The organism is Pontibacter deserti (genome assembly GCF_023630255.1).
GTDB lineage: Bacteria > Bacteroidota > Bacteroidia > Cytophagales > Hymenobacteraceae > Pontibacter > Pontibacter deserti.
On record NZ_JALPRS010000001.1, the window covers coordinates 230,687 to 346,029 of the forward strand.

Sequence of the window (115,343 nt, forward strand, 5' to 3'; positions counted from 1 at the left end):
AAGAGCTATCTGTATTATAAATCCAGCCCATCTTGAATAATATGATATTACTCTAAAAACTTATAATAAGCACAATAACATATTTGATATTCAAACTATAAAGCCACAATGTGGGGTTTAATGCTTCTTAAGATTTGTTTCATAAATCAAATATTTAATTTTACTAATATAGATTTAGTATTATATATCCTGTATTGCAACAAAAAAATGTATGAAACAGTTAAACTTGATTTGTCTTTTATTTTCTACCCTCCTAATACTGTCTTGCGATAAGGACGAACCGCAGCCGGCATTAACAGAAGAAGAAATGGTTATTGGAAACTGGCAGCGAACCGGTTTTCGGCGTGAGATATATGATGTCAACGGAGGGTTAGTCGGTGATGAATATTATGCTGATACAGAGTTCACAATAACTTATACAAAGGATAAATATACTTTGAGTAGCCGTGGTCATGTTGAAACGGGCACTTATGATTTTAAAGTTGATCAAGACACCCGCTACTTACAACTAGAAGAAATAAATAATACCATAAGTAGGACATTATTCATTGATAGTGTTTCCAGATCAAAACTGGATTTCCATTATACTATAGATCAATACTCTAATTATGGAGAACCAGTATATATAGGAAGAACTGTATACTATGAGTTTTATAAAAAGAAAAATAGATAAGCGGCGTAGTAAGCAGTGTAATAAGAATTTATGAGAAAGTTTTGCAGCATAAATAGAGCCGAGCAATCAATGTTAATTCAAGGTCTTGAAGCTCTTTTAGAAGACTATACTTATCAAATTGAGATCAGTAAAGACAGAGATGCTATTGAGAGGTATGAGTTTTTGCAGGACAAAGCTTTAGAACTGTATAATAAACTTGAAGACAGAGAGATTACTGACATAAGGATTGAAGAAATTTGAATAAAAATGACACCGACATTAATGAAAAACTATTTATTATCACAACATCAGAAAAGAAAGGTAGCTAATGCTTTAGACTCAAAGATTCAACATTTCAAATCTGAACTTGCTACCTTACATCCTCTGCACTCAGACAGAAGAAAAACACTTGAGGAATGTATCGAGGAATATCAGTTAATACTTTCTGTGTTCAATGAGCAAGATTTGAATTCTGTAGTTATTCAAAATGCTTAAGATTATCTAAAACCTCTATCATTAGAGGTTTTTTATCTCATGGTAAACTCAATCAGACTTACCTATCAATACAGGCTTTATGCATTCCCTGATTATTGGTCTATGCGTAAAGTCAGAGATGAATTACAGGCAGAATTTAAGACAGTTGTCGTAGCTAAGGAATTTTCAGAAGTCAAAGCTATTGAAGCTAAGAACTTTGTTGAGACCTTTCATAGCAGAGATAATAACTCATACAGGAATTACTTGAGAGAAGGTAGACAGGATTTACAACATTCAGGCCTTTCAAGCCTTAAGACAGCATTGCAAGCGTTGTATAAGCTGAATTGTTACTCAGCTAAGTTTATACTAATAGAGAGAATTTAAATACTTCATCATTGTCCTCTTTCAGTTCCCATATAGCACCTTTTTCATTTACTTGTGCAACTCCTTGATAAAAGTCTTTGAATCGTGGTAAGGGCTGTATAAAAGTACGACTAAAAGGCATTGCTGAATCTGTGCTAGCTTTAAATGGACTATGGCTATGCAGGTGCGCGGTAAAATCGAGTAATAGAAATAAGTAAAACATCTTTTCCTTCTAGTAAGTCAAGTAGTCTTTTAGTAATAAATTAATATATTTTAATATAATATTTTAACTTGCATACTGTGTTATGAATACAAAACTAACTAGTATGAAAAGTTTCATTAAAGTCAATTGTTCCCTTGCCATCTCACTTTTGATATTTATCTCTTTAGTAAGTTGTTCAAAGGATGGTGATGCACCATCAACTGACATGTCGAAGGTATATGGTCAATGGTTAGCCACTGAAATTTATAGCAATGGTGTAAATATTATTTCTGAATATCAAACAAGTAATGTCGGTATCATAGAAGTAAGTGATATGCATAAGGAACTATACAATGCTCAAGGTGCATTTGCGGCGGTATTAGGTTATACGACTGATTCAAATCCCAATGGTACTATATATCTACAAGGATACTGTAAACTAGTTAGTAGTAATGTTATGCGTGTTACGCAAGAACTTGATATGCATTCTTATGATCTCAAAATAAAAAAAAGCACTTCATCTGAATTGATTTTTGAGTTTGAAGATGATGAATTAGGCTGGCTTGAGATTCGTTGTAAGCCACTTAGATAAGTAAAATATTTTGTATAGAAAAGGGAGGCACATGTTTCCTAATATGCTTATTCACTAAAACAACTCTCCAATAAAATCAATTATATAATTAGCCGGGTTGTTGTGGTTTACCTTTGTAAATTATCTGTGCTATAATGAAGTAGGGTGCTATAGCTGCCGTTGCTGTTATAAACTAAATATATGCGACTTGCCGTTTTTCATCTTCACACGAGCCTACTACTTTGCTCTCGCCTTCGGGTAAGGAGAACTGTATAAGCTCATTGCTCTTTACTGTCTCAATGACCCCGATTACCATTTAATGCATTACCTATGCGGCAGTTAAGCAGGTAGTGGCTTGCTTCTAGTTACATCATGCCTGGCTCTGTGTCTGAATCGAGCCGTTCAAATGTTATGTGCTGTTCAGACATAGTTAAATGTTCTGGATTAAAGATCGATTAAAATAAAAGTCCTTAGGTGTTGGTGTAATTCAGGAAGTAAAAACAGTACTTATGTGTAGCAAAGGCTTTGCTTTTATTCGCGCCTCATATCAAACTAATAAGTACTGTATCACCTGCTGAATAAGCGTAGCGGTTAGTTTAGGTGTTGTGTCAGGTAAGGATAGAAGAAGTAAACAAAGGAAGCAGGCCGCAAAAAATAAACCTGATCCTAAATTGGGTACCCACCGGCTTTTATAGAGTTTGTTTCCTTTAGCGATGATGATCCCCACGTTTTATAGAGATAGCCCCACCCTTTTACATGACTCTAGGTTTATGGAATCAGGCTGCAACCTGGGCTATCTCATATCTAAATTCCTTAGACAGACTGATAGCGGCTCTTACAACTTCTACCCCTTTGGCAGTTAAGGAATAAGTGTTGGGCTTGCCTTTGTGCATAACTAGGTAAGGGCTTTCACCTTCACAAAGTTTGTGTGTGGCATAGTATACTGCTACACGGTTAGACTTGCTGTAAGCTAACAAAACCGTTATCTCCGGAACAGATAAGCTTAGTATCTCTTCTGATGGCCTGTTGCTGTAGCTGCCAAGTAAAGTAATGATTGCTGCTTCTAGTGGTGGAAGGCTATACTCTTTGTAGATAACTCTCTGCATCCTATACCCTATAGACAAGATCTCTAAGGTATCCGCATCGTTTAGTTTCCTGACTCTCATGCTATTATGTTTTGTGTAATTAGATTGTACTGTAATACTGAATTACGCATTTAAAACATCAGAAAAATTATGACATTGTTGTAGTCAAAAATCATGGAATAGCAGTTTGCACACTTTTGTACATAAAAAACGCTAATATTGTAATATCAAAATATAATGTCATAAGATTAAATTAAAGCAATTAATCCCCAAATCACCTCCACATTGTGCGAATACACCAAGGGTTACTCTTATATTAGTTTATGACAAGCCTATAATGATGACATGGCAACAAATCATTTTACACATACAGACTATTTCTCAGCATCTTTGACAAGATATGCTGACTTAGCACACCTCAGGACAAATACATCTTCAGCAATATTTTCTGTTTATACCGCAGGTGTTTCTATAGAGTGTATGTTTAGAGCATACATTACCAAATACACAAAAGAATTTGATGCAAAACATGATTTAGAGAAACTCTTTATTAAATCGTTGCTTGGTTCAAAATTTGACATAAAGCAAAAGGAGCAGCTTACAATTGCAGTAAAAAAAGCAAATCAGATTTGGGCTAATGATATGAGGTATGCTTCTGAAAAAAGAATGAAACGTTTAATAGCGCATAAGAATATAAGAGCTGGGCTTCATGATGTGAATAAATATATCGAAAGATATTTTAAAGAAATTTTTGAAGCAACGGATTTAATAATCGCAAAAGGACACGAAAAATGGACTTAATAGATAAAATAGATAAAATATTAAGAAATACTAATTTGAAATTCCCAATTATTGAATTGCGCAATGATGATCAAGGCAATATTACTGGACACATTTCAGATGAAACATTTAATAGTCTTTCTGACAAAGACAGTCAAGAATTAATTTGGACTGCTTTGCGTAGAAACCTAGAATCAGATGAAATCTTAAGAGTAATTGCAATTTTCCACGAGACTCCCTCGGAGAGAGTTGAAAGACTAACTGGTTATAGAACCAATGATGTTCGTTTCTCAAATTTTTGGTTTCATCAAACACCTGAACTTGCTAAGTATTGGCTTTTCATTGACGTTGCTAAGTTCGGAGAAGATTTCAAATCGTTTTATATTATTGTTAGTGAAAAGAATAATATTAAGCGAGCCTTAACATTCGTTTACAATAAAGAAGTTTTATCATTTATGGACCTTGAACATAATGAAATTCATGAAGAGCTTTACTCGAATACATTCGGAAACGCTGAGGCAGAAATAAAGATGGACTTGATGAACAAATATGAACGTTTATCTTCACAGCAGTTATATGGCAAGGCAAATATGTATTGGTATGTTTACGAAAGTTTTAAACTAAAACCAGTATCTAAGAATCAACTCATCTTTACTGACGGAGAAATTTCAATGATTAGTAAACAATTAGAGAAAATAGATAACTTCAGTATAAAGAAAGACATTCAAATAGCAATACATAAATCCACATTGATAAATAAAATGAAAAAAGATATCACTCAATAAAGCCTATTTACTAAAAGCGATTTGCATGAGATCAGTATCTACTTTACAAGTTAAAAGTGAGTGTGCTTTTGATGTATGCTTTTATATTATGTGATCGTATAGAGGAGATATATTTTGCCAAGTTTGAACTAATACAATTCCAAACTATAGCACGTGTGTTTACAATTAATTTTTAGCAGAAGCACGGTTATTTAGAGAATGTATCGAAGCTTATAATCACATCTTGTAGCTATTTAGCTAATCTGTAAAAGCAGGATGTGACTGTTTCATTTACGTTTGTAGCTCACAATTGTAACTTTCTTGTCATTCAATTTTATTTGCAAAAATAGAAGTAATATAAATTGGAAAAGGCAAGAGTAACTTCTTAAATAGAAGACACCTTGCCTTTTCTTTATGTCAAAATTTTAAACTTCTTATTAAAAATAAAAGCCTGTTATAACCCCGCTATTATGTTCAAAAAGTAATGCATTATCAAGCAATATTTTTTTAGTCACAGGTTTTATTTTGCCAAATTCCTCAACATAAGTAGTTTCGGTCCTATAAATTTGGAAAAATAATCTCTTCTCTTCTTTTGCATTATATGAACCTGAATGAAGTGTACTTAATCGACTAAGTGAGTCCCCAACTTTAAAATAATATTTAAAAGGATTAGTACTATCAACAATATTGTTAATTATTACATAATAGTTAGAATTGCTGATGTGGAAATCGACTAGAGTATTTCCTTCAAAAGTAAATTCTGCACCATTAAATTTGTATACAGTCTGATTTACTTCATTCATTTCTGAATATTCTGTCGTTACACTTAGTGCTGAACCTAAAGCTGAGACTAAACCTGAAGGAGTACCATTAAGGTAAAACTTTGTTCCAGTTGTAGTACCTGTATTTTTTGCTACGGCTACCCTTTGAATATCTAACTGACTCAGAGTTACGGTCTGTGCAAGTGATAGATTAAAAAGGGAAACAAGAAACGCAGTTAAGCATAATATTATCAATTTTGAATTTTTCATAACCTAAGCATTTATTTTTATTAACAAGGTGTATTTATTGGAGTACCTGAGCTATCATATTTTGTAGCACTATAGACTTCAGGATCTAAACCATTAGATCTTTTGTAAAGTGGGGTAGGATTTACTGCATTAAAGACCTGCACATGAACATGCGGTACAACCCCCTTTGCCCAAGCGTTCCCTGTTTGCCCCGAAAGCCCTATAACCGTGCCTGGATATACAACATCGCCTACGTTTAGATCAACACGATCTAAATGATTATATTTAATATCTATAACCTCACCACTTGGCAAAGTTGTTCTAATAGTTATATAATTCCCATATGAATCCTTCTTATAACCAGCAGGACCAGTTGGAAAGCTTGATACAATATCTACTACTGTACCTCCATACATTGAGCCAAGTGGGGTACCTGGGACAACTGAAATATCTAAGCCATCATGGTACTTTTTGCCTTCTGATCTAGTATAACCTCTTCTGCCCCCTTTAATATTCCATCCATTTGATGGAGTAATCTTTGGGTCTTTAACGAAGTCCCCAGGACATGGCATTGGAGTCTCCCCATACTCAGGAGGAGTACACGTGCCACACCCTCCACTACCATCACCAGGTAAGGGTGGCTCTTCTACCCAAACACAGTCATCACCTTCATAATAGCGGCCAGTGTAATACCAACTCTGATCCCAGCTACACGTTGTGCTATTTGCAACAGTTCTAGGCTCCTCACAATATCCATCTATACTAGTAGTACTTGCACCATAAGTAGTTGTGCCACAAGTCATAGACCAATAACAGGTATAACGAGGTACACATTGCCAATCATTCACTGAAGCTGAACCTTGTGTTGCCTGTTCTGTTGTTTTTCTTATTCCATTTTCATAATCAATGACCCCCAAATTATTATTGGATAAATCTTTTATAATAAGGTGACCTGTAAAATTTTTAAAGCCCGAAGTCAAGGAACTAGAATTGTTAGTTGTAGTTATAGGCTCTTCAAAATTATAAGATGCCATCATAAATGTTAAATCTGTTGCAGACTTCTTAACAATAAGAAACTTTTTAACACCTATGAACTCGATGTCTCTTTTTTGGGTATCACTTTCATTTTTCTTCAATATTGGCTTTAATTGTATATAGGTATATGTATACTTATCCTTAACCTTAGTTGTGGATGTTTGCCAGATTGGTTGCCAGTAAAAGGTAGTAGAGTCATTGACTTTTTCATGGAGCTTGGAATCATAAGACCTTTTTACATATTCTTCTTTAATCATATCAAGACTGGGATCCTCATCAATAATAGGTCCATTTTCTTCGGAATCTTTGACACAAGAAGTAAAAATTAAGAGTAGGAGAAGGGGGAATATCTTCTTCCAGTTACATAAGATTGTTCTCATAAAATTGAATTTTAGTTTAGACAATTTTATGAAGCTATAGGATTTAAATAAAGGAATAATATATACAAAAAGTAACATATACCTTGTGTTACAAGTAACAGACACCTTGTGTTACAAGTAATTTCTATCTGCTATATTCCTAAAAAAAAAGCCCTAATATGGAACAATTGCATACAGATTTTATACAATAAATCTTAAAAAATAGCATGAAAGTAACATTTCAATATCTTATTAAATAAGTTTATCTACTTCAGTAATTACATAGTACACAGTTTCACGATAACTGCATCAGTTCCACTTTGGGAGCAGAAAGATATATGCGAGAGCAGCATTAACAATTTTAAGATAGTAGGCCAAATAGGAGCTGAAATGGCTATTATGATTGCTCAGATTCACCTTGAAATCGTGATAACCAAAAAAAATTAGGAAGAACGTGGTAGTGAAGTAATAAGAAAGGTGTAGGCTTGGATTAGCTATTATTACAAAGTCTTTTTAGGTATTCATGACGCAGGCATCCAGAATGTAGATGCTTGCAGGAAATTACAAGGTATTAATAAAGTCTAAGGCTACGCTCGCGTATAACACGATTCAATTCCTCTTTTTGATAGCGCCCGTTTCTGCCTAATGTCCGGTTAATATTATACTTGGCATTGAACTGGTAAAGTGTGCCAACTCTAACGCCTAGATATTCGGCTGCTTCCTTCGCCGTGAACGATGTCTTGCCTGCCCACTTGTCTTGTTTCTCCTTTTCTTTGTGAACGTTGCTCAGCTTTAACACTATTCGCTCTGCGTAGAAATCTAGCATCTCCATCAGGTCTGCACCTCTAATCCAGTAGGTGCCGTCTGGTTGAATCAATCCCATTTTCATTCTGTCATAAATTTTAGTAGTTAAAAATTGAATTAAGAATTTAAAAGTAAATAAACTAAAATATAAAAGGATTAATTCAGCTTAGCGAAGACAAATGAGAAGCATGCAAAAGCAAAAAGACCGAAGTTGATATTTAATAGGAATTAGGTGGGGTTATAAGATTTATTATCTATTGTTTCAGAAATTTTACATAACCATTTGAATCACACAGCAATATATGCTTGTGAAAATATCGTTTTTGCGCAAATGATTACTTAATCCCTTAAGATTTACTTAGCCAAGTACTCAAACCTTTTATACAATTCGATATCGTGCGGCCTTAGAGGCTTCTTTTGTATTGTTGGAGTAAGGTTATAGTCTTCATTACACACCTTATGCAGCAGGCCTACAACCTGATCAATTTCATTCTCTGAAACTATAAGTCCATCGTGTATAGAAACAACAAAACTTGTTGACTTCCATAATTGAGCACATACTGTATCTAGTACTATTCTGCTTTCTACTCGCTGCATCTCTCTAGATAAATCTTTGTAACCATGTTTACACTTATACTCATCAATAAACTTATAGACATTGGGAAACTCGTTTTCAAACGCTCTGGCAAAGATATTCCCTTCATTCCTAGATGTGAAAACCTTACAGTAAAAGACCTTTCCGAACATTACCACCTTAAAGCTGATTCGGTGTTCCTCTGCTGTATCATTTAACTCAATGCCATATATGACTCTATGCATGTACTCATAGAATTCGCCGCTCTCACAAAGATTTTTATAACGTAAAACATCTTCAGGCCAAGAGCCCCTATAGCGCTTTTTTAGTAGGCCGCAAAGCATTAATGGTTGGCAGTTGCGTATGTCTGCTTCAAATAAAGATGTACCGCCTTTATGCCTTATAAACCGTCTTAGCTCCCTAGACATTAGATTAGCCGTTGTGAATATCCGCTTACCATTTGGTACTCTTTTAAAGAAAATCTCTCCGGTTTTAAACTGGTTTATATGCTGAATATCCGCATTGTATCTCCCTTGCTTATAAGATGATATACACTTTAGAGAATCTAGCACATAATCTACAGTATGCCCATTCGCTTCGATAGCTCTAATTTTGGCAGGCAGTCGTTTTCTTAACTTTTCGTGATCTGTAGTATTAAACTTTTCTGTTGCTTCTCTTAGAACTGTTAGAGCCCTTTTAAGGTCACAGAATGTTTTGGCATAATAATTCAACTCTATGTCATTAAACGCCTTCCTTAGATGCCGTTCTACTCCAGGTTTAGGCTTGTAAATATCTTTTTGCCTCCATTCGTTGACATAGCCTGTAAAATTTCTGTCTATAACTTGATATTCAACAATATTATCAAATTGCAACTCATCAAAAAGGGAATATGATTTTGTTTGCTCTCCCTTAGTGTATGTTTCTTTGCTTTGTTTGCTCTCCTTACAATAGATAACACCTAGGGCTTTAAGTGTACTCATGACCGGCTCATCCTTTATCACATCCTTTATATCTTTGATTGAATGTAGGTGAACAAAGCCCCCATTTTGCTTGAAAACTCTGTCTGTGTCTTGAGATTGTTTTTCTAAGATCAAATGGATAGGCCATAGATAACGGGAAAGTTTCTTTTTATACTCCTTCTCTGGAAGGTGTTGCTTTAGTAAAGGCACAACACTTTCAGGCACGAGCAATTTGAGCACGTGTTTTGGCGGGCTTGGCATAATGTGGCGTGAATTATTAGGGGAGATAAGAGGGAGCCGTGCAGGAGTTAATGCACGGCTTTTACCCTGTTAAACTCTAAAAGAATTAGCTGTTATTTTGTTGACTGCTTCAGCTAAGGTTTTAGCAACCAGAGAACATTCTTTAGCACAGGCACTGTTACCTTGTAGCCCTTTGACTTTGATATTACCTGAAGTAACAGTCTCTGCAAGCTGGAAAAGAATAAGCTCTTGGGGGCTCATGTGGTCTCTGAAATTGGCAGATTTAGGTAACCCTAATTTTTCCAATACGTCTTTACTGCTGCCACCTGCAATAGGAATAGTTATGGCTTTTGTACACAGCGCATACCCATACTTGTGTACCCCATGCGCCTTTAAGGTATCCGTAAAAACCTGCCTTGCAAACTTCCCGTCAAACCTTGCTTTAATATGTTCATCACTCCAACCCTTCTTTTTATAGCTGTTGTATGCCCTGTCTAATACTAACTCAGGGTTTTGCTCTTCTTCGATTCGCTCAAAGAATACTTGGTTAACAGCGTAGTGCAATTCGGGAGAAAGATACTTGGCATAGGCTAATGCTATCTGCTTATGTGCGTAAGTACCGCCGCCTTTGCCTCTCTTGGTTTTTATAATGCAATTCTGAGTTGCATTTAGGATTCCACAAACCGTTTCGATCAATTGTTGTGTAGAATCTTGATTGATCCAGAAGTTAGGAGCTTGTTCTCTTTTACTACCGGAGGCTTTCCACAAATCTGTTATTGAGATTTTATCATCTTTATCTAATTGAACATCAACAGAATTGATTGTAAGAACTAATAATTCATTCATTATTTGCCTCCCTTCTTGATATCACATGCACGGACAACAACACCCGGACCAAAAGCGAGCAGAGCACGAAGAAGCAGGTACTCAACTTTGTAAGATATTCTCCCTTGCATTACCTTACCCTCCTCCCTGTTTTGATAGCCGAAACTGCTTCTTTGGCAATTTCGATTTGAGTTTGTTTGCGCCCAGAGTTCACCCAGTCTATTAATTCAAGCTTCGAAAAGTAGAGGCGTTTCCCCCTTTTGCTGAAAGGGATTAAGCGTCGCTGCGTAAAACTGTACAATGTTGGAACTGCTAAGCTTAAGAACTCAGCAGCTTCTTTAACATTAAGTAACTTATCTTCTGTTTGTATTGAAGTAAAGCTAGATTGGGATAGTTGTTGTAAGAGTATATCTAGCTTAAGGGAAAGGGGAGATACGGCTTGATTTACAGCCCGTGTTAGTAGTTGATCGAATGTAAATTGCTCCATTATATGTTTTGTTAATTGATAATGTGAGCAAGAAATAAAGTAAGTAGATGGTAAGTATCAATTATAAATTACTTACCAATCTTACCATTCATTGTCTTCAGATCGAAGTCCCAGGTTCGAGGCTTTGTTGAGAATTTAGTGTAAGTAGTATTCCATGCTACTTCGGGTTCATTAAAATGATTTGGGAATACTTTATATAAGAAATCAACATAAAGTTTTTTCTCATTATGTCTGCTACCGTACATGGTGACACTAACTAAATAGAAGGCATATCTAATATGACCTTTTTGCATTCCTACTAAATAAATAGGATCTATATCAATAGGTATTTCTTTTTTACTAATAAGATGTAATGTGTAATCGTATAAGCGTTTGAAATCAAACTCTGGCATAATACGGGCCCCACTTATATTATAACCAGCTAGAAAGTTTATATGCTTCAATGACTGAAGCTTCTTATCTTCAAGATGCTGCTCATTAATTCTAGGGTGCACATCGCCTATTGTACTTAATTGTTTTTTATTCTGTGATGAACTTTGGGTGATGGTTAATGTGTCCTGCTTTACTGTAATAGCTAAATGACTTTGATAAATATCTATTGTGCTCCACAATTCATAAATAATAGCATCCTTTACTAATGTAATCAGACCTAAATACTTTTCTAGATATTTTGAATCAATCAAATCAGCTTCTATAGTTACCTCATAATAGTTTTTGTTGAATATGTTATTGGTCTTTGCCGGAATTAATCCTCCTGTGATTGGGGAGTAATAAGAAGGTGTAACCTTAGTAAATCTTTCTAAATGACCATACTCTCGATCTGGATGACTAAAAAAATCGTCTTCAGCATCCTTAATCTTGAAAGCAAATTCTTCAAGAGCAAAATGATTGTGCTGATTAATCACCTTTAAGGCTGCTTCTTTAGATATATCAATGGTAGATAATAGGTCTCTTTTGATATTGTTGAAATAGAGTTGTTTGTTTAAATCATTATAACTGTGCATAACATTTTCAAACTCATCTTTTAAGTTAGGAAGTATCTCTAATAGCCTTTTAACGGGCTCTTCGATGTTATCATATCCTGGAATTCCGAAGTAAGTCTCTTTGTCTTTAATTGGATTCTTAGTTTTGAAACGAAAGTATTCTATCAAATATTCCTGGCTTCCTATCGTGTGCAGTGTACTTAATAGGAGTAATTTATTATGGCCAACAGATTTCATTTGGTTATGCTTTATATGTAGCTATTCGGATTCTTTATTACTGGTAAAGGCAGTTAGCTTAGCTGTATATTGTTTTTTAACATCATTCTCAAAGCTATCTAGATAAGATTCAGTGGTTCTTAAATTGCTGTGTCCCAGTGATTCGGAAATAAACTCGATGGGAGCGCCTGCACGCTTTAGTACTGTTGAGAATGAATGCCTCGCTGTATAAGAAGTAACATTTTTATCAATGCCTACTGAACTAGCAATTCGCTTTATATATTTATTAAGTGTTTTAGTTGCTTGTCTTACCTTAGCAAGCTCCATATCAGGAGATAAACCTTCCGTGAGTATGGGAAAGACATAGCTATTATCCAAAGCTGGCTTATTACCCCAACGATTAATAATCTGATCGACTTCAGGAGTGCGTATTGCAACAATAGTCTTTAAATCATGTCTTGAAGTGCGCTCAGTTTTAGCTCTTACAAATGTTATGTTATCTGTAGAAAGCTGTCTATACTTGAGTCTTGCAATGTCTTTCATGTTTATGCCATTGCATAAATATGAGAATATCCAAAAGTCTCGTGCTTTCTCCTCACTATTGTGATTGGTTTTGTAATGGAATATCTTTTCAATATCAGCTAGGGGAAGTGCCTTCTTTACATTTTTACTTGCTGGCGTTTGATATTTCCTTTTGCCAAATGGGTACAAGTCTTTATCTAGGTCTCCAGATGAAATTACATCATTAAATAATGTTTTCAACGTTCGTAGATACATGCTTACAGTTGTTAATGTCTTGCCCCGCCCAAGCATCCATTTTTCATATCCTTTCAAAAAATCTACAGTTACAGCAGAGAAGGGTAGGGGTCTTTTGTTTTTCAAAAGTGATTCTCTTCTTTTCTCCCTTTCTTTAGTAGTAACCCCTTTGCGGTTTGTTAAAGGTTGTTTTAGGGTATATGCTATTAGAGAGTAATAGGCGCTCTCATAATTACTAGCATTTCCCGCTTGCCCCTCATCCCGTAATATTTTAATATGTTGTTCATAAGTAGAAAAGACTTCGTCCCTGTAGGCTTTATCCAAGAATTTTTTTTCAAATAAAGCAAATGAGAATGGTGAAAGTTTTTCGATTACTTTTATGGCTTTCTGCTCAATAGCTTGGAATGCGATTTGAAGCTTCTTGTATTCCCCTTTAGGTTTCTCACCTTTTGTTTTAGAAAACTCATCTTCGCTTAATGAATAGATAGTGCCAAAGTATTTCCTTTGTCTTAGGTATGTAATTCTTAGTTTGACCGGGTATGTGCCATCTTTTAGCGCCCGTCTAGTATCGAGCATCACTGAAGTATGGGGAATGGACATTGTGTGCAAATATTAAAGTGAACACACAATTTGCACACAATGTGTGAAAATAACAATCAATAACAAATAATATCTATTCGTACATTTGTACGTTTTAGCACATTTTATGCAGGTTTTATAATGACTTATAAATATGTATTAAACCTGTGGTTATGCCTTCTAAGCAGTAGGTCTTTGGTTCGAATCCAAACGGGATCACTAAAAAAGCCTCTTTACATAAAGTAAAGAGGCTTTTTTGTTTTCAGATGTATAAATCCTTTAGGAAACGCTCTGGTAAACTTGAAAGCTGCCAAATTACATCCTGAGTAGTTGTTCTTTTCCTGCAATGTGTAGCAGATGCTACTTCTTCTCAGCCGGACAAGCTTCCAGCATTTCTTCTACTTCCGGGAAAGTATAGCGCTCGTTTTTATTACCGAAGTTAGTCTGGATGTAATTAAGCAGGTTGGTTATTTCGTCTTCGCGCAGGGTAAGTACACCGGGCATCTCTTTGTTATACTCTATGCCATTTACTACCATCGGGCCAGATGCACCATTTCGGATCAGGCAGGCTAACTCGTCGCGGTGCGTTTGCAGGTAATCAGCTTTGGCTATGGGCGGAATGAGGCCGCGTAAGCCGGAACCGTCTTCCATGTGGCAGCTCTGGCAATGCTGCACGTATAGTTTCTGGCCCTGGTTCTGTTTATCAGTAAAGCATTGTGTAAGCGTAGTAAGTGCTAAAGCACCTAATACACCTGCTGCAAATCTATTTTTTCTCATGCTGTTGCTCTTTCAGCAATACATCTATATCCTGTAGCAAACGGTCCACGTCTTCCTGCTCTGTGCCTTCGTATTTACCACGAATGTGGCGGTTCTGGTCGATCAGCATAAAATGCCCGCTGTGCGAAAAGCCACCTTCTACATCTTTGTCTTCCTGGGCACCAACAAAGTACTTCATAGCAATGTCATAGATGCTGTCGCGGTCGCCGGTTAAAAAGTGCCATTTGTTTGTTGCTACATTCAGGCGCTCAGCATACTCTTTTAAAACAGCTACAGTATCATGTTTCGGGTCGATAGTGTGGGAGAGTAGTACCACGTTCGGATTGTCTTTATACTTCTCGTACACGCGCAGCATCTGGTTTTTCATTTTAGGGCAGATACTAGGGCAGGTCGTGAAAAAGAAATCGGTAACATAAACTTTTCCTGCTACAGTCTCCTGGGTAACAAGCTGGCTATCCTGGTTTACAAAGGCAAATTCAGGGATCTGGTGGTAAACGGTATCTGTAACGGTTTTGCCATCTACTTCGCTGGTTACAGCTTCGCGCTCTCCAAGTATAGGTAAGGTATTCTCAGATGGGTTGCTCTGGCAACTATAGGTTAGGGCAGCTGAAAGTATAAAAGCTGCAGCAAGCATGATTTGCTTCAGGCTATACTTATTTCTTTGGTTCATATTGTTCTGATACTTGGTGGGCAGCCTGTATGGTGCTGTCCATAATGGTTCTTACTCTTTTAATTTTCTGTAATTCCTGCTGCAGGTAATTTATCGCTTGTTTGTGTTGCAAAGTATCAGGAACTTTATAGTTACGCATCCAGTTCATCATACTTTCATCTGCTGCCTCCAGGCCGGCAATGTTCTGCTGTAGTGCCTGTATGGTAGCGCTGTCTGGTTGCTGGGTGGTTAGGGTGTCGCTGAGGGCCTGCAGGTTGCGTCGCAGTTTTATGATAGTACCCATTTCGGCCATGGCAGAATCGTGTACAGCCATAACCTGGTTTTCCAGATCGGCTTTCTGTTCGGCTTCTGATGGGCCGGGAGTACAACCTGCAAGTATAGCTAATGGCAAAGCCAGCAGTATGATCAGCTTTTTCACGATGTGTTTCAGGATGAAGCTTTTGAATTACAGCTACGAAGGTACGGGCTATTGCAGGAATGTAAAAATACAGGCAGGTATAAATTGACTTTTAACGCCAGAAAGCAGGTTATCCTCTATAAAAACAAAAGCCCGGCTACAACCGGGCCTTTATAAATTCAAATATTTCATCAGGCTGCTACCATAATCTCAGAATGTAACGCATGTTCTATCTGTTGGTATTGGCCTTCAGAAAGATGATCTTTCAGGAAGCTCATCACATCCTGGAAAGCATAATGTGCATGCTCCAGGGTAGGGAAGTCAGCTATTTCTGCAAACGTGTCTTTAGACCGGATAAAGTCCAGCCATTCTTTCTCGTGGCGTATGCGCACCGGTTCATGCATGTTGTAGCCATCAAAGTATATACCTTTCCAGATGATAGGTAATTGGGCTGCCAGATGAATTGCTTCGCCAGGCTGAATCCTGTCGCGGATGGCGTGCAGTACAGCCCTGAAAATCCGGTTCGCTTTGTTAACATCGTCAATTCCTAAATAAGTGCAGAGCTCGTTGCTCCAGGTGTTGGCGTCTTTCACATAATTCTCAAAATTCATTGCCATTACTACCTCCTTTTTAAGTTACACATCATCTAATTTATTAACGATGCCCGCGTTGTTATTGGTTGTTTGTTATCAGTAAACAGGTAGCAGTAAGCAGTTATCAGTATAAAGTAAGTGGTAAGCATCAGACAGCAAATAATGAGCAATAAGCAGTAAGCACAATTATTATAATTTCTCTGACTAAAAAGGTGTTACTATAATTGGAATCACCACTTTTTGAATACAAAGAAAACGGCGGCAAGTATAAGTATAAACCCAACTATGTAATTCCATTTTACTTCTTCACGCAGGTAAAGAACTGAAAAGCCGATAAATACTACCAAGGTTATTACTTCCTGTATGGTCTTGAGCTGAAAAGCAGAGAATTGCCCATGGCCGATGCGGTTGGCCGGCACCTGGAAACAGTACTCAAAAAAGGCTATCAACCAGCTGATAAGTATAACTTTCCACAACGATACGTCTTTATACTTGAGGTGGCCATACCAGGCAAAAGTCATAAAGATGTTGGAGATCAAAAGCAAAACTATAGTTTTCATAAAGTATAAGAATAGCCGTAAATATAGTTGGTAGTTACTGGTTGTTGGCAGTTAGTTCTTAGCACCAATAACGGGTAACAAGTAATCAACAACTAAAATTAAACCTGTGGCACGATTATAGATATTAGAAGTTCTATATAAAGCCTTACACAACTATGAAAAGAATTTATATCTGGGCACTAATTCTGTGTGGCAGCGCGGCTATACTTGCCGGGTGTCAAAAGCAGGAAATCGAAGAAGAGAATTACCTTGAAGTAATAGGCGAGTACGACGAAGTAACACCAGATGCAGGTTATCGCTTAACACTTTCCTATAACGGACCTATGAGCATGCGCGATAAATTTCAGGCGTGGGCAGACTCGATGCGCAAGGTGCTGCCGGGCATGGTAAAGACAAACGACAATATATACATAAACTACATGCCCGAACAGATGAGCAAACGACCAAGCAGCGAGCTGTTTCAGGTGGGAGTAACTTATATTGTAAATGTGGCTGATAGCGCTACTTACGAGCAACTTGCCAGGGACATGCTGAAACGCCAGATACCATTCAGCCTGAACATGACCGGCACATTTATAGAACCCCAAAAGAAACTTGCTCTGCAGCAAAAGATACTAGCCAAAGCAATAGACAACGCTAAAGCAAAGCTTGATTTCCTGAAAGGTGGCAGGCCTGGAAGCAGGTACGAAATCGTAAGTATAGAAGAACTGGATAACCTGCAACCCTACGGCCCCGACTACTTTGACTTTAACCGCCGCATGGTTGCCCGCGTGAGGGTAAAAGCCCGCCTTATAGACTAATCTTATTTTCCTGTTTTTAATTGCCGGAGGGCTGCCAGCACAAGTTGGCAGCTCTTTGTGTTTTATGCGGTATAAAGTTGATAAACAGGCACTAATACAGGTATAATTTTGTTGCTATATAGTTGCTGTTGCGTCATGGCAAAGTATAAACCTTACTGCTTGTAGCGCCAGTGGTTTTTAGCCACTGAAAGTATAGCATAATCGAAATAAAAGTGGTAATTTTACCTACTAATCTACCTTATTAATTACACATGAGTGAAGTAGAAGCACAAAGAGCAAATAATTATTCAGCAGATAGTATACAGGTACTGGAAGGACTGGAAGCAGTTCGTAAACGTCCTGCCATGTACATCGGCGACATTGGTATAAAAGGCTTACACCACCTGGTATGGGAAGTAGTAGATAACTCTATAGACGAAGCCCTGGCCGGCCATTGCGATGAGATCAATGTTACCATCAACGAAGATAATTCTGTCACGGTATCGGATAACGGTCGTGGTATTCCTACAGATTTTCACCAGAAAGAAGGCCGTTCTGCCCTGGAGGTAGTTATGACGGTACTGCACGCCGGTGGTAAATTTGATAAAGACACTTATAAAGTATCGGGTGGTTTGCATGGTGTAGGTGTATCCTGCGTTAACGCACTATCCACGGACCTGCATGTAACAGTGCACCGCAACGGTAAAGTGTTTGAGCAGCATTACAACATTGGTGTGCCGGCTTACCCGGTACGCGAAATCGGTACTACAGACAGAACTGGTACACAGGTACACTTTAAACCTGATGCTTCGATCTTTACTGTAACTGAGTATAAATATGATACAGTTGCCAGCCGTTTACGTGAGCTTGCATTCCTGAACAAAGGTATTCGCATTAACCTGAGAGACCTGCGCGAACTGAATGAGCAGGGCGAACCGCTGAACGATACCTTCTTCTCTGAAGGTGGTTTGAAGGAGTTCGTGGCTTACCTGGATGAGACCCGTGAGAACCTGATCCCGGAGCCGATACACGTAGAGAGTGAGAAAAACGGTGTGCCTGTAGAGATTGCTCTGCAGTATAACACATCGTATGCGGAGAACATCTTCTCTTACGTTAACAACATCAACACCATAGAGGGTGGTACGCACGTAGCCGGTTTCCGCCGTGCCCTTACCCGTACTTTGAAATCATATGCTGAGAAATCAGGTATGCTGGATAAGTTGAAAATTGACATTGCTGGTGATGACTTCAGGGAAGGTTTGACGGCTGTTATCTCCGTTAAAGTGGCTGAACCACAGTTTGAAGGTCAGACAAAAACCAAACTGGGTAACTCTGAAGTTTCTGGTGCAGTGGATGTAGCCGTTGGCGAAATGCTGACCCAGTTCCTGGAAGAAAATCCGAAGGAAGCCCGTACCATTGTGCAGAAAGTTATACTTGCCGCACAGGCCCGTAACGCAGCCCGTAAGGCCCGCGAAATGGTGCAGCGTAAGAACGTGCTTTCCGGTACCAGCTTACCTGGTAAACTAGCCGACTGCTCTGATAATAATCCGGAGAACTGCGAGATATACCTGGTAGAGGGTGACTCTGCGGGTGGTTCTGCCAAGCAGGGCCGCGACCGTAAGTTCCAGGCTATACTTCCGCTTCGTGGTAAAATTCTGAACGTGGAGAAAGCGCAGGAGCACCGTATCTACGAGAACGAAGAGATCAAGAACATGATTACGGCGCTGGGTGTGAGCTTTGGTACGGCAGATGGCGAAAAAGCCCTGAACATGGAGAAGCTTCGTTACCACCGTATCATCATCATGACGGATGCCGATATCGACGGATCGCACATTCGTACACTTATACTTACGTTCTTCTTCCGCTACATGCGCGAACTGATCGAGAATGGTTATATCTACATTGCATTGCCTCCGCTATACCTGGTTAAAAAAGGTAAAGAAGAGCGTTATTGCTGGAGTGAGCAGGACCGTATTGATGCGATTGCAGAAATTGGCAAAGGTAAGGAAGACAGTGTAGGTGTGCAGCGTTACAAAGGTCTTGGTGAGATGAACCCGGAACAGCTTTGGAACACAACCATGGACCCTTCTACACGCAGCTTAAAACGTGTAAGTATAGAATCGGCAGCCGAAGCAGATCACCTGTTCTCGATGCTGATGGGCGACGAAGTTGGTCCACGCCGTGACTTTATCGAGCGTAATGCCAAGTATGCACGTGTAGACGTGTAAGTACTTTATCAATAATTTAAAAGCCGGCTATACTTCTAAAGTATAGCCGGCTTTTTTGTTGGTACTGCATAAGATTAAATGCAGAATTAATGTATATTCAAGTTGAGTAATTTTAGGATATGCATTTATACTTACGCCTATAGTGCAGATAAGCGTATGTTTTTGTTTATCTACTAGTTAGCACTCATAGAAATTCATAAATGAAGAAAAGTTGTTTACTGGTTTCACTCCTGGTTTTATGCTTAGGGTGTGCTAATGATACGAATGATATTCAGGCTAATGAAACTACTTCTGAAAGAGTAGCAGCTGAGTCAGAAATTTTAAGTAATGACAGCTCAAGAGGCCGAAATGATGAGCAGAAAGACATGCTCGCAGAATTCAAATTGTTAAAACAACAGATTGAAAGTGGCGACTATAGGCAGATTGAAAATTTCCTTAGTCAAATTCAATCTTATGAGGCAAAGCAACCGAGTCAAATGACGGCAGAAGAGAAATTGAGCTTTCCTCGGCTAACAAAAGATGATTTAGCTGATTTCCTAATGTCCGTCGATATGGACTCCTTGAAGGAAAACAGCAGCTTTGATAAGAGTTATTCTTTTCACTCTGCCCCAAAAGAGTATGAGCCAGACAGCGAAGAATGCCCTGATATGCTTCAACTTTCTATAGATAGAGAAAATGAAGGTTTTAGCCTTCTGCAAAATAACAGCTTCTTAGTTGATGAAACAATTGGCTGTGCAGAGTCATCAACTGTTTATCTCTTTACGGTTGAGAATGGGAATCTTATACTCAAAAAAATAGATTATGCGGGGTAGAACTAAGTGTGCTAACCCAGCACAGGCATTAGTCTCGGCTATGCCTCACCCACAGCCTGTCCGAGTCCGTTAGCACCCATTTCAATCACGTGAATAATAAAATAGAGATACTAAAGTCAAACACGATACTTTTCACAGGAATTGAGTTAGTGAAAGATTCCTTATCGGAGTGGCTGATTGATGAAATCTATGAAATTGATGAGAAGAATAAAAATGAGCAGATACTTAAAGATAAGCTGAACTCCAAAGATGATTTAATAAAGCTGAAGGAATTTCTTGACAGAGAAATAAAGCATCAGGATGACGCATTATATGACTCTTGCGTTGAGGAACTAAGGGAAATGAAGGAAGATTTGAGGTGGAGCAGTTCAAAAGATGGTAAATTTATCATAAAGCTGGAGGATTGGGTGCTTGATGCTAGAAACAAGATTTCGAAACAAGGGTGGTACAAGATATTTATCGGTAGAAGCATTATTGATCCTAAGGAGTTGAACATAGGTGGTTGGGTAAGGAACAATAGGGAGTCTGTTGAGATTAAGGCACAAATAGATTCGTGGGTACCGCCTGTTTCTCCAGGGTATATGTTTGAGATAGAATAAGAAAAAACAATTGCTAACCATGTACATGAGCAAAGCTTCGGCTACGTCTTACTCACCTTATGTACCAAGCCGTTAGAAGCCTTAACCTACCTAAACTATGGAAATAACTTCTATAAAGTCATTTCTGGATTATTATGAGCGTATTCGGGAGCGTACGAACCGGGTGGTGCAGGTGATTCCGCCGGATAAAATAGACTGGAGCTATAAACCTGGCAAGTTTACGATTGCAGATATTGTAAGGCACATTGCAGCCATAGAGCGTTACATGTATGCCGAAAACGTACAGGGTAAGCCAAGTTGTTACCACGGTTGCGGAAAAGAACTGGCTGATGGGTATGAGAATATAGTTACTTATTTTAATGCCATGCATCAGGAGTCTGTAGAGATTTTCAGTAGGCTAAGCGATGAAGACCTGCAGCGAAAATGCGTAACTCCTGGTGGCGGAGAAATTACAACCTGGAAATGGCTACGCGCTATGGTTGAGCACGAAATTCACCACAGGGCACAGCTCTATATTTACCTGAATATGCTGGATGTGAAAACACCACCAATTTTTGGGTTAACAGCCGAAGAAGTACAGGCTAATTCGTTAAAATAACTTGAAGCAAACTATATTTTATGCACAGCAACTTATCAGTAAGAGAACTCCAGGAGCAGGATATTACACTTATTGCGGATTACTGGCTAAAATCTGATTCGGAGCACCTTATAGGTATGGGAGTAGACATGGCTAAACTTCCTACCCGCCAGCAGCTTACCCAAATGCTGCAGGCACAGCTAAACGCACCACTCCACGAAAAGCAATCTTACTGTGTTATTTGGGAAGTGGATAGTCAGGCAGTAGGGCACTCTAATATAAACAAGATCATGTTTGGCGAAGAAGCTTACATGCACCTGCACATGTGGCGCTCAGATATTCGTAAACAGGGGCTAGGTTCAGCGCTTGTAAAAATGTCGTTGCCATACTTCTTCGAGAACCTGCAGTTAAAAACATTATATTGCGAACCTTATGCATTAAATCCCGCCCCGAACAAAACACTGCAAAAGGTAGGCTTTGAGCTGGAAAAAGAATATATAACCATACCCGGTTCCCTTAATTTTGAGCAGCCTGTAAAGCGTTGGCGGTTGAGCTATAGCAAGTATAAATCGCAGCAAGAACAAACAGAGTAATTACTTTAACTTAATAGTTAGGTATAACAGAACTTACCTCAGAGTTTAATAAAGTTTTGGTAGCGCAGGCGGTGACTAATACTGATAAAAATATATTCTCTGGCAGCAGTGGCATTCAACCGGATATTTAGTAGCATTGCACCAAAAAACCAAAACTTGAAATAAGTTTAATTCATGAAAAATTTGAAGGCTGCTCTTATAGTTCTGGCCTGTTCATTTTTTTATCCGGCTATTGTTAGTGCTCAGGTAGATCTGTCTCTTAAAGCCCGTGGTACCGGGTTTTATGGGAAGTTCGGGCAAACCTATGCTGCCATTGGGTATGAGCCGGGTATAACTATAAAACCTTCGGTGAGTAAGCCTTGGGCAGGAGGCGTAAGCTATTCTAAAAATATTCTGGGTTACGATGCAAATTCCAATCTGGAAGCAGATATGAACCTGGTTACCTTTCATTTAGGTGGGAAAGGATCAATAGGTAAGTACGTACATCCGTTTGCTTATGCTTTACTGGGTTTCCGTTTCATGAGTTATGACAATGATGATATTGCAACTGATGATGATCCCTTATTCACGTCGTTTTCGCTAGGGTATGGCACCAGGGCCGGTTTGCAGATCGGTAGTGGTAAATGGCGTTTTGAAGGAAGTATAGAATTTCTGACCGGCACCAGATCCAGGTATTTAACACCGGAATCTTTCGAGAAAGCAGCAGACTCAGGCCAAAGCTATCGCGACTTTACATATCGCTCCCCAATCATGGGCTTATCAGTAGGTGCAGGTGTTGCCTACGTATTCAGCTGGAGTAGCCTTCAATCTGACCTCGACGAGTAAGTATAATTTCTTATAATATGATATCGTGAAAGACCAGCTGTAATGGCTGGTCTTTTTGTTTAAATGCAATTACTTGCTAATTAGGTGTCTGCACTTACGCCCGCCCATCTTTCACAACATCTAATTTTGGGTTTACCATTTTATATAATGGGTTAACCATTTAATGTATAGGAATCATAAAATAAACCATCTTAATTTATAACATGGTACTTAAGTTATGTGTATTATAAATTTATTGTGCTATTGATGAGCTAAACTTTATTTATAAACCTAATTGCTACACCATGACTAAACCTATTAAACACTTAATTTTTACGGGATCAATGATCTTATTTATGGCAGGCTGTAATACTGAGGAAGATGCAGTAAAGCCTTTAGCCACCTCTAACCAGGAAGAATTAGTTGGATGGACTGACGCAGTTTGCAACTTAATACAAAGTTTTGGCGCGACAGCCTCACCTGGTTTAGTTACCACTGTAGAAGAAAATGGTGCTTTAATGCACGTAACTACGCAACGGCGGGCAAGTAACGGGAAGTACTTGCCTGAAACGCATGCTATGTTGGTTGGTGGAAGGGAAACACCGGAGTTGATTGGTTTTATGGATGCAATAGTTTTGGGGGTAAGCAACATGCTTACTGTACCCAATGAATCTGGCGACGGAATTAACCAGACAGGAGGTCGTATAATAATTGATTTTACTCCTTCAGGCTCCGCGACTGTCAGGGATATGATCTTGACAGATATTGATACAGACGAGAAAGGCTCTAAAATAGAGTTGTTCAGCAATACAGGGCAATTATTATTGTCAAAAGAAATACCTGTTACCGGAGATAAAAACCCATTATTTGTAAGTCTGGAAAATGTACCAGGCGTAGCAAAAGCTATTGTAACGTTTGGTGATAAGCGGTCCTTGAATGGTTCCGGTGCGATAGCCAGAATACAAATGTGTGTTGAAGGAGCAGGGCGTTGCGTAAGTCTCTGTTCAGCTCCTGTAAACAAGCTGTGGTTACAGTATGTAGGTACAAGACCAATTAATGTAAAAGCAAGAATGGGTACCGAATCCTTGATGAACGGCAATGGAATGAAACCTGGAACTATGTTTAAAATAGAGCATGGATCGGATCTAAGAAACACTTTAACTCTAGAAACCAATCGTAAAGATGTACCTGCTGTATCACTTACCTGTGGTGATAACGGACAATTAAGTTTGTCAGGTGATAATGATCTTTTCAGAGTGGTAGACGCCAGAAGTTCTAACTATAGTTATCCGCTGTGCCTGCAGGAATAACAGCATGTATGTGGATTGAATGGAACAGCACTTTCTTAAGCAGGAGGTGCTGTTTCTTTTGTTTTTCATACTTAGAGAAAGCAACAGGTTAAGTCAATCCTTAAAAGAATTAGAATCAGGCCTTCAGATTTACACAAATTGTTATACAATTTGATTAACAAAAATTATCTTAGCATTTAAGCAACTAAATATATTTTACAGCATATATAAGCTTAGGCAGGTTTGTTAAATAATAACAGCTGCCGTCCTTTAAATCACCCTGAGAACATGCTTATAAATAAGGTTTCTGACCAGATAAAGAAAAGTAAATACATTAGCCGCGACCTGAGCTGGCTGCGCTTTAATTACCGTGTACTCGACCAGGCCCGCGACACTAATAAATCTATTTTCGACAGGCTGAAGTTTCTCGCCATTACATCCTCTAACCTGGATGAATTCTTTATGATCCGGGTGGGCAGCTTGTACAACTACATCGACTATGGTAAAGAGCGACTGGATTATTCAGGGTTGCGTGAACTGCCTTTCCGTAAAAAGCTTTTAGATTACTCGCACCGCTTTGTGAACGACCAGTACCTGACCTACAACAACGAGCTGAAGCCGCTTTTCGAGAAGCATGGTTTTGATGTGCTGATGGTTGGCGAACTGACCGAGATTGAGCAAAAGAAAGTAGACTCATACTTTAAGAATACTATTTTCCCGTTGCTTACGCCCATGGTATTTGATAACTACCATGGTTTCCCGTTGCTGATGAACCAACTGCTTACCTTTGGCGTGGTTACCCGCACCGACGATGAACAGAAGGCACAGGACCGTTTAACCTTTGTACAGATACCACAGAACCTGGCGCGTTTCTACGAGATCAACCGGAAGGACAAAATCATATTTGTGCCAATTGAGGAGATTATCCGCTGGAAGATAAAGAAGCTGTTCCGCAATGTGGAGATCGTATCGGTTAACCTGTTCCGGATTACGCGTAACGGCGATTTCACATTGGAAGAATCAGATGATATTGATGCTGACTTTGTACAGGAAATTAAATCTAAGCTGAAAACCCGTAAGAAAGGCCGCGTTGTACGTGTGGAAGTGGAGCGGAATCCATCAGCTTTTATGATGAAGATTCTGAAGGAGCGTTGGATCATAGATAATGCGAACGTTTTCACCATCAACAGCCTGATAGACCTGCGGGCACTTTGGCAGATCATCAACCACAGGCAATTTAAAGAAAGATGTTTTAAGCAGCCGTCATCGGTGATGCCTTTGAGCCTGCCAAGTGATGGCATCGACCTGTTCCAGTACCTGAAAGAGCACGATGTGTTGCTGCATCACCCGTACAACAGCATGGAGCCCGTAGTGCAGCTATTGGAGCGTGCCGCCGAAGACCCCTATGTGTTGGGTATAAAGCAAACTATTTACAGGTTAGCAGACCAAAGCCGGGTTACAGCTGCTCTGTTAAAAGCTGCTGAAAATGGTAAGCACGTATCGGTGTTGTTTGAGGTGAAAGCCCGCTTTGATGAAGAGCGCAACCTGCGCGAAGGGGAGAAGCTGGAGAAGGCCGGATGCTTTGTGATCTATGGTATCAGCAAGTATAAAACGCATACCAAAATGATGATGATCATACGGAAGGAAGGGGAGAAGGTAACGCGTTATGTACACATTGGAAGTGGTAATTATAACGAGCAAACAGCCCGCCTGTACTCTGATGTTAGTTTACTAAGTACTGACGAAGTATATGCACACGATGTGTCGGAATTTTTTAATGTAATTACCGGTCATTCGCGTCCGAATGAGTATAAATCGCTGATGACATCTCCGAAAGGGTTGCGTAGCCAGTTGATAGAACTCATCCGGAACGAAGCCCGCAATGCCAAACGAGGGTTTAAGAGCGGTATCGTTATCAAGATAAATTCCCTGGAAGACAAAGAAGTAATGGACGAATTTTATAAGGCATCTAAAGCAGGTGTTCCTATAAAACTGATCGTTCGTGGCATCTGCTGTCTGCGCCCGGGCCGTGAAGACCTAAGCGAGAATATATTTGTAAAATCTATAGTTGGGGAATACCTGGAGCACAGCAGAATCTACTATTTCCATAACAGCGGCGATCCGAAAGTATACAGCGGTAGTGCCGACGTAATGGTGCGTAGTTTCGATAGAAGGATAGAAGCGTTGTTCCTGATCCTAAATGAAGAATTGAAACGTGAGGCCATCACCATTCTGCACTATAACCTCTTGGATAACTATAACTCATACATTATGCGCGAAGACGGTACTTATGTAAAAAGACGCCCGGCGGCCGGAGAAGATGTTATCGATATCCATAAAGTGTTCTACAACCGAAGCATCTACGAACATGCAGATATAGAGCTGGTATAAAAGCCATCCAGACGATCAGTTTATAAAAGGTAGCTTGTCTACCTTTTTTGCTTTTCGGAGGTATGAGGTTTGTTTTATAGTTGTTGTTGATCCAACAACCCCTTTATCCCCTCCTTGTCTAATGCGGGGAGTTTTACAGTCGTTGCTATAGTTTGTATTATAGTTTCATAGTTGGTGTTTCAACACCCCTATAGTCCCCTCAAGGGGACACTTCTGTTATTGCTATAGTTAAACATATAGTTCTATAGTTACAGAAACGGACAGGTCGCGACCTGTCCGTTCGGAAATACACTGTAGGAAATGCTAAAAGCTATACTAGTACATGTAACCATAGTAGCTACTATCGAACTGATCTCAGTCTTTGGGTTGAGCGCCTTTGATTTGTTGCGGTGGCGAAGCCAGCCTGAGCTTTAGCGAAGGCAGCTTCAAATCAGCAGCGCGATGCCCGAAGACGGGGCCCCGCGGCCGTGAGCGCACCAAAGTAAACTATGGTAACTGTAGACAAGTAGAGCTCCCAGGATTACAGGTACTTTGAAAGTATAGCTTGGTTCAAATAAGCATTAAGACTCAACTATAGGACATATAAGACCCCTCGACTACGCTCGAAATGACAGGGGTAACTATAAGAAGTATAAAATCTACTATTGTTCGGGACAACAAAATTGAAACTATGACTCCAGAAGAACAACCTTAATTTATACCACTAATCACAAACCTCTCCGGATGATGCTGTTCGTAAAGCGCGTGAATCATGCCATCCTTCAAACCCACATTGGGCACCATCATGCTTTCCAGTTTTGCCCATTTCATAGCTGATAAGTATATCTCGGCTGCAGGTAAGATTACATCAGCACGGTCGGGGTTCAGGAGTAGTTTGGTAATGCGATCTTCCATACTCATCTGCGATACCATCGTTACTACTTCCTCAATCTGTTTTCTGAAGATAGGCTTACCTGGTATTTTGCCTGCCATATCGAAAATTTTATTGATGTTACCTCCCGTACCTATAGCCCTTGAAAGCTGGTATCTGCGGGCATTATCTTCTATCCAAAGGCGCATCGTGTTCCAAAGCTCCAGGGAGTCGTTGCCGTGCATATGGCGGATAGAACCCTGCTCAAAGGATTGTGAAGCTACTTTCTCGCGATTTACATAGATGTTAAATTCTGTGCTGCCGCCGCCTACATCAATGTGCAGGTAGTTACGCTCGTCCAGGAAGTTAACAATAACTTTATTGATCAGTTCAGCTTCAGCTACACCATCTATCACATCTATGGTCAGGCCGAGCCTCTCCTGTACCAGCTGCAAAATTTCGTGCGCATTCTGAGAATTACGCATGGCAGAGGTAGCACAGATCATAAAATGGTCTACATCGTGCACATCCAGCAACAACTGAAAAGCGTGTAGTAACTTTACAAACTTATCTATTTTAAGCTCGCTGATGTAACCGGTATTAAAAACATCTTCACCGAAACGGATAGCGTAACGGATGTATTCTATTCTTTTAAAAATAACACTAGCATCCTGGTTAAGAGCACTGGATATCTGGCACCTCACGGCGTTAGATCCTATGTCGATAGCGGCTAATTTCAAATAGGTAAAAGTTATAGTTGCAAATTGCTTCTCTACTTCAAATATAATCAGAAATCAGTTTCTCGGGAAACTATAGTGCAGGTATACGGCTTATACTCTATTTGTTTTATTCTTTTACCACCTCTGCTGCTGTACTTTATACTAGTATTAAATCAGTGAAAATGATCAACAGGCAAAGGCTGTAAGTAACATTACAGATAATAGTTATATGTAGGGTTTACTGGCTGTAAATAAACAATGACTGGTGCAGGGCGTACAATAAGACTGTATGAGAAGAATAAAAGAAGAAAAGGAAAAGAAAAAACCGGGATGGCGCACTCGTAAAAAGATGGTAGCAAAACGGCTTTTTCCACTTTTTGCACCACTTATTTTTTCGCCAATGGCTTCGCCTATCAGCAGTAGTGCGGCTAAAAAGAACGTTAAAAGTACAAACAAAACTACTGTTGCCAACTATAAGATCATGCAGTTTGATCAGGTGGCTTATAGTCTTTATAATGAAATGGGGTTGGGCCAGTCAGGGCTAAAGTATGAGGTATTCAGTAAGGCACTGACCGGTTATTATAACATGAAGCACCAGGGGAAATTATCTGATAAACCAGTGCTGACGATGGTAGACTTTACCAAATCATCCACCCAGAAAAGGCTATGGGTAGTAGACATTGAAAAGAAAGAAGTGTTGCACCATACCTATGTAGCGCATGGCCGAAACTCAGGGCTGGAGTTTGCGGAGAATTTCTCGAATGACGATAAATCTTATATGAGCAGCATCGGGTTTTACGTGACCCAAAATACCTATAAAGGTAAGCATGGACTCTCGCTTAAGATAGAAGGCTTGGATGAGGGTTTTAACACAAATGCGTTAGACCGATGTATTGTGATTCATGGTGCTGAATACGCAAGTCCGGAGGTTATTGCAAAAGCTGGAAGACTAGGCAGAAGCCTGGGTTGCCCTGCACTCCCTATGGAAGAACATGAAGGTATCATAAATACCGTAATGGGCAACACCGCTATGTATATACATGCCAATAGCGATACCTATACTTCACAGTACCTGGATCATGCTACTGCGATGGCCGAACTTGTAAATACAAATCCCAATAACGACCTGCCAGTTAATACGGATGCTTCCATTTAATACTGCAACCTACGGCAGGATGCTGTTCTTCTGCAGGTTGCCGGCCTTGTAGCAGCGCATCCAGTGCATTTGTAAGATCTGCGCCCGTAACCGGGATGTCTGAATTTGGTCGGGAGCTATCGAACTGGCCGTGGTACGCCAAACGCATACTGGCATCATATACGAAAAACTCTGGTGTGCAGACTGCCTGGTAGGTTCTGGCTACTTGTTGGGTCTGGTCGTAAAGGTATGGGAACGAAAAGCCATGCTCCTGTGCCAGTGCCTTCATTTTCTCCGGCCCAACCTGTGGCTGAGTGGCAGCATCGTTTGCACTGATGGCTACAAAACCAACTCCCTGTTGCTGATACTTCTTGGCAACTTCCACTACTTTATCAAGTATATGCAGCACATAAGGGCAGTGGTTGCAGGTAAACATGATCACGGTTGCCTTGCTGGTAGCTACATCGCGCAATGAAAAAAGTTTACCTGTAACAGTATCGAGCAGGGCAAAGTCGGGTGCCTGTGTGCCTAAAGCAATTTCGGAAGTTGCGTAAGCCATAGTTTTAGTGCTAAGGTGGGAGATGTGCTTTTGGTGTTAATCCGCCGGCACTTCTAAAATAAGCTTTTCCCCGGATATAACAAACAACCAGCAGGTTTTATAGTTGAGGTTACTTCAACCTACTTCACCTTCTAAAACAGGACATGTACAACTCAAGTTGCAGGAACACTATTTTCGATATTAAATTCTGCCATAGGTCTCTGCCAAACCCCTCAGCCATTTTACATACTTGCCTGTAAATTCATTTTTCTGCAGTCGCCATTCCCAGTTTCCATCAGAAGTAGATGGTCGATTCATGATGGCTTCGTGTCCTAAACCTAATATATCCTGCATCGGAACTATAGCTAATTGCGATACAGAAGAATAGGCCAGGCGGAGCATGATCTCATGCACATTATCTTTAGTCACCTGCTGAAAAGTATAGTTACTTAGCATGCGCCTGTCGCTGGCTTTGGCATCTTTAAACCACGCCTTAACTGTACTGTTATCGTGTGTGCCCGTGTAAACAAGGCTGTTTCGCTTATGATTATGGGGTAAGAAAGAGCTGTCAAAAGCGTTTTCATTGCTTTCGAATGCAAACAACAATACCAGCATGCCTGGCAAATTAAAATCTTTGATGAGGTCGCGTACCGGCTGGTCGATATCTCCCAGGTCCTCAGCTATAATAGGCATTTCAGGGTGGTGCCTTTTGATCAGGGTAAGCAACTCATTGCCCGGAGATTTTACCCATTTCCCGTTTACGGCAGTTTTTTCATTGGCAGGTACTTCCCAGTAAGCAGAAAAAGCACGGAAATGGTCTAACCGCAGTAAACCAAATAGTTTCAGGTTATGGTCGATGCGACGTAGCCACCAATCGAAGTTATGCTTTGAGAGCATCTTCCAGTCATAAACAGGGGTACCCCATAACTGCCCGGTCTCACTGAAAAAATCTGGCGGAACTCCTGACACGGCACTGGGTCTTTCATCTTTATCCAGTTTAAAGTAAGTAGGGTTAGCCCATACATCGGCACTGTCGTAGCTTACATAAAATGGCATATCACCGATAAAGTGGATGTCTTTCTCCTGGCAGTAGGCCGTCAGGTTCTCCCATTGGCGGTAAAACAGGAACTGCAGAAACTGCTCTTTTTCAATTTCGGCAGCTAGCTCTTTTTCCAACTTCTGAACAGCACTTTTTTTGCGGGTTTTAATATCGTTATCCCACTCTGACCAACCTTTACCTTCGAAGTATTTCTGGAAAACCACAAAGTGACTATACTCTTCTACCCAGGCAGCATGCTCCTTCAGAAATGCTTCAAATTCCTTTTTCAGATTCGCAAAACCATTGGCTTTATAGTTTGTATAAGCTTTCTGCCAGATTTCTTTCTTGAAGGCAGTAGCTGCTTCGTAATCTACTCTGCTATCGTTGAATTTGTAGTTGTGCTTTAAATCTTTTTTGGTGAGAAGTCCATCCTGAAGGAGGAGGTCCGGGCTCAGGAGCAGCGGGTTACCGGCAAAGGCAGAATGGCTGCTATACGGAGAATTACCCATCCCCATCTCTGTTGGGTTCAGGGGCAAGATCTGCCAGTAACGCTGCCCGGCTGCTTCCATCAGATCAGCAAATTTATACGCTTCAGGCCCCAGATCACCGATACCGTATGCCGATGGGAGGGAAGTAATATGAAGCAGAATACCACAGCTACGTTTATTTATAATCATACTTTACTACCGGTTAAAAGTGCTACAGGAAATGTTTCTGTTAAAATTGCTATACTTAGTTCTCCGTTTGCAGTTACTTCGCGGTTGCCCAGTTCATCTTTCCATTGCACAGGCGCACCTCCCGGAAGTATTACAGCCGTATCATCCCAAACCTTATTACCTAGCGGTATTTCTTTTTCCGGGACAAGCTGCACAAGCAAACGTGGAATAACCACTACTAACCACTGCTGGTTAAGCACGCGTGCAAAAGCAAGTATGTGGTTTTTATACTTACCCGTTGTCTGCAACGGCATATAATCTCCATTTTCTGCCACACTCCGGAAAGCATTACGAACAGCTAAGATCTTATAGAGCAGGTATAATTTTACACAGCCAGATTCTGGTTCATGCAGCAGTTGACGGTGTAGCTGAGCCGTTTCGTTGTTGTCCAGTTTTTGCAGTTCTTCCAGGTAGTTCTGACGCAAACTATAATCTACTTTACGGCGGTTATCAGGGTCTACCAGGCTCAGGTCCCAAAGCTCACAACCCTGGTAAATGTCTGGCACGCCGGGACAGGTAAGCTTTAAGAGCAACTGGTTTAAACTATAGAGCCAGCCATAGTGCGACAGCTTTCTGAAAAACGGCAGGAACAGTTTTAAAAAGCTGTCGCTTTTAAGAAGTTTCTGTGCCAGTTCTTTGGTAGCTTCTTCATACTCTTCGTTAGGGTTGGTCCAGTTGGTACGGGCTTTTGTTTCGCGCAGGGCTTTGGTAATATATTCCTGTACACGTTCTATCAGCGAGTCGTCTATCTTTTCATCCATAGGCACCACACCCAGTAGCGCCTGGAAAATAAAGTATAAGTCGTTTCGGCGGGGTACCATTCCTGGGGCCAGATCTACGGCAACGTCTATCCATTGCTGCACCTGTTGTTCCCACTCTTCAGGTAATTCGCTGATAACATTTATGCGTAACCGGGCATCTTCTCCACGTTTGGTATCGTGGGTGGCAGTAGCGTTAATGGAATAAGGAAACTGTTGCTGCCTGCCTTGCATGTGCTTATGAAACTGCTCAGGCCTCAGGTTAAAAATTTCCGGACTATTGCCTACTTCGTTGAGTGAGATCAGGCGGTTATAGTTATAGAAAGCTGTATCTTCTACACCTTTAGCTGCAAGTGGGCCTGTAAACTGTTGGCTGCGCATTACAAAGTATAGTTTATCCTTCAGCAGGTCTTCCGGTTCACTCAGGTCGGGCTGGTATACTTTGCGGAGCGCTTCCAGTTGTTCCTGTCGTTCGGGAGCTTTCTCCATCGCGGTGGCATAGGCTTTTTCTATAACCTCATGAGCGACCTGGGGCAACGGGAAACTGTTGCCATAAACGCGGTAGATCGGGAAGGATGCCAGCCATACTGCAAGTGCATGGTACCAGATTTCTTCGTAATCCTGCGGCACAATTTGCAGGTGTTGCAGCAGGCGCAGCAGGTTCTGCAGCTCACCCTGCATGCGTTTTTCCAGTATAAAAAGCTTCTTGTCAAATACCAGTTTTTCATAATCGGTGGTGGCAGTTGGTACTGTACGCTGGTATACTTCTGTCAGCTTTTCTTCGCCGCTAGGGTCGGTTAATACATTGCTTACCCACGCCAGAAAATCGTAGCCGCTATTGCCTTGTATCGGCCAGTAGTCAGGCATAAGTTCTTCGCCTTCCAGTATCTTCTCTACCACCAGGTACATATTGTCGCCAGCCATTTCGCGTAACTGTTGCAGGTACTTGTCCGGGTCAAATAAACCGTCTACGTGGTCAACGCGCAGGCCTTGTACCAGACCCTGCTGGCAGAGCTGTTTTATAAATTGGTGATACTTCTCAAATACTTCCGGCTTTTCAATGCTCAGGCAGATAAGGTCATTTACAGTAAAGAAGCGGCGGTAATTCATTTTTTGCTGCGACTCCTGCCAGAAACAGAGTTTAAAGAACTGAAGATCGAGCAGTTCCTGTAAAGCTTTTTGGTTTGAGTTTATACTTGCCAATAGTTTTTTAAAAGTAGCATCATCGTTTATACTTGAATGCAGGTCCTGCTTTGCCTGTTGCCAGCGGGCTATGTCTAATTTATCAGATGCTATAGTTTGCTCCAGGTGTTGCAGCTTTTCTTTTATAGTTTGATTACCGGAATCATCTGCCAGTTTCTGCAGCAGGTATGGGTAGGAGTTTATACTTGCCGGGTATACGTTATCGAAGTATGCAATATGAAAACCCGTTTCATCAAAAGTAAGCTTCAGTTGCCCCTGTTCCAGTACCTTCTCCAGCGGTTCCCCCAGGAATGGAACCATCACTTTCCCTTCAAATTCAGGGTGTGCAAAGTCGATATCGAAAAAAGTATAGAAGTTTGATTTCTGACCCTTTTCCAGCACATCCATCAACCAGACGTTGGTAGGGTGATAGGCCATGTGATTCGGCACAATATCCTGCAGCCAGCCCATTTTATACTTGCGCAGTTCCTCCGCAATCTCTTCCAGTTCTTCCAGCGTGCCAATTTCCGGATTTATCTGGTGCGGGTTCACCACGTCATACCCATGTTCGCTGCCGGGAGCTGCTGTAAAAAATGGTGCTGCATAAATGGTGCTGATGCCAAGGTTGTGCAAATACGGGATCAACTCTTTTACCTCCTTTAGTTTAAGGTTAGGCGAGAGTTGTAAACGGTAAGTAGCCAGGGGTATATATGTCATATTATGCTTTCATGTTTAAGTTATCGTATAGGGCGCTGAATTGGTTTTGCCACTCGTGGTCGGTGGCATGGCGAGCATATAGTTGTTGCTTCATGCGGAACGCGATGTTCTGTGCGTGCCAGTAATCAGGTTGCAGGGTAGTTGTTTGCAGCACCTTCAGCAGTTTGTTCAGTTTCTCCATCAGGGGCAGATTTTCCGGCTGCTCTTCCAGTTGTTTCATAAACTCTTCCATCCGGTGCGATACAGCAAATGTGATAGGTTCCAGTTCCAGTTTTAGTTGCAGGCGTTCGGCTTCGGCATGGAGGCGGTACATCTCGTCCAAGTCAGGGGAATCTGCTTCTATTTCTTCCAGCAATCTTTTGTTGATCATGTATTCTACAATGACCTGCAGGGGCCGCGGCAGCTTCATGTTCAGTGTGCGCATGGCAAGCATCAGCGGAAAGTTGTTGTTGTAAACCTGCTCAAAGTCTCCTTCAATAGCGTGCATGGTTTGCCCCAGCACTTCACTCATTATCTTGTTCTGATCGTCGCGGAAGAGGTGCCAGAAAGAGTAGCTGTGCGATTCAAAGTGTTTGTCGATCAGCATGATCACTTCGCTGACATTGCCTTTGTTAAAAGCATCTGACAGTTCTTTGTAAAGCGAATGAAACACATCATCTCCCCTGAACTCGCGCACGCCTCCCAGCAACTGGTGGTCGCCAATATGAAGTACGCCATATGTAATTGTTGTCTCATCAAGGGTTATGTTGGAACGGATGCGGGCACGACCTACAGCCAGTTTTTGTCTGCCTGCTTCCTGGTTTTCATGTTGCTCTGAGGTAACCGTGTAACTATAAAGCTGCTGTGTTTTGGCATGCACTGAAAACAGAGAGGAAACCGCATAATGAGCACCAACACGTAGCAGGTCGAGCATAGTGGTTTTGGCAATAGCCTGGTATGCTTCTGCAGCGTTTCTATACTCTTTTTTGTTACTTTCAGCATCTTTGAGGTGCTGCAGGAAAGTAGTTTCGTAGTCTTTTCCGCTGATGCTTTCTGCCAGTTGCAGGGCACGGGCTGCATACAGGATATCCTGCATGGTTTCTATTCCTGTAACTTCGTCAAAAAACCATCCGCAACTGGTATACATCAGCATCGCATGATACTGCATTTCCAGTAGTTTCAGAAAAGTTCGTTGCTCGTCAATACTTAGCTGCCGTTGCGTGTGGGCAAGTATAAACTGGCGTATACTTTCTTCTGATCGGTCTGCTATTACCTGTATATAATCATTGCGGCTCTGCCACGGGTCAGCTTTCAATTGCAGCATCTGGCTTACATACAGCGGCTCCAGTTCGTCCCGGAGCCAATCAAAAGATGCCCTGAGCGGGGTGCGCCATTTCTGGTTCCAGGTCGGATGACCACCCGTGTTGCAGCCACAATCGCTACGCCAGCGCTCCACCCCATGAAAGCAGCTCCACGAGCTGTTCTCTATGATCTGTGTTTCGTATTGAGGCGGATGTTTCTCGAGGTACTCGGCATAAATGGTAAGCTTTGCCTGCGGGTCCTTATGCAGGTGATGCAAAGTATAAGATAATGCCATTTCGCCGAAGCGGTGGTGATGGCCGTAAGTCTCTCCGTCAGTTGCGATGTGCAGCAGTTGCGGTTCCGTGCTGTGGAAATCCAACTCATTTATAAGCCTGCGGGTAAATTTTTCTCCGTTGTGCAGCAAGCCCTCAAAGGCCACCCCCTGCGATATTGGAGCATTATAGTAGAACAATACGATCGTTTTACCTGAGGGCAGGTGGCACAGGTAAGGCCGGTTGGGGTTTATATGTGCATTCCTGGCGTCGTGCCAGTTTGTTTCGCCTATTTTCCGGTAGCTTTTGGCCTGGTATGGTGAAAGTATAGTAAACTTTATGCCATGTGCAGCGAGTACTTCCAGGGTGGGTGTATCGGCGGCCGTTTCGCCCAGCCACATGCCTTCGGGATCGCGGCCAAAGCGTTTCCTGAAATCATAGATTCCCCAAAGTACCTGCGTATGTTTATCGCGCTCATTAGCCAGCGGCATAATCATGTGGTTATATACCTGTGCTAAAGCTGAGCCATGCCCCGAGAAACGCTGCTGACTTTCCTTATCGGCAGCAAGTATAGCCTGGTAGGTTTCAGGAGCTTTTTTCTCCATCCACTCCAGCAGTGTAGGCCCGAAGTTGAAACTCATCCAGGCATAATTATTCAGGATGTCTACTATAGCGCCTTCGTTATCCAGAATTCGGGAAGCTGAGTTGCGGGCATAGCATTCGTCGGTTATGCGCTCATTCCAGTCGTGGTATGGGCTGGCCGATTCCTGCATCTCCACTTCGTTAAGCCAGGGGTTCTCCCGCGGGGGCTGGTAAAAGTGACCGTGTATACAAATGTATCGCTCCATACTCTAAGCTTTTGCCTGAAGTACTAAAACGGATTCTGGCTGCAGGGTGATGACTCCGGAAGTATAATTGTCGCTACCAGGGCCACCCCACTTTGTATCTGCAGAGTTAAGAACAAGCTGCCAGCCTTGTGTGCCTGTTATAGTTTGTGGCTGGTCACTGAAATTGATTACGCAGCGCAGTCCGGCTGATGTATGGGTAAATTGCAGGACGGTCTCCTCTTCGTTCAGCGTTGCTTCTAACTGTTCTTTGCATAACTTCTTTAACACAGATTTCCGAAGCTGAATGAGTTCTTTATAGAACTTCCGGAGTTGGTTTTGCTTTTCGCTTTCAGTATAACTATGCTGTAGTTTGGAATTGTTGAAGGTTTCTTCTGATTGTGGATCGGGTGCTTCGCCCTGCCAAGCAAAGGACGCAAATTCTTCTTTACGGCCTTTACGTACTGCCTCTACCAGATCTTTATCGGAATGGCTCACAAAGAACTGGAACGGATTTTCTTCTCCGTATTCTTCACCCATAAACAGCATGGGCGTGTAAGGCGAAAGTATAACCAGTGCCGCAATAGGTTTCAGCATCTCAAAGGATACAAGTTTTGTAAGGCGCTCGCCCAGCATGCGGTTGCCTACTTGGTCGTGGTTTTGCGAACAGACTACAAACTGCTTAGCGGGGTTAGCCGTGGCATCGGTGCCTATAGTTCGTTTACGATACTCTGAATACATGCCGTTGTAGATAAACGAATGCTTCAGGGTCTTTACCAAATGTTCCGGTTTACCAAAATCTGAGTAATATCCGTCTGTTTCGCCGGTGGTTACAGTATGTATGGCATGGTGGTAATCGTCCATCCACTGTGCTGCCAGACCATAACCTCCATTTTCAATCGGGTTGATTAATCTCACATCATTCAAGTCACTTTCCGCTATCAGGTAAAAAGGTTTATGTAGTTGCTGCTCCAGGTGGTTTACATGCTCCTGCAGTTCCTGCAGAAAATGTTTGGCACCTGTGTCAAGTATAGCATGCACCGCATCCAGGCGTAAGGCATCAATCTTAAAATCTCGTAGCCACATGAGCGCATTTTGAATAAAGAAATTACGGACATGGTCGGAGTGAGCATCATCGAAGTTGAGAGCTGCACCCCAGGGCGTGTTGTATTTTTCGGTAAAGTATGGTCCAAAGCTGGAAGTATAGTTTCCTTCCGGACCCAGGTGGTTGTATACTACATCCAGCACCACGGCTATACCTGCCTTGTGGCACGCATCAACCAGTTTTTTTAAACCTTCAGGTCCGCCATAGCTGTTCTGCGCTGCAAACGGGTAAACGCCATCGTAACCCCAGTTCCGCTCTCCCGGGAACTGGGCAATCGGCATAAGCTCAATGGCAGTTATTCCTAAATCTTTAAGTTCAGGAAGTTTATTAATGATGCCTTCAAAAGTGCCTTCTTCCGAGAAAGTACCCACGTGCAGCTCGTAAATAATATATTCTTCCAGCGGCAGGTTTTTCCAGTTTTGGTCAGTCCAGTTATAGGTATGGCTGATAACTTCCGATGCTTCATGCACCCCATCCGGCTGCGACTGAGATGCCGGATCGGGAAATTCTTTATCGTTATCAAGTTTGAAAGTATAGCGGGTGCCGGGTTTTGCATCTTCTGCCAACCCAACCCAATAGCCGAAAGCTTCGCGCTGCAAGGGTATAGTTTGTTTTGAGTTTACATGTAATACTACTTCTGCCTGTTCTGCATCCGGAGCCCAAAATGTAAACGTGGTGCCTTTCTCCTGCACATAATGTGCGCCTATCTCTCTGGTTATTCCCATACTTTTAAATTTATACTATGCAGGATAAACTGTGCCTAAGGGGTTTAGGTTGTGGGTTTTTAGTAAAAGCAAAGTATAATTTTACCAGTGTCTCAGGTTCGGTCGCATACCGATAGCCGTGCTGCCCGTATGATATGAACTTAACTGCAACCTATTTAGGGCGGGCAAGTAACTACAGACCAAAGCTATTGTATACATGGAAGGACTGGACGGAACCCACAGAGTAATTATTGAAAACGTTAAACCTGAGCTGAACTGCGGACAGTACCCGGTTAAAAGGGTAGTAGGTGAAGAACTAACTGTTACCGCTGATATTTTTGGAGATGGCCACGATGAAGTAAAAGCAGTGTTGCTCTACAGGCATGGCCGTAAAAAGAAATGGAACGAGATGCCGATGCAGTTCCTGGGCAACGACCGCTGGCAGGCCACATTTGTACCCGATGCTATGGGGCTGTTTGAATATACTTTGCAAGGTTGGATCGATCATTTTTATACCTGGCAGAAAGGGCTGCGCAAAAAGTTTGAAGCCAACCAGGACATCACCGTAGAATTACAGATTGGCGCTCAGCTTATCGAAGAAGCGGCTTCAACCGCAAAGCCAGGTCAGCAGAAAAGGCTGCACAAATGGGCACAGCAACTTCGTGGTAATATATCTGCAGCCAGTGGTGTAGAACTGGCTACAGGGCATGATATTTCAGAACTGATGCACGCCTGTTGCGACCGCAAAAATGTAACTACCTATGGTAAAATTTTACAGGTTGATGTTGAGCGACATAAAGCGTTGTTCAGCACCTGGTACGAGTTCTTTCCAAGGTCGTCGGCGCAGGAAGCAAACCGCCACGGCACGTTCCAGGATTGTGTAAGGCTGTTACCGCGCATTGCAGAAATGGGATTTGATACGATTTACCTGCCACCCATACACCCGATTGGCCGTGCTTTCAGAAAAGGCAAGAACAATTCGGTAACATCAGAGCCGGGAGAGCCGGGCTCACCGTGGGCCATTGGTGCTGAAGAAGGTGGGCACAAAGCTATACTTCCGGAACTGGGCACACTGGATGATTTCCGGCATTTTGTACACGAAGCCCGTGGGCATGGCATTGAAGTAGCGCTCGATTTTGCCATACAATGCTCACCTGACCACCCATATGTAAAAGAGCATCCGCAATGGTTTAAATGGCGACCGGATGGCACCGTACAGTACGCTGAAAATCCACCTAAAAAATACCAGGATGTGCTGCCTGTTAATTTCGAAACCGAAGACTGGCAGAATCTGTGGCAGGAGCTTAAAAGTATAGTATTACACTGGGTAGAGCAGGGGGTACATATTTTCAGGGTAGATAACCCGCATACTAAAACCTTTCATTTCTGGGAGTGGATGATACGTGAAGTGCGGGCACAGCATCCGCAGGTCATTTTCCTGGCAGAGGCTTTTACGCGTCCTAGGGTGATGGAGCGATTAGGTAAGATCGGCTTCACACAATCCTATACATACTTTACCTGGCGCAACAACCCGCAGGAGATGCGCGAGTACCTGACGGAACTTACCAAAACCGATATGCGCGAATATTACCGCCCTAACTTCTGGCCTAACACACCTGATATTTTACCGGAAGTGCTGCAGCACGGCGGAGAACCTGCTCACATTATGCGTGTGGTTTTAGCGGCAACCCTTTCATCAAACTATGGCTTGTATGGTCCGGTATATGAGTTCTCAATGGGCACACCTTACCCGGGAAAGGAAGAATACATAGACTCCGAAAAGTATGAAGTAAAGCACTGGGACTGGGGCAAGAAAACGAAGGTTTCAGAAGTTATTACGCTCATAAATAAAATACGTAAAGTAAACCCGGCGCTGCAAACCACCTGGAATATTGCTTTTGGTGAAGCCGATAACCCTCAGTTTTTATGCTTTGCTAAATGGGATAATACCAAGCGAAACAAAATACTGGTAGTAGCCAACATGGACCCCTACCACACACAGTCGGGTTGGGTACAGGTGCCGATGACTGAGTTGGAACTCCCGCAAGGTGAGCAATACATGGTGCACGACCTACTGACCGAACACCGCTATACCTGGCAAAACGAATGGAATTACGTAGAGCTGCGTCCGCATGAAATGCCGGTGCACGTTTTCCGTATAGAAGAAGCTAACACCGGCATGGGCCATAATAATTTAGATGATACATGGCTCCCAGTTGAACATACCACCCACGAATAAAAAATAAAAACTACACTATGGCAGCGGACAAAGATCTGTTAGACGACAACATACACTGGTACAAAGATGCGATCATCTACGAACTGCACATCAAAGCATTTAAAGATGGCAGCGGCGATGGAATAGGTGATTTTAAGGGCCTGATGCAGAAGCTGGATTACCTGGAGAGCCTTGGGGTTACGGCTATATGGCTGCTGCCTTTTTATCCGTCGCCGTTAAAAGACGATGGCTATGATATTGCCGACTACTATAGTATAAACCCGAACTACGGGGATATGCGCGACTTTAAACTTTTTGTGAAAGAGGCGCATCGTCGTGGTTTAAAGGTAATTACTGAGCTTGTTATAAACCATACTTCTGATCAGCACCCGTGGTTTCAGCGTGCACGGCATGCGAAGCCAGGTTCTGCGCACCGCGATTTTTATGTGTGGAGTGACGATCCGAACAAGTATAAAGATGTCCGCATCATATTTACCGACTACGAGCCAAGCAACTGGACCTGGGACCCAGTAGCCAAACAATATTACTGGCACCGCTTTTTCCATCACCAGCCCGACCTGAACTACGACAACCCTGCCGTACAGAAAGAAGTGTTTAAGGTGCTGGATTACTGGCTGGACTTAGGCGTGGATGGATTCAGGTTGGATGCTGTGCCATACCTGTATGAGCGGGAGGGTACCAACGGAGAGAACCTGCCGGAAACTCATGAGTTCCTGAAAAAGCTGCGTGCCCACGTAGACAGCAAGTATACCGGCAAACTATTACTGGCGGAAGCAAATATGTGGCCCGAAGATTCTGCATCATACTTTGGTAACGGCGACGAGTGCCACATGAACTACCACTTCCCGATCATGCCCCGTTTGTTCATGTCGGTAAAGATGGAAGACCGCTATCCGATCATCGATATTTTTGACCAGACACCGCCTATACCTGAAACCTGCCAGTGGGCGATGTTCCTGCGTAACCACGACGAGCTGACGCTAGAGATGGTGACCGATGAAGAGCGCGACTACATGTATAAAGTATATACCCGCGACCCGCTGGCCAAGATAAACTTAGGTATTCGTCACAGATTGGCGCCGCTGCTGGGCAACGATCGCAATAAGATAGAACTGATGAACGTGCTGCTCTTCTCTATGAAGGGAACACCGGTGGTATACTATGGCGACGAGATAGGCATGGGCGATAACTTCTACCTTGGTGACCGTGATGGTGTAAGAACCCCGATGCAGTGGAGCGACGACCGTAATGCCGGTTTCTCAACAGCTAATCCACAGAAATTATACTTGCCCGTTATCATCGATCCGGAGTATAAGTATGAATCTGTGAACGTGGAAACCCAAGAACAGAACAGCAGCTCACTGCTCTGGTGGACGCGCCGCATCATAAATATGCGCAAACGCTACAAGGCGTTTGGCCGCGGAAGTATACGGTTCCTGAACCCGTCAAATTCAAAAGTGCTTGCCTTTATCCGCTCCTACGAAGACGAAAATATACTGGTAATAGCCAACCTTTCTCGTTTCCCGGAAGCGGTTGAGCTGGACCTGAACGAGTTTAAAGGCTATACACCAATGGAGGTGTTCAGCAAAAATAAATTCCCAAGTATAAAAGACGATGCTTACCTGTTTACGGTGGGTGCACACGGCTATTACTGGTTCGAATTGCAGCCACAGGATGTTTCGGTTAGTAAAGTGCTGGACATGCAGCGACCAGCCATGCAACTTCCTTCATTAAGCAACCGCTTGCCACAGGAAGTTGTTCGGCAGCTCGAAAACCGTGTTCTACCACAATACATACTTAACCGGAGATGGTTTGGCGGTAAAGCCCGCACAGTTCAACGTATGCAGGTTGTAGATCATGTTCCATTGCAGGTAGGGGAGCACGGAGCAGCTATACTTATAGTTGAAGTAAGCTATAACGAAGGGCTACCGGAAATGTACCAGCTGCCAATTGCTTTTGCTAACAAAGAGCAGGAACAGGAGCTGATAAACGGGCAACCAGCCAGTGTAATTGCACGGGTAACTCATAATGGGGAAGAAGGTATTTTATATGATGCGCTTTACAAGGAAGAGTTCCGCCAACTGCTGCTGCAACTTATAGCTAAACGCCGCCGTGTACGTGCCGATCATTCTGAACTTGCTGGCCATAGCCATCAGCAGGTAAGCAATGTGCTGCGCAGTAGCAACAACAGTATAGCTTCTAAAATACTGAGTGCTGAACAGAGCAACACTTCTATAGTTTACGACAACCAGTTTTTCCTGAAAATATACCGCAAACTGGACCGGGCACTGAACCCGGATGTGGAAGTAGTGCAGGCTTTAACTGACAGAGTCGGATTTCCTCAGGTGCCACGCTTTATGGGCATGCTGGAACATCATTCGCCGGGAGGAGCGCCTATGGTGTTGGCTATGCTACAGGAACTTGTGCCTAATCAGGGAGATGCCTGGGAAAACATGGAAGACTCTCTTAAACGTTTCTTCGAGCGGATCCAAACTCAGAACGAACGTATTGATCTTAGTCCGACAATAGGCACTTTGTCACGGCCTGTTTCTTTTGCAGCTGCACCTGAACAAGTGCAACTGCAGCTAGGTGGTGCTTCTGTGAGCCGTATTGAGCTACTTGGCCAGCGAACAGCAGAACTACATCTAGCGCTTGCGTCTATAAGAGATCTGAAAGATTTTGCTCCTGAAGATTTCTCCCTGCATTACCAGCGTTCTCTGTATTCTTCACTTACATCACTTGTCCGTAGTAACTTCGACAGCCTGCGCCAGCACTTACCTAAACTACCAGATGCTGTTCGTGCCGAGGCAGAAGAAGTCCTGAACATGCGTTCTGAAATACTGGAAAGACTGAAACGGATTTTCTCCCGCAAAATAGATACGCTTAAAATAAGAACCCACGGCGACTATCATTTAGGGCAGGTAATCTTTACAGGTAAAGATTTTATCATTATCGATTTTGAAGGTGAACCGGCCCGTTCATTCAGCGAACGCCGTTTAAAGCGCTCACCATTACGTGATGTGGCTGGTATGATCCGCTCTTTCCATTATGCAGCTTATAATGCCCTGTTCCAGCAAGACAGAGCGGGTAAAGAAGATGGGGGTTATCTGGAAGATTGGGCAGAGCAGTGGTATCATTATGCAAGCAACTTCTTTATGTACTGTTACCTCGAAAAAACAATGGGTACAGGTATAGTGCCTGATAAGGAAGAAGATTTTGAGATTCTGATGGAGACCTTTCTGCTGGAGAAGGCAATCTATGAACTGGGATATGAACTGAATAACCGTCCGGATTGGGTGCTTATCCCTATCCGGGGCATTAAGTACATCATGAAAAAGTATCAGCATGGCTAAGAAAAAACTAGAGAAAGCACCGGAAACAAACTTAACTGCACCAATTATTGGAACAGGCGATAACAATGCTCCTGCGCCAAAGCGCGGCAGAACCAGGAAAGCTGATCTGGCAGCAGAAATGGGTGCGCCCATAACTACCGAAGCTTCAGCTGAAGTTCCTGCAAAACGAACCCGAACAAAAGCTGTACCTGTGGAGTCTGCTGAACCAACGCCTGCCCGTAAAGTACGGGCAACCAAAAAGGGAGCTGCTCCTGCTATACAACAGGAAAGTATAGGAGCTCCGGAAGCTATACCACAGCAGCCCCTGGAAAAGAGAGCTGTTTACCACGATATCAGCCGTTTTACAGAATTCGATATTTACCTGTTTAAAGAAGGCCGCCACTTTACGCTGTATGATAAGCTCGGATCGCACCCTATGGAGCATGCCGGACAAAAAGGTACTTACTTTGCTGTTTGGGCACCTAATGCAGAACGCGTAACTGTTATCGGGGACTTTAACTCCTGGAACCGCGACAGCCATATTTTGAAGGTACGCGAAGACGGGACGGGTATATGGGAAGGATTTATACCTGACCTGACAGGTGGGCAGCTATACAAGTATCATATAAAATCGAATTACCACTTATACCACGTTGAGAAAAGCGACCCGTTTGCTTTTGCCCGCGAAAAACCGCCGCAAACAGCATCCCGCATCTGCGATCTGAAATATGAATGGCAGGATAATGAGTGGATGGAGCAAAGGAAAACTAAAGCCGGACAAGCACAGCCTTTCAGTGTGTATGAAGTGCACCTGGGCTCGTGGCGTCGCAGAGCCGAAGATAATAACCGACCGCTCACGTACCACGAACTGGCCGAGGAACTACCGCAGTATGTAAAGGAAATGGGCTTTACACACGTAGAGTTCATGCCTGTTATGCACCATCCGTTTCAAGGGTCATGGGGATATCAGATTACAGGTTATTTTGCAGCAGCCAGTATCTATGGTTCACCACAGGAGCTCATGCATCTCATCGATGTACTGCACCAGCATGGCATAGGCGTAATTCTGGATTGGGTACCATCCCATTTCCCGTCAGATGAGCATGGTCTGGCTTACTTTGATGGCACTCACCTGTACGAACACGCTGATCCCCGGAAAGGCTATCACCCGGACTGGAACAGTTACATCTTTAACTATGGTCGTAACGAGGTCCGTTCTTTCCTGATCAGTAATGCGCTTTTCTGGCTCGAGAAATATCACATAGATGGATTGCGGGTAGATGCCGTGGCATCGATGTTATACTTAGACTATAGCCGCAAAGAGGGAGAATGGATACCAAACGAGCATGGTGGACGTGAGAACCTGGAAGCTATATCGCTGATAAAAGATTTTAACAAGGCAGTGCACGAGCGCTATCCTGATGTTCAGACGATTGCAGAAGAATCTACGGCCTGGCCTGCTGTTACAGGAACAGTTGACCATGGCGGGCTCGGCTTTAACATGAAATGGATGATGGGCTGGATGCACGATACGCTGCACTATTTTTCTAAAGACCCGATTTACCGCCGGCACCACCAGGGCGAGATCACTTTCAGTATCATCTATGCATTCTCAGAACGGTTTATGCTGCCGTTGTCTCACGATGAAGTGGTACATGGAAAAGGATCGTTGCTGCGTAAAATGCCGGGTGATGAATGGCAGCAATTTGCCAATCTGCGGGCTTTGTATAGTTACATGTTTGCACACCCTGGAGCAAAGTTATTGTTTATGGGGGGCGAGCTGGCGCAAAGTACAGAATGGAACCATGACCATAGCCTGGACTGGCACCTTCTGCAGTATAACTACCATAGTGGTGTACAACGCCTGCTGCAAAACCTTAATAAACTATACCGCGAAGAACCTGCTTTATATGAACTAAGCTTCGATAGCAGCGGGTTTGAGTGGGTAGATTTCCAGGATGCACATAATAGTGTGATCAGCTTCTTAAGAAAGGGAAAAGAGCCAGGCAGCGATGTACTTGTTGTTTGTAACTTAACCCCGATCGTGCACGAGCACTACCGGTTAGGTGTACCTACCGGAGGCGAGTGGGTACAGCTGTTTAACTCCGATGATGAGCAGTATGGCGGAAGCAATGTACAAAATCAGGCATTGTTACAGGCTACTGAAGAACCATCGCATGGCCGTGACTACTCTCTTGCACTGAAATTGCCGCCACTGGCTGTCATTTATTTTAAGCCAAATAGGTAAAAACAGGTAAAGAGTTTAGGAGGTAAAGAGTTTGTGCCTCCTAAACTCTTTAACTATAGATTATATTCCTTTGCGCAATGGAAAGATGCCGATGAAGTTAATGCCCTATAAAAAGAGTTATGTATGAGTAGTTTTATACTTGATAACAGATGGGCCGGGTAGTTACTATGATGAAATATTACCTGATACAGCGGTCCGTACTTTAGGTAATGCATCCGGGTAGTTTTTCTGGATATAGTAAAGTAATTTTTCACGGATATGGCAACGCAGGTCCCATGCTTCACCGGAGTTTCTGGCACTGAATAGCACCCTTAGTTGTACAGTCTCCTGCAACACTTCAGTAACTTCCAGAGCTGATACTTTTTTGTCCCATAAGGGAGATGCCTCCAATAAACGCTTCAATTCGTTTCTGATGTCATCTACAGGTACATTATAATCGGTATAGAAAGTTACTGTTGCTAAGATGTCCACACTGGTGCGGGACCAGTTCTGAAAAGGCTTCTCAATAAAATAATTTAGCGGAAGTATAAGCCGTCTATTATCCCATATCCGGAGCACAACATAGGTCAGGGTTATTTCCTCCACTCGCCCGAACTCCTGCTCTATCACCAGTACATCGTCTATCCTGATTGGCTGTGTAAAAGCTATCTGCAGACCGGCAAGTAAATTGGCCAGAGAACGTTGTGCTGCAAATCCTAAAACCACACCAGCTATACCTGCCGATGTGAGCAAACCTGTACCTAACGTTCTGACTGCTTCAAACTGGAGCAGGATCAGAGAACCGGCAACAAATGCGATCAGAATAACAGATACTTTTCTAACAAACTGGAGCTGTGTATAGAGTTTCCTTTCACGCAGGTTATCCGCTTTATCAAGCACATATTTATGGTGCACCATATCTTGCACCACCGACACCAGTTTTATCAGTATCCACGCAAAAACAATGATATTGAGTATTTCAATAACCCGCCTGAGCGTATGTATACTTCTCTCAGAGAGAGGCATCGTACTAATAGCCATAGATACAAACAGCAGTGGTATAAAGTAAGTGAGCGGGTGATTCAGGTGTTTGGTAAACGAAACGACAAGTTTGGGATTGGAGTGACGATTATAAAAACCCAGCAGTTTGAACAGGATATACTTTAAAACCAGACCCAGAATTATACTTATGGCAATTATCATTAAAGAAATAGCCAGGTTATCCAGGTGATTTATGTATGATCGGAGTTGATCCATTAGCTATACTTTTGGCGGCACATTAACATATTTTAAACACAGCCTTGTTACTCTTTAAAGTTGTTACAGGTTTTATGATTCTTAATTCCGGTGATTAAAGGGATACAACTACAGAGGTAGTTATACCTATGTATCCAGTGTTAAATACTTATTTATAGCGAAGTTCTAATATTCAGCCCAACGCTGCCGGGATGAATACGTAATAGTAAAATGAGCAAACCTGTATTCAGGTAATACAGTAATGTCAGATTGTATCACTTAAAGGCCTGATAAGCCGTTTTTTTACTTTACTGCCAGCTAAAAATTAAATACTTTCAATGGCAAAACTGATTATTGTGTCGAACCGGCTTCCGGTTAGGTTACAGGAGAAGAATGGTAAACTGGTTTATACACCTAGTGAAGGGGGATTAGCTACCGGTCTTGGTTCTATTTATAAAAAGAAAGATAATCTATGGATAGGCTGGCCAGGAATGGTGATAGAAGATCCCGATAAACAGGAGCAGATCGTGGAAGACATCAGGAAAGACAATATGTTTCCTGTATTTTTATCCGAAAACCAGATTAAGGAGTTCTATGAGGGGTTCAGTAATGAAACGCTGTGGCCTACTTTCCACTATTTTAACCAGTATGCTATTTATGAGCAGGGCCTTTGGGATACTTATGTTGAAGTAAACCAGAAATACTGTGACGAGATAGTGAAGCATGCAAGCCCTAATGATACCATTTGGGTACATGATTACCAGTTGCTGCTGCTGCCTTCTATGCTACGCGAGAAGTTACCTGACAGCACGATCGGCTTTTTTCAGCATATTCCTTTCCCCTCATTCGAGGTATTCCGTTTGCTGCCATGGCGCAAAGAACTACTGGAAGGTATGTTAGGTGCGGATCTTGTAGGTTTCCATACTTATGATGATATGCGCCACTTCCTGAGCTCTGTTAACCGCATTTTGGGGTATGGTGGCATGCATGGCTGGATAAATACAGGTACCCGGTCACTGCTGGTTGATTCTTTCCCGATGGGTATAGATTATGAGAAGTATGCCAGTGTGGCTGCTTCTGAAGAAGTACTGCACCTGGAAAAGGAATACCGCAAGAACCTGGGCACAGAGCACATCATTATCTCCATAGACAGGCTGGATTACTCTAAAGGTATACCGCAACGCCTGCAGGCTTTCGAGATGTTTCTGGAAAAATATCCGGAGTTCTGTAACAAAGTATCGTTGGTAATGCTGGTGGTGCCTAGCCGTGATGCCGTAGAGAAGTATAAAGAACTGAAAGAAGAAGTTGATGAACTGGTTGGTAGAATCAATGGTAAGTATAGCAACATAAACTGGAACCCTATACAGTACTTCTACAGATCTTACCCGTTAGAGACGCTCTCGGCTTTTTATAAAATGGCAAACGTAGCGTTGGTTACACCTATGCGCGACGGTATGAACCTTGTCTGTAAAGAGTATGTGGCCAGCAAACTGGATCAGAAGGGGGTGCTTATACTTAGCGAAATGGCAGGAGCATCTAAAGAGCTTTCCGATGCGCTGCTCATTAACCCGAATGATATAAATAAAGTGGTTGAAGCCCTTTATGAAGCGCTTACCATGCCTGAGGAAGAGCAGCGAATGCACATGATAAATATGCAGGAAACGCTGAAGCGCTATAATATACATCACTGGGTAAACCTGTTCATGGACCGCCTGGCATATGTTAAGATCAAGCAGATGTCGCTGGAAACAAGCTACCTCGACGATGCTACTTTCCAGGAGATGAGCGATGCATACGAAATGGCAAGTTCGCGGTTGATATTCCTGGAATATGATGGTGCACTGACCAACTATAAAACGAAGCCCCTAATGGCGCGTCCTGACGAAGACCTGCTGGAACTTCTGGAAAACCTGAGCAGCAGCCCAAAAAACAGGGTTGTTGTGATCAGTAGCCGCGAAAAAGCAAATATGGAAGACTGGCTGGGGGACCTGAATATTGATATAGTGGCAGAGCATGGGGTGTGGCTGAAGCAGCGCGGATCGGGCTGGAAAACCATGATGAGCCTGATGGATGACTGGAAAAGCGATATACGCCTGATACTGGAGCTATATGTAGACCGTACGGCCGGCTCGTTTATAGAAGAAAAAGAATACTCGCTGGTGTGGCATTACCGTCGTGTTGAAACTGGCCTGGGTGAGCTTCGTGCCCGTGAATTGGTTAACCATCTTAACTTTCTGGCGACTAACAGCAACCTGCAGGTATTAGATGGGCAGATGGCTGTTGAAATTAAAGCACAGGAAGTAAACAAAGGTAAAGCGACCAGCCACTGGTTAAATATGTACCCGCATGAGTTTGTACTTGCCGTTGGCGATGACTGGGGCGATGAGGAAATATTTAAAGCTATGCCACGAAATGCCTATACTGTAAAAACAGGAAACGCATATTCTATAGCCAAATATCATTTGGATGGCCCTTCTGAAGTACGGGAGATGCTGGCAAAACTAGTGAAGCATGAAACCAGGGAAATTCCTCCCAATGCCCGGATGACAGGATAAGTATAAAACAAAAGCCGCTGGATCTGCACCAGCGGCTTTTGTTTTACAGGTAGTAGCAAGTTAAAACAAGGTGCCATTACTGCTCTTGCCTTCTGGTTTCTTTGGCTTAGCTGGTTCCTCGCAATTTTCTTCGTTAAATACCTGGTCAATGGCTTTTTCAGCGGCACGTAGCTTATCCTTGCACAACTTTATAAGCTGCGACGAACGCTGTACTTTCTGTGTTAATTCATCTACGTCTACGTGATCGTTCTCGATTGCCCTCAGGATTTCTTCCAGCTCCTGTGTGGCTTCACGGTAGGTCATGCTGCTGATGTCTTTATTTGGTGTCATGGGTGTCTTTGTTTACAACTATACTATGGATGGTGCCGTCCTTTATTCTGGTTTCTACTACATCTCCGTCCTGCACCTGAGCTATACTTTTAATGATCCGGCCATTTATCAACGTTAAGGTATACCCACGAAGTAAAAGCTTTTCCGGGTTGTTGGCTTCTATACTTGTCTCGATCAGTTTTAGCCGGTGTGCATCGTTCTGCAGTTTGCGGGCTGCGGCAAAAACCAGCTTGTCACTTTGCTTGGTGAAGCTGATCTCTGTTTGTTTTATACTTTCTTTTACCTCGGTTTCCAGGCAGTGGTTAAGTGTGTTCAGTTCGTGCTCCTTCATGTGCAGGTACCGCTGCGCTTTGCCTTCCACACAAACTGCCAGTTCGCTCAGGTGCCGCTCACGTGTATGCAACAGGTCTTTTGTATTAGCTCTGATGTCTCGTTCAAAGTCACTTACAGTATGCTTCTGACCATCCAGGTAAGCTTTTGGTTTTAGTACCAACCCTCTCGATAATGTTTCAAGCAGTTCGCGACCTTCTGATAAAAAGTCCTTGGTTGAGTTAGAAATCCGCAGTCTTACACGTTCCAGGCTATCATCGGTTATTTTCAGTTGCTGCGCCGTAAACATCCGGATACTGTCATATAATCCTTCGGTGTATTCTTCCGCACTTCTGAAGCGATCGATCAGGAAATTGGCCACAGCTGTTGGCGTTTTAAGCCGCGTATGCGCTACCAGGTCGGCTATACTTTCGTCGCGTTCGTGACCTATACCTGTAAGTACCGGCAAAGGAGCATTACCAATGGCAGCTGCTATACTATAATTGTCAAAGCAACTCAGGTCTGTCTGCGAACCACCACCCCGTATAATCACTATAGCATCAAAACGATATTTATACCTGGCAATAAGTGCCATGGCTTTGTTTACAGAGGCCGGTGCTTCGTTGCCCTGCACAGTAGCCGGGAACAGCATAGTATGGAAAGTATAACCAAATGCGTTGTGCTGTAACTGGTGTATAAAATCCTGGTAACCGGCAGCCGTTGCCGAAGAAATTACGGCCAATCGCTGCGGTACTTCTTCCAGTTCCAGCTCTTTGTTGGCTGTTAATAAACCTTCTGCTTCGAGTCGTTTTAGTGTTTCCTGCCGTTGCCGGGCAAGGTCGCCGATGGTATAGTTCGGATCGATGTTATGGATATCCAAGCTCAGGCCATACAACTCGTGAAACTTTACACTGGCCTGGAACAGGATCTTTAACCCAGCTTTTAAAGGTTGTCCGGTCTTGTCTTCAAAAAAGCGGCTGAGCATGGAGAAACGGGCACTCCAGATGGTAGCACGTGCCTGTGCCAGCATCTGCCGGGCATCATCGCCCTTATCAACTAAGGTAAGATAGCAGTGGCCTTTGCGCCTGTCCGGGGTAATCTGGGCAATTTCAGCTACCACCCAATAACTTTCCGGAAACGCCACTTCCAGCTCTTCCCTGATCTGCTGGTGCAGCTCAAAGAGCGAAAGCGGAGTCTGAAACTCCTCGTACACGGTAGTTTGCCGGAAAAATAACTGGGACATCAGCCGGAATATGGGTTAACCTAATATAGTTAGCAAATTACAAATTGATTTTGTAGAAGTAAGGACCCGGGTGCCGGAATTTTTAAATTTTCACCTTATTCAGATCAATATAGTACAATCTCTATACTTAAGGAAGGACTGTTTGTGGAATAATACTCTACCCTGGTCTTTCTGTAGTTGCTCCAATACGTTGTTTACCTGCTGTTTACATTTATAGCTGTTCTGGTAAGGGCAATAGGGTTGTAATAATTTGATTAAGAGGTTATTGCTGATAAAAGGAAACCGCCGGTGCTGCTGTCCCGGCGGTTTCCTTTTTATACTTTTATTTAAAGAATACCTGTAGGAGAAGTATAGGTGCCTTAATGCACAACACGCAGAACAGGTTCAGGCAAAGGTTGGCGTGTTTCATGGTCTATTGTAAAATAGCCTACCATGCTTGGTCCATACCCTAAGTTGATCTCTATAAACTTATTTCTTTCCGGAAGCATGTTGATCAGTTCGGAGCGTAACTGGTTATACTTCGCCAGCAGTTCAGTCATCTTCTGTTCTTTGTCATTGAGTTCGCTCTTGGCAATACCCTCTTTCATTTCCTGCTCCAGGTCATGTTGTTCCGGGTTAAAATCAGACTTCATACTTTGCAGCGAAAGAAGTTCTACATCCAGTATTCTGATGTCACGCTCAATGTTCAGATAGTCTTTTACTTTGTCTTCAAGCGGAATAAGCGATTTGTCTAAGTATTGTGTCAGGTTTTCCATAAAGTTCCGAAGGGTGTAGGTGTTGTAAGTTTTATACGCAACTCCTTTAAATTATTTGCACTTTTTAAGTATAACCTTCAGAAAAAAATCTTTACATGCTGCTGATAACCTGATTGCTTACAGCCACTTAAAAAAACGGCGTAACAAATTCAGCTTGTTGCCATAAGGCGGGTACCGAAACGGAAGGTCGAGCCAGGTGCCACGATGCAGTACGCTCTTCTGATGAGAGAATACATCGAAGCTGGCAATGCCGTGGTAACTGCCCAAGCCGCTGCTACCTACGCCGCCAAAAGGTAAGTTCGGGTTTGCCAGATGAGAAATAGTATCGTTGATACAACCGCCGCCAAAAGTTACTTCATGCAGAATGCGTTGCTGGTAAAGCTTATTAGCTGAGAAGAAGTATAGTGCCAATGGTTTTTCATGTCGGTTTACTATTTTAATGGCTTCATCTATTGTTTCAAACGTTAGTATTGGTAGCACAGGGCCAAATATCTCTTCCTGCATCGATGGGTGATCCCAGGCAATGTTGTCCAGTACAGTAGGGGCAATGTAACGGTCTGCAGCATCAGTCTCACCACCAATACGAACATGCTCCGGCGTAAGCATGGCGCTGAGCCGCTGAAAGTGGTTGTCGTTAATAATACGGGCAAAGTCGGGGCTGTTGAGGGGCTGCTCCCCATAAAACTCTTTGATGCACTGCGCCATCTGCTGTATAAATTCTTCCTTTACATCTTCCTGCACCAGTACATAATCAGGAGCTACACAGGTTTGGCCGGCATTAAGAAATTTTCCCCAGCAGATGCGTCGTGCTGCCAGTTCCAGGTCTGTATCCGAAACAACTATAGCCGGACTTTTGCCGCCCAGCTCTAAGGTTACCGGCGTAAGATATTCGGCGGCAGCTTTCATTACAATACGGCCCACCTGGGTACTTCCCGTGAAAAAGATATAATCAAAGCGTTGGGCCAGCAGCTCTTGCGATGTTTCTACACCTCCTTCAACAACAGCCAGGTAACGCTCATCAAAATTCTGGGTGATAAGGCGGTTTACTACGGCTGCTGTATTGGGTGCGATCTCAGATGGTTTAAGTATAGCACAGTTACCGGCTGCCATTGCCCCAATTAGTGGCGTAAACAATAAATTTAATGGGTAATTCCAGGGCGAGATGATCAGGGTTACGCCATAAGGTTGCGGGTAAACATAACTGCGTGCAGGGAAATTAATGAGAGTTTCCGGTACTCGGCGCGGACATGCCCAGTCTTCGATACTTTTCAAAGCTAGTTTCAGCTCCAGTTCTATAAATCCTATTTCGGTACCAAAAGCTTCCAGGGCAGGCTTCCTGAAATCGGCGTAAAGGGCATCAAACAATTCCTGCTCATGTTGCTTTAGCACGCGTTGCAGTTTGCGCAATTGTTCTTTCCTGAACGCAACAGGTAATGTATGGCCATCAGCAAAAAAAGCTCGCTGTGATGTAAGAAGTGCCTGTATTCGCTTCTTGATTTCTTCCTGAGACACTTGACCGGTAGAGTTTGGGGGGGCAATAGCCATATATTAAAGGTTAGGCTTTTTATCAGTTTCAGATTGCGCTGGTGCAGGTCGACCTGTAAAGTGATCCATAGAAGTATATACGTTAAAAAATCTGCCGACAATAAGGTCAAATAAACGTGTTGGCAAAAGCCCCCGCAGCAAGGGTAGAAGGTACACAACAGATGGTTTGCGAACTATAATTCTGTTAGCAGCAATAGCTTGTACTATAGCTTCTGAAACAGCTTTGGGCTCAAGTATAGGCGTTAGTAGCGGGCCGCGTGCTCCTGCAAACATTCCGGTATTAATATAGCTTGGCGTAACTGTAGTTACATGCAGGTTTTTGCTTTGTTGTTCAAGCTCCAGTCGTAAACTCTCAGACCAGCCCAAAACAGCCCATTTGCTTGCGGCATATACGCTCATGCGTGGGTTTGGTGTTAAACCGGCTGCCGATGCAATATTGACAATATGGCCACTGCCGCGGGAAACAAATCCATCTAAAAATGCTTTTGCCACATACATAGGGCCTGCTATATTTATACCTAAGGTGCGGTCTATGTCGAGGTAACTGTGTTGTTGAAACAGGTCGCCTACCACAATTCCTGCATTATTAACAAGTATAGTTGGTAACCCAACATCCTGTATTACCTGCTCAGCAGCCTGTTGCACTGCCTGTGCATTAGCCACATCTACCAAGTAACCCCAAACATTATAACCTTCAGCAGCAAATTCAGCTATAGTTTGTTCTAAAAGCGATGGGTTTACATCCCATATAACCAGCTGGCTTGCGCCACGTAGCAGGCATTTCCGGCCCATTAGTTTACCGATGCCTGAGGCACCGCCTGTAATCAAAACTATACTTCCTGAAATTTGAGTCATGAATGGACGGGTATAGGTGTATAAAGTATTCTCTGTTGAAAGAGTAGTTTAATATAAACAAGTTTTGAAAAAGATGAAGTATTAATGCTGAAGTATAAAACAGGAAAGCAGATACTATAAATTTGTATCTTTGATTGTAAAGTAATTTCGTACACAGCCTGCTAACGTATAGCTGATACTACTATGAAGATAATAGAATGCCCGCGCGATGCCATGCAGGGGCTCCAGAAGTTTATACCTACTGATGTTAAAATCGAATACATAAACCAGTTGCTGCAGGTTGGGTTTGATACAATAGATTTTGGAAGCTTTGTGTCGCCGAAAGCTATTCCGCAGATGAGCGATACTGCCGAAGTACTGGCCAACCTGGATCTGGAAAATACTATCTCAAAACTGCTGGCTATTATCGCCAATGTACGTGGTGCCGAAGATGCTGCGCAGCACAAGCAGATCGATTACCTGGGCTTCCCGCTGTCGGTTTCGGAAACGTTTCAGCAGCGCAATACCAACAAAAGTATAGCCGAGGCAATGGTGCAGCTGGCTCAGATACAGGATATCTGCCATAAGCACAATAAAACGTTGGTAACTTACATCTCCATGGGTTTCGGTAATCCGTACAACGACCCTTGGGATACGGAGACAGTACTTCACTTCGTTAAGGAGCTGGATAAGCTGCAGGTAAAGATCATTTCGCTTTCTGATACCATCGGCGTTTCTAACCCGGATAACATCAGCTATCTTTTCGGTTCTCTTATTCCTGAATTTAAACACATTGAGTTTGGTGCGCACCTGCATACTACCCCCACCACCTGGCAGGAAAAAGTAGAAGCAGCTTATACTTCCGGTTGCCGCCGTTTCGATGGAGCTATCAGGGGGTTTGGTGGATGCCCGATGGCAAAGGATGAACTGGTAGGAAATATGGCCACCGAAAATTTAGTAGCTTACTTTACCACGATTGGTGTAAATTTGAACCTTAATAAAGCTGCACTTGATGCGGCCATTGCACAGTCTGGGGCTGTGTTTTCTTAACATATGGCAAAAAAGATAATTGTAGATATTTTCATACCCTGCTTTGTGGACCAGATGTTTCCGCAAACCGGGATGAACATGGTAAAAGTACTGGAGAGCGTAGGCTGCGAGGTAAACTATAACCCTAACCAAACCTGCTGCGGGCAGCCTGCTTTTAACGCCGGTTTCTTTAGCGAAGCCCGCGAAGTTGCCAACAAGTTTTTAGATGATTTCTCGAACGAGAGCTCGCATTATATTGTAGCGCCTTCGGCATCTTGTGTAGGCATGGTACGCAATGCTTACCAGGATATTTTTGTAAAGTCGTCGAGCCTGGTAAAGTATAGGGCTATGCAGAAAAAGGTGTACGAATTCACCGAATTCCTGACCGATGTATTGGGCATAACAGCTATATCTGGCGCTTCCTTGCCGGGCAAAGCTACCTATCACGACTCTTGCAGCGCCCTGCGCGAATGCGGTATCAAAGCAGGCCCGAGAGCACTACTGGAAAATGTAGATGGTTTTGAGCTGGTAGAGATGGAAGACAATGAGACCTGCTGCGGTTTTGGCGGTACCTTTGCCGTAAAATTCGAAGCTATTTCGTCGGCTATGGCTGAACAGAAAGTAGACAATGCCCTGGCTACCGGGGCAGAGTTTATAGTATCCACAGACAGCAGCTGCCTGATGCACCTCGAAGCTTATATTCAGAAGCAAAAGAAACCGATCAGAACCATGCACATTGCTGATGTGCTGGCTAGTGGCTGGTAAAATTGACTGCTGATTGAGAATTGTTAATTGTTTATACTTTCATCAAGTATAGCATAAAATAAAAAGGCCTGTGCAGGTTATACCTGCACAGGCCTTTTTGCTTCTGGCTTTATTAAAAATTAGCGGCTGATATAGTAGCTGAAGCCAATGCCCAAAGTACGGTTACTTAAGTCGAGTCCGAAATCTGTGTAAGTTGATTTGCCATTCTCACTATCTGGTTCTTCTTCCAGCTTGTTATAAAATAGTGAACCGAATGTGGCACTTATACCAATCTTTTCTGTCGGGAAGAATGTAATACCCGGCTCAATGGCGACATAATATTCTTTCGATTCGGTTTCTGATTTCCATAAAGTAGCGTCTCCACTTTCCAGTTTTGTTTTACCCGTATTAAAGCCTGCAGTACCCATACCTGTTACTGCAACTTTTTCACTTAGCATAAAATACTTCTGCAGGTAAACTCCTAAACCAATTACATTCTTTTTGCTATTTCTGATGTAGTCAGAGTAGGATTGGTCTACTCTGTAATCTGATTTCTCATGGCCATAATTGAAGGCTGCACCTACTTCTATCCCGTCTTTGATCATAAAACCAACTCGCGGACTGATTGCAAGTGTGGTAACTTCTAAATTAGCTCTTTGTGAATTAAAGGGGTTACCAACATCATCAGAGTTCTTGCTTAAGTTCACCGAACCAGACACAACTATAGAACCTTGTGTGGTTTGAGCGAATGCACCTGTACTTACAAGACCGAAAATAGCCACTGCTAAAAGTTTTTTCATGTTTGTTTTCATATTTAGTTTCTGCAAAAGTATAGAAACATAGTTATAACACAATATAAACACTGAAAATGGAAGAATTGCTACAACTGCTCCGGATTCATACTTAGTAGTAAGGTATTAGCCGGTATTTTAATGGTATAAAATCTTAATTCTTGCCCAGAAAGAGTTTCCAATGTTAAGACAAGCGTACAAATTGTAATGCCTTGGCAATGGCAATAAAATTGTATCCTTACCAAGCTCTTACATTATACATAGTTAGGTAGCGCAAATAAAGAAAAGAGCAGGTGGCTTTAAATTATTTGCTACAAAACATTTCGATGTTTTATGACAACTGTTACAGTAAAAGTTGCTTAGTATATTACAATTTTTGATATGGTTACGGTTGGTAAATATATTTTAGTAGACATCTTGATCAGGTACGTGGACATACTTTATTTAACCTTGTGCGTATACTTCCAGAAAATAAGTATAGTACAAAATTGAATGTAAACCGGATCATTGGTAACCGCCCGTTAAGGAAATCTCTGAAAGAATATGCACGTGGCATAACAGGGGGCTTATTGTTCAGCTTTCCGTTGTTGTTTACTATGGAAGTATGGTGGGCCGGCTTTACTGCCACGCCAGAGCAGCTGCTTATACTGGTATTAGTAACGTATCTGTTGTTGCTTGGCTATAACCGGTATGCCGGTATGCGGCCAGGAGTTTCGTGGCGCAGCATCATGATCGACTCGGTAGAAGAGATGGGCATTGGCGTACTATTGTCGTTTGTGGTGCTGTTTATGCTAAACCGGCTCCGGCCCGGTGAGATGGCGCTGAGCGAGATAATGGGTAAAACCATCATCGAGGCAATGGCAGTGTCGATAGGTGTATCAATTGGTACGGCACAGCTAAGCTCCGATGATTTTGAGGAAGAGGAGCGGGAGACTAACGAAGAACTGGAAGCGGAGAAAGAACCCGGCAGGTTCGGGATGGTAGTGCTGGCATTTTGCGGCGCTATACTGATTGGTGGTAATGTTGCCCCAACCGAGGAAGTAATTATGATTGCTGTGGAAGCATTGCCGTTGCACATTTTATTAATGGCGGCAGCCTCGTTGTTGTTAAGTATAGTTGTGGTATACTTCAGCGACTTTAAAGGAACTGCGCGGCAACCATCCAAAGACTTCTTTTTCTGGCTCACCTTCGATACCTGTGTAAGTTACTTGGTGGCATTGATAGCTTCGGCATTTGTGCTCTGGTTCTTTGGCAGGTTTGATGGTGTCAGCTTTTGGACGGGTATGCAAATGACTGTAGTGCTGGGGGTATTATCGTCGTTGGGAGCATCGGCTGGAAGACTTCTGATTAAGTAGCGAATCATGACCACCGATAAAGCTAAAAGGAAGCATAACCCTGACGAAAAAAACTGGCTGGAATGGCTGGTATTTTGTGTAAGTCTGCTGCTGCTGCTCAGTATATTGGGATATCTGGTATACCAGGTAAGCAGTTACAAGGCCCAGGATCCTGACGTGTACGCCGAAGCACAACCTGACCCGTCGGTTATGGCGCCTAACCGCTACCAGGTAGCAGTTTATAATAAGGGCGGTTCCACTGCCGAGGAAGTGATTACTGAGTTTATACTTTATACCGATGGAAAAGAAAAGGAAAAGGCAGAGTTGATGACAGCATTTTCCCCGAAGGACTCCAAGCAGGAAGGCTGGGTAATCTTTTCGGGCCAACCATCGGATAAAGACTCTGTAGTGGCAAGAATAGTAAGTTTTAAAAAACCATAAGCACCAATAAACAACCTAAAACTTATAGAAAAATGGCAAAGAAAAAAGTAAATATAAGTAGTAACTCTAAAGATAAAAATACTTCTGCGCTGCCGTTTCCGAAAGGTAAATTATTGGCTATAGGTGGCAAAGAAAGTAAAGGCGAAGAAGAGCAGGAACAAACAGAAGTACAGCGCCTGAGCATCGACTTTATAAGCCAGGAAATTCTAAAGCGCTTTGTAGAAGAACTAAAAGGCGACAACCCATTGGTTGCAGTTATACCTACCGCTTCAGGTGAGCCTGAAGAAAGCGCGAAAAGTTATGTGGATGTATTCACAGATCTGGGAGTAAAAGATGTACAGGTAATAGATATACGCAATAGGGTGGATGCCCAGAAGGAAGAAAACTGCGACATTATAAGTCGGGCAGCAGGCGTGATGTTTACAGGTGGAGACCAATTAAAACTAACCGCCATACTTGGCGGAACACGCTTTTTAGAGAAAATTAAGGAGCGATACACCTACGATGATTTTATAATTGCTGGTACCAGTGCCGGTGCTGCAGCATTATCAACTCCTATGATTTATGAAGGAGAAACCAACAAAGGTATGCTGAAGGGGGATGTGCGCATAACAACTGGTCTGGAGTTCCTTAAAAACATCGCTATTGATACACATTTTATACAGCGCGGGCGTATCATCAGGATGGCACAATGTATTGCTACCAATCCGGGTTGCATTGGCATAGGCCTGGAAGAAGATACCGCTATATTTGTTACCAACGGGAAAAATGTGGAAGTAGTAGGTACAGGACTTGTAACAGTAGTAGACGGGATGAATATTACCAAATCCACTATCCACGAAATAAAAACAGGACAACCTTTTTCTGTTTGCGGACTGGAAGTGCACCTGATGGCTGATAAGGAAACATTTATCATCCCAACCTTCGAACAACTACATGCCTGATCCTGCTATATGAAAGTATCAACGGTTGCCATATTACAGGGCCTTTACTGGTTTATTACCGGTGTATGGCCCTTTATACATTTAGGCAGTTTTCTGGCAGTTACAGGTCCTAAGCAGGATATCTGGCTGCTATATACCGTTGCTGTGCTCATTATTGTGATTGGCGGAATTTTATTGGCAGCCGGTGTAAGCAGGAGAGTAACCCCAGAGATAAAGTGGCTGGGTATAGCCGGTGCTGCAGGGCTTACAGGTATAGATGTATACTACGCCCTGAACGATGTGATATGGGATGTATATTTGCTGGATGCAGCAGGAGAGATAATTATTATACTACTATGGCTCTGGGCTGGCCGTAAAGGAATGATACATCAACAAGTATAAATCAGAGCCCATGCCGGAACAACCTTACCCACTTAAACCCAGATACTACCGTGCCATACCCGAGATGCTGCAGGAGGTGGATCAGGATATTAGCGAGGAGGGAATGCGGAAGCGCTGTATGGCCATCAGCATTCTCCAGGATTATATGCTAGTGCCTTCTAACCCTGCGCTGGTACCTACTTCCGATGGTGCCCTAACTGGCATTGTATTTACTGTACCGGCCTATGCGTTTACCGGCGATAAAAACCCTATTTGGGAGGTATACCAGGACCTGCTGCTTAAGCTGCCAAATTATACAATCTTATACATACTGGCACATGAAACCATTACAGATAGCCTGAAAAACTGGATAGATGCCCAGGGGTTGCAGGAGAGAACAAGGTTACATGCCGTTCCGGACAAATACCAGATGACTATTTGGGCTGAAGACAGTTTTGAGCTTGTAGTGGAAGGCAACGGAAAAGAACTCTACCTGGTGCAACCGCATTCGCACAGGCGTACCTCCGACGGAAACATAGGTTACCGGGTAAGCGAAGCATTTGGCTGGAAGCTTTCTAAAGTGCCTTTATACTTTGAGGGTGGAAACATGCTGGTAGGGGATGATTTTATATTGCTGGGAGCAGATCATGCAGTGGATACCTTTCGCGACTGGAGCAGCGATCAGTTACGAAACCACCAGACAATAGGTACCATAGTAGCCGACCTTTTCCAGAAATATATCGACAAAGAACGGAGTTTATACTTTGTCGGGAGTGCCATGCAGTTACCCTATCAGGCGCAATGTGCCTTTAAGTTAAATGGAGAAGAATGGACAGAGAAGGTATTTCTGAAGAACGGGGAAGGTACTGTGCAGCCTGTTTTCCATATCGATATGTTTATTACCCTGGCAGGCCGTAACAGCGAAGGCAAATACCAGTTATTGGTAGGAGATCCACGCATGGCAGCTGGACTTGTTTTTCAGCCGGATGATATACTTACCACCCCCGATGCTTTTGATGAAATTGCCGCAATACTTGACCGCCTTGGATTTGAAGTGGTCCGGAATCCGCTGCCCATGGTGTATGTAGATGATCCTGAAATAAAACTAAGGAAGTGGTATTTTGCCAGCTACAACAATGCTTTGGTGGAGATAAAACCAGAAGGAGATAATACCGTCTGGCTACCAACTTACGGGCACGGAAACTGGCAGGAGCTTGAGCGAACAGACCAGGAGAACAGGCTGATCTGGGAGCGACTAGGTTTTAAGGTTATACTTCTCAAAGACTTTCATCCTTTTGCAGAGAATACAGGTTCAGCACATTGTATCAAGAAATACATCAGGCAATAAGCTGCTGAAGTATAAGTGAACTACCCCAAAGATATGAAACGAAAAAAGGTGCCTTGTAAATTTTACAAGACACCTTTTCTATACTTTAAGCTTCTTAGGCTTCCGGCATCAGGCGAACAACCAGTCCATCCAGCTCAGGTGTTACCCTTAGCTGGCACGACAGGCGGCTTGACCCTGTAGCATGAGGAAGCGTTTCGAGCATATACGCCTCGTCGTCGTTCATTTCAGGTAGATCGCCGCTTTCCAGTACTTCTACATGGCAGGTAGCGCAAATGGCCATGCCACCACAAATAGCAGGTACCTCCAACTCATTGGCTTTCATAACTTCCATCACCGACAGGCCCATATCCGTAGGGGCTTCCAGCTCTACACGTTCGCCAGCCTGGGTCTCTACTATAATTTTTATTGCTTCTTCCATAGTAAGTTATAGTTCCTGTATGCCGTTAACGGTGGTGTACTTCAGTACATACTTTTTACCTGGGTTTATGATGTTATAAGCGCTTTGGGCCATCAGGGCAGCCTCATGAAATCCGCAAAGTATAAGCTTAAGTTTGCCCGGGTAAGTGTTGATGTCACCGATCGCATAAACACCTTCTATATTGGTGGAGTAATCAAAAGTATCAACTTTAATAGCTCCTTTATCCAGCTCCAGTCCCCAGTTTTCGATGGGCCCCAGCTTTGGCACAAGACCAAACAAAGGTATAAAGTAATCTGCTTCTATGGTGTGTTCTGTTTCGTTGTCGATCAGTACGGTTACGGCATTTAGTTTACCGTTGCCATGCACTTCTGTTACATTGGATTTCAGCAGCAGTTTAATGTGGCCTTCTTCAGCCATACTTACTACTTTCTCCGCCGACTCAGGCACGCCTCTGAACGTAGTACCACGATGCACCAGCGTTAGTTCTTCTGCTACACCAGACAGGAAAATAGTCCAGTCGAGGGCAGAGTCGCCACCACCGGCCAAAACCACTCGTTTGCTACGGAATTTCTCCGGATCTTTTACCATGTAGGCAACACCTTTTCCTTCAAAATCTTCCAGTTGCTCAATGGCAGGTTTACGTGGCTCAAAAGAACCTAATCCACCCGCGATCACAACTACTTTGCAGGCTACTTTAGTGCCTTCCGAGGTTTCTACTATAAAGCTACCATCGTCCTGTTTGTGCAGGTGCTCTACGCGCTCGCCCAGTGTAAAAGTAGGATGAAAAGGTTCTATCTGTTTCTCCAGGTTCTTCACAAGGTCGCCGGCCAGAACTTCCGGGAATCCAGGTATATCGTAGATCGGTTTTTTAGGGTAAATCTCTGCTAACTGCCCGCCTACAGTAGGCAACGCATCAATTACATGGCAGCGCATTTTAAGCAAGCCTGCCTCAAATACAGCAAACAGGCCCACGGGGCCTGCGCCAACTATACATATATCTGTTGTTAACATTTAACTAGTATTTTATGGTTATTTCAGCTGCTGCTGATGCCGTAAATGTAAGGGCAACAGGCGAGCATCCATAGCCTTTTCTTGTTTAATTAACCATGCTGCAAACCTATTGTTTCAGGTCAGTTAAATCAGGCGCAGCAATCGAATTATAACGGCTTTTGCGGCCTGTTTTGTTCCTGAACTATAGCCTGTAAACGCTGTGCATTAAAGGCGGCATAGCCTAGCTGGTCGTTATCAAAGTACACATAAACATCAAGCCCCTGCTGTTGCCATTCCATACATTTGGCAGCCCACCACTGCAGTGCTTCTTCGGAGTAACTTCCCTGGTATTTGGCTCCCGGCCCATGCAGTCGCACATATACAAAATCAGCGGTTACTTCCAGCGGCGACATATGGTATTCCAGTTCATAAATGCAGAACGCTGCATTGTAATTTTGCAGCAGGGCATATACTTCCGGTGTGTACCAGCTCGGGTGCCGGAACTCAAAAGTATAGCGGTAATAAGGCGGGAGCAGCTTCAGAAAATCATGCAGACGGTCCAGGTTTACTCCCCACATAGGCGGCAGCTGAAACAGGATCGGCCCCAGCTTTTCTTCCAGTTTGTTTACGTTATTGAAAAAGCGGCTTAACCCTTCCTGCGGATCCTTCAGCTTTTTCATGTGGGTAATGTAACGGCTGGCCTTCACGGCAAAAATAAAATCATCCGGTACGCAGGCACGCCAGCTGGCAAAAGTTTCGGCAGTGGGTAGTTTATAAAAGGAGTTGTTGATCTCAACAGTACTGAAGAACCGGGTGTAGTAGTCTGTAAAGTTTTTACTCTTTACTTCAGGTGGGTAAAAGGTGCCCATCCAGTGTTTGTAATGCCACCCCGATGTGCCAATGTAGATCTTCTGCTCCATGTATAAAGTATAAACAATACTGGAAGTATACTGCCATACTTTAGCTAGAGTTCTGGCGGATGGAAGCATTAAATAACCTTTAAACAACTGTAAAAGTCAGGCAATTAAAAGTATAGAACATAACCGGCAGCCCGGGACTTCGTTTATACTAGGAATGTTTTACGCTTAAACCTATAAACTATGGAGAGAGACAATCAGTATAGACGCGACCGTTCTTATGGTGGGTATTATGGTACAAGCTCTGACGGGGGCTACACCAGCGATTATGATAACCAGAACAGATCGGTTGGGAAAGATGGCGGACGTGAAATGGGGGCAGGCCGAAGCATGCGTGGCAACGACTATTACCGTGATGCAGACAACGACAGCCGTGAGCGCGGCTACAGCAGGTCCCGTAATTTTGGCGCACATGCTTATGGCGACATGAGTGGCGGCACACGCTACGGCGAAGGAGGTAGTACCTATGGTGGCGGCTCTGCGTACGGCCATTCCGATTATGGTAGCCAGCATCGCCAGGACTATGACCGAAACCGTGAAAGCAACAGATACAGAACTGGTGGCAGTGAAGATTACATAGATTATGGCAGCCGCAACTATGGCAGTTTTGCCGGAAGCCGTGAACCAGATTATAGCAGCCGCGGGCACTACAACACCGGCGGCCGTGGCCACGACAGAGATTCAGACTACAGTTCCCGCGATTATGGCAGAGACAGTTCTGACCGCAGCCGTGGCTACGACAGGTCTTTCAGAGGAATGCCACAGGGATATGGCTCTACAGAATATGATGAGCGAGACCTGGACCGCGAACGCAGCACTTATGGCAACAGAAGCAACTATAACCCAAGCTGGGACCGCAACAACGAAGAACGCTACCGATAAACAATTTATGAAAGTATACAGAGCCTGCTCCCCGTGAGTGGGTTCTGTTTTTTAAGGCAAACTATAAACTAAAGTATAAGCTATGGAAAGATACGAAAGAGATAATTATTACCACAGCGGCTTAGGTTCTGAAAACCGCAGAGACTGGGACCGCTCCTCACGTGATGGAGATTTTGGCCGCGACTACGAAAACCGCTACCGCAGTACCCACGACAGAGATGAAGAGTACCGACGCCGCAGCTATGGCACAGACAGAAACTATAGCGATAACCAAAGCAACCGCTATACTTCAGATGACCTTCGTCGTGGGTATGGTGTTTCGAGGTTAGGGGGGTATGGTAGCCGCTACGATGATACAGATTATGTTGCCCGTATGGAGCGTGACAGAGAAATATTGCAGCAGCAGGGGTACGGATCCGGCAGAACAAGTGGCTACAGTGGCTCCGCATTTGGCGGCTCAAACTATAGTTCGCACGGCGGCTTCGGCGGTTCATCCGGGTACAACAACATGAGCGGCGGTGGCGGAAACGCAGATGATTATGTATCGATGTCAGGTTACGGTGGTGGCCGCGGCAATATATCAGTTCACTCAGACAGGGGAGTACCAAACTATAGCCGAAGCCGTTTCGGAGACCAGTATGGGTATGAAGGTATAAGCGCTGGAATGGGAACAGGCAGCACCTATGGCGGTCAGAACTATGGAGGTGGTACCGGCTATGGAAGTGGTAACCAAGGCGGCTCATGGGGCCGCGATACCTATGGCAGTTCATCAGGTAACTACGGCGGTTACGGCAGCATGGGCGGTGGCGGCTTTGAGAGCGGAACGAAGTATAAGACCTACAGTGCTGATAACTATAGTTCCGGTAGTAGTGGAAGTTACTCCGACCGTGGCGGCTACAGTAATTATGATCCGAACAACAGGTGGAACTCCTGATAAATATAAAGTAACAGAAAGGCCGGCTGAAGTGTCGGCCTTTCTGTTATACAGTAGTTTACAGGTATAATTGTTTCTGAAAAACCAGATAGTTTTAAAGCTGATCCCGTAGTTTAGGAAGTATAACTATATCTGCCATGAAAAACAGAACAGTAGCACGCCTGCTTTACGGAGAAGAAGTAGATATGAATGGTACACCTGTACGCCAACCATTTCCTACAGAGCAGGTAGACCAGATCGATCCGTTCCTGTTGCTGCACCACCATACAACTACCGTCTCACCGGATATAGATCCGCGCAAAGCCGGAATAGGGCCACACCCGCACCGGGGTTTTTCTCCGGTAACGTTCATTTACAAAGGCGGTGTGCATCACCGTGACTCCAGGCGTAACAACAGCATTGTTTATGAAGGTGGCACACAATGGATGGATGCAGGCATGGGCATTATGCATAGTGAACGTCCACCGCACGACATACAGGAGCGGGGCGGGGTGCAGGAGATCATTCAGATATGGGTAAATCTGCCTCGCAAGTATAAAATGAGCCAGCCAAATTACCAGCCTTTGCAGGCTAATGAAACACCCGTGGTAACAGGCGATAACTACGAACTACAGGTTGTAACCGGAAAGTTTCAGAAGGTGAAAGGGCCGATCAAGACCCTGACGCCACTGCTCATCCTGCGCCTGACCATGAAAGCCGGTGCTACCTGCGAAGTGCCAATTCCGGAAAGCTATAATGCAGTGCTATACTTGCTCGATGGACAGGTAATGATAAAGGGATATGGATTGGTTGATGGCTATAATGCTGTTGAATTTAATACTGATGGTGAAGGCTGTACCATAACCGCTAAAGAAGATACCCGCATTTTGCTGCTTGCCGGCGAACCGATAGATGAAGAAGTATCTATGTACGGGCCTTTTGTGATGAATACTCAACTGGAAGTAATGCAGGCCATGCGTGACTACCAGTTAGGCAAAATGGGCATCCTGATTGAAGACTAACTATAAGTACAAATCCCTTAGTTTATACTTAAAGACCAAGTATAAGCTAAGGGAAAAGGCTCATACCAGTAACCGGTCCAACATTTCTGTAATGCCTTGTATATCAGTTACAACACCGCAATCAAGCAAAATGCCTTTTTTATAAGTGGCTATAAAAGGTGAGCTACTGAATTTAACTTCCTTCGATGATACAGGATTTACTTTTGCATCCATCCGCAGAAAAAGTACTTCTTTATACTTAGGCAGGAGAGCCAGCGACTCGAAGGAAGGAGCCAGTGCCTTGCAGATTTTACACTCTTCGTCGATAAACTTTACTATAACGTGATCTTTCTTAAATACCAACTGCCTTAAATCTGCATCGGTTGCATTATGTATGGAGGTCATTTTTTCTGTTCTGTATATGTTTTGATAACGGAAATCTGCCGGTATGGTTAACGGGAACCTTATACATTAAACCTGCTACTGCTGAATTGATACCATTTAACTCATGAAATGGCCCTTTCACCAATAAAGCAGGGAAGTATAAGAAAGGATTATAAAATTGTAACTAATTTTATAAAAAAATGAACTATCATATTATTTGCCTTGTATAGAAAGTATCATGTTAATTGAAATGGAAGAGTTAGATAGACTAAAAAAAGGGCTGGAAAGCAGCCAGACTATGTTATTAAAAAACAGCGATAACGGTCTTAACTGTTCGTTTATCAGTTATGGTCTTGTAAAAGATGATTTTGTAGTGAAAGATGAAGATCTGGTTGATGCACTGACACAGACAGGCCCTAACGGTATTGTAGAAGGCAATAATTTTGAGCGCTTGCGTAACAACTATGGTTGGTTTTCGCTGCGTGTAAAATCAAGGAAGCTGCTTAAAGAGCTTAAATAAGAAAGGCAGCTATACCTTAAGCTTAATATTATTTAAGACTTCATTTTGTGTTTAGCTGACCTGAAAGAATTTCAATAAGGTTACTTATTTTAAAGCCACTTTTTTAAGTGGCTTTAATTTTTTTATCAATTGTAGTTTTTTGCTGCGTTCACAACCAACATTGTATAATGCTGCAATCTCTTCTTTACCAGTGTTTCTTTTCCTATACCTTAATTTGGTTTTAGCTCAGGCATTTTAAAGTTGTGGAATGAGTAAGTACAGTTATTATAGAGTTGATAACGGCTTATTTATTAATGGTATTATAACAATAAAACCATAGAAACTATTCTTTGGAACGCACAAACTGTTCTGTTTTAAAGTGAACTTTGGTATGAGCTGTTTAGTTTGCTGATAGGACCACAACTGGTTCCAAGATCGTTTCACTTTACCTCTACAACCTTGAACGACCTATTATTTACTTACTTTTCTGAACTGATAGCTGACTTACCCATTAGCTACACCCCAGAAGCTTTCAAAAACAACCAGGTGCTGCCCCTTTTGGCTGAAGAAGGAAATCTTAAGCTGAATCAACTTATTACCTACTATGTGCATGAACTGGACAAGCTGGAAACTATACCTGCCAGATTATTGGTATTTGCCGGTTATGAACTGATAGATGAAGAGCATTACTTCTTTTTCTATAAAGTCACCTCGGGAGTTTGGTACGATAAATTAAGGGCTGTTGATCGTGTACTGCGGGCAACAGTTGCACTTGTACCTATGCAAGGGTATAACCGCCTGCTGGTGCAGTATATAGAAGCGATTCCGGAAAGCGAGTTTGAGAAAAACCATTTCCCTGAAACCACGGGGCTTAGTGCGATGCTGGGTTAGATACGACTCTTTATACGGCGGATTGCCCGCTCATCGAGCGGCTTTTGCAGAAAGCCGGTTACGAGCCTATATTGCTTGGCAAGCTCTTTTTCCTGTTCGTCTACAGACGAGGTAAGTATAAAAACACTGCATTTGTCTTTATACCGTTCTTCGTTTTCAGTTAAGGCATCCAGAAATTCCCAGCCACTGAGCACCGGCATGTTCAGGTCCAGGAAAATGACCTGTGGCAGCAGTTCATTGTTACTGTTGCGTAGTTGTATTAGGGCATCTTTGGCATTATCAAAGCTTTCAATATGACGGGCAAATAATTCTGTTTCGAGCATAACCGATGTCAGAAAAATGCTTATTTCATCGTCATCTATAATGAAAGCCCTGTCAATCATAGCGGGGTGTTTTGAAGTGTATCCGGAATGTGGTGCCGTGGCCTTTTATACTTTCCACGTCAATGGAGCCACCCATAGCTTCTACCTGCGATTTTACAAGGTATAAACCAAGTCCTTTTCCTTCTTTATGTACATGAAATCGCTTATAAAGTTTAAATATATGCGGCCGCACCAATTCCATATCCATCCCCAAGCCATTGTCCTGCACCTGCACGTTAATCCCTTCAGTATTCTTGCTAATGCTAAGCTGTAAATGCAAAGGTCTGTCTTCAGAGCGGTACTTTATAGCATTCGTCATCAGGTTGTGCAGTATGCTGTAAACATAAGCCCGCTTAGCATGAAATAATGTTCCTTCGGCTGTTTGCAGGTCTATACTTGCATTAATAGAAGTAAGGGTTTCCTGTAAGCTGTGTACCACCTCTGTGGTGATGGAATGCAGATCTACCAACTCTATGGCTTCTGTATTATCAGGGCTTTTAACAGCAAGGATTTTGCTCAGGTCGCAGATCACATTATCCAGGCGCAGGGCAGATTTATCCAGGTTCTCAAGCGCCATTGTATAATTTTGAGATGATATATCCAGCTTTGGAAGTATCCTGGTAAGGCCCATCATGTTGGCTACCGGAGCACGCAGATTATGCGAAACAATATAAGTAAACTGCTGCAGGTCGCGATTCTGCATTACCAGGTTTTCGTTCATCTGCAGTAACTTGGCTTCTGCAAACTTACGCTCCGAGATATCTGTGTAAATCACTACAAATTTCTCTACTTCACCATTTTCGCTCAGGATCGGGGTGATATCAGCCGCGATCCATATTTTTTCGCCGTTCTTTTTGTACGTAAGCAGCTCTTCGGAGAATGGTATAGCCAGGCAAAGCATACGCTTCATGTTCAGGATGTCGTCCTGGTCTGTTTCTGGCCCCTGAAGTATAGCAGTCGGTTCCTGGTGCAGCATTTCTCCTAAGGTATAGCCTGTAAGCTGCAGAAACGAATTATTTACCCACTCTATACGGCCTTTGTTATCTGTTATGATAACGCCGTTGGTTGTTTTGCTGGCAACCAGCGATAGTTTGTTGAGTTCATCCTGCGCCGCTTTCTTGGCTGTAATGTCTGTAAAACAAACCGCAATACCGTCTTCAAAAGGGTAGATCTTGTACTGTGTGGTAGCCTGGATTGTCTCAATATATTCTTCCATTTCAATGGCAACACCGGTAGCCATTACTTCCATACACTTGCGGTAAAACATAGTACGCACCAGTTCCGGGCACTCCATCCAGATATTTCTGTTAAGTATGGCCTGTACTGGTAAGTTAAAGTAGGTGGCAAATGTGTTATTGGCATAAGAAATACACCATTGCCTGTTTAGCGCAAAAAAGGCTTCCGTTATACTTCCAAGTATGTTATTTAACTGAGTTGCCTGTTCCTGAAGTAGCTTTTCCGATAATTTAACCTGCGTAATATCCTTTGCTATGCAGTGTACGGCTGTTATCCGGTTACCCAGCCAGACTGGTACCAGTGTCACGTTTATATCCAGCAGGCCGCCATCTTTGTCGATGATTCTGGTATCGAATGTATGGGCACCGCCGGCGATTACCTTACGAAAAGCCTGTAATGCCTCCTCAAGATTTGAAGGGGGAATAAATTGTGTAAAATGTTTGCCAATAGCTTCTTCTGAAAGGTAACCGGAAATTCGTGAGACACTTGCGTTGCTTTCTTCAATAACACCTTTTTCGTTGAGCGTTAACACAAGATCGGGATGGTTAAAGAAGAGAGCTTTATAGTATGCCTGGCTTTTTTCACGCAAGGCTGCAGACTCAACTTCATCTGTTACATCACGGGCATTGGTTACATAGCCATTTACTGCCGGGTTGTCCAGCATGTTGGTTATAATCAGGCTCAGCCACCGCCATGAACCGTTCTGGTGCAGGTATCGGAACGGTTTGACTTTTATTTGCTTCTGATGCTGGATTGCCTCCAGTACCTGCAGCACGTAGGGCAGATCATCGGCGTGCACAAAATGAAGCGAGGTATTACCTACCAGCTCTGATGGTTTAAATCCAAAATGTAGTTCTACTGAATTACTGACGTATTTATAGATTCCGGCGGAATCTAAAATCGTGATCATGTCATGACTGTTCTGTATAATAGAACTGTAAAATTCCTGGGTTAGGCTATCGGTCATTACTGGCTTGGCTAAAAGTCAGATTATACCATCTGGTAATGGTATAATTTGGTGCAAGTATAAATTGTAATAACCTGATAACCTACTATATTATGGTATATTTTTTTATAGTTAAATTTTGTATAATTTAAGGTGGTTGGAGTGTTGTTTAGATTTGAATACGTAGTAAAATGATAATATTTAAGGGCGTGTGTTGGTAAGCTTTAATGGTATAAAATAAAGAATTGATGAGAGGTGTTATAACTTATTCTCCCAGAACGATTTCTCCGCCTTTCATTACAAAAGTTACCTTACGAATGTCGCTTATACTTGTAGCAGGGTTACCCTGAACAGCAATAATATCGGCTAGTAAACCAGTTTTTATACGCCCCAAACTATTGCTTAAACCGAACACATCCGCGTTTACAGAGGTAGCTGATTTTAGCACATCCAGCGGTTTCATGCCATAGTCGACCATCATCTCCATTTCGCGGGCATTATCGCCGTGGGTAAAAACGCCTGCATCACCACCCATGCTTATAGTTACTCCGGCTTTAAGGGCAGCAGCAAAGCTTTTACGTTTTTTCTGTATTCGTTCCGGCTCCGGCTCACTTCCTTTCTTCCAGCCACGGTATTGGGTTATAGCATCGCCGGCTGCCAACGTAGGGCAAAGCGCAACGTTATGCTTTTTCATGAGGCGGTAAATTTCCGTGGTAGCATTATCGCCATGTTCTATAGTTGATACACCAGCAAGTATAGCCCTGCGCATTCCTTCGGGGGTAGAAGCATGGGCAACTACTTTTCTGCCACCACTTGCAGCCACTTCCACTATGGTTTTAATTTCTTCCAGTGTAAAAGTGGGAGCTGCTTCTTGGTTTAAACCCCAGCGGTAATCGGTGTATACTTTAATCAGGTCGGCTCCTTTCCCCATCTGCTCACGCACTTCCCGGGTAAGGCCTTCGGTGCCATCGGCTACAGCGGCGCCAATAGGAGTCTCTATCTCATAGCTTAATTCTTTAGGGCCATAACTACCCGTTGCAACTATAGCTTTGGTGGCGATCAGCATACGCGGACCAGGTATAACTCCTTTTTCAATGGCCTGTTTTAGCCCGACATCGTCATAGCCTGCACCTTCCGTACCTAAATCGCGAACGGTAGTAAAGCCAGCCAGTAACGTATTGTTAGCATGTACGGTAGCACGGGCAACTCGCTCTGCTCTCGATTCTTTCAGCACCTGGTCGTTCCAGGGGGTTTCGTTGTAGGGATGAAGAAACAAATGGCTATGTCCCTCAATCAAGCCTGGCAGCAGGGTAGTGCCCTTCAGCTCAATTATTTTAGTGTTTGCGGGAGCCCGTGTAATTACCCCAATTGCTGCTATGGTATCGCCTTTAACCAACACCTGCCAGTTATCATGCATCTTCTCGCCATCAAACACCCGGTCTGGTTTTAGCAGGTAATATGTTGAGGTATGCTGTGCCTGGCTTATTTCCGCAAACAGCACACAAAAGAACAGTATAAGGCTACGAAATAGGTAAAAGCGCATAAGTATAAACTGACTTTGCATGTTACATGAAAACATTAAGATACTATCATGTTGCGGTACTGCAAAATCTTTTATACTTGCTGCTGTTTACCTTTTAGTCTTCATTTGTTAACCTGATAATCATGCCTTCGTTTGGCTGTAGGTTTAGCTGTTCATCTGCCTGGTGGTTTTCTTGTTTGACCTCTGTGCTAAGTATAATCTGTCCTTTTGGTGTAAGGTACTTCGGTTTAAACGGGCAGTTATTGTTACCCATATTTAACACAATCAGCAGGTCAGTTTCCTGGTGCACACGGCGGTAAGCCAGCACATCGCCTTCAGCCTGAACGGGTATATAATCGCCTATACTTAAAGCCGGTTCACTTCTGCGAAGTTGTATCAGTTGGCGGTAAAGCGCAAGTATAGATTCCGTATTTTCTTTTGCAGCTTCTACATTTACCTGTTTATAGTTGCCGGCCAGACGAAGCCAGGGCTTGCCGGTTGTAAAACCAGCATTTTCAGAAGCATCCCATTGCATAGGTGTGCGGGCAGGGTCGCGGCTCAGGTTCAGCCCGGGCATGTTTAACCCTTGCGGGTCTTGTATCTCCTCTTCCGGAATCGGTACATCTGCCATCCCGATCTCGTCGCCATAGTATAAAGTGGGAGTGCCACGCAACGTTAGCAACAACATGGCCGCCACCCGTGCCTGCTCCATCCCGATCCTTGTAGCAATGCGAGACTTATCGTGGTTACCCAATACCCAGTTCGGCCAGCCGTTTTCAGGCAAGGCGCCTTCATATTCATCGATATGAGCCGCTATTTTTCGGGCATTCCAAGGCAGTGTTAGCAGCATAAAGTTAAATGGGAGATGTGCGCCATTCCCATTGATGCCATAATAGGTTACCAGCTTCTGGATGGGCAGGTATATTTCTCCTATAATCACACGGTCCTGGTACTCGTTTGTCACTTTCCGCATTTCACGCACCAGGTGGTGTGCTTCGGGCTGATCGGTAGAGAAGGCAGGAGTCAATTTCTCATAGGTAGCCATCTCAGGTTTATAGTCAGGGTTTGGTGGGTTGTCGCGCAGAAGTTTGTCTTTTATCATGTGCCACATAACATCTACCCTGAAGCCATCTACACCTTTGTCCAGCCAGAAACGCATAGCATCAAACATCGCCTTCTGTACTTCAGGATTGCGCCAGTTAAGGTCGGGTTGCTCTTTTAGGAAGGCATGGTAATAATATTGCCCAGTTTTTTCATCCCATTCCCAGCCGCTGCCCCCAAATACACTAAGCCAGTTGTTAGGTTCGCTGCCATCTGGTTTGGCATCTTCCCAAATGTACCAGTCCCGTTTCGGGTTGTCTTTTGATGAGCGGGATTCCAGGAACCAGGGATGCTGATCAGAAGTATGGTTAGGCACCAGGTCTAATATCATTTTCATATCCCGGCGGTGTACTTCTTCAAGCAGGCTATCAAAGTCGGCCATAGTACCGAACAGCGGGTGAATGCCAGTATAATCTGATATGTCGTAGCCAAAATCTGCCATCGGCGATGGATAGATAGGAGAGATCCATATCGCATCGATGCCCAGCCATTGCAGGTAGTCTAGCCGCTGACGGATGCCGTTCAGGTCGCCGATGCCATCGCCGTTGCTATCCTGAAAAGAGCGTGGGTAAATCTGATAAATGATTCCGCTTTGCCACCATAGGTGCTTTTTATCTTCCGCCATACCTGAACTATAGTTGTTGCTGCTATTTATAGTTCTGTTTGTACGGTGGTTAAAAGCTGGGGATATGCCGTGTGAAATGGTTTAAAAGTAAAAGCCACCTGCACATATTACAGGTGGCTTTTGCAGAAGTATAAACTTCCATACCTAAGCTATACTTTTACTGTACTGCTCTGGTGCCAAAGAAATCGTTCTGGTTCCAGGTTGGTCTTTCGTTTTGCTGTGCTACCAGGTACCCGATCAGGAAGTTAAGTTGTGCATACTTTTTCCCAGCATCGTAATCAAAAATGCCATTTGGTCCATCCTGTGGTTTGTGGTAGTATTCTTCACGCCACTTCTTCACGGTCTCATCCAGGTTGTTTTTACCGTCTTTGGTTTTATTGCCATACTTAATATGTAGTGCAGGCACGCCCTGCACAACAAAGCTATACTGGTCGCTGCGGATAAAGCGGTTCTGGTCCGGTTCAGGGTCTTCTTCAACGCCTAGACCCATATAAGCACTGGCCTGCGCCACCTGGTTGGCCAGCGAAGAATGCTGCGCACCCAGTGCCACCACCGATAACAGAGGGGCTATGATGGCAGGCATATCTGTGTTAACGTTTGCAATCATTTTATCAGATGGCACAGTAGGGTAGTTTGCAAAGTAAGCAGAACCTAATAGCCCCATTTCTTCAGCAGTAACCATCACCAGCAGCACAGATCGTTTTGGTTTTTCTTTAACATGGTTATAGATACGCGCAATTTCAAGTAAACTTGCTACACCTGATGCGTTATCGTGAGCACCGTTATAGATAGAATCTCCGTTAACAGGAGTTCCGATGCCTACGTGGTCCAGGTGAGCGCTATGCACCACATATTCGTCTTTCAGTTGTGGATTTGAGCCTGTGATCTTACCTACAACATTATAGCTTTCAAAATCGTGGTAGCCGGAAGTATAGGTTGCTTTTATACTTGCCTGTAATGCTGCCGATGCCGGTTTGCCAGCTTTTATACTTTCCTGTGCTTTTGCCAGGTCAAGGTTGCTTTGTTTAAAGAATTGCTGCAGTGTGTTGTAGCTAAGGTTGGCCAGTAACTTAATGTTATCTGAAACATACGTACGAGATGCGCCAACTTTACCATCCGGCGTCATAACACTGTAAACACCTTTCTGCAGATTTGGCAACTTGGCTTTCTCGTTTGGCGCAACAACTATAACACCTACAGCACCATGTAACACAGCATTTCTCAGCGTATTGCTCTGGTCCATGTTATAGGCTGCTACTGTGCTTTCAAACTTCTCAGGGGCACCACGGAACACCACTACTATCTTGCCTTTTGCATCTATTCCAGCATAATCATCATAGCCCAGGTCAGGTGCTGAAATGCCGTAACCGGCAAATACCAGGGGAGCTTCTATAGTTACGTTCTGCAGCACCGGGTTTGGGTAAATAACTGCGTCGTTTCCAATATGTAAGGCAGTTTGTTCACCTTTGGCGTTAATGGCTGTTATACTTGCACCAGCTCCGGTTGTAGCCTGACGCAGTCGTACTGTTTGTAGGTAAGTGTTGTTTTCGCCAGCCGGAGCTACACCTGTTTTCTTATACTGATCGATCACATAATCTACCGCCATCTGGTAACCGGGAGTACCGGGTTTGCGGCCCAGCAGTTTATCATCTGCCAGGTAATCGATATGGGCTTTAATAGCTTTGGAGTCTGCCTTTTTCATGGCTTTCGCCACTTTCTTTTCCAGTTTTATAGTTTGAGAAAAAGAAGTACTGGTAGCCAGCAGGCAGCATAGCAGGAAAAATAGTGTATAGTTGCGCATGTAAGGTTAAAATTTGTTCAGCTTAATGTAAGGATAAACAAATATAAGGTTTGTAACCAGAAATGGACAGCTTAAATACTAGAAAGGATATCCGATCGCAATGTTCAGGATCATACTATTTTCGCCGCTAAACCCAAACTTGAAATCTGAAAGCACATTACGTTCACCCGCATCCTTACTCGGGTCACGCACAGGTATACCTAAATCAAATCTTATTACAAAAAACTCGACATCTATGCGCAAGCCAAATCCGGTGCCTACAGCTAGTTCCGCTAAAAATTCATTGCCTTCAAATTTCCCGCCGGGTCTGTCGGGCTCCCCCTCATCGTCAAAGGTATCCCTGAGCATCCAGACGTTACCGGCATCAAGAAACACCGCTCCTTTGAAAAAACCAGCCAGCGGAAAACGGTATTCTATATTGCCTTCCAGTAAAATTTCTCCAGTCTGATCGAAGTAAGAAATGTTTGTAGCAGTAGTATCCTCGAAGGTACCGGGACCTACGCTTCGGGCCCGATAAGCCCGGACGCTGTTAGGGCCGCCAACAGAGAATTGTTTTACATAGGGCAATACCGTGGAGTTTCCGTGGGCATACCCTATACCTGCCATTAAACGTGTTGCAATCTGGCTTTCTCTGCCAAAGTTAAAGTAATAGCGGAAGTCATTCTCGGTCAGCACATACTGGGAGTAAGGCTTGCCAATAAGTGTACGCGGCATATCTTCTTCCGGGTCTTCAGCACCGGTCAGGGTTTGCAGACCATTTATCAGGTTGCCTGACCCATCCAGAACAAAGTTATAGAAGAACTGGTGCGTACGGTTGGTTTCCATCTGGTTCGAATACGTGAACTGGTACATCGAGCCTATAATAAACTGGTCCTCGAAGCTCCGGCGCAGGTATGGGTTTTCTTCCAGTATTCCTTCGAATGCCGGAGTAATATTGCCCAACTGTACATATTGCAGGTTTATCGGGGTTAAATCGTGCGTGAACTTAGGTTTAGGGCGCCAGTTGTAAGCATACGAGGCGTTAACAGAGTTCATCTGGTAATACTGCACCCTGTTCAGGAAATTAAAACCTGCAGTAATACGTGTTTTAGGCACAAATTCGGTGCGCAGGTTCCTGAATTTAAAAGGCGATACAATACGCGGAATAGTAAGTGTGGTTTGTACCCCTAACTCATAGGAGGTAAGGTTGTTGTTGGTTACTTCTTCGCCCTCAGGGGTTGTCTCGTTGTTGCCACCGCCACCTACCTGGCTTTCGAAGTTACCTGTAAAATCTACTGTAAGAAGCTCAGAGCCTTTAAATGCATTCCTGTTCCGGAACGAGACTGATAATCCCGGTCCTGAAAAGTTGGAAGATTTATTTACATATCTGCCATGCAGACGCAGCGATTTCTTGAAAGCAGGGGTGAGGTAAATAAAGGAATCAAGTTTACCTTGCTGTGTTGTATCCGGTTTGTAATCTATGTTCACGAATTTGTAAGCAGGCAGACCGGAAAGCCTGTTTATAGTTAGCAAATGCTCCTGGCGGGAGTACAGACTATCGTGTTCCAGAAATACACCGTAAAGCAGATGCCGCGCTCTTACATAGTTCTCATTCGGGATGTAATGGTAACCTTTGTATTCTATGGTATCGCTTACCGATAGGCTATCGGCTATGGTAAAGTTGGCAAAAATGTAGATATCATCTATCGTATAAGGCCGCAACGTATGGCTGGGTACATCTTTCTTTAGCCGCATCAAAACATCAGCCTGCCGGTTGCCGACAGTTGTATCTACACTATAAATTAGCAGGTCCGGGCTGAAGTAGAAATAGCCTTTGTTTTTCAGGTTGGCATCAATGCGCACGCGCTCCCCGGTCATTGCTTCCAGGTCGTATGGGTCTCCGGATTTAAGAAGCGTTTCCGGCTGAGCAGCTTTAATAGCTTGGTGCACCGGCAACGAATCAGCTAAAATATACTCTATTTTACGGAAGCGGTACGGCTCGCTTACAGAGGCAGTCCAGTCTATAGTTGCTTTCTTGTTTTTGATAGTGGTTTTGCTTGTTACAGCGTTGTTGAAATAGCCCCGGTTATGCAGGCGGTCGCTCATTACCTGGCTTACACTATTTGTATCTACTGTAGAAATAAGTACAGGTGGCTCTCCTAATTTGGTTTGTATCCAGTGCTTTATACCTTTCTCTTTCTCAGTATAAAACATGTTGTGTATAGCCAGTTTAGGCCGCATACCAAGTATAGAAAAGTTAGGCTTAGGACGTACCGTGGATGACAGTTCTGTCTGCATTAGCTTCTGGCGGTTACTGCTGTCGTTTTTGCCATCTACTTTCACACTAAAACCAGTAAACAGGGCATCATCTTTGGGTATGCGCTTTGTGCCGGCACACCCTGAAAGTATAAGCAACAGAATGGCTGCCAAAACTATGCTCAGTTTTTTGTAAGTAAAGTATGCAGGTAGAGCTACAAACATATAGGGTTATTTTGTAATGTCTTCTTGGATTTTTTTAGCTTCAGCCAACTGGCGCTCTCTTTCTCGTTTATGCCTTGCTTCCAGTTTGCGGAAAAGGTCCGAGAAGTTGTCGTATTCCCGCTGGTAAATCAGGCCGGCACCGGTAGCACGCACTTCACCTTCCAGAAAATCTTCGTACTGGTTGCGCTGGAAAGCCTGCACACGCAAACGCCCGTCTTCAGTTAAAGAATATTCTACGGCGATATCCCCTGCATACCCACCCATATTGCTTTGCTCACGCTGGCCACCCTCCAGGCCAATATCTGTACCCACCCGAACGGTCATCCTGTCGTTCAGGAACTGCTGGCGCAAGGCTACATTCAGGTCGGTGCGACCCTGTGCAGATCCGGATGAATAATCTTGATAAGAATCTATGCCAAGCTCCAGACCAAGACCACCCGCATAACGTTGTGTAAGGTTGCTTAACTGGTCAGACATGACCTGGCTCAGGCTGTTTCTGGCTGTGGATGCAAACCCGCCACCGGAACTGGTAAACGGATCCGGGGCCATAAAGCGATTCAGTACCAGCAACGAGAATACTTGTTTGTTCATTTCTGCTTCATCAGAGCGCAGGTTGCCCAAACTGGTCATCACCTCCCGTGGCATCTGGGTGCGCTGTTGTTCCGGAGCCTGAATGTCAAATCCGATTTCCGGCTTCAGCATTTCGCCTTCCACATCCACAAATACCTGGAACGTAAACTGGTTACGAAGTATAGGGTCCTGTGTGCCGCCAATCTGTGAAGCTACCAGTTCCATAGGGGCGGTCTCTACGTTATAAATGGCCGTTACCTGCATGTTGGCCTGCAGCGGGTCGCCGGTCCAGGCTATGTAGCTGCCTTTCTCTATTGCCAGCTCCCGCGATACCAGGTCATAGAAGTCCATGCTATACTTGCCTTCTGTTATTTCATAGCGCCCGGTCATGTTAATCTGCCCGCTAGGGGCCATGCCTATATACATAGGGTCTGCGGAGCCTTTTACAACTAAATTATCGCCCGTGGTAGGGTCAAGGATTATGGTAATAGGGGTATCATCAGTTACAGAGATCTGCGTTTGTACATCTAAACCAACAAAGCCCGTAACCTGTGCTGTGTCAGTTTGCTTCTGCCCGCCAATGATGGCTGTGAGAGAGTCATTCAGGTTCACAAATTCAACTATACCTTCCCGTTCGGCAGCGCCCACTTCATCAGCCGGAATTACAATGGTAAATGCAGATCCCTCCAGTATCTGTACATTCGTCTTCACTACAGGTGTGGCCATATCGCCGGTTATAGTTGCACCGGCATCAATAAACACAGTACCATAGTAAAGTGGGTTATCTTTTGCTGTTGAGTTAAGCGCCAGGAACTTATCTGTATTGGCAGTCAGGTCAAAGCGGTAGTCGGTATAGTTCTGGGTATAAATGTTTCCATTCAGGTCAAGGGTATTACCAAGTGAATCGGTTAAAGTAAAGTCTGGTAAACTAATGCCGTTTTCGGTAAATAGCATGCGCTCGTTCTGCAACCTGTATAATGAACCTAATTGGGTAATGGTAAACTGTGTCTGGTTAAAGTTCAGGTCTCCCAGTATGTTTGGATCAGCTAAGGTGCCTGTTATGCGTAAATTCCCGCTGGCGGTGCCATCCATGTTTTTAACGGCTCCTGCAGTAAAGCCCTGCAGCGATTTTAAATTCAGGCTTGCAATGTTTCCTGTCAGGTTAAGCAGTGTGGCATTCGGCTGCATTTCTATAAAACCGTTTACCAGCATCTGGTTGCCTTCATCAGTCAGGCGGGCATCTATGGTATAGCGGTTGCCGGCAGCGGAACCTGCCACTAGTGCCAGGTCACCAACAGGCACACCTTCATAGGTAAAATCGGTAACGGTAATGTCGGAAGTGAAGCCTGGAGTGGATGTCATCAGGTTGCGCAGCGTGGCGTTCCCATTTATAGTTCCGGACATCAGGCTATCCTCTTTCTGGAAAGAGCGGGTAATGTACTCGATCTCAAAGTTCTGGAACGTTGCCACCATAGGTGCCCCGGGCCCGACAGGCCCCTGACTATTTAGCCCCAGCGACATATTGTTGTGCTGCAACTGAATATTTTTGGCATAAATAAAATTGGTGTCGAATTGTAGGTAATTGTCCTGAGGTACAGTCCAGGTATCGCCATTTATTACCAGTTGCTCGGGGTTAAAAGAGAACCGGTAACCACGGCCAAGGCTGTTGAGCACACCACCAACTATAAACTTAGCGGCTGTACTGTCTTCTGCAATGGCCAACCGTAGCACCAGGTCGTTATCCCGTGCGGCGCCGGTTAGCGCCACATCTTTTGCCCGCAGTGATGGTGACAGTAGCTGCGTCAGGTCAGCGCTATAATTCATTTTTTCGCGGTCACCACGCACCTGCAGGGTCAGGCCATTCAACGTATAATCGGTATACTTTATCCTGCTGAAGCCACCATCCATTTTAAAGGTCTGCGTCTGGCCGTCATAAGATGCGGTTAGTGGTGTGGTTGGCTGTAACTGCTGCAAGCCTGGAATGAAGGATGTTATAATTTCTGGCTTTTTGAGATCAATGGTTACAGCAAAATCTTTTAAGTTTAAGTTAGCAGGATAGGGAGGATCGGGCTGCAAATCAAAGTAATTGGAGAAGTGCTTCATAATAGCGGTTGGCAATGTCTCCAGAGAGTTACCAGATTTTATATTGGCTGCCATTACATCCGAACGAACCAGTATAGCTGTATTTCCGGCTTGCTGTTGCAGGTTCAGCATTAGTGAGTCTACGGGATATTCTTTGTTATTATGCTGCACTACCAGCTTTTGCCCATTCAGTTTTCCGTTTAGTGAGCCTAGATCTGCGCCCGTAAAGTTGCCTTGAAACTGCCCTTTTATACTTAGTGGCTCCGGGTACAGGTTTAGCGCCTGCAGGTTAGCTTCGTTCAGGTTCAGGTTAAATTTATAGTTGGTGTTTTTGGTGTCGCGCAGGTTAAATACGCCGTTCAGGGCCATGTTCAGGTTCGAGTCTGCGGCGCGGGCTTTTACATCGTAAATGTTTTTGTTAATGTCTACGTCTGCTACAAGGTTGTCATAAGTATAGTTGTTGTATTCAAATTTGGTCAGGTTTGCCTTTACATCGGCTACCATAGTTTCTGGTGTCATGCCTTGGCCGTTGGCAGTTACCGTTCCGGCTATAGTTCCTAGCCCAAGGCTGTCGGTAAACAACTCATCCAGCGCAAAGCCGCCTGTTTTTATAGTTGCATTAAATGTTTCATTTTCGCCCATATCCACGTCGGCGGTCATGTTGCCAATAGATGAGTTTATAGTTGTCTGCGCATCAAAGTTGGTCAGGCTTCCTTCAATGGCTCCTTCTATACTTACACGTTCCGGAATGCGGATATTAGGTGGAATGGTGCCCGGCGGTGCAAAAGCCAGTATAGTTGCGCGGGTGGTTTGCAGCTGATTTACATCCAGGTCTAAGTATAAATTGTCAGGGTCGGTAGCGTTGCGAATGTTTCCGGTTACGTTAACCAGTGTGCCCTGCAAGCCTGATGCCCGCAGATTTCGCACGATCATATTGTCTACGCTGCCCTCCACGTCGCCGCTCAGTTGCAAAGTAGAGTTGGCTATACTTCTGAACGACGGATTTTGGCGCAGCTCCGGCATAAAGTATAAAACATCCTGCATCGCAATACGTGTGTCTACAATGTTCAGGTCGAGTTGCGTATTGCCCGGGTTTTCTGCAAGAGCATCCAGCGAACTATAGTGCATCGCCAGGTCGCGTTGTATATGACTTTTACCGGTTCTCAGATCCAGGTCAGTCAGCCTTGTCTCAACAGAATCGAATAGGATGTTAGCTTGGAAGTTCTCAACTCTGAAGCCGCTCTTCTCTTTTAGCTGCAGTTGGTTCAGGTCTACTTCTGTGCGGTTCAGGCTATACTTTAGGTCATTTGCCTGCAGTACTATATCTGTAAAGTAGAGGTGGTCATAGTCCATTCCGCGCGGCTGGGCTGGCGTATTAAAATTATCGAATTTAATATTGACACCTGAGATGTCTGTCTCTCCTAATGTTATCACCCAGTTTACCGGCTGCCCTTGGGTCTTTTCAACCGACTCATCGAGCTCACGCACAGTTTCGGCCGGATTTACAGCCAGTGAATCAGATGACTTATACTTTTCCTGGGCGTAGACAATAGTAGAGTTGTGCAGGTCCAGGTTGTCAAGGTCTACACGGGCATTTGGCAGATCAATTTTGTTTGAAGTAAGGTTCGCTTTGCCTAGGTCCAGTTCAATCCGCTGATCGGCAATTCGGTTAATGTAGCTGAGCTTTACCTTCTCCAGGTCCACCTTATTTAAACCGAAATCAAAAGTGATAGGTGTCGGCTCCGATTCAGGGGGAAGTTTGGTTTGTATATAGTTTATCCAGGTGTTCTTGAGCTCAACGTTATTTACCAGATATTTCTGCTCTTCTAGGTTCAACTCATCCATGGTAGTGGTTAGTTGCCCTACGTGCGTTTCAATATGGTTGCCACCAGCTTCATCATTAAAACTTACCCGCACATTATCCAGGTTTATGATATCCAGGTTTATGGCCATGGCAGCTGTGTCGGCCGGCGTGGTAGTAGCAGTGGTATCAGTGGCAAAAGCCTCCATTAAAAAATCAAAGTTGGAGCTGCTGTCGGGGCGGATGTGCAGGTTTAGCCTGGCCTGGTCGAGATCAATTTTGCTGATATCGATCTTTCCGCTCAGTAAACCCATGATATTCATATCAACACCCAGGCGTTCGCTATACCACAGCGTATCTTGTTGCTGGTCTTCTATATACACGTCCTTCAGCACCATGGCATTGCGCCAGTCGGTGGTAAAGCCGCCGATCTTTACTTCAGTGTTTAACATGCCGCTCAGGTAATCAGCGCCTTCTTTAGCGGCATAGGTTTGCACGCGGGGGAACTGCAGCGCAATTACTATCACAATAACAAGGGTGATAATGAACAGCAGCAAGCCAAGTATAATTTTGGCTATAACTTTTCCGATATGTTTAGCAGTTGCGATATGTTTTCCGTTTCAGGTTCTGTTTTGCCTTTACGGAATTATACAAACAAGGATAGGGAGCTATAAGCCTGATCTGATGATTTTTGTAAAATTAAGTACAAATTCCAAGCAGGTTATATTTAAAAAGTATAATTACGGATGCAATTTAGCTCGGCCAGGAGCAAAAGTTGATGAAGTATAGGTAAGTGTCTACAACTTAAATTTTTATTGCCACTCCTGAATACATAAACTAAGAAAGTAACTATACTTTATTTTTCAGCTGTACTAGCTAATAGCTTTAAGTATAAAAAAAGAGCCGCAATTTATAATTGCGGCTCTTTTTTTAGCTGGGTTTAACTAGCTCTTTTTAAGGTATGATAGTAAACATAGTTTACAAAATCATCTATCGTATACACCGGTACTTCATCCGGTATAGTAACCTGGTAGGTTTTCTCCACTTTCAAAATGATATCCACTACATCCAATATATCCAGCCCTAAAGTAGTCAGGTCGCGGACCTCGAGCAGGGTAGAAGGTTTAAGTCTGGTAACGGAGGTAATAATTCTTACTACTTCATTTTGAATTGCCTGTATGTTTGGAGTTACAGTATTCATGGTATGTAAAAGGTAAAAGTAAATGTAGCTCAGTAAAAATTGCGAAGACCATCGGCCCCCGCAATTTCACCACTCAATACATATGTTTAGAATGCAGATAAAGAATATTAATGCACTAGTTCGTGCTTCATTTTTCTCTCTTCCAATTCTTTGGTTTCGTGCTCCAGTTCTTCCAGCGATTTATCCACTAATTCAATCTTAGTCTTCTTATCCAGGCCAAATTTGGCAAGTATACGGTCGAAGCCGTAGTAGATAATCGGTACCACGATCAGGGTCAGGAACATTGAGGAACTCAGACCACCGATCAGTGCCCAGGCAAGACCGTTTTTGGTTGCGGCCACAGAGCCACCTGCCAACGCAATTGGTAACATACCAATCACCATTGCCAGCGTCGTCATCAGAATCGGACGGAAGCGGATTCTGATGGCTTCAATCAAAGCTTCTTTTACCGGTACACCTTCATCTTTCAGCTTGTTTGTAAAGTCTACCACCATAATGGCGTTCTTTGCAACCAGACCAATCATCATAATGATACCAAGTATAGAGAAGATACTCAGTGACTGTGAAGCCAGCGCCAGGGCAAGCAAGGCACCGATGATCGCCAACGGTATAGAGAACAACACCACCAGCGGATATACATAAGAGTCATACAGCGCCACCATGATCAGGTACACGAAGATAATAGAGGCAAGCAAGGCAATACCCAGCGTACCGAAACCTTCGCTCTGGTTTTTCATGTCACCACCAAACTCATAGGTTACCCCTTTTGGAATTTTTACTTCAGCTAACTTGGCCTGGATATCCGCACCGATAGAACCAGACGGACGACCAATTACCTGTGAGTTCACGTTTACAGAAGTTACACGGTTGTAGCGCTCCAACTGCGACGGGCCTGTAGACTGACGGATATCAGCGAACTGAGCCAGGCGTACAATCTCTCCTTTGTTATTCACGAAGCCCAGGTTACCGATATCAGTTACGCTACGACGGTCAAATTCATCCAGACGAATATTAATATCATAATCTTCAGTACCAGAACGGAAGGTTACATCGGAATTACCACTGAAGGCCAGCTGCATACTTGCACCTACACTTTCTAGCGACAGCCCGACATTGGCCATCTTATCACGATCCACTACCACTTCAATTTCCGGGTTACCACCTTCCACTGATGTTTCCACGTCTACGGTACCAGGCACGTCTTCTGTAATCTTCATTACCTGCTGAGAGAAAGCCATCACAGAGTCCAGGTTTGATCCTGAAATAATGATCTGGATCGGCGCCTGTGCATTACCTACCAGGCCTACTGGCACCGGAGTAACTTCCACATTCGGAACCTTGCTCTCGATATCAGCTTTTGCCTGACGGCTAAACTGGTTCGTACTAAAGCTACGCTCTTTTACATCTACCAGAGTTACGCCCACTTCTGCTTTGTATGCTGTGTTCTGGCCCTGCTGCGCTGAAGATGTAGTACCTACGGTGGTAAATACTTTTTTAACTTCAGGTATAGTTTGCAGGTATTCTTCTACCTGGCGTGTAGCAAAGTTGGTCTGCTCTACTGTAGCGTTCTTTGGCAACTCCAGCTGCAAGCTTACCTGGCCACGGTCACCGGCAGGTATAAACTCCGAGCCTATAAAGCCAAACGGTACCAGCGCGAAGGAAGCAAACAACATAAGTATAGTGGCACCCAGTGTTATAAACTTATGGTTGAACGCCCACTTCAGGGCAGCTGTAAAGCCATCGATAATTCTGTCCAGGAAACGCTCGAAAGCAAGTATAAATCTGCCGAAGAAGTTTTTGTCCGAAATATGCTCCAGGCGCGAGAAACGGCTGGCAAGTAACGGAATAAGGGTAAACGCTACGAATAACGAGATCATAGTTGCTACCGCTACCACCACGGCAAACTGACGTAAAATATCAGATACCAGACCAGTAGAAAGTGCGATCGGGATAAATACTACCACAATTACCAGTGTAATGGAAGTAACTGTAGCCATAATTTCCCGGATACCATCGTAGGCAGCCTGAGCTGGCTTTTTACCCATTTCCATGTGGCGGTGAATGTTTTCGATCACCACAATGGCGTCATCCACAAGAATACCTACCACCAGCGAAAGAGCCAGTAACGACATCAGGTTAAGTGAATAACCGAACAGGTACATGGCAATAAAAGTAGCTACCAACGAGGCCGGAATCGAGATCATAACTATAACGGCATTGCGTAGCGAGTGCAGGAACAGCAACATTACCACAGCCACAAGTATAACCGCAATTATCAGGTCATGTATTACCGAGTCGGCTGCTTCCAGGGTAAAGTCGGAAGAGTCGTTGGCGATGTTAAATTTCAGGCCTTCGGAAGCATACGTCTTTTCCAGTTTGGCAAGCGCTTCTTTGGTAAGGCGGCTTACTTCCACGGCATTGGCATCCGATTGCTTCTGTATTGTTATACCTACCGAAGCTTTTCCGTTATTACGGTTCAGTACCTCGATGTCTTTTTGTGTATCCTGTACTTCGGCTACGTCAGCAAGGCGCACAATGCCATTCTGGTCTTCGCGGATAATCAGGTTGTTTAGCTGCTCCAGCGACTGGAATTTACCAGCCAAACGAATCTGTGTCTGGCCGCTTTCCTGCTTTATTTTACCAGTAGGGAAGTCTAGGTTAGAATTACGGATCTTCTGCTGTACCTGAAGTATAGACAGGTTGTAAGCTTCCAGTTTGTTAGCATCAATATTCACCTTGATCTCACGCTCCTGTCCACCCAGTACTTTAATAGCAGCCATACCTTGTATGCGCGAAAGCTCAGGTTTGATCTTTTTATCGATCAAGTCAAAGAACTCCGTTGCAGGAAGGTTAGACGTAGCGCCCATTTTAATTATAGGCAGGTCATCCAGGTCAAACTTGTTCAGGGTTGGTGCATCGGCATCTTCTGGTAGTCTGGCCAGTATGGTGTTGATCTTACGCTGAGCTTCCTGTAAACTTAAGTCCACATCAGTGCCCTGGTTCAGGTTAATTACGATCATTGAAAAGCTCTCCAGGGAGGTACTCTTCATTTCTTTCACGTTCTCAAGCGATGCAAGAGCATCTTCGATCTCTTTGGTTACAGAGTTCTCTACTTCATTTGGAGAAGCACCCGGGTAAATAGTAGTTATGGTAAGTACCGGCGGGTTGAACTTTGGTAAAAGCTCGTAATTAAGCGATTGATAGCTGACGATCCCGAGTAGTGTGAGGACGGTAAACACCACCACCACCAGGGTTGATCGCTGTATCGATAATTTGGTTATGTTCATTTCTAAATTCTCTTAAGAAAGAAGTTTTATACTTTGGAGTTTTAAGCTCCTAATGTTTTTTCATCCCCTGCCCCCTTCAAAGGGACTTTAGGCTACTACTTATTCACTTTGTCATCCTGAAAGGATCTTAGTAGAAGGGAGGTTAAGCCGCTGCTATAACCCACCCTTAACCCCTCCAAGGAGGGGAATTATACTTGCGGACAAGTCCCCCTTTGAAGGGGGTAGGATGATGACAATCGTAAGCGAATATTAAAGCACAGACACCTTAATGCCTTCGCGCAGGTTGATCTGGCCACTTCTTACAACTTGCTCACCAGGTTTTACACCTTCCAGTATCTCTACCTGATCTTGTGTAACTACACCTACTTTAACTGTGCGCTGGGTTGCCTTTCCGTCTTTCACCACATATATGCTTGGGTTTTGAATGCTACCAACAATCGCTTCACGTGGCAACAAAAGGGCATCGCGCTGGTCATCCACTTTAAAGTAAGCAGTGCCATACATACCCGCTCTCAGGTTATTGTCTGCAGTGTTTTTCACTTCTATTTCCACATCAAACTTTAGCGTAGGGTCGGCTTGAGCAGCAATTGCTGTAACTATACCTTCATATTCCTGACCTGAGCCTGCATCTGCTTTCACCGTTACTTTATCACCTTTGCTGATAAGCAATACTTCGCTTTCAGAAGCTCGTACCTGCAGCTTCAGTTTGTCCACGTTCACGATATCATATAGCTTGGTACCCATGTTCAGGTATGAGCCAACTTCAACATATATCTCGTTGATCTCTCCGCTGATAGGAGCTGTAATGCGTGTTTTGTTCAGGCGCTGGCGTGCAGCTACTAACTGTGCCTGCGTAGACTTGGCAGCTAAACGGGCATCTTCCAGCTGACGCTGTGTGATCGCATCGCCGGCAGCCAGGTTTTCGAAACGTTCCAGGTCTCTTTTTGCTTTCTCAGCATTGGTTTGTGCAGTAGCCAGGTCAGCAGCCATAGTGTTGCTTTCTACTTGTATCAGTAACTCGCCGGCTCTTACTTTGTCGCCTTTACGTTTTAACACACGCTGAATCTGGCCTTGTGTTTCGGATGAAAGCGGCAGGCTCTGAATAGGAGCGAAGTTACCTTGTGCGGTAAAAGACTTATCCAGTTTAGCAGTTTTAACCTCTGTTACGGCAACCGGAATTGCATCACTTTTAATTTCTGCTACTGCTGCATTGGCTGCCATTTGCTCTTTATTGCTCATCAGCTTAAAGCCAACAGCTACAAGTACCGCGATAACAACTACTATATAAATTATCTTCTTCATTTTATTTTTGATGTATGTCTTATTTTGTAAGTGATTCCAATTCTCCTTTTGCTTTCAGATAATTAAGCTGGGCTATCTGGTATTTCAGCGTTTCGTTATTCAGGTTGGTTTGTGCCTCACGTAGCGATGTTTCTGCATTCAGCAGGTCACTTAGCGGAGATAAACCTTCTTTATAAAGCTTGTTGGTAGTGTCGTACACTTCCTGCGCCAGCTTCACATTTTCTTCCTGGGCGCTGATGTTGTTCTGGCTGTTGCCTAACAGGCTCAGAGCGTTGCTTAGCTCTAACTGTGTGTTCTTGTTGTATTGCTGTATGTCCAGGTCCAGCTTTTTCAGTTCAACCTCACGTTGCTGCACCTGAGACTTTTTGCGTAACCCATCAAAGATCGGGATGTTCAGCTGCAGGCCAACCTGTGAGTTCGGAAACCACATGGCACCGGAGTTGCCGATCATCCGCCCATCGTACTGAGACTGGTAGTTGTAGTTACCAAAAGCTGCCAACGAAGGATAATAACCAGCTCTTATGTTCTCTACTTCCAGTGATTTCAGCTCTTTCTGTTTATTCAGGATCTTAAACTGGGCACGTTCAGTAGCTACTTCTTCCAGTCCTGCCATTGTAGGCTGCTCAACCAGCAGTTTATCTTCGACACCGCTTTTTAATGTTATCTGCTCTTCCAGTGGCATACCCATAAAAAACTTCAGCACATTCTGCTGCTGCTCATAGGCTGTCTGCAGGGTTTGTTTCTGGTTCTCGAGGTTAATTCTGCTAACTTTTATGCGGTTTACATCCACCTTTTTTACCAGGTCGTTCTTATACTGTAAAGTCAATATCTTTTCCAGCTGGTTTAGTTTATCTAAGTTGGCGTTGATGCTGTTGAACTGCTCTTTTGTTTGCAGCACCTGGTAATAAGCACTGCCTACATTGTAGATCACGTCTTCAGTAGCCATTTCTTTGCGGATGCGGTACAGGTCTTCGGCACTTTTAGCAGCTTTAAGACCTACAAAGTATGATTTGTTAAACAGCAGCTGCGTTACTGAAATACCGGCCTGCACAGTATTGTCTGCACCAAATGGCCTGATAACTGGGGGAGCTCCCTCCTGATTCCAAACAAACATCTGCTTCTCAAGGGTTCTTACTGCAGAGCCTTTTACTTCTACTTGCGGCAAGCCTGTACTTCTTACTTCATTAATCTGGTATTTAGAGCCAAGTTCGTCATAAGAGGCTTTCTTTATAGACTCATTATTCTCGAGCGCATAAGAAACCGCCTGTTGTAAGCTCAGCTCCTTTGCACCTGCCTGGCCTTGTGCAAAAGCCGGTGTCATGCTGAAGAGTGCTACTCCTACTAATAAGTGTCTGATCTTCACGATTATAGTTCTTTTAGTTTTGGTATTATTAGTTAGTTCAGAAAATTGTGAACTAAATGGGTAAAAAATTATACTTTGTCTTTTATGTTTTCCTGTTCCCACTTCTCCATTAAGGTTGGTAGCTGGCTTTTCAGGTAATCAAGGAAGCTGATAAAGCTTTTTAGTTTCTGGTCGTACACGGGATTATCTCTCTTTCTTACTTCCAGTACACGTTTCAGAATATCATTTAAACCACCAAGGTCTTCCATTTTCTTTGCGAAAAGGTCGCGCCAGTTAGATGATTTGATTCTGAAGTAACGCTTTCTGTCCCCGGAAAAAGTAGTGTATTCGATATGGTTTGTGTTGAGCAGCATGTTTAAAGCATTGCTGGTGGCACTTTTGCTAATATTCAAAGATTCTGAGATCTCATCAAAGGTAAGTTCCGGCCTGTCTGATACCAGCAACAAACCCATAACACGCGCTACAGCAGGCTGAAAACCATTGTTTTCATGGTAAATCCCGATCTCTTCGATTAATTCCCGTTGTTTATCGCTTAATGTCATTTTAATTATCTGTTACAGAGGCTTAACAGTGCAAAGGTAGTACATTGTTCCGTTAGTTCATAATTTACAGAACTAAACTTTTGAAATGTTTATTCTGCCTCTCCGGCAGCAAACGGGGACGTACTATATAGCAAATAATTGAAGTCTTACACAGTATACCTATGCCGGTAGCTAGGTCTGATGAAGTTATACTTGCCGGTTTTATTAAACGATAAACCCGCAGAAAAACCAAAGTATAAGCTTTCCTGCGGGATTATAGTTGATGGTTAAATAGTCGGTCTCGTTATTTCCTTAAGATCTTTTCCATTGTCTTTCCTTTTGCCAGTTCATCTATGAGCTTATCCAGGTAACGGATCTGTTGCATGAGTGTGTCTTCAATTTCTTCCACACGACAGCCACAGATTACACCGGTTATTTTTGACACATTCGGGTTTAGTTGTGGTGCCTGTGCAAAGAAAGTCTCAAAATCATTCTTCAATTCGATCTGTTGCTGCAAGGCTTCCTGATTATATCCTGTAAGCCAGTTAATGATGGTATCTACCTCTGCCTTAGTGCGACCCTTCTTTTCCGCTTTTGCAACATAATGCGGATAAACACTTGCAAATGACATTTTAAATATTCTGTGCTTTTCCATTTTCTTGGTTAATGCTTCCCGTGTGCTCTTTAGCATTTCTGTTTTAAATAATTTAGACTTGGTTGTCATGAACGTGCTAGTACCATAATATAGGCAAGGCATAGCCCAAGCCTGAATTATGCATTTTGTTAGGTGAAGTTATTTTTTAACTATCCATCTTTTCTTGAAACCAAATACTATCAGAGCTGCACCAATAAGAAAAAGGGTATCTGTAGGTGTAGAACCGCCGCTATTAATTTCATTATTAAAAGCACTTCTTGAGTTATGATATTGAGTAACCTCTACTCCTCGATAGCGCAGGGCAAGACCTAAAGTAATTAGCATGAACCCAAAGACTACAACTGAAATAGCACCATACTTAGCTAGTGCCTTAACAATCCAGTTCATCATGATTTCTTGATTTATGTCGCTATTATCAATTTAGAGTTTTGCTATAATTTAACATGACTTAAACTGCCTTGCCCCATTTTACCTTTTATTTCCCTCAATAATAGAAAAATAGGTATACCATATAATAACATGTCAATGAGTATATAGAACAGCCTGTGGTTAAGTATGTACTGATAGTGAAATAGCGAGAATTCTCTCCAAAATATATTTAAAAATGAAATTACTAGCGCGATAAAAAGTATTTCATATCCTTTCTTATAGTTTATAATAACAAGGAATGAACTAATACTTAATAGTAAATACATAAGTACAACGGAGTAGATCGAAATCATTTCAGGATGAGTAAAATCAGCTGGTAAATAGTTTCGCCCTATTAACAATTCCTGCTTTAAGTAATTAAAATAAATAGTTACTTGGATTCCACCTACGCCCATCAACAGGAAAAGCCAGGCAAACACCTTGATAAAAACTCTTCCCCAGTTGGTTCTATTTTTCATAATCCTTTGATTTCACCTAACTAAAGTATAAACGACAACATACGTTTATCTGCATTATGTCTGTAGAAGTATATAATCTATAGTTTTGCTTTCAGTAGCAAGATAAATTAAATCTGTAAACTATAATCTATACATTTCATGCCAGCGCAAACGATAAGCGTTCATAGCAGTGTAGCCTAGCTTGCGGATTAGTTTGATGTTGACAATAGCGCCTACCGGAGCACCGATGACAGGTATAAGTTGCGCCATTTTAGCCAGGTCAATATAATCACGGTACTCTTGCTGAAAGCCTCGCCAGTCAAACTCCTCCAGGTGGTTGGGGAGGTGCTGTTTGCGTGTTTCCCAGTCTGTAATCTGGAGGTATACTTCTCGACGGTACTCATGGCTGCTGAATGCCAGCTGAAAGATATGGAGTAAGTAGATGCGCTCTTTATAATCGGTCACGTCGTAACCATACAACGCTGCGATCTCGAAAAGCATTTTAATCTTGATGCCCAACAGTAACGGGAAATCAGCCAGGCCCAGCAGAAAACCACCGGCTCCGGTTACGCCGCCTTCCAAAGCTGCTGCGTTTTTATAAAAGTTGATACGTTCCAGCACTTGTGCTTCCTGTAGTTGCAAGTTATGCGAAGTAGCAGGCTGGCGTGTTATCAGATTGGCTCCAAATAAGGTGGCACGCGTCATTTGCTTTATGGCAGCAGTTATAGCATTGTGTACTTTGTCCGGAATGTAACTATTAATCTTGTGCTGCGCTTTCCTTGCTAAGTTGTTTAAAAAGGAGGGTGGTTGTTGCATCTCTTCCTGCCAGGCAAGCAACTCCTGTAAAGCTTTCCGTTTATAGTTGTTTTCAGGAAGATGAGCTGTCATCAGCAGGTTCGGATTATAGTTGAGACAAGTTAGTTAAGCTAATCTAATGATTTATACTTTAAGTCCAGTATAAAAGCTATACCTGGTGTTCTAAGAAATGAAGCCAACTATAAAACAACAAGCCGCTCCAATAAACTCGGAGCGGCTTGTCTATAAAACAGGAAAAGAAATTATGCTTGTTTTACCAGTTGTATTTCGCAATGCAATTTAATCTCATCGCTTACTACCACCTGGCCGGCTTCGGTTACAGCATTCCAGGTCAGGTTAAACTCTTTGCGGCTTACTTTGCCATCTACTGTAAAACCTGCTTTTGTCTGGCCATATGGGTCAACTACAATACCACCAAATTCTACATCCAGTGTAATCGGTTTTGTTACTTCTCTAATGGTCAGGTCCCCGTGCAGTTTGGCATTGTCGCCATGCGCTTCATACTTTCTACCAACAAAACGCAGTTGCTTGTGCTCTTCTGCATTAAAAAAGTCATTCGACTTTAAGTGCGTATCACGTTGTTCGTTGTTTGTATTGATAGAATCTATATCGGCTGTGAACTCGATACGGGAAGCCGTTGTAAAATCATCACCATCAGTTTCTACTTCCAAATTAAACGTTTTAAAGTACCCTGTTACAGTTGTAATCATCAGGTGTTTTACTTTAAACTGAATTTCACTGTGCGTAGGGTCAATTACCCATTTTGTAGTTGCCATAATTTAACGATCTGGTTTTAAATTTTTATAAACCCTTACTTACGTAAGTTTAGTGCAATGTATGAACATTTAATGTATATACATATAATTCACCTAAAATGTTTCAATCTTTGGTAACTAATAACTTATAGCATGATTTATACCTTGAAAGAGCAGCTTTAATTTAAGGTAGAAGTGCCTTTAAAGCAAAAAGCCGCCCTGGAGGATCCGGAGCGGCTTTTCAGAAATTTCTATTTATAGAGATTAAATATGCTGTCTTTTCTGAAGCGTAGCCAATTGCTGGCTTAGTTCTTCTGCACGGTTAAATTCTGTCTGCATTTCACGCTTCAGCTTCAGTTCGCGTTCGCGGGCAGCTTTCTTGTATTCGTTAAACTCGCTGTCGATGTCGTTAAAGGCTTTCTGTTTCTCAACAGCTACACTTTTGCTGCTCTTGTACTGCATCATAATTACGGCTAACACTATCAGCAGACCTAAAATAATCACAGAGTTCAGGATCACATAAAACTGCTTGCCCATGTCTATACCTAAAACAGAGATATTGTTGATCAAGTGCTGGCTCTTCTGTACTTCCTGCTCTTTACGGGCAGTTTCTTCAGTAAGGGCTTTTAATTGTTTTTCCTGGGCAGCTACATTGGCACGTGCTTCTATCAGTTCTTTATCGGCACCTTTACGGGCATCTGCCAGTTTTTTACCAATTACCTGTAGGCTATCGTTTACGCTGCTATAAAATTTATTTAGCGTTGCCACATTCACCACCTTGTATTGCTGGCCGTTCTCATTGTAAGAGTTAGCTTTTTCTTTAAGGTTGTTGAACTGGCTCGATAACGAGTTTTTAGCTGGTGTGGCCTTCTGTGGAGCCGCATTCTGGGCTTGTACAGCGGTAAACATTACAACTAAGATGAAAGATAAAAAGGTTGATTTCATGGTAAGATTGATTAAGGTCCGGATCCTATACCGGAGTAAACATAAAAGAAAGTGCTATACCGCGCAATTAAAATTAAAGGTGAACAAACTAATTTTCTGATTCCCCTACTAAACTCCAAGGATGGCTATTTATTGTGAGATCAGCTGATTTCAACTATAAAAGAGCCATTGCTGTTAGTTAGTTGCCTCACTATGAGCACTTTTATGGTATACATACATGCCAACTGGCATTTATAGTTCCTGAAACAAAAAAGCTCTGCTGATTAGCAGAGCTTTTTGTACTATAGCTGGTTAATTAAGCTATCTGTAATGGGTAACGCTTGCTATAATGCGTCTACTGTCGCCTCGATAGTGTTCTCTACATTGTCGCTTACAAGGCTCAGGAAGTCATATCCTGTTTTTGCCTCAATGGCATCAACTGTAGTACGGTACGCTCTCCAGTCAGTACCAATGGCCTGATCGTTTGGCATATCTACTGCAATTACTCTGGTAGCAGTTGTAACGCGAGCTGCATCGTTTGTACCATCCGGAATAATTACAATCACTTTCCAGGTACGGTTAGGTACTGTTATTTTACCACCGGCAAGTGTTTCTTTGTAGCCGGCACTACCGGTACCACCTATGCCATAACCACCAGAAATAATGTAGATTTCATAACCGCCGGTTAACATAGAACGGCAGTAGCCTTCCAGTGTAGCCCAGGCTCCCTGGTTGTTTTTTGGCGCCTGCGGTATCATATTGGTCATCAGGAAAGTAGCAGAGTTATCGGCTACAGTAGCAGTGCGGTCAGCTGACGGAGACATATGGCCTCTGTCGAAACCACTGCCAGTGTAATCTGTAGAACCTACCTGGTACCAGCCTGCTGGCAATGTATTGTCTGCTCTGAAATCGTCTTGGCGCGGCGTGCTGCCTAACCACGACTCATCCAGGTGCCAGCTTACCCAGTTAGCAGTACCTTTGTCGCGGCTGTAAGACATCACAAACTGTGATTTCTGCAGCAGGTAGTTATTGATAAAGGTAACATCCGTTTTAGCACCAGATGGGTTACCCAAAGTCAGGTGCACACTGTTATAAGTGGTTGTATCAGTGCTGCCACCGCCACCAGTGCCTGGGTCAGTAGGGTCAGTTGGTTCTCCACCTGTAGCAGCCGAACCACTAATGGTAAAGTTGTCGATGTTGATGCGCAGGCCACTGCCTGAAAGTTTTACTACTCTGAAACGAACTGCTGAAGTATAGTTTACAGCAAAAGTTGCTGTCTGAAGTGTAGCAGAAGAAGTTGTAATGGTGTTGCCTACTGCTGCCCAAGACGTACCTCCATTGGTAGAGGCTTGTAACTGCCAGGTACTGGCAGCGTCTGTTCCGTAAACCGCATGAGCTATACTTACCGATTGCGCACCCTGTACATCAAACTGCATTTCCAGTGAGCCTAAGTCACGGATGCGTACAGATTTAGTACCAGCTTTAGCGTCGCCGGTTAATGTACCGATCAGAGCTTCGTTAAGGTACCAGTTACCAGTAGGAAGCGTTACAGAGCCCGCTGCATAGCTACCTTTAGAGCCTGTCTCGTAATCCTCAACCACATCTGGTGTGGCAACTACAGGATTCGATTCTACCTGTACATCGTCAACATTTACGCGGTTGGTTGTGCCATCCGTCTTACGGATTTCGAAACGAACTGGGCCGGTTACATTAAGGGTGTAAGTTGTACTCTGAAGGCTGGTCTTGCTTACTGTAACAGCTGTTCCGGCACTGGTCCAGGTAGAGCCGCTATTGGTAGAATAGTACACCTGCAGCGTCGTGTTGGCATCGGTACCATACTTGGCATAGCTCATTTTAAACGACCTGGCACCATCCGGAAGATCAAAAGACATGGTTAGCTTCCCGCTGTTACGCACACGGGCAGACTGTGAGCCTGTTTTTCTGTCAGATGTAGTGTTGCCGGTTAAAGCATCGGCAAAGTTCCAGGTACCATTGGCAAAGGCGACTGGGGCAGTAGTATAGCTGCTTTTATAAACGCCTTCAAATCCTTCGTCATAAAAGGTTGAAGCTGTGACAGCATTGGGAGAAACCTCAATCTGAGGGGCAATTTCCTGGTCTCTTTCGCAGGCTGTAAACGTAAAAAATGCCGTCAGGATAAAGATCCACTTGGACATGTAACTGTGTTTCATTTGTATGGATGTTAGAGTTGATAATACAAAGTCGGGGAACAGCACTAAGGAATATCAACTATATTCCATGCGGCAAATATAGTTTATTAGTAATTATAAATATTGCATAAAGTACTGACAATGTGTCGGTTGGTGTTGCAACTTGCTTATTTCACTAATAATGATAACCGTTTCGGGTAAAGTACAGGGGATGGACGTTTTTTACAGGTAAGAAGACCATAATTGATGGTGAGGGACAACATATTGGCAGAAGCAGGACTATAAATACAGATTAAAAAGAGTGTTTATCGTATTCTGATAAATGTGCTCTGTGAACAGAGAACTTTAATCAGATATCTAAAGCCATGATAAAAGATAACAATACCTTCGACGAAAACCCTGATGTGATTCTGATAGGTGCAGGTATAATGAGTGCCACCCTGGGCATGATGCTAAAAGAACTACAGCCTGATATAAAGATCGAAATTTTTGAAAGACTGAATGTAGCCGCTGCTGAGAGCTCCGATGCCTGGAATAATGCCGGAACCGGGCATTCAGCCTTTTGCGAACTTAACTATACCCCCGAACGTCCGGATGGCTCAGTTGACACATCCAAAGCTGTAAAAATTGCGGAGTCTTTTGAAGTTTCGAAACAACTGTGGGCATACCTGATTCAGCAGGAGCACATTAAATTGCCGGAGTATTTTATTAAAAGTATACCGCATATCAGCTTTGTGTGGGGAGACAATAATGTGGAGTTCCTGAGAAAACGCTACGAAGCGTTAACCAGGTGCCACCTGTTTAAGGGCATGCAATACTCTGAAAGTCCGATGCAGCTAAAAGAATGGATGCCTCTGGTAATGGAAGGCCGTAACCCGAATGAGAAAGTGGCAGCTACCCGTATGGAGATCGGTACAGATGTGAACTTCGGGGCATTAACCCGCTGCATGCTGGATGAGCTACAGGAAAGAGGAAATGTAAACCTCCATTTCGGGCATGAAGTGCGCAAACTTCGTAAAACCAGCACAGGATACTGGCGGTTAAAGGTAAAAGACCTGAAAACCGGGAATAAAAGGAAGATCTTTTCCAAGTTCGTTTTCATAGGTGCTGGCGGTGGGTCGCTGCCTTTGCTGTTAAAGTCCGATATTCCGGAGGGGAACGGGTACGGCGGTTTCCCGGTGAGCGGGCAGTGGCTGCGATGTACCAATCCTGAAGTAATAGAAAAACATAAAGCGAAAGTATACGGCAAAGCATCGGTAGGGTCGCCGCCCATGTCTGTTCCCCATCTGGACACCCGGTTTATAAACGGAAAGCAGGAGCTACTCTTCGGGCCCTATGCCGGTTTTTCTACCAGGTTTCTTAAAAACGGGTCATTACTCGACTTAGCACTTTCTGTTAGACCGGATAACCTGCGCCCCATGATATCTGCAGGGATAAAGAACATACCACTCACGCAATACCTTATAAACCAGGTGCGGCAGGAGCCCGAAGACAGGCTCCAGGCGCTGCGCGAATATTTCCCGAATGCCAGAAACGAAGACTGGGAGCTTGAAATAGCGGGCCAGCGGGTACAGGTAATTAAAAAAGGGCCAAAAGGCGGCGGTGTGCTGGAATTTGGTACTGAAATGATTACTGCAGCTGACGGTTCGCTGGCCGCTTTGTTAGGTGCTTCTCCTGGAGCTTCTACGGCTGTGTCGGTTATGGTGGAACTCCTGGAGCGCTGCTTCCCTGAAAAAGTTAAATCGCCTGAATGGCAGGCCAAGTTAAAAGAAATGATTCCATCGTATGGGCAATCGTTAGCTGAAGATGCAGAACTTTTACAGCAGGTACGTTCGTGGACCAGCGATACCCTGGGGTTGCCTCGAATAGGAGCAAACTATAAACAGGAAGCCGGTAAACTATAATAGATTATAGTTACCGGAAATTGCCAGTTGCCGGGCCACTGATACTGTGGCATCTGCCATCTAATTGTAAATTATAAAGGAAGGCATATGTTAATAATAAAAAACAATAAGTATAATGCTATTTAAATATGCTGTAAAAGAGATTCTTTTATATATGTTTAAAAAATAACAGCAGGAAGTGAAATTACTCGTGCAATTGCATTATCTTTCTATCTTATTACTAACAAAAGGTTAATCAGTTTTTATTCAATGGCTTTATCAGGTACAGAAAACAAAGTTAGTAATAGCCCTGCTTTTTTACAGGATGGTGGTGAGATGGGAGCTTTGATGCGAGCTTATGACTGGGATAGTCACCCTCTGGGCAACCCTGAAAACTGGCCACAAAGCCTGAAGATCCAGATCAGAACTTTACTGAACTCTGCCTTCCCGATGTTTGTGTGGTGGACGGATAAACTATACATGTTCCATAACGATGCATATCTGCCCGCTCTTGGTAACAAACACCCCCAGGCATTGGGAGCAAGTGCCCGTAAAATGTGGTCAGAGATATGGGGAGATATCGGAAATGTAGTAGAAGATATCCTTAAAAATGGAAGCCAGTTCTATGCTAAGGATCTATACCTGGCACTTGAGCGAAAAGGTTTTTCGGAAGAAACCTACTGGACATTTTCATACAGCCCGGTTTTTGATGATGCTGGTAAAGTAAACGGGGTTTTCTGCGCCTGCACAGAAGTAACCAGCACCGTGCTGGGGCAGCGGCGTATGCGCACCCTGAAGGATATTTCAGAGGCAACTGCACTGGTTCAAACGCTGGAGCAGGCTTGCCAGACAGCAAGTGATATACTTAACCATAACTCTCAGGATATACCATTTAACCTGATCTACCTGTTGGAGAACCAGGGAATCGAGGCCAGGTTATTCGGCAAAGCAGGTGATGGAAAAGTAGATCACGCTCCTGCATCTTTAAACTTAAACAATCTTGATGCAAACCACCCGCTATCGGTTATAAAACTGGCTAAGCAACCAATTATAATTGATCACGCGGCAAATGAACAGGTAAGTATAAAATCTATACTTGGTTTCGATTTTCCCGAAAAAGTTATCATACTTCCGATCATCAGACCTGGGCAAGACTACCTGATCGGGTTCTGTATAACAGGTATAAATAGTGCACTTGAGTATGATTGTGATTATAGTGGCTTCCACCATTTAATGATCATGCAGATCGCTACATCCATTACAAGTGTGCATGTACGCGAGGAAGCAGTTAAACAGCAGGCATACCTGAAAGAGATCTTTCAGCAAGCTCCCGTAGGTATAACTATACTTCGGGGCCAGGATTATGTTATTGACCTTGCCAACCCGAATATATGCGAAATATGGGGCCGAAAACAGGAAGATGTATTGGGTCTCCCGGTTTTAGAAGCACTACCTGAAGTAAGCGAGCAATCTATTAAAGAGTTACTGGATGGTGTGTTTTATACTGGTAAGCCATTTGTAGCAGATGAGTTGCCGGTAAATTTAATGCGCAATGGCTCCCTGGAAACAGTATACCTGAACTTTGTGTACCATCCGAAGAAGGACTCACATGGGGTAATAACCGGTATTATAGCAGTAGCTATAGATATTACCGAACAGGTGGAGGCTCGCAAGAAAATTGAAGGCATGAATAAGCAACTGCTGGCTATTAATGCCGACCTGGATAACTTCGTGTACTCTGCTTCTCATGACCTGAAAGCACCAATTTCGAATATTGAAGGATTAATGCATGCATTAGTAGAATTCCTGCCTCATGAAACGCTGCACTCCGAAGGGGTACAGCATGTATTAAGGCTAATCGAAAATTCTATAAACCGGTTTAAGCGTGCGATAGCTGACCTTACGGAGGTTGCAAAAATTCAGCGGGAAGGCGATGAAGATATAGTTAGGGTTAACTTGTCAGAGGTTGTGGAAGATGTGAAGCTCGATTTTGAAAATCTGATAAGGGAAAAAGGAGCACATATCGACGTAAGCCTTGCTCCTGATTCTGAACTGGAATTTTCGGCTAAAAATATTAGAAGTATAGTTTATAACCTGGTAAGCAATGCTCTTAAGTATAGTTCCCCTGCCCGAAATCCCCACATCATAATATCTACCGAAACCACACCTGACTATACTATTCTTACAGTAGCCGATAATGGCCTAGGATTTAATCCTGCCGATGAGATTAAAATATTCTCGATGTTCAAGCGCCTGCACGACCATGTGGAAGGTTCTGGCATTGGGTTGTACATAGTAAAACGAATAGTGGAAAATGCAGGCGGGCACATAGAACTTGACAGCGAACCAGGTAAAGGCTCTACATTCAGAGTTTACTTCAAACGCTAAGAGCTATACTTTTAAAGAAATTACGCAAGGCTGTGTAACAAGACCTCTAACTTTGTATTCTGATTATCAGGAGGAAGTATAGTTTTTTATGCTATTATAGTTGGGCATGGAATTAAGACCGCAGTATTTAGGTTTTCAACTTACGCCTGGTTGGTAAAAAATATAATTAAACGTTTCTTTGCAGCTACATGCAACTGCAGATCACATCATTAAATTCGGGAAGTAACGGTAACTGTTATTACATAGGTAACGAGCGCGAAGCGGTGCTGGTGGATGCCGGTATTTCCTGTCTGGAAACCGAAAAGCGTATGAAGCGGCTGGGCCTTTCGATGCGTAAGGTTAAGGCCATCTTTATTTCCCATGAGCACTCCGATCACATCAGGGGGGTATCCGTTATTGCCCGAAAATATGAAATCCCGGTTTACATAACACCAGATACGCTGTACCATGGCCGCTTAACCAACGAGAAGTTTGTAGCTATACCTTTTCAGGCCTTTGAGCCGGTGCAGGTAGGCGAGCTAACTATAACTGCCTTTCCAAAGTTTCACGATGCTGCCGATCCGCATAGTTTTATCGTAAGCTATCAGGACATAAATATTGGTGTGTTTACAGATATTGGCTCTCCCTGCGAACATGTGATCAGGCACTTCAGCCAATGCCATGCTGCTTTCCTGGAAGCGAACTATGATGATGGCTTGCTGGACAGCGGACGATACCCATATTACCTGAAACAACGCATTCGGGGTAACTATGGGCACCTATCAAACGAGCAGGCGCTTACACTCTTTACGGAGCATAAACCACCGTTTATGAGCCATATCCTGTTATCTCATTTATCGAAAGATAACAATTGCCCTAAATTACTGAAGCAGCTTTTCGACCTGAATGCAGGCAACACTGAAGTTGTTATTGCTTCACGTTTCCAGGAAACGCCTGTTTATACTATAACTAACTCAGTTATACCTGTAAAGCATTATAAAGGGGAGCAACTGCAGCTTTTATAGTTTGCTGATAGTTAACAAAATAAAAAAAGCCCCGCCTGAGCTATACTTCAGGCGGGGCTTTTACTTATTATGTGTGTGTTACCTCAATTTGTGGCCTTTAGTAGCATAAAACCAGATGAACAGGTAAGCTGGCACCATTATCCAGTAAGCCTGCTGTGCATTGGTAAGGTCGGTAAGTTTGCCATAGATAAGCGGAAGTATAGCACCGCCGGCAATACCCATAATAAGCAACGACGAACCAATTTTGGTAAAGCGACCCAAGCCAGCAATAGCCAGCGGCCAGATAGCAGGCCACATCAGCGAGTTAGCCAGGCCCAGCAAAGCTATAAACAGCACCGAAATGTAACCATCAGTAAGTATGGCAGCAATAGAAAATAGCACGCCCAGCACCGCTGAGATCTTTAAGGCCACATCCTGCTTCAGGTATTTAGGTATGGTTATAATGCCGATAAAGTAACCCACCAGCATAGCGCCTAAGGTAAAGGAAGAAAAGAATTTAGCAGTAGATAACTCAATACCCTGCTCAGTGCCATAGTTGATGATCGTGTCGCCGGCCATAACTTCTACACCCACATACAGGAAAATAGCCAGTACACCCAGCACCAGGTTCGGGAACTGTAGCACACTTGTTTTACCGGTATTGGCAGTAGCTACGGTCTCGTCTTCCGCGTCAGTATCGATCTCAGGTAAAGATGAAATCAGTACAAGTATAGCCAGTATTACCAGCGATACCGCCACAAAAATATAAGGCGTAATTACACGATGAGCCAGTGCATCCAGCTCCTGTGCTTTCTGCTGCAGGCTCATAGTATCGAGCTGTTTTACAAGGGCATCAGCATCCAGAAAAAGTATGGCACCAAGCGCCAGGGGTGCCAGTATACCACCTATTTTATTACATATACCCATCACACTGATGCGCTTTGCAGCACTATCAGCCGGGCCAAGTATAGTTATGTAAGGGTTAGAAGCGGTCTGTAGTAAAGCAAGTCCGGTTCCCTGCACAAACAACCCCAGCAGGAATATTTCATAAGTTCGGTTAAGTGCGGCAGGTATAAAAATCAGGGCACCCACAGCCATAACGGCCAATCCGGTAGCCATACCTTTTTTGAAGCCGGTCGCCTTTAGCACCCACGCTGACGGAATAGCCATCACGAAGTAAGAAATAAAAAACGCGAAGGTAACGAAGTAGGCCTCGAAGTTGGTAAGCTCACAAGCCAGACGCAGGTAAGGGATCAGTACCGAGTTTAGCCAGGTAACAGAGCCAAAAATAAAGAACAGGGCGCCGATTATCAGGATAGCACGGGAATCGTTACGCGTTGCCTGAGACATCATAGGTTCAGTTTTAACAGACATAAAAAGTGTAGATAAATCTGTTCAAGATAATCTAATTTTTTAATAACTCCTTTGTTTGCAGTACCTGAACTATAAAAAATATGTGCGATAGCAGCCTAGCTATAATTTGTTTGTGCCGCAGGTAGAAGGCCTATACTTTGCGGCAGGTTGTGTAGCAGGTGTTATAGTTAGTGATTTACATGAATTCACCAGATGGGATATGATAGGAGCGGCCTTTAGGCAACACGTGCATGATCAGGTTCTCAACACAAAGGGCTTGTCCTTTTTCTATACTGTTATAGTTGTTCTCCTCCAGTTTCCGCCCATCAATTACAACTACCAACCCTGAGCCTATAGTTTCGATGCAGTTGTTTTCAGTTATCATAATACCTGTGTCTTCGCCAAGCCCAATACCAATGTGGGTAGGGTGGCCGGCAATAGCTTCGATAAGGCGAGGTATGCGACGGCGGTTTACAAAATGTGTATCAATGATAACATGGTCCAGTATACCCAAGCCTGGAGCTAATTCCACGGTACCTTTAATGAGCGGGTCAGTCTGCAGAGAACCACTTATCATGATCCGGGATAAAGCCATGGCACCGGCACTGGTTCCTGAGATAAGAAATTTATCTTCCTGCTGGTAGCGTGTTTTCAGGATATGGAGTGCTTCTGAGTTCTCAAAAATCGGGATGATCCGACACTGATCACCTCCGGTAAACATAACCGCATCTGCTTTCCGTAGCCGTTCCAAAAAGTCTGGTCGCTTAGTATCTTCAGGTTGCTGAATGGGCAAAACACCTACGTTGTCGCACCCAAGTAGTAAGAAAGCATCTGTATAGATCTGGCCTGCCGCTTCCGGGGTTATGGTTGCTGAAGTCACTACTTCGATGCGGGTGCCCAAGCCATGCAGTTCATCGTGTATGCGTTTTAGAATCCCTTCATCTACAGCATTTTGATGGTGAACTATACCTTCTGATACCGATTCATTGCCTTTCTTTTCGTTGCCACCTATGGCTACTATTTTTCCTTTGGGTACCTCCATAACCTGCAGTTGTTTAAGTATAAATCTATCAGAAGCAGCATGACTAACGCGTTATACTTTATACGTTAGATGAAGCTTTTACCCAAAGGTTACGATGTTTGGAATACCCAGCCATTACAGGTTCAGGATCATGTCGTTTAGTTTGCGGGCATCGAGTACAGCATTACCTAAAATGGTGTTGTTAAAGAAAACCCATACCTGCTTTTCATCCTCCAGCCACTCTTTCACCATATAGGCATAACGTTCCAGTTTATCATCGGAATAAGCAGAGGAGTACATTTTCTCGTCGCCGTGCAGGCGTAGGTAGGCAATGTTGGTAGTTGTTACCTCAGTACCCGGAAAGCGTTTGCCTGCGCTGGCAATTACAGTGGTAATGTCATAGTCTCGCAGCAGGTCCAGCGACTCATCAGTAAACCACGATACATGGCGGGCTTCCAAAGCAAAAGCCTGATCCGGGTATTTATCGCGGAGCAACCTGTAAAACGATTCTGCTGTTGGCCTATGGAAACGGAAGCTGCCCGCGATCTGCACCAGTACCGGGCCAAGGCGATCACCCATTAAACTATAGCTGGCCATAAATTTGTCCAGCGGGGCCTCAGCATCTGTAAACTTGCGTTTATGGGTTATTTCCTGGTTTAACTTTGGTGCAAATTTGAAGTAGGACGGAGTAGTAGCCAGCCATTTCTCCACAGTTTTAGCCATCGTGAAATGATAAAAGCTGCTGTTTATCTCGGTTGAATTGAAATGGGTAGCATAGTAGGATAGCCGTTCCGCGGATTTCAGCTCTGGAGGGTATAGTACTTCCAGCCAGCGATAGCTCCATCCCGATGTGCCCATGTATAAGTTTGGTATATGTTCCATAGTATAGCGCAAGGTGTTGCAGCTACCTACGTTTGGAAAACCGGGCAGTTAAAAGTATAGCTTACTTAATTTAATGAGAAGCAAACGTTAGAATATGTATGTGATTTTAATTCAGTTGTTTAGGCTTGCTGTTGAGATGTTTTTACTATCTGGGTTTGCATTATTAAAAGCTTGGGCCTTACCTTTGCAGCATCTTTATCAAGATTTATAAAGAAGAGGGGAGAGAGCAGGCTCCGCGAACCTCTAGCAACCAGCAAAACAAATTGAAATGGTGCTAACTCCTGCCCAGTTTTGGGATATATAAATTAGTAGCATGTTAGCAAAATCAACAAAAACAGCCTTTTATTTACCAGCATCATTCTTTAAAGTAGCACCTGCCACTTCATGTTGCTGCTGTTGCTGTTGCTGTTAATCCATATCTTTTTCTTGCTTAAGCTGCACATACCAAACCGGTAGCAGCTGCACTTTATACTTTCAATTCATTTTAATTTTTATTTCCAGGCCTGTTGTTACCGGAGTTACTCTGGGCAGCTAAAGGTATTATTTCTTCAGTTTTTATGGATCAGATCAAAAAGACAGGTGGAACAGCTCTCGTTCCATTTTTGGTGTTTGTTGTATTATTTCTTGGCGCCGGTTTAGCGTTAGACGACTTTTATGCTTTGCCTTCGCCGGTGGCGGTAGTGTGCGGTATTATCGCTGCATTTATACTTTTAAAAGGAAGTATAAATGCTAAAGTTGATGCCTTTATAAAAGGATGCGGCGATTCACAGATCATCACAATGTGTGTAATTTATTTGTTAGCCGGTGCATTTGCAGCTGTTTCTGAAGCAATAGGTGGCGTAGATGCCACAGTAAATCTCGGGTTAACTTACATTCCGGTGCAGTACCTTGCCTTAGGTGTGTTTTTACTGGCTTCTTTTTTATCTACTGCTACCGGTACGTCGGTTGGGGCTATAGTGGCCTTAGGGCCTATAGTTGTGGGGCTGGCCGAACAAAGTGGCTCTCCGCTACCAATTATGTTAGGTGCTTTGCTGGGCGGAGCCATGTTTGGTGATAACCTTTCTTTTATCTCAGATACCACCATTGCTGCTACCCAGACCCAGGATTGCGACATGAAAGATAAATTCAGGGTGAACCTGCTGATTGCCGGGCCTGCCGCTTTTGTAACAATTGGTCTTTTACTTTTTGCAGGATTACAGACTACTGCTGCGCAGGAGGTATTGCCTGTAGCAAAGGAAATTGATTTTCTGAAAATAGCACCTTATTTACTTGTGCTGTTCCTGGCAGTATATGGCATAAATGTATTTGTGGTATTGGTGTTAGGTATACTTGCTTCAGGTGTAGTAGGTATAGCCGGCGGTGATCTGGATGTGTTGCTGTTCAGTAAGAAAGTTTATGAAGGCTTTACCAGCATGACCGAAATATTTCTGCTTTCGATGCTTACAGGTGGACTGGCAGAAATGGTAAGACAGGCTGGGGGTATTCAGTTTCTATTGAACAACGCCAACAAGATGATTAATGGCTATCGCTCTGCACAACTGGGAATAGGTCTGTTAGTGAGCGGCGTGAACAGTGCTATTGCTAACAACACAGTATCCATAGTTGTAACCGGGCCGGTTGCAAAAGAGATCAGCCAGCGGTATGCTATCAAAAGACTGAAAACAGCTGCTATCATTGATATCTTTGCCTGCATTGTGCAGGGATTGCTTCCTTACGGCGCACAAATACTGATCATGCTTAATTTTACTGGTGGTAAGGTTCAATTTCTGGATGTGCTGCCTTATGCGTGGTATCTGTACCTGTTGCTTTTATTTACTTTGCTGGCCATTTATACCCCTTTTGTAGACAGGTTCTTACTTAAAAAAGAGGTTAATAAATTACAGGCAAGGGAAACTGTTGCTAATTAGACGTGAGTCGAGAACAACCTTGTTAATAAAAAAGAGCCGCTTAACTACGTGTTAAGCGGCTCTTTTTAGTCTGTAGCTATCAGCTGATTAACGTACCTGAAACAACCACTCCAAGGCTTCTTCTGTAGTTGTGAAAACTTCCAGCTGTGTGTTTCTTTCAAATGGCAATTGCTCCAGCATCGCATAAATTCGTGTCGAATCCATCAATGAAAGACTTTCCAGGGTACTCAGGCGTGCAAACTTTTTAAGCGCAACCTTAGGCAGTAGTGGTGCTACATGCTCCAATATCCAGTTCTGGTCCGCGAACTCAATGTAATGTATAGCCCGTGAATCACTTAACCAGTACTCATATTTGTTTTCAACGGTAAGCTCTGCTGCCTTCAAAAAGCTTTTTCGAAACTCTTCGCTCTTAGGGTGCTGTGTCCATTTTACAAAAATATACTTTGCACGATCATCAGCTTCAATCTTTACATATTCGTCCTGGTATATAGTGCATAGTTGCAAGGCAACAGCATTATAGGTTTCTCCTTCTTGCATATTATTTTTTATTACTCATTATCTGTTGTAAGTAGCCAGCCTGTTGCTTCTGCCTCCGATAAAAAAAGCTGAGACGAAAAAGCCAGGTTTGCTTTCTTCATCCGGGCATCTATCGCCTCGCTGGTCATTTGTTGTATGGCATCTGCCGAGTTTATGATAGCCAGTTTCTGAAGGTTACTTTTGGATAATACAGCCACCGAGTTTGAAACAAACCACGTTTGGTCTGCCAAAGTTAATATTCCTCTGCGATGGTTGTTTATCAGCAACAACTCTATCTTGTTTTCCAGCAGGGCACGAACTGCTTTTAAAATTCCATACCTGTATTCTCTGCTCGACGCAATTCTCAGCCACCTGAGCACTAACAACTTTTTATTCAGATCAATTACAATCTCCATAAAGTCTGTGCGGCAAACGGTTGTGTTTGTAGCTTCTTCTTTGGCCTCATCCTGCACCTCCGCAGTAGCAGTTACTTCAGATGCCGCTAAACTACGTAGTATTTTATGGTTGCAATCCACAGGAATCCAGATGCTGTCTCTGGAGCAGATGTTTTCTGACTGTTGAGGAAGGAGCCATTTCTTCCCTTCTTCGGTACTATAAAAAACCTTCACTTGGTAAGGCAATTTTATACCTTCCTCTTCAATAGATTTATGTACCCGGAACTGTTGTTCATCTCCTGAAAGTACTCTGGCACTTCGTACTAAGGTAGTATTCAAAAGTGCTTTCTGTAAAAAGTCAGATGTGCTTTTCTGATCAACTAGAGTCGGGTTACCAAACTTAGTAAAATCGATCAGAATGTACTTTATTTTTAGTAGTGCAATACAAATACCTACAAACCGAATATGATGTCGGTATTCCAGACTGCTTACTGGTTGTTGCCATGCCGCCTCAAGGTATTTAAGAGAAGGGCAATAGCTTATTTTAAGAGCATCTGCATCTGTGCCGCATGCTGTTTTGTTGTTTTCTTTTACATAGCACAATTTGCCCATTGATTGATTTACCGGGGTTTCATTTCTGGTTACTTTTCCTGAATAAGATGTTGGATACTGCATTACAAAATACTCCTGCTTCCAGACATTCCGAAAGCTAAAATTAAATGGTTTTACTATCTATAAATCAATTAATTAACCGGATACGGTCTTATTAACTAACTATAAACGCTACAGGTTCAATTGTTTTATTTGTTCTTGCAATAGTTATATAGGTGGTAAGTTCTGAAAACTATAAATTAACAGTAAGTGCATGCAGAAACCATACATTATACTTCATAAAGCCATTATGTTTCTCATCAAACTCCTGAAATTCGGAGAAGCAAAATCTGAAATTCTATGAATTGTTAAAAAGCAAAAAGTCAGTCAATTGGAAGCCTGGTTTTAGAATGATCAACTGTTTCTTAAAACTGTTCTTGGAGAGAAGAAAAGTTGTCTATTATTTTTGTAAAATGGTTCAACGCGGGGCTAAAATAATTTCTAAAACGATATAGGCTGGCACTATTTTTAGCAATAGCATGTTAAGAGGCTTCTATGCTTCTATTTTATACCAGTTTTTTTGAACTGTAATTCCTTTAAACAGGAATGCCTAAACTAACTCTAAAGCCACCCGCCTATGAAGGATCTTCAAAAATCTCTCTCTACAACAGGTGATGTCAGCAAAAGGAACAATATACCTTCTGTTGAACTACAAGAAATGATTGGAGTATTGCTCCCCTTTAAGAAGACCTTCGAAGCACAATCAGGTCTGAGCCTTTTACTTTCCCCGGACCTGACCATACTGGCTATTACAGATTCTTTACTCAAAGAAATTTACAGATCGCGCAGGGAAATAGTAGGTGGCTATTTGTTCGATGTTTTCCCCGATAACCCTGATGCACCGCAAGCTTCTGCTACAAGCAACATGAAAGCTTCTATGGAAAAGGTGCTGGCAACGGGTTTACCACATAAAATAGATTTTCAGCAATACGACATTCGTGATCCTGAAAACCCGGCTTCGTTTATAGAGCGTTACTGGAGTACAATTACTATTCCTATTCTAAATGATGATGGAAGTACAGCCTATATTCTGCACGAAACGGTTAATATCACAGAAGAAGTAAAGGCTAAGCAACAGCTACAAGAGAGTAAGGAAAGAGAACAGACTGCAGTTGCCCATGCAGAACAGCAACGGTTACGCCTGAAACGCCTGTTCGACCATGCACCGGCTGGGCTCGCTATAGTTGAGGGGCCCGACCTTGTCTTCAAAGAAGTCAATGACACATATCAGCAGCTGTTTCCGGGGCGGGAGTTTCTGGGGCTCCCGTTAACCGAAGCGCTTCCGGAATTACTTCACCATCCTGCAGGCGATGCTGTCAGGAAAGTATACGAAACAGGTGAAACATATGAAGGGAAAGAAGTGCTTATCCCAATGGTCCGATACAAGGACCAACCGGAGGACTTATACTGGAACTTCATAAACCAGGCCATTTACGACCCACAGGGTAACATTAGTGGTATTTTACTTTTTGCACTGGATGTAACAGAATTTGTAGAGGCGCGCCGGCAGGTAGAGAAAGGCTCAGAGGCGGTACAGGCTCTGAACCAAGAGTTGGAAGAACGGGTAAAACAGCGTACAAAAGAATTGCAACATGCTGAAGCCGAAGCCGACAGGCAAAGTAAACGCCTGAAAGATTTGTTTATGCATGCGCCTGCTGCCATTTGTATTTTAGACGGACCTGAACTGGTTTACGAACTGGTAAATCCGGTTTATGAGCAGCTATTTCCCGGGCGTACTCTTTTAGGAAAACCGATTCTGGAAGTATTGCCGGAAATAAAAGACAACCCCGTTTATAAACATTTCAGGGAAGTATACGAAACAGGAAAAACACATGAAGAGTCAGAGCTTCTGATTCCGTTCATCCGCCCGGAAGATGGTGCACTCGAGAACAGGTATTTCAGGTTTATACAGCAGGCACGCTGTAATGAGCAGGAGCAGATAGACGGGATTATTGTTTTTGCACTGGAGGTAACAGAACAGGTAGCAGCACGCAAAGCTGTAGAAACAAGTGAGCAGCAATTAAGGCTGGTTACAAATGCGCTACCTGTACTTATAGGCTACCTGGATAAGGAAGAGAAATACAGGTTTGCCAACAAAGCTTATGAACACTGGTTCCCGCTGAAATCTGAAGACCTGATAGGCAGGTACCTTCGTGATATAATTGGAGAAGAGGCTTATAGAAATGTAAAAGAATATATTGAACAGGGATTTGCTGGCCAAGCCGTTAGTTTTGAGGCCCGAATGCCTTACCGGGCAGATTTTGTAAAGCATATTCAAACCAATTACGTTCCTGATCTGAAAGATGGAGTGGTGCAGGGGTTTTATACATTGGTAACTGATGTTACAGATCAGGTACTTATCAGGGAAGCACTGGAAGAAAGCGAGCAAAAAGCTAACATAATAGCTGAGAAACTAGCTATTGCAAACCAGAGTCTTAAAATAGCAAACAAAGAGTTAGGCAACTATAACACTGAACTGGAACAGCGGGTAGCAGAACGTACTGCTGCACTTCTGGAAACTAACAGGTTGCTGAAAGATCAGATAGAAGAGAACAAGCGTGCTGAAGATTCGCTGTCGAAATCGCACAGGCAGTTGCAGGCTCTTACCAAACACCTGCAGGAGATGCGCGAAGAAGAGCGTAAGTATATTGCCCGCGAACTGCACGATGAACTGGGACAATCTTTTACTGCACTTAAAATAGATGTAGCACTGCTTTTGAAAAAACTAAAAGGTGGTAAAATAGATCAGGCATTCCTGTCTAAAGAGCTGCAATCTATGATGAAAACGATTAACGGTGCGATTACTTCGGTGCGGGAGATAGTAGCAACTCTTCGGCCTGCCGTGTTGGATAACTTCGGATTATTATCGGAGATAGAGTCGCAGGCACAGGATTTTCAGAAGCGCACTTCTGTTGCTGTAGATGTTATTACTGACCTGGAATATATCCCATTAGAGCAGGAAACATCTATCGAAGTATTCCGGATCATACAGGAATCAATGACAAACATTGCACGTCATGCAGCGGCTACTTTTGCAACTATAACAATAGATGAAACAGCTGAAGGATTTAATTTTACGGTAGCAGATAACGGAAAAGGTATAAAAGCTGAGAACCTATCAGAAATAAGAACGTTTGGGCTACTCGGTATGCAGGAAAGAGCAGAACGTATCGGTGCTACACTGGCAATTGATACTAAGCCTTACTCTGGCACCCGGATTACTTTAGAGGTACCATCTACAGTAACACCACAGTAAAACAAATTAGAAATTATTACCTGAGAGAGATGATAAAATTATTGATTGCAGACGACTTTGTGCTGATCAGGGAAGGACTTAAAAAAGTGCTTAAAAATGAGCAGGGCATTACCGTGGTGGCAGAAGCAGAAAGCGGTGCTGAAGTGCTGAACAAGGTGAAAAAAAGCGAGGCCAACTTTGTGGTGCTTGATATAAACATGCCGGTTAAAAGCGGGCTTGATGTACTGCTGGATCTGAAGCGCCTGCACCCGCAGGTACCGGTTCTGATCTTAAGCATGTACCCTGAAAAGACGTATGCGCTACGTTCTCTGAAAGCTGGTGCAGCCGGTTATCTTTCAAAAGAAAGTGCCGCCGACGAATTGGTAACTGCCATACAAAAGATATGGAATGGAGGGAAGTATATTTCGGGTTCGCTGGCAGAGCTGCTTGCCGAAACTGTAGTGAACAAAAACACGCCTGAAGTGGCTCACGAAATACTCTCTGACAGGGAGTTCCAGATACTGTGCAAGATTGGCGAAGGTGAGTCGCTTAAAAGTATAGCAGATAATTTAAGCCTTACTTTAAGTACGGTTAACACCTACCGTAACCGCATTTTTATGAAGATGAGGTTTACCTCCAATACAGATCTTATTCGTTATTGCCTTGCCAACGAACTGGCGTAAAATGCTCTTCTATACCTGAATAAGGTAGATTTTCTAATCTTGAATCACACATTAAATTAAGTTCATGTCGTATTTTTTGCGACATGAACTTAATTTTTTAGTGACAAACCTTTAGTGTTTCCCCTTCTGTTTTGCGGGCCCTGTAAAGAGTAACTTTGTAAATCGTGCTCAGTAACTAGTACGCGATAGTTCAAGCATTCAGTATTTAGCTGTAGTTCACCAGTTGTGAAGTGCAAAGCACCTGCTGGTAATTCAGTTTAAAACTCTTAATACTCAACTCATAGAAAATAACCTGCTGGTACCTGCCAATCAAGCCACTACTATGGAAAAGGAATTCATCAACGAATTTGGCAAAATCTATAGCAAAGTAATTTACCTCCCGAAGCATTATGCAGTGGTGGTAGAATGGTATGGCTATACCACCAGAGCACAGGTAGAGCTGGTTGGTAACTTTATTCAGGAGTGGGGTAAAGGGCATACATTTACTGTATTTGTTAATGATTGCACAAATATTATTTCTGTCTGGGAAGATTCAATTGAGTGGTTCTCTCGTATATGGGTGCAACGAATGAAAGGGAGAGGACTGAAGAAATTTATACATATCGCAAAATCAGGCAGTTTTGGGGAGCAGATCGGAGAACAGCTCTACCAGATACTGAAAGAACAAATGCAATTTTATAGTTACAAAAACAGGGCTGATGCCATGTATTTTGTTGAAAGCAGTAAAACATCTTTAAATAATTAATTATCTTTAAATCGTAGCTACTGCCTGTTTGCCTTCGCGTTTGAGAGATCTGTTTTAAGATCCTGTAACATTTAAGCAACAAACTGTTTTTACATGTACTAGCACGAACGTTCAACTATTTATGAAGCCTCAGCAGGCTATTCACCTATTAGCTTACAGAATGAATCAAAGAGTAGCACCAGTAAATGTAACCATAGAAAAGAACTATGATTCTGAAGTTTGTGGAAGTATACCGTTACATTTAGTTAATCTCATACAACCACACGGCGTATTGCTGGTACTAGAAAAAGACAATTATCGTATTGTGCAGGCCAGCGAAAATGTAAGCAGCTTTTTAAATGTAACTGCTGAAGAACTGCTCGACCAGGACCTGTCCAACTACCTGCCTGCAGTACAAATGCAGGAAATAAAGGATAAGATTAAAGGACAGGCCAACCATAATAAAATACCCCTTACTTTAACATTTACAGTGGCTGGCAATGAGGTAGCTTTTACTGCGAGTTTACTTCCGCAGGATGAGTTTATTTTGTTAGAACTGGAAGCATCTGAACCTGCTCTGCAGTTACAGTTTATAAGTCTTTACCAGCAGATAAAGTATAGTACCTCTTTGCTAAAGCAGGCGGCTACCATTCATGAAACTGCCCAGATTGCCACCGAAGAACTAAAGAAGTTTACCGGTTTCGATAAGGTAATGATATATCAGTTCGATCCGAACTGGAACGGTATCGTGATAGCGCAGGCAAAGGAAGATGATATGGATGATTACATGGATCTTCGCTTTCCGGCCTCTGACGTACCGAAACAGGCGCGTGAACTATACTTTAAAAATCCATACCGCCTGATTCCTACCCGCAGTTACGAAGCAGTGCGTTTGATCCCTATTATAAACCCCATTACACAGCGTTTTACCGATCTGGCCGAGTGCAGCCTAAGAAGTGTGGCAAAAGTGCATTTAGAGTATCTTACCAATATGAAGATCGATGCCTCTATGTCGCTGCCACTAATCATCGATAATAAGCTGTGGGGACTTATCTCATGCCATCATAAAACACCGAAATATCCGTCTTATGAAATACGCTCTGCTATGGAACTGCTGGCCGGTATACTTTCGGCACAGATAGAGGCAAAGCACATAGAAGAAAACCTAGCCCTGCGGGTGCAACTGCGCAATAAGCATGTACTGCTGGTAGAACAATTGTTTAGTAATGCAAGTTTTGCA

Annotated in this window: 94 protein-coding genes and 1 riboswitch (1 of these 95 cut by a window edge); of the genes, 40 read left to right on the top strand and 54 right to left on the bottom strand. The window is 43.3% G+C overall.

The features are described 5' to 3' along the window. Positions 1-211 precede the first annotated feature (211 nt). The 4 genes from MJ612_RS00985 (at position 212) to MJ612_RS01000 (ending at position 2,283) form a co-directional block, all read left to right on the top strand. Positions 212-673 (top strand): hypothetical protein, encoded by a 462-nt coding sequence (locus MJ612_RS00985; RefSeq protein WP_187028577.1) that lies wholly within the window; start codon positions 212-214, stop codon positions 671-673. 30 nt (positions 674-703) lie between these two features. Continuing rightward, on the top strand, positions 704-913 hold the full coding sequence (locus tag MJ612_RS00990; protein ID WP_187028578.1) for a hypothetical protein: 210 nt from the start codon (positions 704-706) through the stop codon (positions 911-913). 6 nt (positions 914-919) lie between these two features. Next, complete coding sequence (locus tag MJ612_RS00995) at positions 920-1,147, top strand: hypothetical protein (protein ID WP_187028579.1); 228 nt, start codon at positions 920-922, stop codon at positions 1,145-1,147. A 647-nt stretch (positions 1,148-1,794) separates the two neighbouring features. Continuing rightward, entirely contained in the window at positions 1,795-2,283 is a 489-nt protein-coding gene (locus MJ612_RS01000) for a hypothetical protein (RefSeq protein WP_187028580.1), read from the top strand. Positions 2,284-3,038: 755 nt separating this feature from the next. Here the strand turns inward: MJ612_RS01000 and MJ612_RS01005 are convergent. Continuing rightward, the gene (locus MJ612_RS01005) at positions 3,039-3,428 is read right to left on the bottom strand and encodes a hypothetical protein (RefSeq protein WP_187028582.1); all 390 of its coding nucleotides are present in this window, start codon (positions 3,426-3,428) and stop codon (positions 3,039-3,041) included. A 264-nt stretch (positions 3,429-3,692) separates the two neighbouring features. Between MJ612_RS01005 and MJ612_RS01010 the strand changes: the two genes are divergently transcribed. Next, positions 3,693-4,148: a hypothetical protein gene (locus MJ612_RS01010; RefSeq protein WP_187028584.1), complete on the top strand. Its 456-nt coding sequence runs from the start codon at positions 3,693-3,695 to the stop codon at positions 4,146-4,148. Further along, entirely contained in the window at positions 4,139-4,912 is a 774-nt protein-coding gene (locus MJ612_RS01015; protein ID WP_187028586.1) for a hypothetical protein, read from the top strand. Before MJ612_RS01010 ends, MJ612_RS01015 begins: the two co-directional genes overlap by 10 nt. A gap of 416 nt (positions 4,913-5,328) precedes the next feature. Here the strand turns inward: MJ612_RS01015 and MJ612_RS01020 are convergent, their stop codons facing one another. From MJ612_RS01020 to MJ612_RS01080, 13 genes are all read right to left on the bottom strand, one after another. Further along, positions 5,329-5,922, bottom strand: a complete 594-nt coding sequence (locus MJ612_RS01020) for a hypothetical protein (protein ID WP_187028587.1) — start codon at positions 5,920-5,922, stop codon at positions 5,329-5,331. 20 nt (positions 5,923-5,942) lie between these two features. Further along, entirely contained in the window at positions 5,943-7,316 is a 1,374-nt protein-coding gene (locus MJ612_RS01025; protein ID WP_187028589.1) for a M23 family metallopeptidase, read from the bottom strand. 550 nt (positions 7,317-7,866) lie between these two features. Beyond that, positions 7,867-8,178 carry a hypothetical protein gene (locus MJ612_RS01030; RefSeq protein WP_187028591.1) on the bottom strand — a complete coding sequence of 104 codons (312 nt, stop codon included), beginning with the start codon at positions 8,176-8,178 and terminating at the stop codon, positions 7,867-7,869. 275 nt (positions 8,179-8,453) lie between these two features. Beyond that, complete coding sequence (locus tag MJ612_RS01035) at positions 8,454-9,893, bottom strand: hypothetical protein (RefSeq protein ID WP_187028593.1); 1,440 nt, start codon at positions 9,891-9,893, stop codon at positions 8,454-8,456. Between the two features lie 69 nt (positions 9,894-9,962). Then, entirely contained in the window at positions 9,963-10,718 is a 756-nt protein-coding gene (locus MJ612_RS01040; protein WP_187028595.1) for a KilA-N domain-containing protein, read from the bottom strand. Between the two features lie 109 nt (positions 10,719-10,827). Further along, positions 10,828-11,184, bottom strand: coding sequence for a helix-turn-helix domain-containing protein (locus tag MJ612_RS01045; protein ID WP_187028597.1), 357 nt, complete (start codon positions 11,182-11,184; stop codon positions 10,828-10,830). Between the two features lie 68 nt (positions 11,185-11,252). After that, positions 11,253-12,404 (bottom strand): hypothetical protein, encoded by a 1,152-nt coding sequence (locus MJ612_RS01050; protein WP_187028599.1) that lies wholly within the window; start codon positions 12,402-12,404, stop codon positions 11,253-11,255. A 21-nt stretch (positions 12,405-12,425) separates the two neighbouring features. Then, positions 12,426-13,715: a site-specific integrase gene (locus tag MJ612_RS01055; RefSeq protein ID WP_250419005.1), complete on the bottom strand. Its 1,290-nt coding sequence runs from the start codon at positions 13,713-13,715 to the stop codon at positions 12,426-12,428. Between the two features lie 363 nt (positions 13,716-14,078). Next, complete coding sequence (locus tag MJ612_RS01060) at positions 14,079-14,495, bottom strand: c-type cytochrome (RefSeq protein WP_187028603.1); 417 nt, start codon at positions 14,493-14,495, stop codon at positions 14,079-14,081. Then, entirely contained in the window at positions 14,482-15,165 is a 684-nt protein-coding gene (locus MJ612_RS01065; RefSeq protein ID WP_250419006.1) for an SCO family protein, read from the bottom strand. The genes MJ612_RS01060 and MJ612_RS01065 overlap by 14 nt, the downstream gene beginning before the upstream one ends. Further along, positions 15,149-15,583, bottom strand: coding sequence for a hypothetical protein (locus MJ612_RS01070; RefSeq protein ID WP_187028605.1), 435 nt, complete (start codon positions 15,581-15,583; stop codon positions 15,149-15,151). The genes MJ612_RS01065 and MJ612_RS01070 overlap by 17 nt, the downstream gene beginning before the upstream one ends. Before the next feature lie 170 nt (positions 15,584-15,753). Beyond that, positions 15,754-16,179 (bottom strand): DUF2267 domain-containing protein, encoded by a 426-nt coding sequence (locus MJ612_RS01075; RefSeq protein ID WP_250419007.1) that lies wholly within the window; start codon positions 16,177-16,179, stop codon positions 15,754-15,756. A gap of 206 nt (positions 16,180-16,385) precedes the next feature. Further along, a complete protein-coding gene (locus MJ612_RS01080) occupies positions 16,386-16,715 on the bottom strand; it encodes a DMT family protein (RefSeq protein WP_187028607.1) in 330 nt (109 codons plus the stop codon). A 155-nt stretch (positions 16,716-16,870) separates the two neighbouring features. Here MJ612_RS01080 and MJ612_RS01085 point away from each other — a divergent pair, with 155 nt between their 5' ends. The 9 genes from MJ612_RS01085 to ppk1 all read left to right on the top strand — a co-directional run bounded on the left by MJ612_RS01085 (position 16,871) and on the right by ppk1 (position 26,787). Beyond that, positions 16,871-17,515, top strand: coding sequence for a hypothetical protein (locus tag MJ612_RS01085; protein ID WP_187028609.1), 645 nt, complete (start codon positions 16,871-16,873; stop codon positions 17,513-17,515). Positions 17,516-17,766: 251 nt separating this feature from the next. After that, the gene (gene gyrB / locus MJ612_RS01090) at positions 17,767-19,722 is read left to right on the top strand and encodes a DNA topoisomerase (ATP-hydrolyzing) subunit B (protein ID WP_187028611.1); all 1,956 of its coding nucleotides are present in this window, start codon (positions 17,767-17,769) and stop codon (positions 19,720-19,722) included. Positions 19,723-19,922: 200 nt separating this feature from the next. Next, on the top strand, positions 19,923-20,534 hold the full coding sequence (locus MJ612_RS01095; RefSeq protein WP_187028613.1) for a DUF3450 domain-containing protein: 612 nt from the start codon (positions 19,923-19,925) through the stop codon (positions 20,532-20,534). A gap of 89 nt (positions 20,535-20,623) precedes the next feature. Further along, positions 20,624-21,133 (top strand): hypothetical protein, encoded by a 510-nt coding sequence (locus tag MJ612_RS01100; RefSeq protein WP_187028615.1) that lies wholly within the window; start codon positions 20,624-20,626, stop codon positions 21,131-21,133. Positions 21,134-21,230: 97 nt separating this feature from the next. Continuing rightward, complete coding sequence (locus MJ612_RS01105) at positions 21,231-21,731, top strand: DinB family protein (RefSeq protein ID WP_187028617.1); 501 nt, start codon at positions 21,231-21,233, stop codon at positions 21,729-21,731. A gap of 20 nt (positions 21,732-21,751) precedes the next feature. Beyond that, positions 21,752-22,303, top strand: coding sequence for a GNAT family N-acetyltransferase (locus MJ612_RS01110; RefSeq protein WP_187028619.1), 552 nt, complete (start codon positions 21,752-21,754; stop codon positions 22,301-22,303). 174 nt (positions 22,304-22,477) lie between these two features. Beyond that, positions 22,478-23,128: a hypothetical protein gene (locus MJ612_RS01115; protein WP_187028621.1), complete on the top strand. Its 651-nt coding sequence runs from the start codon at positions 22,478-22,480 to the stop codon at positions 23,126-23,128. Positions 23,129-23,463: 335 nt separating this feature from the next. Then, positions 23,464-24,417 (top strand): hypothetical protein, encoded by a 954-nt coding sequence (locus MJ612_RS01120; RefSeq protein ID WP_187028623.1) that lies wholly within the window; start codon positions 23,464-23,466, stop codon positions 24,415-24,417. Between the two features lie 267 nt (positions 24,418-24,684). Beyond that, positions 24,685-26,787 carry a polyphosphate kinase 1 gene (gene ppk1, locus MJ612_RS01125; protein WP_187028633.1) on the top strand — a complete coding sequence of 701 codons (2,103 nt, stop codon included), beginning with the start codon at positions 24,685-24,687 and terminating at the stop codon, positions 26,785-26,787. A gap of 690 nt (positions 26,788-27,477) precedes the next feature. Here the strand turns inward: ppk1 and MJ612_RS01130 are convergent. Beyond that, positions 27,478-28,377 carry a Ppx/GppA phosphatase family protein gene (locus tag MJ612_RS01130; RefSeq protein ID WP_187028635.1) on the bottom strand — a complete coding sequence of 300 codons (900 nt, stop codon included), beginning with the start codon at positions 28,375-28,377 and terminating at the stop codon, positions 27,478-27,480. Positions 28,378-28,645: 268 nt separating this feature from the next. Here MJ612_RS01130 and MJ612_RS01135 point away from each other — a divergent pair, with 268 nt between their 5' ends. Further along, positions 28,646-29,512, top strand: a complete 867-nt coding sequence (locus MJ612_RS01135) for a murein L,D-transpeptidase catalytic domain family protein (protein WP_250419008.1) — start codon at positions 28,646-28,648, stop codon at positions 29,510-29,512. Here the strand turns inward: MJ612_RS01135 and MJ612_RS01140 are convergent. The 5 genes from MJ612_RS01140 to treZ all read right to left on the bottom strand — a co-directional run bounded on the left by MJ612_RS01140 (position 29,490) and on the right by treZ (position 38,648). After that, positions 29,490-30,050, bottom strand: coding sequence for a thioredoxin family protein (locus MJ612_RS01140; protein WP_187028637.1), 561 nt, complete (start codon positions 30,048-30,050; stop codon positions 29,490-29,492). The two genes, MJ612_RS01135 and MJ612_RS01140, sit on opposite strands and share 23 nt — an antisense overlap. Before the next feature lie 180 nt (positions 30,051-30,230). Further along, entirely contained in the window at positions 30,231-31,745 is a 1,515-nt protein-coding gene (gene malQ / locus MJ612_RS01145; RefSeq protein ID WP_187028639.1) for a 4-alpha-glucanotransferase, read from the bottom strand. Beyond that, entirely contained in the window at positions 31,742-34,441 is a 2,700-nt protein-coding gene (gene treY / locus MJ612_RS01150) for a malto-oligosyltrehalose synthase (RefSeq protein WP_187028641.1), read from the bottom strand. Before treY ends, malQ begins: the two co-directional genes overlap by 4 nt. 1 nt (position 34,442) lies before the next feature. Further along, on the bottom strand, positions 34,443-36,842 hold the full coding sequence (locus MJ612_RS01155; protein WP_187028643.1) for a DUF3536 domain-containing protein: 2,400 nt from the start codon (positions 36,840-36,842) through the stop codon (positions 34,443-34,445). A 3-nt stretch (positions 36,843-36,845) separates the two neighbouring features. Further along, entirely contained in the window at positions 36,846-38,648 is a 1,803-nt protein-coding gene (treZ, locus tag MJ612_RS01160; RefSeq protein ID WP_187028645.1) for a malto-oligosyltrehalose trehalohydrolase, read from the bottom strand. Positions 38,649-38,844: 196 nt separating this feature from the next. On the opposite strand from treZ, the gene MJ612_RS01165 reads away from it, so the two are divergent. The 3 genes from MJ612_RS01165 to glgB are packed head-to-tail and all read left to right on the top strand — an operon-like array spanning position 38,845 to position 46,446. Next, positions 38,845-40,866: an alpha-1,4-glucan--maltose-1-phosphate maltosyltransferase gene (locus tag MJ612_RS01165; RefSeq protein WP_187028647.1), complete on the top strand. Its 2,022-nt coding sequence runs from the start codon at positions 38,845-38,847 to the stop codon at positions 40,864-40,866. A gap of 17 nt (positions 40,867-40,883) precedes the next feature. Then, positions 40,884-44,219 (top strand): maltose alpha-D-glucosyltransferase, encoded by a 3,336-nt coding sequence (gene treS, locus MJ612_RS01170; RefSeq protein WP_187028649.1) that lies wholly within the window; start codon positions 40,884-40,886, stop codon positions 44,217-44,219. Next, positions 44,212-46,446 (top strand): 1,4-alpha-glucan branching protein GlgB, encoded by a 2,235-nt coding sequence (glgB, locus tag MJ612_RS01175; RefSeq protein WP_187028651.1) that lies wholly within the window; start codon positions 44,212-44,214, stop codon positions 46,444-46,446. Before treS ends, glgB begins: the two co-directional genes overlap by 8 nt. Before the next feature lie 165 nt (positions 46,447-46,611). Here the strand turns inward: glgB and MJ612_RS01180 are convergent, their stop codons facing one another. Then, positions 46,612-47,682, bottom strand: a complete 1,071-nt coding sequence (locus tag MJ612_RS01180; protein WP_187028653.1) for a mechanosensitive ion channel family protein — start codon at positions 47,680-47,682, stop codon at positions 46,612-46,614. A gap of 317 nt (positions 47,683-47,999) precedes the next feature. Between MJ612_RS01180 and MJ612_RS01185 the strand changes: the two genes are divergently transcribed. After that, complete coding sequence (locus MJ612_RS01185; RefSeq protein ID WP_187028655.1) at positions 48,000-50,216, top strand: bifunctional alpha,alpha-trehalose-phosphate synthase (UDP-forming)/trehalose-phosphatase; 2,217 nt, start codon at positions 48,000-48,002, stop codon at positions 50,214-50,216. Positions 50,217-50,276: 60 nt separating this feature from the next. Here the strand turns inward: MJ612_RS01185 and xseB are convergent, their stop codons facing one another. The 5 genes from xseB to MJ612_RS01210 all read right to left on the bottom strand — a co-directional run bounded on the left by xseB (position 50,277) and on the right by MJ612_RS01210 (position 55,253). After that, positions 50,277-50,546, bottom strand: a complete 270-nt coding sequence (xseB, locus tag MJ612_RS01190) for an exodeoxyribonuclease VII small subunit (RefSeq protein ID WP_187028657.1) — start codon at positions 50,544-50,546, stop codon at positions 50,277-50,279. Then, positions 50,533-52,098: an exodeoxyribonuclease VII large subunit gene (gene xseA / locus MJ612_RS01195; protein ID WP_187028659.1), complete on the bottom strand. Its 1,566-nt coding sequence runs from the start codon at positions 52,096-52,098 to the stop codon at positions 50,533-50,535. The genes xseB and xseA overlap by 14 nt, the downstream gene beginning before the upstream one ends. Before the next feature lie 359 nt (positions 52,099-52,457). Then, complete coding sequence (locus MJ612_RS01200; protein WP_187028661.1) at positions 52,458-52,853, bottom strand: hypothetical protein; 396 nt, start codon at positions 52,851-52,853, stop codon at positions 52,458-52,460. Between the two features lie 117 nt (positions 52,854-52,970). After that, entirely contained in the window at positions 52,971-54,398 is a 1,428-nt protein-coding gene (locus tag MJ612_RS01205) for an aldehyde dehydrogenase (RefSeq protein ID WP_187028663.1), read from the bottom strand. A 3-nt stretch (positions 54,399-54,401) separates the two neighbouring features. After that, on the bottom strand, positions 54,402-55,253 hold the full coding sequence (locus MJ612_RS01210; protein ID WP_187028665.1) for an SDR family NAD(P)-dependent oxidoreductase: 852 nt from the start codon (positions 55,251-55,253) through the stop codon (positions 54,402-54,404). Between the two features lie 183 nt (positions 55,254-55,436). On the opposite strand from MJ612_RS01210, the gene MJ612_RS01215 reads away from it, so the two are divergent. Both MJ612_RS01215 and MJ612_RS01220 read left to right on the top strand, forming a co-directional pair. Then, a complete protein-coding gene (locus tag MJ612_RS01215; RefSeq protein WP_187028667.1) occupies positions 55,437-56,282 on the top strand; it encodes a hydroxymethylglutaryl-CoA lyase in 846 nt (281 codons plus the stop codon). Between the two features lie 3 nt (positions 56,283-56,285). Continuing rightward, the gene (locus tag MJ612_RS01220; protein ID WP_187028669.1) at positions 56,286-57,026 is read left to right on the top strand and encodes a (Fe-S)-binding protein; all 741 of its coding nucleotides are present in this window, start codon (positions 56,286-56,288) and stop codon (positions 57,024-57,026) included. 119 nt (positions 57,027-57,145) lie between these two features. Here MJ612_RS01220 and MJ612_RS01225 read toward each other — a convergent pair whose 3' ends face one another. Then, positions 57,146-57,805 carry an outer membrane beta-barrel protein gene (locus tag MJ612_RS01225; protein WP_187028671.1) on the bottom strand — a complete coding sequence of 220 codons (660 nt, stop codon included), beginning with the start codon at positions 57,803-57,805 and terminating at the stop codon, positions 57,146-57,148. A 443-nt stretch (positions 57,806-58,248) separates the two neighbouring features. Here MJ612_RS01225 and MJ612_RS01230 point away from each other — a divergent pair, with 443 nt between their 5' ends. From MJ612_RS01230 to MJ612_RS01250, 5 genes are read left to right on the top strand one after another with little or no spacing between them, the layout of a single operon-like run. Next, a complete protein-coding gene (locus MJ612_RS01230; RefSeq protein WP_250419009.1) occupies positions 58,249-59,151 on the top strand; it encodes a TIGR02587 family membrane protein in 903 nt (300 codons plus the stop codon). A 6-nt stretch (positions 59,152-59,157) separates the two neighbouring features. Continuing rightward, on the top strand, positions 59,158-59,571 hold the full coding sequence (locus MJ612_RS01235; RefSeq protein ID WP_187028673.1) for a hypothetical protein: 414 nt from the start codon (positions 59,158-59,160) through the stop codon (positions 59,569-59,571). A 32-nt stretch (positions 59,572-59,603) separates the two neighbouring features. Beyond that, entirely contained in the window at positions 59,604-60,515 is a 912-nt protein-coding gene (locus MJ612_RS01240; protein ID WP_187028675.1) for a cyanophycinase, read from the top strand. 9 nt (positions 60,516-60,524) lie between these two features. Further along, complete coding sequence (locus MJ612_RS01245) at positions 60,525-60,896, top strand: hypothetical protein (RefSeq protein ID WP_187028676.1); 372 nt, start codon at positions 60,525-60,527, stop codon at positions 60,894-60,896. Positions 60,897-60,906: 10 nt separating this feature from the next. Next, positions 60,907-62,223: a hypothetical protein gene (locus MJ612_RS01250; protein ID WP_187028678.1), complete on the top strand. Its 1,317-nt coding sequence runs from the start codon at positions 60,907-60,909 to the stop codon at positions 62,221-62,223. 94 nt (positions 62,224-62,317) lie between these two features. Here the strand turns inward: MJ612_RS01250 and MJ612_RS01255 are convergent, their stop codons facing one another. The 3 genes from MJ612_RS01255 to MJ612_RS01265 form a co-directional block, all read right to left on the bottom strand. Beyond that, entirely contained in the window at positions 62,318-62,641 is a 324-nt protein-coding gene (locus MJ612_RS01255) for a 2Fe-2S iron-sulfur cluster-binding protein (protein WP_187028680.1), read from the bottom strand. 6 nt (positions 62,642-62,647) lie between these two features. After that, complete coding sequence (locus MJ612_RS01260; protein ID WP_187028683.1) at positions 62,648-63,652, bottom strand: NAD(P)/FAD-dependent oxidoreductase; 1,005 nt, start codon at positions 63,650-63,652, stop codon at positions 62,648-62,650. A gap of 146 nt (positions 63,653-63,798) precedes the next feature. After that, positions 63,799-64,551 (bottom strand): DUF72 domain-containing protein, encoded by a 753-nt coding sequence (locus MJ612_RS01265; RefSeq protein ID WP_187028685.1) that lies wholly within the window; start codon positions 64,549-64,551, stop codon positions 63,799-63,801. 180 nt (positions 64,552-64,731) lie between these two features. Between MJ612_RS01265 and MJ612_RS01270 the strand changes: the two genes are divergently transcribed. From MJ612_RS01270 to MJ612_RS01280, 3 genes are all read left to right on the top strand, one after another. Next, positions 64,732-65,430: a hypothetical protein gene (locus tag MJ612_RS01270; RefSeq protein ID WP_187028687.1), complete on the top strand. Its 699-nt coding sequence runs from the start codon at positions 64,732-64,734 to the stop codon at positions 65,428-65,430. An 82-nt stretch (positions 65,431-65,512) separates the two neighbouring features. Beyond that, positions 65,513-66,364 carry a hypothetical protein gene (locus MJ612_RS01275; protein WP_187028689.1) on the top strand — a complete coding sequence of 284 codons (852 nt, stop codon included), beginning with the start codon at positions 65,513-65,515 and terminating at the stop codon, positions 66,362-66,364. Positions 66,365-66,501: 137 nt separating this feature from the next. Then, positions 66,502-67,365: a pirin family protein gene (locus MJ612_RS01280; protein WP_187028691.1), complete on the top strand. Its 864-nt coding sequence runs from the start codon at positions 66,502-66,504 to the stop codon at positions 67,363-67,365. A gap of 60 nt (positions 67,366-67,425) precedes the next feature. Here MJ612_RS01280 and MJ612_RS01285 read toward each other — a convergent pair whose 3' ends face one another. Beyond that, on the bottom strand, positions 67,426-67,749 hold the full coding sequence (locus MJ612_RS01285) for a protein disulfide isomerase family protein (RefSeq protein ID WP_187028693.1): 324 nt from the start codon (positions 67,747-67,749) through the stop codon (positions 67,426-67,428). Positions 67,750-68,026: 277 nt separating this feature from the next. On the opposite strand from MJ612_RS01285, the gene MJ612_RS01290 reads away from it, so the two are divergent. After that, positions 68,027-68,248: a hypothetical protein gene (locus MJ612_RS01290; protein ID WP_250419010.1), complete on the top strand. Its 222-nt coding sequence runs from the start codon at positions 68,027-68,029 to the stop codon at positions 68,246-68,248. Positions 68,249-68,686: 438 nt separating this feature from the next. Beyond that, a complete protein-coding gene (locus MJ612_RS01295; protein WP_187028697.1) occupies positions 68,687-69,118 on the top strand; it encodes a hypothetical protein in 432 nt (143 codons plus the stop codon). Here MJ612_RS01295 and MJ612_RS01300 read toward each other — a convergent pair. The 18 genes from MJ612_RS01300 to MJ612_RS01385 all read right to left on the bottom strand — a co-directional run bounded on the left by MJ612_RS01300 (position 69,115) and on the right by MJ612_RS01385 (position 97,488). Beyond that, positions 69,115-69,501 carry a response regulator gene (locus MJ612_RS01300; RefSeq protein WP_187028699.1) on the bottom strand — a complete coding sequence of 129 codons (387 nt, stop codon included), beginning with the start codon at positions 69,499-69,501 and terminating at the stop codon, positions 69,115-69,117. The two genes, MJ612_RS01295 and MJ612_RS01300, sit on opposite strands and share 4 nt — an antisense overlap. Continuing rightward, complete coding sequence (locus MJ612_RS01305; RefSeq protein ID WP_187028701.1) at positions 69,494-71,683, bottom strand: PAS domain-containing sensor histidine kinase; 2,190 nt, start codon at positions 71,681-71,683, stop codon at positions 69,494-69,496. Before MJ612_RS01305 ends, MJ612_RS01300 begins: the two co-directional genes overlap by 8 nt. Before the next feature lie 244 nt (positions 71,684-71,927). After that, positions 71,928-73,205, bottom strand: a complete 1,278-nt coding sequence (locus MJ612_RS01310) for a metal-dependent hydrolase family protein (protein ID WP_187028703.1) — start codon at positions 73,203-73,205, stop codon at positions 71,928-71,930. Positions 73,206-73,299: 94 nt separating this feature from the next. After that, complete coding sequence (locus tag MJ612_RS01315) at positions 73,300-74,910, bottom strand: alpha-amylase family glycosyl hydrolase (RefSeq protein WP_187028705.1); 1,611 nt, start codon at positions 74,908-74,910, stop codon at positions 73,300-73,302. A gap of 157 nt (positions 74,911-75,067) precedes the next feature. Beyond that, positions 75,068-76,711, bottom strand: coding sequence for a M28 family peptidase (locus MJ612_RS01320; RefSeq protein WP_187028707.1), 1,644 nt, complete (start codon positions 76,709-76,711; stop codon positions 75,068-75,070). Between the two features lie 78 nt (positions 76,712-76,789). Next, entirely contained in the window at positions 76,790-79,171 is a 2,382-nt protein-coding gene (gene tamL, locus MJ612_RS01325) for a translocation and assembly module lipoprotein TamL (protein ID WP_187028709.1), read from the bottom strand. A 6-nt stretch (positions 79,172-79,177) separates the two neighbouring features. Continuing rightward, positions 79,178-84,232, bottom strand: a complete 5,055-nt coding sequence (locus MJ612_RS18380; RefSeq protein WP_317233051.1) for a translocation/assembly module TamB domain-containing protein — start codon at positions 84,230-84,232, stop codon at positions 79,178-79,180. A 332-nt stretch (positions 84,233-84,564) separates the two neighbouring features. Then, positions 84,565-84,825, bottom strand: a complete 261-nt coding sequence (locus MJ612_RS01335; RefSeq protein WP_187028713.1) for an acyl carrier protein — start codon at positions 84,823-84,825, stop codon at positions 84,565-84,567. Between the two features lie 107 nt (positions 84,826-84,932). Next, positions 84,933-88,112 carry an efflux RND transporter permease subunit gene (locus MJ612_RS01340; protein WP_187028715.1) on the bottom strand — a complete coding sequence of 1,060 codons (3,180 nt, stop codon included), beginning with the start codon at positions 88,110-88,112 and terminating at the stop codon, positions 84,933-84,935. 249 nt (positions 88,113-88,361) lie between these two features. Next, a complete protein-coding gene (locus tag MJ612_RS01345; RefSeq protein WP_187028717.1) occupies positions 88,362-89,414 on the bottom strand; it encodes an efflux RND transporter periplasmic adaptor subunit in 1,053 nt (350 codons plus the stop codon). Between the two features lie 19 nt (positions 89,415-89,433). Continuing rightward, complete coding sequence (locus MJ612_RS01350; protein ID WP_250419011.1) at positions 89,434-90,777, bottom strand: TolC family protein; 1,344 nt, start codon at positions 90,775-90,777, stop codon at positions 89,434-89,436. A gap of 68 nt (positions 90,778-90,845) precedes the next feature. After that, positions 90,846-91,319, bottom strand: coding sequence for a GbsR/MarR family transcriptional regulator (locus MJ612_RS01355; RefSeq protein WP_187028719.1), 474 nt, complete (start codon positions 91,317-91,319; stop codon positions 90,846-90,848). A 283-nt stretch (positions 91,320-91,602) separates the two neighbouring features. Continuing rightward, a complete protein-coding gene (locus MJ612_RS01360; RefSeq protein WP_187028721.1) occupies positions 91,603-91,953 on the bottom strand; it encodes a DUF2200 domain-containing protein in 351 nt (116 codons plus the stop codon). A 138-nt stretch (positions 91,954-92,091) separates the two neighbouring features. Continuing rightward, positions 92,092-92,343 carry a hypothetical protein gene (locus MJ612_RS01365; protein ID WP_187028723.1) on the bottom strand — a complete coding sequence of 84 codons (252 nt, stop codon included), beginning with the start codon at positions 92,341-92,343 and terminating at the stop codon, positions 92,092-92,094. 617 nt (positions 92,344-92,960) lie between these two features. Beyond that, positions 92,961-93,707, bottom strand: a complete 747-nt coding sequence (locus MJ612_RS01370) for an EcsC family protein (RefSeq protein WP_187028725.1) — start codon at positions 93,705-93,707, stop codon at positions 92,961-92,963. A 170-nt stretch (positions 93,708-93,877) separates the two neighbouring features. Continuing rightward, entirely contained in the window at positions 93,878-94,411 is a 534-nt protein-coding gene (locus MJ612_RS01375) for a YceI family protein (RefSeq protein ID WP_187028727.1), read from the bottom strand. A gap of 243 nt (positions 94,412-94,654) precedes the next feature. After that, the gene (locus tag MJ612_RS01380) at positions 94,655-95,335 is read right to left on the bottom strand and encodes a hypothetical protein (protein ID WP_187028729.1); all 681 of its coding nucleotides are present in this window, start codon (positions 95,333-95,335) and stop codon (positions 94,655-94,657) included. 323 nt (positions 95,336-95,658) lie between these two features. Then, positions 95,659-97,488, bottom strand: a complete 1,830-nt coding sequence (locus MJ612_RS01385) for a DNA/RNA non-specific endonuclease (RefSeq protein ID WP_250419012.1) — start codon at positions 97,486-97,488, stop codon at positions 95,659-95,661. A 359-nt stretch (positions 97,489-97,847) separates the two neighbouring features. Here MJ612_RS01385 and MJ612_RS01390 point away from each other — a divergent pair, with 359 nt between their 5' ends. From MJ612_RS01390 to MJ612_RS01400, 3 genes are all read left to right on the top strand, one after another. Continuing rightward, entirely contained in the window at positions 97,848-99,386 is a 1,539-nt protein-coding gene (locus tag MJ612_RS01390) for a malate:quinone oxidoreductase (RefSeq protein ID WP_187028731.1), read from the top strand. A gap of 249 nt (positions 99,387-99,635) precedes the next feature. Next, complete coding sequence (locus MJ612_RS01395) at positions 99,636-101,753, top strand: PAS domain-containing sensor histidine kinase (protein WP_250419013.1); 2,118 nt, start codon at positions 99,636-99,638, stop codon at positions 101,751-101,753. 188 nt (positions 101,754-101,941) lie between these two features. Beyond that, positions 101,942-102,757, top strand: a complete 816-nt coding sequence (locus MJ612_RS01400) for an MBL fold metallo-hydrolase (RefSeq protein WP_187028733.1) — start codon at positions 101,942-101,944, stop codon at positions 102,755-102,757. A 78-nt stretch (positions 102,758-102,835) separates the two neighbouring features. Here MJ612_RS01400 and MJ612_RS01405 read toward each other — a convergent pair whose 3' ends face one another. The 3 genes from MJ612_RS01405 to MJ612_RS01415 form a co-directional block, all read right to left on the bottom strand. Further along, on the bottom strand, positions 102,836-104,110 hold the full coding sequence (locus MJ612_RS01405) for a sugar MFS transporter (protein ID WP_187028735.1): 1,275 nt from the start codon (positions 104,108-104,110) through the stop codon (positions 102,836-102,838). 175 nt (positions 104,111-104,285) lie between these two features. Next, entirely contained in the window at positions 104,286-105,131 is an 846-nt protein-coding gene (locus tag MJ612_RS01410; protein ID WP_187028737.1) for a cyanophycinase, read from the bottom strand. 114 nt (positions 105,132-105,245) lie between these two features. Further along, a complete protein-coding gene (locus tag MJ612_RS01415; protein ID WP_187028739.1) occupies positions 105,246-105,992 on the bottom strand; it encodes a DUF72 domain-containing protein in 747 nt (248 codons plus the stop codon). A 202-nt stretch (positions 105,993-106,194) separates the two neighbouring features. Beyond that, positions 106,195-106,299, top strand: a riboswitch (SAM riboswitch). Positions 106,300-106,549: 250 nt separating this feature from the next. Here MJ612_RS01415 and MJ612_RS01420 point away from each other — a divergent pair. Further along, entirely contained in the window at positions 106,550-107,899 is a 1,350-nt protein-coding gene (locus tag MJ612_RS01420) for a Na+/H+ antiporter NhaC family protein (RefSeq protein ID WP_187028740.1), read from the top strand. Positions 107,900-107,986: 87 nt separating this feature from the next. On the opposite strand, the gene MJ612_RS01425 is transcribed toward MJ612_RS01420, so the two are convergent. Both MJ612_RS01425 and MJ612_RS01430 read right to left on the bottom strand, forming a co-directional pair. Then, a complete protein-coding gene (locus MJ612_RS01425) occupies positions 107,987-108,436 on the bottom strand; it encodes a hypothetical protein (protein WP_187028742.1) in 450 nt (149 codons plus the stop codon). A gap of 11 nt (positions 108,437-108,447) precedes the next feature. Next, on the bottom strand, positions 108,448-109,485 hold the full coding sequence (locus MJ612_RS01430) for a hypothetical protein (RefSeq protein ID WP_187028744.1): 1,038 nt from the start codon (positions 109,483-109,485) through the stop codon (positions 108,448-108,450). A gap of 553 nt (positions 109,486-110,038) precedes the next feature. Between MJ612_RS01430 and MJ612_RS01435 the strand changes: the two genes are divergently transcribed. From MJ612_RS01435 to MJ612_RS01450, 4 genes are all read left to right on the top strand, one after another. Beyond that, on the top strand, positions 110,039-112,717 hold the full coding sequence (locus tag MJ612_RS01435) for a PAS domain-containing protein (protein ID WP_187028746.1): 2,679 nt from the start codon (positions 110,039-110,041) through the stop codon (positions 112,715-112,717). 29 nt (positions 112,718-112,746) lie between these two features. Then, positions 112,747-113,379 carry a response regulator gene (locus MJ612_RS01440; RefSeq protein ID WP_187028748.1) on the top strand — a complete coding sequence of 211 codons (633 nt, stop codon included), beginning with the start codon at positions 112,747-112,749 and terminating at the stop codon, positions 113,377-113,379. A 322-nt stretch (positions 113,380-113,701) separates the two neighbouring features. Further along, positions 113,702-114,124, top strand: a complete 423-nt coding sequence (locus MJ612_RS01445) for a hypothetical protein (RefSeq protein ID WP_187028750.1) — start codon at positions 113,702-113,704, stop codon at positions 114,122-114,124. Between the two features lie 160 nt (positions 114,125-114,284). After that, positions 114,285-115,343, top strand: partial view of a GAF domain-containing protein gene (locus MJ612_RS01450; RefSeq protein WP_250419014.1) — the 5' portion only. Its footprint extends 495 nt past the window's final position; the window shows 1,059 of its 1,554 coding nt (coding positions 1-1,059); the start codon lies at positions 114,285-114,287; its stop codon lies beyond the right edge, outside the window.

Excerpts from the sequence above, each read along its gene's own strand:
- MJ612_RS00985 (WP_187028577.1), top strand. The coding sequence starts at position 212 with ATGAAACAGTTAAACTTGATTTGTCTTTTATTTTCTACCCTCCTAATA.
- MJ612_RS00990 (WP_187028578.1), top strand. The coding sequence starts at position 704 with ATGAGAAAGTTTTGCAGCATAAATAGAGCCGAGCAATCAATGTTAATT.
- MJ612_RS00995 (WP_187028579.1), top strand. The coding sequence starts at position 920 with ATGACACCGACATTAATGAAAAACTATTTATTATCACAACATCAGAAA.
- MJ612_RS01000 (WP_187028580.1), top strand. The coding sequence starts at position 1,795 with ATGAATACAAAACTAACTAGTATGAAAAGTTTCATTAAAGTCAATTGT.
- MJ612_RS01005 (WP_187028582.1), bottom strand. The coding sequence starts at position 3,428 with ATGAGAGTCAGGAAACTAAACGATGCGGATACCTTAGAGATCTTGTCT.
- MJ612_RS01010 (WP_187028584.1), top strand. The coding sequence starts at position 3,693 with ATGGCAACAAATCATTTTACACATACAGACTATTTCTCAGCATCTTTG.
- MJ612_RS01015 (WP_187028586.1), top strand. The coding sequence starts at position 4,139 with ATGGACTTAATAGATAAAATAGATAAAATATTAAGAAATACTAATTTG.
- MJ612_RS01020 (WP_187028587.1), bottom strand. The coding sequence starts at position 5,922 with ATGAAAAATTCAAAATTGATAATATTATGCTTAACTGCGTTTCTTGTT.
- MJ612_RS01025 (WP_187028589.1), bottom strand. The coding sequence starts at position 7,316 with ATGAGAACAATCTTATGTAACTGGAAGAAGATATTCCCCCTTCTCCTA.
- MJ612_RS01030 (WP_187028591.1), bottom strand. The coding sequence starts at position 8,178 with ATGGGATTGATTCAACCAGACGGCACCTACTGGATTAGAGGTGCAGAC.
- MJ612_RS01035 (WP_187028593.1), bottom strand. The coding sequence starts at position 9,893 with ATGCCAAGCCCGCCAAAACACGTGCTCAAATTGCTCGTGCCTGAAAGT.
- MJ612_RS01040 (WP_187028595.1), bottom strand. The coding sequence starts at position 10,718 with ATGAATGAATTATTAGTTCTTACAATCAATTCTGTTGATGTTCAATTA.
- MJ612_RS01045 (WP_187028597.1), bottom strand. The coding sequence starts at position 11,184 with ATGGAGCAATTTACATTCGATCAACTACTAACACGGGCTGTAAATCAA.
- MJ612_RS01050 (WP_187028599.1), bottom strand. The coding sequence starts at position 12,404 with ATGAAATCTGTTGGCCATAATAAATTACTCCTATTAAGTACACTGCAC.
- MJ612_RS01055 (WP_250419005.1), bottom strand. The coding sequence starts at position 13,715 with ATGCTCGATACTAGACGGGCGCTAAAAGATGGCACATACCCGGTCAAA.
- MJ612_RS01060 (WP_187028603.1), bottom strand. The coding sequence starts at position 14,495 with ATGAGAAAAAATAGATTTGCAGCAGGTGTATTAGGTGCTTTAGCACTT.
- MJ612_RS01065 (WP_250419006.1), bottom strand. The coding sequence starts at position 15,165 with ATGAACCAAAGAAATAAGTATAGCCTGAAGCAAATCATGCTTGCTGCA.
- MJ612_RS01075 (WP_250419007.1), bottom strand. The coding sequence starts at position 16,179 with ATGGCAATGAATTTTGAGAATTATGTGAAAGACGCCAACACCTGGAGC.
- MJ612_RS01080 (WP_187028607.1), bottom strand. The coding sequence starts at position 16,715 with ATGAAAACTATAGTTTTGCTTTTGATCTCCAACATCTTTATGACTTTT.
- MJ612_RS01085 (WP_187028609.1), top strand. The coding sequence starts at position 16,871 with ATGAAAAGAATTTATATCTGGGCACTAATTCTGTGTGGCAGCGCGGCT.
- gyrB (WP_187028611.1), top strand. The coding sequence starts at position 17,767 with ATGAGTGAAGTAGAAGCACAAAGAGCAAATAATTATTCAGCAGATAGT.
- MJ612_RS01095 (WP_187028613.1), top strand. The coding sequence starts at position 19,923 with ATGAAGAAAAGTTGTTTACTGGTTTCACTCCTGGTTTTATGCTTAGGG.
- MJ612_RS01105 (WP_187028617.1), top strand. The coding sequence starts at position 21,231 with ATGGAAATAACTTCTATAAAGTCATTTCTGGATTATTATGAGCGTATT.
- MJ612_RS01110 (WP_187028619.1), top strand. The coding sequence starts at position 21,752 with ATGCACAGCAACTTATCAGTAAGAGAACTCCAGGAGCAGGATATTACA.
- MJ612_RS01115 (WP_187028621.1), top strand. The coding sequence starts at position 22,478 with ATGAAAAATTTGAAGGCTGCTCTTATAGTTCTGGCCTGTTCATTTTTT.
- MJ612_RS01120 (WP_187028623.1), top strand. The coding sequence starts at position 23,464 with ATGGCAGGCTGTAATACTGAGGAAGATGCAGTAAAGCCTTTAGCCACC.
- ppk1 (WP_187028633.1), top strand. The coding sequence starts at position 24,685 with ATGCTTATAAATAAGGTTTCTGACCAGATAAAGAAAAGTAAATACATT.
- MJ612_RS01135 (WP_250419008.1), top strand. The coding sequence starts at position 28,646 with ATGAGAAGAATAAAAGAAGAAAAGGAAAAGAAAAAACCGGGATGGCGC.
- MJ612_RS01140 (WP_187028637.1), bottom strand. The coding sequence starts at position 30,050 with ATGGCTTACGCAACTTCCGAAATTGCTTTAGGCACACAGGCACCCGAC.
- malQ (WP_187028639.1), bottom strand. The coding sequence starts at position 31,745 with ATGATTATAAATAAACGTAGCTGTGGTATTCTGCTTCATATTACTTCC.
- treY (WP_187028641.1), bottom strand. The coding sequence starts at position 34,441 with ATGACATATATACCCCTGGCTACTTACCGTTTACAACTCTCGCCTAAC.
- MJ612_RS01155 (WP_187028643.1), bottom strand. The coding sequence starts at position 36,842 with ATGGAGCGATACATTTGTATACACGGTCACTTTTACCAGCCCCCGCGG.
- treZ (WP_187028645.1), bottom strand. The coding sequence starts at position 38,648 with ATGGGAATAACCAGAGAGATAGGCGCACATTATGTGCAGGAGAAAGGC.
- MJ612_RS01165 (WP_187028647.1), top strand. The coding sequence starts at position 38,845 with ATGGAAGGACTGGACGGAACCCACAGAGTAATTATTGAAAACGTTAAA.
- treS (WP_187028649.1), top strand. The coding sequence starts at position 40,884 with ATGGCAGCGGACAAAGATCTGTTAGACGACAACATACACTGGTACAAA.
- glgB (WP_187028651.1), top strand. The coding sequence starts at position 44,212 with ATGGCTAAGAAAAAACTAGAGAAAGCACCGGAAACAAACTTAACTGCA.
- MJ612_RS01180 (WP_187028653.1), bottom strand. The coding sequence starts at position 47,682 with ATGGATCAACTCCGATCATACATAAATCACCTGGATAACCTGGCTATT.
- MJ612_RS01185 (WP_187028655.1), top strand. The coding sequence starts at position 48,000 with ATGGCAAAACTGATTATTGTGTCGAACCGGCTTCCGGTTAGGTTACAG.
- xseB (WP_187028657.1), bottom strand. The coding sequence starts at position 50,546 with ATGACACCAAATAAAGACATCAGCAGCATGACCTACCGTGAAGCCACA.
- xseA (WP_187028659.1), bottom strand. The coding sequence starts at position 52,098 with ATGTCCCAGTTATTTTTCCGGCAAACTACCGTGTACGAGGAGTTTCAG.
- MJ612_RS01200 (WP_187028661.1), bottom strand. The coding sequence starts at position 52,853 with ATGGAAAACCTGACACAATACTTAGACAAATCGCTTATTCCGCTTGAA.
- MJ612_RS01205 (WP_187028663.1), bottom strand. The coding sequence starts at position 54,398 with ATGGCTATTGCCCCCCCAAACTCTACCGGTCAAGTGTCTCAGGAAGAA.
- MJ612_RS01210 (WP_187028665.1), bottom strand. The coding sequence starts at position 55,253 with ATGACTCAAATTTCAGGAAGTATAGTTTTGATTACAGGCGGTGCCTCA.
- MJ612_RS01215 (WP_187028667.1), top strand. The coding sequence starts at position 55,437 with ATGAAGATAATAGAATGCCCGCGCGATGCCATGCAGGGGCTCCAGAAG.
- MJ612_RS01220 (WP_187028669.1), top strand. The coding sequence starts at position 56,286 with ATGGCAAAAAAGATAATTGTAGATATTTTCATACCCTGCTTTGTGGAC.
- MJ612_RS01225 (WP_187028671.1), bottom strand. The coding sequence starts at position 57,805 with ATGAAAAAACTTTTAGCAGTGGCTATTTTCGGTCTTGTAAGTACAGGT.
- MJ612_RS01235 (WP_187028673.1), top strand. The coding sequence starts at position 59,158 with ATGACCACCGATAAAGCTAAAAGGAAGCATAACCCTGACGAAAAAAAC.
- MJ612_RS01240 (WP_187028675.1), top strand. The coding sequence starts at position 59,604 with ATGGCAAAGAAAAAAGTAAATATAAGTAGTAACTCTAAAGATAAAAAT.
- MJ612_RS01245 (WP_187028676.1), top strand. The coding sequence starts at position 60,525 with ATGAAAGTATCAACGGTTGCCATATTACAGGGCCTTTACTGGTTTATT.
- MJ612_RS01250 (WP_187028678.1), top strand. The coding sequence starts at position 60,907 with ATGCCGGAACAACCTTACCCACTTAAACCCAGATACTACCGTGCCATA.
- MJ612_RS01255 (WP_187028680.1), bottom strand. The coding sequence starts at position 62,641 with ATGGAAGAAGCAATAAAAATTATAGTAGAGACCCAGGCTGGCGAACGT.
- MJ612_RS01260 (WP_187028683.1), bottom strand. The coding sequence starts at position 63,652 with ATGTTAACAACAGATATATGTATAGTTGGCGCAGGCCCCGTGGGCCTG.
- MJ612_RS01265 (WP_187028685.1), bottom strand. The coding sequence starts at position 64,551 with ATGGAGCAGAAGATCTACATTGGCACATCGGGGTGGCATTACAAACAC.
- MJ612_RS01270 (WP_187028687.1), top strand. The coding sequence starts at position 64,732 with ATGGAGAGAGACAATCAGTATAGACGCGACCGTTCTTATGGTGGGTAT.
- MJ612_RS01275 (WP_187028689.1), top strand. The coding sequence starts at position 65,513 with ATGGAAAGATACGAAAGAGATAATTATTACCACAGCGGCTTAGGTTCT.
- MJ612_RS01280 (WP_187028691.1), top strand. The coding sequence starts at position 66,502 with ATGAAAAACAGAACAGTAGCACGCCTGCTTTACGGAGAAGAAGTAGAT.
- MJ612_RS01285 (WP_187028693.1), bottom strand. The coding sequence starts at position 67,749 with ATGACCTCCATACATAATGCAACCGATGCAGATTTAAGGCAGTTGGTA.
- MJ612_RS01290 (WP_250419010.1), top strand. The coding sequence starts at position 68,027 with ATGTTATTAAAAAACAGCGATAACGGTCTTAACTGTTCGTTTATCAGT.
- MJ612_RS01300 (WP_187028699.1), bottom strand. The coding sequence starts at position 69,501 with ATGATTGACAGGGCTTTCATTATAGATGACGATGAAATAAGCATTTTT.
- MJ612_RS01305 (WP_187028701.1), bottom strand. The coding sequence starts at position 71,683 with ATGACCGATAGCCTAACCCAGGAATTTTACAGTTCTATTATACAGAAC.
- MJ612_RS01310 (WP_187028703.1), bottom strand. The coding sequence starts at position 73,205 with ATGCGCTTTTACCTATTTCGTAGCCTTATACTGTTCTTTTGTGTGCTG.
- MJ612_RS01315 (WP_187028705.1), bottom strand. The coding sequence starts at position 74,910 with ATGGCGGAAGATAAAAAGCACCTATGGTGGCAAAGCGGAATCATTTAT.
- MJ612_RS01320 (WP_187028707.1), bottom strand. The coding sequence starts at position 76,711 with ATGCGCAACTATACACTATTTTTCCTGCTATGCTGCCTGCTGGCTACC.
- tamL (WP_187028709.1), bottom strand. The coding sequence starts at position 79,171 with ATGTTTGTAGCTCTACCTGCATACTTTACTTACAAAAAACTGAGCATA.
- MJ612_RS01335 (WP_187028713.1), bottom strand. The coding sequence starts at position 84,825 with ATGAATACTGTAACTCCAAACATACAGGCAATTCAAAATGAAGTAGTA.
- MJ612_RS01340 (WP_187028715.1), bottom strand. The coding sequence starts at position 88,112 with ATGAACATAACCAAATTATCGATACAGCGATCAACCCTGGTGGTGGTG.
- MJ612_RS01345 (WP_187028717.1), bottom strand. The coding sequence starts at position 89,414 with ATGAAGAAGATAATTTATATAGTAGTTGTTATCGCGGTACTTGTAGCT.
- MJ612_RS01355 (WP_187028719.1), bottom strand. The coding sequence starts at position 91,319 with ATGACATTAAGCGATAAACAACGGGAATTAATCGAAGAGATCGGGATT.
- MJ612_RS01360 (WP_187028721.1), bottom strand. The coding sequence starts at position 91,953 with ATGGAAAAGCACAGAATATTTAAAATGTCATTTGCAAGTGTTTATCCG.
- MJ612_RS01365 (WP_187028723.1), bottom strand. The coding sequence starts at position 92,343 with ATGATGAACTGGATTGTTAAGGCACTAGCTAAGTATGGTGCTATTTCA.
- MJ612_RS01370 (WP_187028725.1), bottom strand. The coding sequence starts at position 93,707 with ATGACAGCTCATCTTCCTGAAAACAACTATAAACGGAAAGCTTTACAG.
- MJ612_RS01375 (WP_187028727.1), bottom strand. The coding sequence starts at position 94,411 with ATGGCAACTACAAAATGGGTAATTGACCCTACGCACAGTGAAATTCAG.
- MJ612_RS01380 (WP_187028729.1), bottom strand. The coding sequence starts at position 95,335 with ATGAAATCAACCTTTTTATCTTTCATCTTAGTTGTAATGTTTACCGCT.
- MJ612_RS01385 (WP_250419012.1), bottom strand. The coding sequence starts at position 97,488 with ATGTCCAAGTGGATCTTTATCCTGACGGCATTTTTTACGTTTACAGCC.
- MJ612_RS01390 (WP_187028731.1), top strand. The coding sequence starts at position 97,848 with ATGATAAAAGATAACAATACCTTCGACGAAAACCCTGATGTGATTCTG.
- MJ612_RS01395 (WP_250419013.1), top strand. The coding sequence starts at position 99,636 with ATGGCTTTATCAGGTACAGAAAACAAAGTTAGTAATAGCCCTGCTTTT.
- MJ612_RS01400 (WP_187028733.1), top strand. The coding sequence starts at position 101,942 with ATGCAACTGCAGATCACATCATTAAATTCGGGAAGTAACGGTAACTGT.
- MJ612_RS01405 (WP_187028735.1), bottom strand. The coding sequence starts at position 104,110 with ATGTCTGTTAAAACTGAACCTATGATGTCTCAGGCAACGCGTAACGAT.
- MJ612_RS01410 (WP_187028737.1), bottom strand. The coding sequence starts at position 105,131 with ATGGAGGTACCCAAAGGAAAAATAGTAGCCATAGGTGGCAACGAAAAG.
- MJ612_RS01415 (WP_187028739.1), bottom strand. The coding sequence starts at position 105,992 with ATGGAACATATACCAAACTTATACATGGGCACATCGGGATGGAGCTAT.
- MJ612_RS01420 (WP_187028740.1), top strand. The coding sequence starts at position 106,550 with ATGGATCAGATCAAAAAGACAGGTGGAACAGCTCTCGTTCCATTTTTG.
- MJ612_RS01425 (WP_187028742.1), bottom strand. The coding sequence starts at position 108,436 with ATGCAAGAAGGAGAAACCTATAATGCTGTTGCCTTGCAACTATGCACT.
- MJ612_RS01430 (WP_187028744.1), bottom strand. The coding sequence starts at position 109,485 with ATGCAGTATCCAACATCTTATTCAGGAAAAGTAACCAGAAATGAAACC.
- MJ612_RS01435 (WP_187028746.1), top strand. The coding sequence starts at position 110,039 with ATGAAGGATCTTCAAAAATCTCTCTCTACAACAGGTGATGTCAGCAAA.
- MJ612_RS01440 (WP_187028748.1), top strand. The coding sequence starts at position 112,747 with ATGATAAAATTATTGATTGCAGACGACTTTGTGCTGATCAGGGAAGGA.
- MJ612_RS01445 (WP_187028750.1), top strand. The coding sequence starts at position 113,702 with ATGGAAAAGGAATTCATCAACGAATTTGGCAAAATCTATAGCAAAGTA.